The 115,343-nt window shown below is 41.7% G+C and carries 106 protein-coding genes, 1 tRNA gene and 1 pseudogene (1 of these 108 running past the window's edge); 83 read left to right on the forward strand and 25 right to left on the reverse strand.

Annotation, left to right across the window (positions count from 1 at the left end; translation table 11 throughout):
- Positions 1-137: 137 nt before the first annotated feature.
- Positions 138-2,681 (reverse strand): sigma 54-interacting transcriptional regulator, encoded by a 2,544-nt coding sequence (locus JEY82_RS01850; protein ID WP_304082048.1) that lies wholly within the window; start codon positions 2,679-2,681, stop codon positions 138-140.
- Positions 2,682-2,911: 230 nt separating this feature from the next.
- Here JEY82_RS01850 and JEY82_RS01855 point away from each other — a divergent pair, with 230 nt between their 5' ends.
- The 14 genes from JEY82_RS01855 (at position 2,912) to JEY82_RS01920 (ending at position 18,640) form a co-directional block, all read left to right on the forward strand.
- A complete protein-coding gene (locus JEY82_RS01855; protein ID WP_304082050.1) occupies positions 2,912-4,585 on the forward strand; it encodes a PAS domain-containing sensor histidine kinase in 1,674 nt (557 codons plus the stop codon).
- A 353-nt stretch (positions 4,586-4,938) separates the two neighbouring features.
- On the forward strand, positions 4,939-5,367 hold the full coding sequence (locus JEY82_RS01860) for a response regulator (RefSeq protein ID WP_304082052.1): 429 nt from the start codon (positions 4,939-4,941) through the stop codon (positions 5,365-5,367).
- Between the two features lie 29 nt (positions 5,368-5,396).
- A complete protein-coding gene (locus JEY82_RS01865) occupies positions 5,397-6,296 on the forward strand; it encodes a response regulator (protein WP_304082053.1) in 900 nt (299 codons plus the stop codon).
- Between the two features lie 31 nt (positions 6,297-6,327).
- On the forward strand, positions 6,328-8,178 hold the full coding sequence (locus JEY82_RS01870; RefSeq protein ID WP_304082054.1) for a DASS family sodium-coupled anion symporter: 1,851 nt from the start codon (positions 6,328-6,330) through the stop codon (positions 8,176-8,178).
- A 73-nt stretch (positions 8,179-8,251) separates the two neighbouring features.
- Positions 8,252-8,404: a hypothetical protein gene (locus JEY82_RS01875; protein WP_304082056.1), complete on the forward strand. Its 153-nt coding sequence runs from the start codon at positions 8,252-8,254 to the stop codon at positions 8,402-8,404.
- An 11-nt stretch (positions 8,405-8,415) separates the two neighbouring features.
- On the forward strand, positions 8,416-8,964 hold the full coding sequence (locus JEY82_RS01880; RefSeq protein WP_304082057.1) for a YIP1 family protein: 549 nt from the start codon (positions 8,416-8,418) through the stop codon (positions 8,962-8,964).
- A gap of 126 nt (positions 8,965-9,090) precedes the next feature.
- Positions 9,091-9,474: a response regulator gene (locus JEY82_RS01885; RefSeq protein ID WP_170830397.1), complete on the forward strand. Its 384-nt coding sequence runs from the start codon at positions 9,091-9,093 to the stop codon at positions 9,472-9,474.
- A gap of 18 nt (positions 9,475-9,492) precedes the next feature.
- Positions 9,493-12,099: a PEP/pyruvate-binding domain-containing protein gene (locus JEY82_RS01890; protein WP_304082061.1), complete on the forward strand. Its 2,607-nt coding sequence runs from the start codon at positions 9,493-9,495 to the stop codon at positions 12,097-12,099.
- Positions 12,096-13,757 carry a PAS domain-containing sensor histidine kinase gene (locus JEY82_RS01895; RefSeq protein WP_304082062.1) on the forward strand — a complete coding sequence of 554 codons (1,662 nt, stop codon included), beginning with the start codon at positions 12,096-12,098 and terminating at the stop codon, positions 13,755-13,757. Before JEY82_RS01890 ends, JEY82_RS01895 begins: the two co-directional genes overlap by 4 nt.
- Positions 13,758-13,765: 8 nt before the next feature.
- Positions 13,766-14,164 carry a response regulator gene (locus JEY82_RS01900; protein WP_304082064.1) on the forward strand — a complete coding sequence of 133 codons (399 nt, stop codon included), beginning with the start codon at positions 13,766-13,768 and terminating at the stop codon, positions 14,162-14,164.
- Positions 14,161-15,060: a sensor histidine kinase gene (locus tag JEY82_RS01905; RefSeq protein WP_304082066.1), complete on the forward strand. Its 900-nt coding sequence runs from the start codon at positions 14,161-14,163 to the stop codon at positions 15,058-15,060. Before JEY82_RS01900 ends, JEY82_RS01905 begins: the two co-directional genes overlap by 4 nt.
- Positions 15,061-15,083: 23 nt before the next feature.
- Positions 15,084-15,518 carry a response regulator gene (locus JEY82_RS01910; protein WP_304082068.1) on the forward strand — a complete coding sequence of 145 codons (435 nt, stop codon included), beginning with the start codon at positions 15,084-15,086 and terminating at the stop codon, positions 15,516-15,518.
- A gap of 25 nt (positions 15,519-15,543) precedes the next feature.
- Positions 15,544-17,070, forward strand: coding sequence for an ATP-binding protein (locus JEY82_RS01915; protein WP_304082070.1), 1,527 nt, complete (start codon positions 15,544-15,546; stop codon positions 17,068-17,070).
- Between the two features lie 430 nt (positions 17,071-17,500).
- Positions 17,501-18,640 (forward strand): site-specific integrase, encoded by a 1,140-nt coding sequence (locus JEY82_RS01920; RefSeq protein WP_304082072.1) that lies wholly within the window; start codon positions 17,501-17,503, stop codon positions 18,638-18,640.
- A gap of 31 nt (positions 18,641-18,671) precedes the next feature.
- Here JEY82_RS01920 and JEY82_RS01925 read toward each other — a convergent pair whose 3' ends face one another.
- Positions 18,672-20,090 carry a phospholipase D family protein gene (locus JEY82_RS01925; RefSeq protein ID WP_304082074.1) on the reverse strand — a complete coding sequence of 473 codons (1,419 nt, stop codon included), beginning with the start codon at positions 20,088-20,090 and terminating at the stop codon, positions 18,672-18,674.
- A gap of 306 nt (positions 20,091-20,396) precedes the next feature.
- Here JEY82_RS01925 and JEY82_RS01930 point away from each other — a divergent pair, with 306 nt between their 5' ends.
- The 9 genes and pseudogenes from JEY82_RS01930 to JEY82_RS01970 all read left to right on the forward strand — a co-directional run.
- On the forward strand, positions 20,397-20,918 hold the full coding sequence (locus tag JEY82_RS01930; RefSeq protein ID WP_304082076.1) for a hypothetical protein: 522 nt from the start codon (positions 20,397-20,399) through the stop codon (positions 20,916-20,918).
- Between the two features lie 45 nt (positions 20,919-20,963).
- The gene (locus JEY82_RS01935; protein ID WP_304082078.1) at positions 20,964-21,299 is read left to right on the forward strand and encodes a helix-turn-helix domain-containing protein; all 336 of its coding nucleotides are present in this window, start codon (positions 20,964-20,966) and stop codon (positions 21,297-21,299) included.
- Positions 21,296-22,555, forward strand: a complete 1,260-nt coding sequence (locus tag JEY82_RS01940) for a type II toxin-antitoxin system HipA family toxin (protein WP_304082080.1) — start codon at positions 21,296-21,298, stop codon at positions 22,553-22,555. Before JEY82_RS01935 ends, JEY82_RS01940 begins: the two co-directional genes overlap by 4 nt.
- A 428-nt stretch (positions 22,556-22,983) precedes the next feature.
- Complete coding sequence (locus JEY82_RS01945; protein ID WP_304082081.1) at positions 22,984-26,412, forward strand: AAA domain-containing protein; 3,429 nt, start codon at positions 22,984-22,986, stop codon at positions 26,410-26,412.
- Positions 26,405-27,898: a hypothetical protein gene (locus JEY82_RS01950; RefSeq protein WP_304082083.1), complete on the forward strand. Its 1,494-nt coding sequence runs from the start codon at positions 26,405-26,407 to the stop codon at positions 27,896-27,898. The genes JEY82_RS01945 and JEY82_RS01950 overlap by 8 nt, the downstream gene beginning before the upstream one ends.
- A 22-nt stretch (positions 27,899-27,920) precedes the next feature.
- Positions 27,921-30,131, forward strand: a complete 2,211-nt coding sequence (locus tag JEY82_RS01955; protein WP_304082084.1) for an AAA family ATPase — start codon at positions 27,921-27,923, stop codon at positions 30,129-30,131.
- A gap of 5 nt (positions 30,132-30,136) precedes the next feature.
- On the forward strand, positions 30,137-31,807 hold the full coding sequence (locus tag JEY82_RS01960; protein ID WP_304082086.1) for a DUF2357 domain-containing protein: 1,671 nt from the start codon (positions 30,137-30,139) through the stop codon (positions 31,805-31,807).
- Complete coding sequence (locus tag JEY82_RS01965; protein WP_304082087.1) at positions 31,800-34,601, forward strand: hypothetical protein; 2,802 nt, start codon at positions 31,800-31,802, stop codon at positions 34,599-34,601. Before JEY82_RS01960 ends, JEY82_RS01965 begins: the two co-directional genes overlap by 8 nt.
- Before the next feature lie 30 nt (positions 34,602-34,631).
- A pseudogene (locus JEY82_RS01970) lies at positions 34,632-34,832 on the forward strand (transposase domain-containing protein); the annotation flags it as partial.
- Positions 34,833-34,872: 40 nt separating this feature from the next.
- Here the strand turns inward: JEY82_RS01970 and JEY82_RS01975 are convergent.
- From JEY82_RS01975 to JEY82_RS02015, 9 genes are all read right to left on the reverse strand, one after another.
- Complete coding sequence (locus tag JEY82_RS01975; RefSeq protein ID WP_304082090.1) at positions 34,873-35,142, reverse strand: hypothetical protein; 270 nt, start codon at positions 35,140-35,142, stop codon at positions 34,873-34,875.
- Between the two features lie 8 nt (positions 35,143-35,150).
- Positions 35,151-36,095 (reverse strand): YafY family protein, encoded by a 945-nt coding sequence (locus JEY82_RS01980; protein ID WP_304082091.1) that lies wholly within the window; start codon positions 36,093-36,095, stop codon positions 35,151-35,153.
- A 163-nt stretch (positions 36,096-36,258) separates the two neighbouring features.
- Positions 36,259-36,669, reverse strand: a complete 411-nt coding sequence (locus JEY82_RS01985; RefSeq protein ID WP_304082092.1) for a hypothetical protein — start codon at positions 36,667-36,669, stop codon at positions 36,259-36,261.
- A gap of 91 nt (positions 36,670-36,760) precedes the next feature.
- On the reverse strand, positions 36,761-37,300 hold the full coding sequence (locus tag JEY82_RS01990) for a hypothetical protein (RefSeq protein ID WP_304082093.1): 540 nt from the start codon (positions 37,298-37,300) through the stop codon (positions 36,761-36,763).
- A 134-nt stretch (positions 37,301-37,434) separates the two neighbouring features.
- Positions 37,435-37,767 (reverse strand): hypothetical protein, encoded by a 333-nt coding sequence (locus tag JEY82_RS01995; protein ID WP_304082094.1) that lies wholly within the window; start codon positions 37,765-37,767, stop codon positions 37,435-37,437.
- Between the two features lie 14 nt (positions 37,768-37,781).
- Positions 37,782-39,386 (reverse strand): VWA domain-containing protein, encoded by a 1,605-nt coding sequence (locus JEY82_RS02000; protein ID WP_304082096.1) that lies wholly within the window; start codon positions 39,384-39,386, stop codon positions 37,782-37,784.
- Between the two features lie 9 nt (positions 39,387-39,395).
- The gene (locus JEY82_RS02005; RefSeq protein WP_304082098.1) at positions 39,396-40,397 is read right to left on the reverse strand and encodes a DUF3150 domain-containing protein; all 1,002 of its coding nucleotides are present in this window, start codon (positions 40,395-40,397) and stop codon (positions 39,396-39,398) included.
- A gap of 88 nt (positions 40,398-40,485) precedes the next feature.
- Positions 40,486-41,478: an AAA family ATPase gene (locus JEY82_RS02010; protein ID WP_304082099.1), complete on the reverse strand. Its 993-nt coding sequence runs from the start codon at positions 41,476-41,478 to the stop codon at positions 40,486-40,488.
- 119 nt (positions 41,479-41,597) lie between these two features.
- Entirely contained in the window at positions 41,598-42,236 is a 639-nt protein-coding gene (locus JEY82_RS02015; protein ID WP_304082101.1) for an ERF family protein, read from the reverse strand.
- Positions 42,237-42,489: 253 nt separating this feature from the next.
- Here JEY82_RS02015 and JEY82_RS02020 point away from each other — a divergent pair, with 253 nt between their 5' ends.
- From JEY82_RS02020 to JEY82_RS02055, 8 genes are all read left to right on the forward strand, one after another.
- Positions 42,490-43,434 (forward strand): YafY family protein, encoded by a 945-nt coding sequence (locus JEY82_RS02020; protein WP_304082103.1) that lies wholly within the window; start codon positions 42,490-42,492, stop codon positions 43,432-43,434.
- Positions 43,435-43,444: 10 nt separating this feature from the next.
- A complete protein-coding gene (locus JEY82_RS02025) occupies positions 43,445-44,866 on the forward strand; it encodes a dynamin family protein (protein ID WP_304082105.1) in 1,422 nt (473 codons plus the stop codon).
- 50 nt (positions 44,867-44,916) lie between these two features.
- Complete coding sequence (locus JEY82_RS02030) at positions 44,917-47,205, forward strand: dynamin family protein (RefSeq protein WP_304082106.1); 2,289 nt, start codon at positions 44,917-44,919, stop codon at positions 47,203-47,205.
- Between the two features lie 11 nt (positions 47,206-47,216).
- Entirely contained in the window at positions 47,217-47,762 is a 546-nt protein-coding gene (locus JEY82_RS02035) for a hypothetical protein (protein WP_304082108.1), read from the forward strand.
- A gap of 496 nt (positions 47,763-48,258) precedes the next feature.
- Positions 48,259-51,420 (forward strand): ATP-binding protein, encoded by a 3,162-nt coding sequence (locus JEY82_RS02040; protein WP_304082110.1) that lies wholly within the window; start codon positions 48,259-48,261, stop codon positions 51,418-51,420.
- Positions 51,414-52,034: an HNH endonuclease gene (locus tag JEY82_RS02045; protein ID WP_304082112.1), complete on the forward strand. Its 621-nt coding sequence runs from the start codon at positions 51,414-51,416 to the stop codon at positions 52,032-52,034. Before JEY82_RS02040 ends, JEY82_RS02045 begins: the two co-directional genes overlap by 7 nt.
- Positions 52,035-52,052: 18 nt before the next feature.
- On the forward strand, positions 52,053-52,469 hold the full coding sequence (locus JEY82_RS02050; protein ID WP_304082114.1) for a hypothetical protein: 417 nt from the start codon (positions 52,053-52,055) through the stop codon (positions 52,467-52,469).
- A 51-nt stretch (positions 52,470-52,520) separates the two neighbouring features.
- Positions 52,521-54,779, forward strand: coding sequence for an ion transporter (locus tag JEY82_RS02055; protein ID WP_304082116.1), 2,259 nt, complete (start codon positions 52,521-52,523; stop codon positions 54,777-54,779).
- 235 nt (positions 54,780-55,014) lie between these two features.
- Here JEY82_RS02055 and JEY82_RS02060 read toward each other — a convergent pair whose 3' ends face one another.
- From JEY82_RS02060 to JEY82_RS02100, 9 genes are all read right to left on the reverse strand, one after another.
- On the reverse strand, positions 55,015-55,764 hold the full coding sequence (locus JEY82_RS02060; RefSeq protein WP_304082117.1) for a hypothetical protein: 750 nt from the start codon (positions 55,762-55,764) through the stop codon (positions 55,015-55,017).
- A 118-nt stretch (positions 55,765-55,882) separates the two neighbouring features.
- A complete protein-coding gene (locus JEY82_RS02065; protein ID WP_304082119.1) occupies positions 55,883-56,098 on the reverse strand; it encodes a hypothetical protein in 216 nt (71 codons plus the stop codon).
- Positions 56,099-56,452: 354 nt separating this feature from the next.
- Positions 56,453-57,169 (reverse strand): M48 family metallopeptidase, encoded by a 717-nt coding sequence (locus JEY82_RS02070; RefSeq protein ID WP_304082121.1) that lies wholly within the window; start codon positions 57,167-57,169, stop codon positions 56,453-56,455.
- Complete coding sequence (locus tag JEY82_RS02075) at positions 57,169-60,216, reverse strand: type I restriction endonuclease subunit R (protein WP_304082123.1); 3,048 nt, start codon at positions 60,214-60,216, stop codon at positions 57,169-57,171. The genes JEY82_RS02070 and JEY82_RS02075 overlap by 1 nt, the downstream gene beginning before the upstream one ends.
- The gene (locus JEY82_RS02080; protein WP_304082124.1) at positions 60,216-61,412 is read right to left on the reverse strand and encodes an ATP-binding protein; all 1,197 of its coding nucleotides are present in this window, start codon (positions 61,410-61,412) and stop codon (positions 60,216-60,218) included. The genes JEY82_RS02075 and JEY82_RS02080 overlap by 1 nt, the downstream gene beginning before the upstream one ends.
- A gap of 86 nt (positions 61,413-61,498) precedes the next feature.
- Positions 61,499-62,782, reverse strand: a complete 1,284-nt coding sequence (locus JEY82_RS02085; protein WP_304082126.1) for a restriction endonuclease subunit S — start codon at positions 62,780-62,782, stop codon at positions 61,499-61,501.
- Entirely contained in the window at positions 62,773-65,169 is a 2,397-nt protein-coding gene (locus tag JEY82_RS02090) for a type I restriction-modification system subunit M (protein ID WP_304082127.1), read from the reverse strand. Before JEY82_RS02090 ends, JEY82_RS02085 begins: the two co-directional genes overlap by 10 nt.
- Before the next feature lie 176 nt (positions 65,170-65,345).
- A complete protein-coding gene (gene rnhA, locus JEY82_RS02095; RefSeq protein ID WP_304082129.1) occupies positions 65,346-65,849 on the reverse strand; it encodes a ribonuclease HI in 504 nt (167 codons plus the stop codon).
- Positions 65,842-66,057: a type II toxin-antitoxin system RelB/DinJ family antitoxin gene (locus JEY82_RS02100; RefSeq protein WP_304082131.1), complete on the reverse strand. Its 216-nt coding sequence runs from the start codon at positions 66,055-66,057 to the stop codon at positions 65,842-65,844. Before JEY82_RS02100 ends, rnhA begins: the two co-directional genes overlap by 8 nt.
- Positions 66,058-66,344: 287 nt before the next feature.
- Here JEY82_RS02100 and JEY82_RS02105 point away from each other — a divergent pair, with 287 nt between their 5' ends.
- Positions 66,345-66,971: an inovirus-type Gp2 protein gene (locus tag JEY82_RS02105; protein WP_304082133.1), complete on the forward strand. Its 627-nt coding sequence runs from the start codon at positions 66,345-66,347 to the stop codon at positions 66,969-66,971.
- Between the two features lie 303 nt (positions 66,972-67,274).
- On the opposite strand, the gene JEY82_RS02110 is transcribed toward JEY82_RS02105, so the two are convergent.
- Complete coding sequence (locus tag JEY82_RS02110) at positions 67,275-69,521, reverse strand: AAA family ATPase (RefSeq protein WP_304082135.1); 2,247 nt, start codon at positions 69,519-69,521, stop codon at positions 67,275-67,277.
- Between the two features lie 515 nt (positions 69,522-70,036).
- Here JEY82_RS02110 and JEY82_RS02115 point away from each other — a divergent pair.
- The 33 genes from JEY82_RS02115 (at position 70,037) to JEY82_RS02275 (ending at position 101,617) form a co-directional block, all read left to right on the forward strand.
- Positions 70,037-71,434, forward strand: coding sequence for a hypothetical protein (locus JEY82_RS02115; RefSeq protein ID WP_304082136.1), 1,398 nt, complete (start codon positions 70,037-70,039; stop codon positions 71,432-71,434).
- Between the two features lie 713 nt (positions 71,435-72,147).
- Entirely contained in the window at positions 72,148-73,863 is a 1,716-nt protein-coding gene (locus JEY82_RS02120) for a phage/plasmid primase, P4 family (protein WP_304082137.1), read from the forward strand.
- A complete protein-coding gene (locus tag JEY82_RS02125) occupies positions 73,863-74,264 on the forward strand; it encodes a hypothetical protein (RefSeq protein WP_304082138.1) in 402 nt (133 codons plus the stop codon). The genes JEY82_RS02120 and JEY82_RS02125 overlap by 1 nt, the downstream gene beginning before the upstream one ends.
- On the forward strand, positions 74,257-75,828 hold the full coding sequence (locus JEY82_RS02130) for a CHC2 zinc finger domain-containing protein (RefSeq protein WP_304082140.1): 1,572 nt from the start codon (positions 74,257-74,259) through the stop codon (positions 75,826-75,828). Before JEY82_RS02125 ends, JEY82_RS02130 begins: the two co-directional genes overlap by 8 nt.
- Positions 75,829-76,617 (forward strand): hypothetical protein, encoded by a 789-nt coding sequence (locus tag JEY82_RS02135; RefSeq protein WP_304082142.1) that lies wholly within the window; start codon positions 75,829-75,831, stop codon positions 76,615-76,617.
- Positions 76,607-78,499 (forward strand): terminase gpA endonuclease subunit, encoded by a 1,893-nt coding sequence (locus JEY82_RS02140; RefSeq protein WP_304082144.1) that lies wholly within the window; start codon positions 76,607-76,609, stop codon positions 78,497-78,499. Before JEY82_RS02135 ends, JEY82_RS02140 begins: the two co-directional genes overlap by 11 nt.
- Positions 78,499-78,726, forward strand: coding sequence for an ogr/Delta-like zinc finger family protein (locus tag JEY82_RS02145; protein WP_304082146.1), 228 nt, complete (start codon positions 78,499-78,501; stop codon positions 78,724-78,726). The genes JEY82_RS02140 and JEY82_RS02145 overlap by 1 nt, the downstream gene beginning before the upstream one ends.
- Positions 78,727-78,895: 169 nt before the next feature.
- A complete protein-coding gene (locus tag JEY82_RS02150; RefSeq protein WP_304082148.1) occupies positions 78,896-79,447 on the forward strand; it encodes a hypothetical protein in 552 nt (183 codons plus the stop codon).
- Between the two features lie 5 nt (positions 79,448-79,452).
- Entirely contained in the window at positions 79,453-80,262 is an 810-nt protein-coding gene (locus tag JEY82_RS02155; RefSeq protein WP_304082150.1) for a hypothetical protein, read from the forward strand.
- A gap of 147 nt (positions 80,263-80,409) precedes the next feature.
- On the forward strand, positions 80,410-80,709 hold the full coding sequence (locus JEY82_RS02160; RefSeq protein WP_304082152.1) for a hypothetical protein: 300 nt from the start codon (positions 80,410-80,412) through the stop codon (positions 80,707-80,709).
- 274 nt (positions 80,710-80,983) lie between these two features.
- Positions 80,984-81,211: a hypothetical protein gene (locus JEY82_RS02165; protein WP_304082154.1), complete on the forward strand. Its 228-nt coding sequence runs from the start codon at positions 80,984-80,986 to the stop codon at positions 81,209-81,211.
- Positions 81,208-81,417 carry a hypothetical protein gene (locus tag JEY82_RS02170; protein ID WP_304082155.1) on the forward strand — a complete coding sequence of 70 codons (210 nt, stop codon included), beginning with the start codon at positions 81,208-81,210 and terminating at the stop codon, positions 81,415-81,417. Before JEY82_RS02165 ends, JEY82_RS02170 begins: the two co-directional genes overlap by 4 nt.
- Entirely contained in the window at positions 81,410-82,531 is a 1,122-nt protein-coding gene (locus JEY82_RS02175; RefSeq protein WP_304082157.1) for a Bro-N domain-containing protein, read from the forward strand. The genes JEY82_RS02170 and JEY82_RS02175 overlap by 8 nt, the downstream gene beginning before the upstream one ends.
- 310 nt (positions 82,532-82,841) lie before the next feature.
- Entirely contained in the window at positions 82,842-83,048 is a 207-nt protein-coding gene (locus tag JEY82_RS02180; protein WP_304082159.1) for a hypothetical protein, read from the forward strand.
- The gene (locus tag JEY82_RS02185) at positions 83,045-84,544 is read left to right on the forward strand and encodes a phage portal protein (RefSeq protein ID WP_304082160.1); all 1,500 of its coding nucleotides are present in this window, start codon (positions 83,045-83,047) and stop codon (positions 84,542-84,544) included. The genes JEY82_RS02180 and JEY82_RS02185 overlap by 4 nt, the downstream gene beginning before the upstream one ends.
- Positions 84,522-86,681, forward strand: a complete 2,160-nt coding sequence (locus JEY82_RS02190; RefSeq protein ID WP_304082162.1) for a hypothetical protein — start codon at positions 84,522-84,524, stop codon at positions 86,679-86,681. Before JEY82_RS02185 ends, JEY82_RS02190 begins: the two co-directional genes overlap by 23 nt.
- Positions 86,682-86,715: 34 nt before the next feature.
- Positions 86,716-87,072: a DUF2190 family protein gene (locus JEY82_RS02195; RefSeq protein WP_304082163.1), complete on the forward strand. Its 357-nt coding sequence runs from the start codon at positions 86,716-86,718 to the stop codon at positions 87,070-87,072.
- Positions 87,073-87,149: 77 nt separating this feature from the next.
- Positions 87,150-87,764: a phage holin family protein gene (locus JEY82_RS02200; RefSeq protein WP_304082165.1), complete on the forward strand. Its 615-nt coding sequence runs from the start codon at positions 87,150-87,152 to the stop codon at positions 87,762-87,764.
- Positions 87,670-88,047 (forward strand): N-acetylmuramoyl-L-alanine amidase, encoded by a 378-nt coding sequence (locus tag JEY82_RS02205; RefSeq protein WP_304082166.1) that lies wholly within the window; start codon positions 87,670-87,672, stop codon positions 88,045-88,047. The genes JEY82_RS02200 and JEY82_RS02205 overlap by 95 nt, the downstream gene beginning before the upstream one ends.
- The gene (locus tag JEY82_RS02210) at positions 88,044-88,505 is read left to right on the forward strand and encodes a hypothetical protein (RefSeq protein WP_304082167.1); all 462 of its coding nucleotides are present in this window, start codon (positions 88,044-88,046) and stop codon (positions 88,503-88,505) included. Before JEY82_RS02205 ends, JEY82_RS02210 begins: the two co-directional genes overlap by 4 nt.
- A gap of 13 nt (positions 88,506-88,518) precedes the next feature.
- Complete coding sequence (locus JEY82_RS02215) at positions 88,519-88,701, forward strand: hypothetical protein (RefSeq protein WP_304082168.1); 183 nt, start codon at positions 88,519-88,521, stop codon at positions 88,699-88,701.
- Position 88,702: 1 nt separating this feature from the next.
- On the forward strand, positions 88,703-89,041 hold the full coding sequence (locus tag JEY82_RS02220) for a hypothetical protein (RefSeq protein WP_304082170.1): 339 nt from the start codon (positions 88,703-88,705) through the stop codon (positions 89,039-89,041).
- A complete protein-coding gene (locus JEY82_RS02225; protein ID WP_304082172.1) occupies positions 89,041-89,835 on the forward strand; it encodes a hypothetical protein in 795 nt (264 codons plus the stop codon). The genes JEY82_RS02220 and JEY82_RS02225 overlap by 1 nt, the downstream gene beginning before the upstream one ends.
- The gene (locus JEY82_RS02230) at positions 89,832-90,266 is read left to right on the forward strand and encodes a hypothetical protein (protein ID WP_304082174.1); all 435 of its coding nucleotides are present in this window, start codon (positions 89,832-89,834) and stop codon (positions 90,264-90,266) included. Before JEY82_RS02225 ends, JEY82_RS02230 begins: the two co-directional genes overlap by 4 nt.
- 15 nt (positions 90,267-90,281) lie before the next feature.
- Positions 90,282-91,712 carry a phage tail tube protein gene (locus JEY82_RS02235; RefSeq protein WP_304082175.1) on the forward strand — a complete coding sequence of 477 codons (1,431 nt, stop codon included), beginning with the start codon at positions 90,282-90,284 and terminating at the stop codon, positions 91,710-91,712.
- 57 nt (positions 91,713-91,769) lie between these two features.
- The gene (locus tag JEY82_RS02240; RefSeq protein ID WP_304082177.1) at positions 91,770-92,126 is read left to right on the forward strand and encodes a hypothetical protein; all 357 of its coding nucleotides are present in this window, start codon (positions 91,770-91,772) and stop codon (positions 92,124-92,126) included.
- A 104-nt stretch (positions 92,127-92,230) separates the two neighbouring features.
- The gene (locus tag JEY82_RS19670; RefSeq protein WP_369681144.1) at positions 92,231-92,416 is read left to right on the forward strand and encodes a hypothetical protein; all 186 of its coding nucleotides are present in this window, start codon (positions 92,231-92,233) and stop codon (positions 92,414-92,416) included.
- On the forward strand, positions 92,416-96,570 hold the full coding sequence (locus JEY82_RS02250) for a phage tail tape measure protein (RefSeq protein ID WP_304082179.1): 4,155 nt from the start codon (positions 92,416-92,418) through the stop codon (positions 96,568-96,570). Before JEY82_RS19670 ends, JEY82_RS02250 begins: the two co-directional genes overlap by 1 nt.
- A gap of 2 nt (positions 96,571-96,572) precedes the next feature.
- Complete coding sequence (locus JEY82_RS02255; RefSeq protein ID WP_304082181.1) at positions 96,573-97,715, forward strand: hypothetical protein; 1,143 nt, start codon at positions 96,573-96,575, stop codon at positions 97,713-97,715.
- A complete protein-coding gene (locus JEY82_RS02260) occupies positions 97,712-98,545 on the forward strand; it encodes a hypothetical protein (protein ID WP_304082182.1) in 834 nt (277 codons plus the stop codon). The genes JEY82_RS02255 and JEY82_RS02260 overlap by 4 nt, the downstream gene beginning before the upstream one ends.
- A complete protein-coding gene (locus JEY82_RS02265) occupies positions 98,542-101,004 on the forward strand; it encodes a hypothetical protein (RefSeq protein WP_304082184.1) in 2,463 nt (820 codons plus the stop codon). The genes JEY82_RS02260 and JEY82_RS02265 overlap by 4 nt, the downstream gene beginning before the upstream one ends.
- A complete protein-coding gene (locus JEY82_RS02270; RefSeq protein WP_304082186.1) occupies positions 101,004-101,300 on the forward strand; it encodes a hypothetical protein in 297 nt (98 codons plus the stop codon). Before JEY82_RS02265 ends, JEY82_RS02270 begins: the two co-directional genes overlap by 1 nt.
- Positions 101,297-101,617 (forward strand): hypothetical protein, encoded by a 321-nt coding sequence (locus JEY82_RS02275; protein ID WP_304082188.1) that lies wholly within the window; start codon positions 101,297-101,299, stop codon positions 101,615-101,617. The genes JEY82_RS02270 and JEY82_RS02275 overlap by 4 nt, the downstream gene beginning before the upstream one ends.
- A gap of 84 nt (positions 101,618-101,701) precedes the next feature.
- On the opposite strand, the gene JEY82_RS02280 is transcribed toward JEY82_RS02275, so the two are convergent.
- Positions 101,702-101,893: a hypothetical protein gene (locus JEY82_RS02280; RefSeq protein ID WP_304082190.1), complete on the reverse strand. Its 192-nt coding sequence runs from the start codon at positions 101,891-101,893 to the stop codon at positions 101,702-101,704.
- A 128-nt stretch (positions 101,894-102,021) separates the two neighbouring features.
- Between JEY82_RS02280 and JEY82_RS02285 the strand changes: the two genes are divergently transcribed.
- Complete coding sequence (locus tag JEY82_RS02285) at positions 102,022-102,918, forward strand: helix-turn-helix domain-containing protein (RefSeq protein ID WP_304082192.1); 897 nt, start codon at positions 102,022-102,024, stop codon at positions 102,916-102,918.
- 6 nt (positions 102,919-102,924) lie between these two features.
- Here JEY82_RS02285 and JEY82_RS02290 read toward each other — a convergent pair whose 3' ends face one another.
- Complete coding sequence (locus tag JEY82_RS02290; RefSeq protein ID WP_304082193.1) at positions 102,925-103,953, reverse strand: helix-turn-helix domain-containing protein; 1,029 nt, start codon at positions 103,951-103,953, stop codon at positions 102,925-102,927.
- Positions 103,954-104,084: 131 nt separating this feature from the next.
- On the opposite strand from JEY82_RS02290, the gene JEY82_RS02295 reads away from it, so the two are divergent.
- The 15 genes from JEY82_RS02295 to JEY82_RS02365 all read left to right on the forward strand — a co-directional run bounded on the left by JEY82_RS02295 (position 104,085) and on the right by JEY82_RS02365 (position 111,724).
- Positions 104,085-104,366 (forward strand): hypothetical protein, encoded by a 282-nt coding sequence (locus JEY82_RS02295; protein WP_304082195.1) that lies wholly within the window; start codon positions 104,085-104,087, stop codon positions 104,364-104,366.
- Positions 104,367-104,468: 102 nt separating this feature from the next.
- Positions 104,469-104,882: a phage regulatory CII family protein gene (locus JEY82_RS02300; RefSeq protein ID WP_304082196.1), complete on the forward strand. Its 414-nt coding sequence runs from the start codon at positions 104,469-104,471 to the stop codon at positions 104,880-104,882.
- A gap of 13 nt (positions 104,883-104,895) precedes the next feature.
- Positions 104,896-106,695 carry a BRCT domain-containing protein gene (locus JEY82_RS02305; RefSeq protein WP_304082198.1) on the forward strand — a complete coding sequence of 600 codons (1,800 nt, stop codon included), beginning with the start codon at positions 104,896-104,898 and terminating at the stop codon, positions 106,693-106,695.
- A gap of 13 nt (positions 106,696-106,708) precedes the next feature.
- Positions 106,709-107,047: a hypothetical protein gene (locus tag JEY82_RS02310; protein ID WP_304082199.1), complete on the forward strand. Its 339-nt coding sequence runs from the start codon at positions 106,709-106,711 to the stop codon at positions 107,045-107,047.
- A complete protein-coding gene (locus tag JEY82_RS02315) occupies positions 107,031-107,312 on the forward strand; it encodes a hypothetical protein (protein WP_304082201.1) in 282 nt (93 codons plus the stop codon). The genes JEY82_RS02310 and JEY82_RS02315 overlap by 17 nt, the downstream gene beginning before the upstream one ends.
- Positions 107,313-107,380: 68 nt before the next feature.
- The gene (locus tag JEY82_RS02320) at positions 107,381-107,815 is read left to right on the forward strand and encodes a hypothetical protein (RefSeq protein WP_304082202.1); all 435 of its coding nucleotides are present in this window, start codon (positions 107,381-107,383) and stop codon (positions 107,813-107,815) included.
- A gap of 73 nt (positions 107,816-107,888) precedes the next feature.
- Entirely contained in the window at positions 107,889-108,140 is a 252-nt protein-coding gene (locus JEY82_RS02325; protein WP_304082203.1) for a hypothetical protein, read from the forward strand.
- Entirely contained in the window at positions 108,133-108,945 is an 813-nt protein-coding gene (locus JEY82_RS02330; RefSeq protein ID WP_304082204.1) for a hypothetical protein, read from the forward strand. The genes JEY82_RS02325 and JEY82_RS02330 overlap by 8 nt, the downstream gene beginning before the upstream one ends.
- Positions 108,938-109,405, forward strand: coding sequence for a hypothetical protein (locus JEY82_RS02335; RefSeq protein ID WP_304082207.1), 468 nt, complete (start codon positions 108,938-108,940; stop codon positions 109,403-109,405). Before JEY82_RS02330 ends, JEY82_RS02335 begins: the two co-directional genes overlap by 8 nt.
- Positions 109,398-109,877: a hypothetical protein gene (locus JEY82_RS02340; protein ID WP_304082209.1), complete on the forward strand. Its 480-nt coding sequence runs from the start codon at positions 109,398-109,400 to the stop codon at positions 109,875-109,877. Before JEY82_RS02335 ends, JEY82_RS02340 begins: the two co-directional genes overlap by 8 nt.
- A 63-nt stretch (positions 109,878-109,940) precedes the next feature.
- Complete coding sequence (locus JEY82_RS02345; RefSeq protein ID WP_304082211.1) at positions 109,941-110,066, forward strand: hypothetical protein; 126 nt, start codon at positions 109,941-109,943, stop codon at positions 110,064-110,066.
- Complete coding sequence (locus tag JEY82_RS02350) at positions 110,059-110,832, forward strand: phosphoadenosine phosphosulfate reductase family protein (protein WP_304082213.1); 774 nt, start codon at positions 110,059-110,061, stop codon at positions 110,830-110,832. Before JEY82_RS02345 ends, JEY82_RS02350 begins: the two co-directional genes overlap by 8 nt.
- A 4-nt stretch (positions 110,833-110,836) precedes the next feature.
- Positions 110,837-110,995, forward strand: coding sequence for a hypothetical protein (locus JEY82_RS02355; RefSeq protein WP_304082215.1), 159 nt, complete (start codon positions 110,837-110,839; stop codon positions 110,993-110,995).
- A 19-nt stretch (positions 110,996-111,014) separates the two neighbouring features.
- Entirely contained in the window at positions 111,015-111,332 is a 318-nt protein-coding gene (locus tag JEY82_RS02360) for a hypothetical protein (protein ID WP_304082217.1), read from the forward strand.
- Entirely contained in the window at positions 111,329-111,724 is a 396-nt protein-coding gene (locus tag JEY82_RS02365) for a helix-turn-helix domain-containing protein (RefSeq protein ID WP_304082219.1), read from the forward strand. Before JEY82_RS02360 ends, JEY82_RS02365 begins: the two co-directional genes overlap by 4 nt.
- Here the strand turns inward: JEY82_RS02365 and JEY82_RS02370 are convergent.
- Both JEY82_RS02370 and JEY82_RS02375 read right to left on the reverse strand, forming a co-directional pair.
- The gene (locus JEY82_RS02370) at positions 111,721-112,863 is read right to left on the reverse strand and encodes a site-specific integrase (RefSeq protein WP_304082221.1); all 1,143 of its coding nucleotides are present in this window, start codon (positions 112,861-112,863) and stop codon (positions 111,721-111,723) included. The two genes, JEY82_RS02365 and JEY82_RS02370, sit on opposite strands and share 4 nt — an antisense overlap.
- Positions 112,864-112,969: 106 nt before the next feature.
- Positions 112,970-113,046: transfer RNA gene (locus tag JEY82_RS02375), tRNA-Arg, on the reverse strand.
- A 49-nt stretch (positions 113,047-113,095) separates the two neighbouring features.
- Between JEY82_RS02375 and JEY82_RS02380 the strand changes: the two genes are divergently transcribed.
- Entirely contained in the window at positions 113,096-114,325 is a 1,230-nt protein-coding gene (locus tag JEY82_RS02380) for a folylpolyglutamate synthase/dihydrofolate synthase family protein (RefSeq protein WP_304082223.1), read from the forward strand.
- Between the two features lie 43 nt (positions 114,326-114,368).
- Positions 114,369-115,343: the 5' portion of an L-seryl-tRNA(Sec) selenium transferase gene (gene selA, locus JEY82_RS02385; RefSeq protein WP_304082224.1), read on the forward strand. 432 nt of this gene lie beyond the right edge of the window; 975 of the gene's 1,407 nt are visible here — the first part of the coding sequence; the start codon lies at positions 114,369-114,371; its stop codon lies off the right edge, out of view.

Raw genomic sequence — 115,343 nt, forward strand, 5'->3', positions numbered from 1 at the left:
GGAGAAGCTGTAAAGTTAACGCAGCTTATCCTTTATGCAAAGTTCATTAGAGTTGCACTTGCGAGTTGAATTCAGGATATATAAGATTGCTTTTTTCCAATAAAAGAAATCCCGTGCGGTAACGCACGGGATTTCTTTTATTTAACTGAGACTACATATCTGGTTGACGGCCCCCGTCCTTGTTTGGTGAGCATTTCACGTTTAACAAAATCCTGCAGGTCATATATAGCAGTACGCGTTGGAAGACGTCCTCCAACCATTTCTTGATATTCTTTGCGTGTAACTGTCTTTTTGGTTCTAATCGTAGGCCATGCTGCACTTTGTCTTTCATTTAACTGCGATGTTTCGTCTATGGTTTCAACCGGTTTACTTTTTTCTTGTTTTTGGGGGTCGGAAGGTTTTTCTTCTACGGGATTATGGATATTTTCTTTCTCTGAAAAAGAGGTCGCGTCAACATCGGAAAGTGGTGTTTTTGATTCGATTTCACCTTCAAGCCTAATTTCCTCTGGCTGGATGATCTTGCCCTCAGCCATTACTGTGGCTCTTGTTATACAATTGACAAGTTCGCGAACGTTACCGGACCATTGGTAGGATACCAGTTTACTAAGCGCTCCTTTACTGATGCCCATATCGGTCCGCCCGGTGAGCTGTTCGGCTTGCTTGAGATAATAAATACTCAACAACGGGATATTTTCAGGGTGTTCCCGTAGTGCTGGAGTCGCAATTGAGACAACTTTCAGTCGATAATATAAATCTTCTCTGAAAATCTTTTGTTTAATCAGAGAAGGTATGTCGACGTTAGTTGCGGCAATGATTCTGACATTGAAATCAACTTCTTTATCACTGCCTAGAGGTTTTATTTTTCTTGATGCAATAGCTCTAAGAAGTGATTGCTGAACTTTTGGTGATGCAGATTGGATTTCATCCAGAAATAACGTTCCGCCGTTCGCTTCATTGAAAGCTCCGCTGCGGTCGGTTTTCGCATCAGAAAATGCTCCTTTGACGTGCCCAAATAATACATCCAGCAAAAGGTTTTCATCAAGCGCACCACAGTTGATAGCAACAAAAGGCAATTTTTTGCGGTTGCTCTGACTATGGATGGCTTCTGCGACAAGTTGTTTGCCGGTTCCCGTTTCTCCGGAAATGAGAACATCTACATCTACTTGAGCGGCTTTTAATATGTCGGATTTCAGGCTTGAAATTATCGGACCATGTCCAATTATTTCAGGTATGAGACTTAGTTCTACGTCCACCAGAGTTTCTAATTCCCGTTTAAGATCTGCCGGTTCACGTTTGTTTACATTGAAGATGGCTTCATCCTTGGCCTGTAGCTCAGTAACCTGCTGTTTAACCCTCCTGATAATGTTGTTAATCGAACGTTGAAGCATCTCCACATCAAACCCGCAGTATGGAAGATTAATTTCCTCTAATGTTTCCAGTGAACTCAGTTCGTTCATTCTTGTGGCCAGTCTGAGGACCGGAGTTGTTAGAATTTTTCCGATGCAAAGTATAAGGAACGATATAAGCGCAATTGTGCCGATTGTGACCATAAGCATTACGTCAAAATGTTTATATCCCGCGATGATCGGGAGTTGGCTTCTGTCTACAAATATAACCCCGCCGTAAACCATGGGAGGGCTGTTTACAGCCGTTTTGAAGTTAACAGGAGCGTAAGAGAAATAATAAGATTTGACGTTTGAATTGGCTTCATCTGTTTCAGCAATTTCTAGCAAACCGTATTCATTATTTTTAATTTTTTCCAGAGCTTGCCAGTATGTTGCGTGATTTTTATTTGGCCTGAACGCGGAAGCATGTCCCTGTTTGCCTAATGTTCCTTCAAAATTTTCTCTGGCAAGAAAGGTTGTGAGTTCTTTGTCTTTTTCCTGAATCGAAGCCGATTGAAATAGAATCCAGCCTTCAGTGTTTAAAAGGTAGCTGAATCGCAGTTCCTGACTTCTGGGGAATGCCCATAAGGGGGATTGTTCCGAATTATACAGTGAAAGAATATTACGTATCTGTGAAGCTTCGACTGAAAGAAATAAAATTCCGGGAGGATTTTTATGGTCTCCGGGAAAATAGGTATAAAAACGAATGACATGAGTGCTGATATGAAGATTTGAAGCATTGGCATCGGGTAGAGGGTATACAACTTTCATCACTTGTGAAGGCTGAACTTCCCCTGGTTTTAGCAAATTTATTTTTTCGAGTTCCAACAGGGGATTCGGCTCTATCCGTGATGATTCGGTTAGACTCATCTCATTAATTATTCCATTTCGCTGCACAAGGACGACGGGTTTTCCTCCCGATGCAGGAAGATAGGCAAGTTCAAAATATTTATTTCCGCCTGCCCGTAAGTGTCTCTCCATCATGTTTCGCAGTGAGTTAGACTGCATATCGCCTTGCGCGAAGAAAAGCAGGTCTGTTCTGCAAGTATCCATGTATTGCTCGACTTCGTGAACAATTGCCAAAGTTTGGATTTTGACGGTTCGAGTAAGTGCAATGTTAACATACTCGTCAGCTACGCGGTAAGACGTATATCCTGTAAATAGTAGGATTGCTAAAATGGAGGGAAGGAGAGTGAGTAATAACTTTCCTCTGAGCCCCAGTTTTCTAGATATTTTGCTTACGATATTTCGCAAGCCTTCCTTATTGGATTTTTTATCTGATGAGGATTCAGCCATGCCGTTCTCCTTGGGTACAGATCATCTTTATTATAGATAGTTCATAATTTCACTATCTTTTGCGGTATGCCTCTTCGCTTTGTATTGTCAATAGCTTTTGGCATACGGATTGCTTTAAAAGTATGTCATGTGTGAATTTTAAACATGGTTTTTGCTAGATAATATAATAGTTTGTAATAATTGAGTAATGCTGAAAAAAATGTGGCAATTTCGTGCAAAAGGATTTCATGATGAAAAAACAGGTGTATCGCGGAGTTCATAAACTCCTTCTCGTTTCAATGATTATTGTTCCCGCCATACCGCTTCTTCTGGCGGTGACTATCGGTTATTATTCCTATTCAAAAACAACGGAAAAATTGGTTGTAAGTGCAATTCGTCAATCGGCTATAGATCATAGGGATATAATTTCGGTATTCCTTAAAGAGAGGCAGTCGGATTTGCAGGAATATTTGAATTTAATACCCCCTGAGCATTTGAAACGAGGGTTGGAGCATGAAGATATTGCTTTGATGTATAAATATGCTGGTGGCGTATTTCAGGATTTGGGTTTGATTGCACCGGATGGGGTTCAGGTGTCATATGCAGGAGCATATGAACTGGCTGAAAAGAAATATCTTGATGCGCCTTGGTATCAAGGTGCTGTTAAAAAGGGATATTATGTCAGTGATGTATATTTAGGATATCGTAATGTTCCGCATTTTGTTGTGGCAGTCATGAAACGCATAGATGGTAAGCCATGGGTGCTGCGAGGTACTATCAATCCGGATATTTTTAGAAAACTTGTTGATGGAGTTAAACTTGGAGATACCGGCGAGGCTTATATTGTAAGTCAGGATGGTAAATTTCAGACTGCGCGCAGATCCGGTGGAAGACTTCTCGAAAATGATTTGTTTAATTATCCGTTTCAGAAAAAAAACATAATGTCGTTCCTCGGAAATGATGACGGTGCTGATTATTTATTTACATCTGCTCTTATGAATGATGGTAAATGGCGGCTTATCGTTCGGCAAAAGAGAGTTGATGCTTTTCGATCAACTAATAATGCCGGATATACAGTTCTTATTATTCTTCTTTGCGGAGGTGCTTTCATTGTTGTTCTGGCCTTTTTTGCTAGCCGTAAAATTTATGAAACACTTGAACGTCAGGCCGGTGATGTCTGTGCTCTTGAAAACCAGCTTATGCGGGCAGTTCGTCTTGCCGAGCTCGGAGAAATGTCGGCTGGCTTTGCTCATGAAATAAATAATCCATTGCAAATAATGAAAAGTGACCTCGCATTGTTGGAGATGGTTCTTGAAGATGTGTTTTCAAGCAACTGCGATCCGGTAATACGCGATGAAGTTCAGGATATCGCCGATCAGTTGAAGTTGCAGATTGATCGTTGCGCAGGCATTACCCGTGAAATTCTTAATTTCGGTCGGAGCAATAAGCCTGAGTTGCAGAATATTAATCTTGCAGTTTATTTGCCCGGAGTGGGGGCTATGGTTGAAAAGAAAGCCGTTGTTCATGGTATACAAATGAGCTGTACGATCAGTCCTGAAACACCTTTAATTGAGGCTGATCCCGGGCAGTTGCAGCAGGTAATGGTTAATCTGCTTAATAATGCGATTCATGCCGTTATTGATCGACATGGTTCTGAAGGTGGAAAAGTCAGAGTTGATGCTGCGCGCGGAGCGGATGGAAGTGCTGTTATTAAGGTAAGCGATAATGGGACAGGCATCAGTCCTGATTATTTGAACAAGGTTTTTGTTCCTTTCTTTTCTACTAAGGCTCCGGGAAAGGGTACAGGCCTCGGTCTGTCAGTGTGCCATACTATAATAACGTCTCTTGGTGGTGACCTAATCGTCGAAAGTGTTAAGAATGAGGGCACAGTTTTTACGATAACTTTACCGGGAATTAATAACTAATTTTGAATCATAAAGTCCTTTTTAACAGTGCATGCGTTTAAGGTTTATCCCTTGTAGCTAATTCTAAATATTAATACTTTTAAAAATCCTTTTTGACTCAGCATAAAATTGCTGGGCAAGAAGGATTTTTTTTTGGAAGAATTCTTCTTTTGCTTGATTGTTAAATGCTTAAACAAACTATTGCGTGATTAAAATGATTTATTTCAGTCACTTGTGATTGGCACGCTGGTTGCAAAAGTAAGCGTTAGAAATACGTAAAAACAAGTTGGGAAAAGGCACGGAGAAGTCACAAGCAACCAGATTAAGGTGTTTGGCTTCACCTAAAATGAAGTCAGACACAATGTGAGACAGCTATGGAACAGATGAAAATCATGCTTGTAGATGACGAAGAGCGTCTGCTCAGCACAACAAAAAAACTTTTCGAGAAGATGGGGATTGATGTTTTTACATCAACGTCCGGAAAGGATGCTCTCGAACTGCTTAGGACTGAAAACGTACATGTAATCTTTCTCGATATAAAGATGCCTGGAATGGATGGCATGGAAACTTTGCAGCGTATCAAGAAAGATTACCCGCTTATCGAAGTGATCATTCTCACGGGACACGCAACGATGGAGTCCGCAGTGGAAGGTCTGAAGTTGGGTGCGATGGATTTCCTGGTTAAGCCGGTGAGTATGAAGGACATTCTTGGGAAGGTTGAGGAGGCTTTTGAAAAAGTTTCACGCCACAAGAAGAAAATTCTTTCCGCCCGGATGGCTGATGTCGTCGAAGGTAGAAAGTAAAAATTGATAGAACTTCAAGGAGGTTGATAATGAGTAAGATTAAGGTCCTCATGGTCGACGATGAGGAACGCTTCCGTAACACGACAGCTAAGATACTGTCCCGCAAAGGATTTGAAACAGTCTTGGCGGAGAGTGGTGAAGAAGCTTTGGAAAAACTGGGGGAAAATCCGGATGTAGTCATTCTGGATGTGAAAATGAGTGGAATGGACGGACATGAAACATTGGCTCGGATTAAGGATCTTAAGCCCGATCTTCCAATAATCATGCTTACAGGTCATGGAGATCTTTCCGGTGCCAGAAAAGCTCATAAAACAGGCGCGTTCGATTTTCTTGCCAAGCCATGTGATATCGATCTTTTGGCTGATAAAATCCATGACGCTCATGCTTCTGTTTCCAAAAAGCCCTATCAGGAGAAGCTGGTAGAGCAAATAATGATTCCTCTGGATGACTATACTCTGATTCCGGATAACAGCACCGTGCGTGATGCCATCGCAGCACTGAAAAAGGCTATGAGTGAATTTGTAGCTACGAATAAGTTGATGGACACAGGACATCGTTCGGTTGTTGTCACTAATCCCAGCGGTAATGTCGTCGGTATACTTAATCCCTTAAATCTTATCAACGCAATCAGGCCCGATTATCTGTCAGCTCCTAAGCCTTCTACGGCGGATAGTCTGCAGTATTCAGCCATGTTCTGGGAAGGGCTTTTTACTTCCCGCGTTAAAGAAATCATGAACAAACCTGTGCGTGAACTGATGTCTGAAACACTTCCGACCATCAGTTTTGACGCAAACCTAATGGATGTTGCCAACAATATGGTGACAATGCCTGCACGGCGCATGGTTGTTCAGAAAGACGGCAGGGACATAGGCATCGTCCGGGAGCAGGAACTCTTCTATGAGATCGCCCGGATAATCTCATCGAGTTAATTATACTGAAGTAAAGCGATAGAGGTGAAACATGGCACAAGCAGAAAAAAGGGCGACAGGATACGATAAGTTCGTCAACTGGAAGTTGCTGATAATTCCAGTAGTAATATTCACGGTGCTCCTTCTTCTTCCAGCAACACAGGGAATGAAAAAGGTGGGAATGCAGTATTCTGTAGGCCCGAAGATTGTAACTAATTATATTTGTGAACAACTTTTTAACACTAAAAGTTTTGAAGTTGAGCAGTGGCAGGTTTTGACTGCTCAGATGATGGAACAAAATATGCGCATGGGGGCCTTATCCAAGGCTCGTTTCATGAAGCGTGATGCTAAATGGCTGAAGAAGTACAAGATTCAAGCTGATTCAGCCAATTTGAAAAAGGCTCTTAATTACGTAGATACCAAACTTACAGACGCAGCTTATCTCACGGTAATGAAGAAAGCGTTTGATCTTCGGAACAAGAATCTTTCGTATGAGGATTTATCCTCTTCAGAAAAGAAGAGTGCTGATAAGGGAGCATGGAAAATCAAGGTTGCCATCGCTATGGTTGTCTTTGTTGTCTTCTGCTTCATGACAGAATGTATGCCGCTTCCCGGTGTGTCGTTTTGTATCGGTCTGATTCTTGTCTTTAGCGGAGTAGTCTCACGAAGTGAGGTTGCAAGTCTTTACTGGTCAGATGCCTGCTGGTTTATCATGGGTTCGCTGATGTTCGCGGCCGCTTTCGTCAAGACGGGAGTGGATAAGAGAATGTGTCTGCTCATGTTTAAAAAACTGGCAGTTCCTAATGTGCGCTGGATTACGTTGATATTCTTCCTTGTAATCAGCCCGCTTGCAGCGTTTATTTCAGACCATGCACTGGCAGCAATGTTCCTGCCCATCGGTATGTTGCTTTATCAGAACAGTCTTACTGACGAGATTCCTGAAGATAAGGAACTTGCCAAGATGTTGATGATCGCAATTGCTATGGCTTGTAACATCGGTGGTCCTGGTGCTCCTTCCGGTGGAGCACGAAACGTTATTATGATGACTTATTTGTCAGACATGTTCGGCATGGACATTGGTTATGCACAGTGGATTATGTACTGTATGCCGTTTGTCATCGCGATGATTCCGATCACATGGATCGTAACCAATACTGTTTTCAAACCGAGAATTCGTTCTCTTGCTCCGGCTATGCGTCACCTCGAAGGTGAAATAGTAAAGATGGGTAAGTGGAATAAGAACCAGATATGGGCCATGATCATCTTTGTTATTATGGTCTTCGGTTGGTTTACTGAGAAGGCATTTTTCAACATGGGAATCTATCCTATCCGTCTGGGTATCGGTGTAATCGCCGTTGCCGGAGCTGTTGCCTACCTGTTGACCGGTGTTGTTAACTGGCGCGATTATCAGGAGAAGGTCGACTGGGGTGTAGTCTGGCTTTATGCAGGTGCAATCATCTTTGGTCGTACATTGGATAAGACCGGTGCTGCATATTGGTTAGCTCAGTCTGTTATTGATTCTCTTGCTCCGCTCGGTATGGATAAGGGGATCCCCCTCATGCTTACCTCGAACGGTTTGACAGCTGTACTGACAAACTTAATGGCTGATGGTCCGGCCGCGGCCGCAGTTGGTCCTATCACTTTGAATATGGCTAGTATTGTCCATCCGGGAACAACATTCCTGCCGTTTATGGCAATGGCTACAGCTATTTCATCTTCCTTTGCTTACTGCCTCATTATCGGAACTCCCCCTAACGCAATTGTATACGCCTCAGGATATCTTGAGCCTAAGGATTACCTTAGAGTCGGGGTGCCTATGTGGTTTATTGCGAACATTATGATCGTCATTCTCACATCGTTATACTGGTGTGGAATCGGGTTCGGTAGCTTACCGGGATTTTAAAAAACGATAATCAGTTTTATATACTCCGGCGGTTTCCCCATTGAGGGGGCCGCCGGGTCAGGAGGGTAACATTATGAAAAGCGATGAAAAAAAAGAACAGCTTTTTATCCATGAAAACGGCAACACATATTTTTCAAAGCAAACCGAGCGGAGATTCCTTTTTGTTTTCACGCTTGTCATGCTCGGTTGGGGCATGGTTGAAGGCTTAAATCGATTAATAGGCTAGGAGGAAGGGTTATGGAAGCTTCATGCACGCAGGCTGAAAAGATGGGAATCAGGGAGTACATGGATACTCTTTTCGCGATTATGCGTTCCCCTGCTAAATATTTTGAAAGTGTTGCAGACGAGAATGGGTCTAGACGGGCGCTCTTCTTTTTAATGATTTCGGGAATTTTTTATTGCTCCGTAAGCATGACATATTTCTTTGAAAATTCCCTCACTATGGGCGTTATTATGATGATTAATGCCGTTTTTATGCCCGCGCTCGGAGCTGCTTTTTCCTTTTGTATGATCAGTATGTCGACCCGGAGCAGAGTGCCATACAGCAAGGTTTTTAATGTTTATGCTTATGCCGGCGGAGCTCTCATGGTCATTTCATGGATTCCCGGTCTTGCAATGATACTGGAGCCTGTTCGTGCTGTGCTTGTAGGAATCGGGCTGGTCAAAGTTTGCGGTTTAAGAAAGATGCAGGCGGCTTTTTTAGTTATAATAACTGCTGTTTTACTGTTGATATTTTTTTGGACAGCCGCTCCGTTGGTTTTAGAAGTGCGGTCAATGTTCGGGTAGCGGCTAAGCCATAACAATTTTTACCTGCCCACAACATGACCCTGCTCTCACTCCCTCACCCGACAAGACCGGGGGCATAGAGTCCCCGGTCCCACTGGTAAGAAAATTTTTGAGGAGTATCCGGACATGAAGAAAATAAGGTTGCTGCTGGTAGATGATGAAAACGACTTCCTTAACGCTTATGTGCGGAGGCTGGTTCGTCGTAATGTTGAAGTTAGTGTGGCGTGTCGAGGGCGGGACGCTGTCGAAGCTGTAAAAGCTACAGATTTTGATGTCGTTGTTTTAGACGTAATGATGCCCGGTATGAATGGTATTGAGACCCTTCGGCAGATTAAGGCTGTTTCTCCTGCTCTTCCTGTAATCATTTTAACGGGGCATGCGAAATCTGAAGCTCTTGTCGAGGGAATGGAATGCGGGGCTTTTGACTTTTTGCTGAAGCCGGTCGGAACCGAAGATTTATACTACAAAATGTTAGATGCGATTCGGTCCCGGACTCTCGATTTAGTTTGACCAGCCGGAGAGATAATTATGCGTTCCATCTTTGAGATTATATCAAGAGTTGTACGAAATCCTTCAACTGAGAAGGATGACGGATCAAGGCAGTTTATCGCGCGTTGCGAAAATTTCAGATTACTACTTGCCGCGAATAACAAAGCGTTGGAAATTATGGCGGAGATGAGTGAAGAAGCTCGTTTAAATTCTCTTTTCGGAATGTCACATGTGAGATCTCAAAGCCTTAAAGTCTCGGCAAATGTCCGTCAGATGATAGAGCGTTTATGTCGCATGAATCCAGGAAAATATGATGCCTTAAAAGATGTTTTTAATATTATTGTTATGGAGATGGAAAAAGCTTCGGACAGTCGTTCTGAGCAGTCTCGAGGACCGTTGATTTTAACTATGGATGAAATTTGTGCAGAATCAATTTCCGAAACAGGATCTAAAATGGCTATGCTTGGAGAAATTCGTTCTGAGCTGGGTCTTAAAGTTCCTGAAGGGTTTTCCATAACAGCTTCAGCCTTTATGTTTTTTATGGAAAATTCCGGTCTGGATGATGAGATCAACCGGTTGATTCAGATAACCGACGGTAATGATTTAAATGAGCTTCAAACTCTGGAAGCAAGCATAAAACATGCAATAGATTTAGCTGCTATGCCGATTGAGCTTGAAGATTATATCGAAGGGGCTAGCTCAGAACTTTTGAAAGACAGACATGATTTACGGTTGGCAATACGCAGCAGTGCGTTAGGAGAAGATTCCGGAGAGGCCAGTTTTGCGGGGCAATTTCTTTCTGTTTTGGGTGTTTCTCCCGAAAATATAACGGATTCTTACAGGGCTGTTGTTGCAAGTATGTATTCTGCTACCGCCATGACTTACCTGCTTAATCAGGGGCTTCGTGAAGATGAGCTTGTCATGTGTGTAGGATGTCTTGAAATGATTGAATCCGTGGCTGGCGGAGTCATATACACTCGTGATCCTATTGGGAAACACAAGAATGCTCTGATAATAAGCGGAGTGCCGGGTCACCCCTGTTCGATTGTTGACGGAAGTGCACTTGCGGATACATGGGTTATGGATCGTGCTGATCGTACGCTTCGTGATGTTTTTATCGCTGATAAAGAGTGGCAATGTCTAAGTTCGTCAAATGGTCAAATTAATAGAGTTAAAGTGTCTGAAAACAGACGCAGTGTTCCTTCAATTCCTTATTCTGTAATTATTGAACTTGCTGAAATTGCGCTCAGGATTGAAAAGCATTTCAATTGTCCGCAGGATATTGAATGGGTTAAATCGTCTGACGGTCAGATTTATATATTGCAATGTCGTCCCTTGTCTGTCGCTGAGTCGCAGAGCAATGGCGATTCAATTCCTAAAAAAGATGAACATGAATCGCTCGCTATTTTGAGTAATTGTATTCCAGCCAGTCACGGTTTTGCCTGCGGTGAAGTCGTTATAGTCGAAACAGATGATGACATGTTTAATTTTCCCGACGGCGCAATTTTACTTACTTATAATGCCAAACCTCGTCTTGCTGCTTTGTTGCCGAGGGCCGGAGCTCTGATTTCAGAGCATGGCAGTGCGACCGGACATCTTGCGAATGTTGCCAGAGAATTCGGAATTCCAGCTTTTATTGGAATTACGGGAGCTGTGGAAAAGTTATCAGGAGTCGGTGTTGTCAGTGTTAATACTGCAACGGGCAGGATTTATCGCGGGTTTCTGAGTGGTCAAAATTATACTCGAGATAATCTTGCGGTTTTGCCGCAGAATAATCCCGTAATAACAGCCTTACGAAATACCCTGCCTTTTATTGTTCCGCTTTCGTTGACGGACCCGGATTCTTCTAAATTTACACCGTCTAATTGTGCATCGCTGCATGATATTACCAGATTTTGTCATGAAAAGGCTGTCGCGGAAATGTTCCGTGAAAATGCTATGTCCGCAGCAAATGCCAAGAGATTGAAGGGAGAACGTTTACTTCAATACTGGCTGATCGACCTCGGAGGCGGAACTTCTTCTTCGGTTGATGATAAATATATAAGTCTCTCTGATATTAAATCAAATACTATGAAAGCGTTATGGATCGGTATGACGCAAATTCCGTGGGACGGACCGCCTCCGGTTCAGGCCGCCGGTTTGATGTCTGTCATTTCTGAAGCGGCCTGTAATCCGGCACTGGCTCCGGGCATGTCTAATAATATGGGTGACCGTAACTATTTCATAGTGTCCAGAAATTATTGCAACCTTCAATCCCGCTTCGGTTTCCATTTTTGCACTGTGGAAGGGTATGCGGGTGATGACCCTGATGAAAATTATGCGTTTTTTCAATTTTCCGGCGGGGGGGCTGACAAGTCACGCCGCATGATTCGTTCTTGGTTAATTGCCGGAATTCTCGAAAAACAGGGATTTATTGTTGATGTAAAGGAAGACTCGCTTTTTGCCAGAATTGAAGGCGTTGCGGCGGAAGCTGTTGAGCAGGCACTTGCTGTTGCCGGATATTTGCTGGTTCATACCAGACAAATTGACATGGTTATGTCGGATTCTAATGCATATCGGAACTATCAGGTTAAATTCGCGCAGGACATAGAAGCTGTTCTATCAAGTTATAGTATCCAATCTTCCGAGCAGGGGAGGTCCTTATGACAAGCACTTCCTACACGAAGCTGAGATGGAAACTGATTGCAATAACCTTATGCTTTTCTCTCATACCTCTTTTTGCATTGGGCTATGTCATTCATGATCAGTTCAGTAAATCTTATGAAGAAAAACTGACCAGTAATCTGGTGCTCGTTGTTAATAGCAAGCGAGATACCATCGACATGTTTTTAAATGAACGGGTGGTGCAATTGCAGAATCTTGCCAATACGCACACGCTCGCGCAGATGACTGACCAAACATATCTGAATTCTCTTTTTGATATAATTCATAATACCTCACGGTCATTTATAGACCTTGGCGTTATCGGTCCGGATGGAAGCCATGAGGCTTATAGTGGTCCTTTTGATCTCCGGGATGTTAATTACAAAGACGAAGCATGGTTTAATCAGGTTATGCTTAAAGGAGTCTATGTAAGTGATGTTTTTATGGGATTTAGAAATTTTCCACATTTCATCATTGCAGTGAAAAGGCGAGAGGCTGGTAAAACATGGATATTAAGGGCCACCATTGATTCTGATGTTTTTACTACTCTTGTCAGAAATGTGCGGAGCGGTAAGCTCGGTGATGCCTATCTGGTCAATCGTAATTGGGAACTTCAAACTTCCTCAAGATTTGGCGGTAAGGTTTTATCCAAAGCCACGCTGCCTGAATATTCCGGTGGCAGACCTGTGGATATTTGTAAATGGACTGAAAGTGGAACAACTCATGTTGCGGCTATAACCTCTTTGTCACTTACCGACTGGAAACTTGTGGTGACTGAAAGTCCCGGAGAAGAGCTTTCGCCGTTGCTGCGGGTTCAATCCATGGTTTATCTTTTGTTTCTGATTTGCGCATGTATGATTTTTGCCGGCACGTATCTGACTGTTGCGTCTGTGGTCGGGAAATTAAAGGCTGCGAATGATGAAAGAGCTGCGCTGGATGCGACACTTATGCAATCAAGTAAAATGGCTTCTCTCGGTAAGATGGCGGCAGGAGTTGCGCATGAAATTAATAATCCTTTGTCTATTATAAGGGAAAGCGCCGGATGGATTCGCGATCTCATCAACGATGGAGAATTGGACGGATTCGAAGCTTTGGATGATCTCAATGAGGCTGTCAGCGACATTGACCGTCATGTTGAAAGAGCGCGGACAGTGACTCATAGAATGTTGGGTTTTGCCCGTAGAATGGAGCCGGCTCAGGAAGATGTTGATCTTAATATTCTGGCTAAACAGACCGTTGCTTTTCTGGAAAATGAAATCAAGTATCGCAATATTGAAGTCGTTTTTGATCTTGACTCAAACCTTCCATTAATAACTACAGATTCTAATCAGGTACAGCAGATAATTCTTAATTTGCTGGAAAACTCAATTGATGCTGTTGCTGAGAATGGAAGTATCACATTGGAAAGCCGTGTCGAGGGATCTTTCATTGCTATGGGAGTTAAGGATACGGGGACGGGGATATTGCCGGATCAGCTTACAAAAGTTTTTGATCCGTTTTTTACAACAAAATCAGCAGGCGAGGGTACAGGATTGGGCCTATCAATTATATACAGTACATTGAATAAACTGGGTGGTAAAATCACAGTGCAAAGTGAACATGGGCAGGGGGCTGTATTTACTTTTTTTCTACCGCTATCAGGCGTTGTCCACGATAGCTAGGAGGGACCATGTCCAGAATAAGAGTGCTTGTGGTGGATGATGAACCTGATTTCTTGAAGTTGATAGGGCGGAGACTTGCGAAGCGAAATGTTGATGTGGATGTTGCAAATAACGGACAGGAAGCCCTTAACTTTTTGTCGAAGACTTCAGTGAATGTGGTCATTTTAGATGTTAGAATGCCGGGACTGAGCGGTATTGAAACTCTTAAGGAAATCAGGCGCAGATATCATGATGTCGAAGTTATCATGCTTACGGGGCATGGTTCCGTGCAGTCAGGAATCGAGGGTATCAGTCATGGCGCATATGACTATATTCTTAAGCCTTTTTTGATTGATGATCTGCTTGAAAGAATACGCGCCGCGAACGAGCACTCAGAGCTTAAGCGACAGAGCAGGAATGTTTCATGACTCTTACACGGGCTAAGCAAACTCTCCAATTGGGGCAATACGCATATCCTCTGTCATATTTGGTGATATTGGTTGTTGCTTATGAATGGCCTTTTGCAGGAAGTGTTGCAGCGGTATTATCGTCCATTGGGTTGTGGTTGATTCTCAGGTCATCATCCTGCTCGCTCAAGCAAGCATGTGATGAACAGACGGACCTTAAGAATCAGCTCGTACAATCTCAAAAAATATCTGCGCTCGGTGAAATTTCAACAGGTATAGCGCATGAGATCAATAATCCGCTGAGTATTATCATGCAGGAAGCTGAATTGATGCGGACAAATCTTCACTCAGATTCGACCCAGAAAGAAATGGATGAGCTACGGGAAAGTCTGGATGTTGTTTTTCAGCAGGTGGAACGGTGCTCTGACATTACTCATAAGTTGTTGGATTTTGCCCGAAAGAGACATCCGGTTACACAGTGTGCAGATATTAATCGATTGTTACTGGATATGTTGAATTTGCTTCAATCCGAGACTGAAGCCAAAAATATCCGGATAGTAAAAAGATTCAGCGCTGATATTCCGAAAATAAAAACAGACCCACCTTTGTTGCGGCAGGTCTTTCTTAATCTACTGAATAACGCCGTTCAGGCTGTAGATAAGAGCGGCGAGATTCTGGTAACCACCTGGAACAGTGATGATATGGCTTTTGCTCAGATTCGTGATACCGGACCGGGTATTTCTGAAAAGGAGATAAAGCAAATATTTAATCCTTTTTATACGACCAAGCCTCCCGGGAAGGGGACAGGCCTAGGACTGTCCGTCAGTCTTCGGATTGTAAATCAGTTGGGCGGTTATATTACTGTAGACTCAGAGCTGGGAAAGGGCGCTGCTTTTACCGTTCATGTTCCTATTTAATATCAGAATATCAGGAGTATAAGATGGAAAAATCTTCAAAGGGGATTATTAAAGTTTTAGTTGTGGATGACGAGGAACGTTTTCGGAAAACTACAGTCCGTATGCTTAAAGATAAAGGTTTAGTGGTCGACGATGCTGCTGACGGGGTTATTGCTCTTGAAAAACTGGCGGAAAGTGATTTTGATGTTGTTCTGCTTGATATTAAAATGCCCGGACTTTCCGGAGAGGAAACCTTTCATAGAATTCAGCAGGATAGCTATGATGTGGAGACGGTTTTTCTTTCCGGACATGTTTCTCTTAACCGGGCTGTAGATTTAATTCAGCATGGAGCGTTTGATTATATCCTTAAACCTGCTTCATTTCGGGATATATTTAAAAAAATACAGAAGGCATATGAGCAGAAAATGCTCCGTAACGGTAAAATAGATATCCACGATCTGTTGAGTAATCCTGAATAACCATGCTTAATCATGGAGACATCTCATGACTGAATTTTCTCAAGATAATATGAGACTCTGCTATTGGAATGGTTCAATGAATCCCTTTATTATAGGGATTGTAGGAGTTGGGCCTGGGCTTAAGGTTCTTTTAGATATCATTAACAATGAGGTTTTTAGAGAGTTTCTTCCTGATATGACGCTGGTCGCAATAAGCGACATTCATCAAAAGAAAGACATCCTTGCAGTTCGTGAGCTTGGTATTCCATTATACAACACCTATGTTGAAATGCTTGAAGAACATTCTGAAATTAATCTGGTAATCGAAATGGCTGGCAGCATTGATATGTTTTCGAGTCTCAGAAAATATCTTCCGGAGTCTGTTTCTTTGATGGATCATCGTGAAATTGTGTTCTTCTGCGGCCTGCATGACATGGCGCTTGTGAAGGGGAATTATAAGAATAACTTAGCTCACCAACAGGTTTTAATCCAGTCGATCATAGACGAGATCCGGGAAGATATTTTCCTTATGGATAAGAACGGATGTGTTGTGGATATAAATAGTGTTGTATGGCGGAGAGCCGAAATCCCAAAAAGTGAATTGATAGGTAAAACCTGCTGGAACGCCGCACGCCTGCGTGACGGGTCCACTTTTTGTGATCAGTTTGATCCTGAATGTCCGTTCCATAAGACTCTCAAGAGTGGAAAAAAAGAAGAATCCCTTGTCACAAAGGTTAATAGCGATGGCCTTTTGCAATATTACAGGCTCTATGCGTATCCGATTTTCGACATGAGGGGTAAAATGTCTCACATAATGGTCATGCATCGGGATATTACTGAACGAACCCATCGTGAAAAGCACCAGAATCAACGTGATAAGCTTGCTGTCATCGGTGAGATGTCTACATATCTGGCTCATGAAATACGCAATCCGCTTTTTGCAATAGGGGGCTTTGCCAATTCATTATTTAAGTCTTCATGTCTTAACGAGAAGGACCGGGAGAAGGTTCAGATTATTGTTGAAGAAACAAAACGACTGGATAGATTGCTCACTAATATGCTTAATTTTGTTCGCTCTTCTCATTCATCAAGAAAGGAATTGGATATAGTTTCGGTTGTTCAAGGTGCGGCTGAATTGATGTCGATCGGTTATGGTCAGCAGGGGTACCGGATAGAGGTTTGTTCTGTGTCTCCGCTTCCAAATGTTCTTGGGGATGAAGACGCTTTGAAGCAATGTATTGTTAATCTGATTAAAAATGCAGTTGAAGCTATGCCTGAAGGCGGAGATATCACACTTAGTCTTGATTTGCATGATGGCGATGTTGTTTTGCAGGTAACCGATACCGGAGTTGGTATGAATGAGCATGAACAGGATCGTGTTTTTAATCCTTTTTATTCTACCAAAGAAGATGGCAGCGGGCTTGGCTTGGCAATGATTAAGAAGATTGTTGAAGAGCTGGGCGGGCGAGTGGAACTTGCAAGTAAGCCGGGCCAAGGCACAACTGTTTCTCTGTTTTTGCCTCCTGCCCTTGACGTTGAGGTTGCGGAAGTAAATGATGCTGTCGCAAATTAAAGAGATAATGAATAGCCCGTTGCGAGAGCTTTAGGTTTCAGTAATGTGTCGAAAATGGCAACGTTTTACCCTTGAATTCGGTTTAGTTGCCATGTACGTTGCAGCCCTCTAGTATTAAGAGGGCTTTTTCGTGTTTTCAGAGCTGGGATTAATTTTCATCCAAATGTGGGGAAGATCAAACCACGCAAAAAAAGGCTTACAACGTTTAAGTCGTAAGCCTTTATTATAAGCTGGTGCGGCAGGAAGGATTCGAACCCTCGGCCAACGGCTTAGAAGGCCGTAAACAAATATTTTCACTGCTTTTCATTTGTTTGCATATACTGCTGTTTTCCTAGTCTTAATCGCAATATGACTTGCATCTGTTTGCTTGCTTTTTCATCCATTTTCAGTACAAGTGTGGGGAAGAGTGTGGGGAAGAGCAGGAGGATGTATGGCTGGAGCTAAAAGGATTAAGACGAATTACCCTGGTGTATTCTTCATTGAAAGTGTCCATGAACTGACTAAAAAGATTGAAAAGGTCTACTATGTTCGTTTTCGGAAGAATGGAAAACTTGTAGAAGAGAAGGTCGGTCGGCAATATCGTGACGACATGACACCAGCTAAAGCTTCTAAGTTGCGGGCCATGAAAATAGACGGAGATATTCCGACTAACGATGAAGCTCGTGTTGCCCAAAAGGCTGCCAAAGAGGCTGAACATGCTAAATGGACAGTTGGTAAAATATGGGATGAATATCTACGCCAGCGCGGTGAAGTAACCAAAAGCCTCCGAAGCGATATTAATCGCTATAATAAATACCTCAAAGACCAGTTTGAAAATTACGAAACCGAAGAGCTGCGGACCATAGAAATTGATAGGCTGCGCTCTGACCTTCTAAAAAAACTATCCCCTCAATCCACCAAGCATGTTCTTGCGCTCCTCAAGCGTATCGTGAATTTCAGTATTAAGAAGGGGCTATGTCATGCCCCCGATCCTCGTTTACTTCATTTCGAGATGCCCAAGGTCGATAACACCAAGACTGAGAGTATGACCCAAGAACAGCTTAAGGCTTTCTGGCGAGCTCTCGATGAAGAAGTCGACCAGAATGCGGCTTCGCTTTTACGCTTGGCTCTGGCTACCGGCATGCGTCGTGGAGCACTATTTGCTTTGAAATGGGAAGACATTGATTTCGAGGAAAGGTTTATCACTCTCAGAGGTGAAGCTGCCAAGAAGAGAAAGACTGAAAAGATCCCTATGGCTCAACTGACTTATGACATCCTAAGGCAAATCGATCAGGTGGAAAGTGAATACGTATTTCCTGGGCATGATGGTAGCATGCGTACAGAGTTTGTCAGAATTGCCAGAAGAGTCCGTGATAAAGCTGGTCTACCCAAAGATTTCAGACCGCTTCACGGTTTGCGACATACTTTTGCATCGTTGCTAGCTTCGAGCGGAAAAGTTGATCTGTATACTTTGCAGAAGTTGCTAAGCCATGGAAGTCCACAGATGACTCAGCGGTATGCACATTTGGCAGATGAGTCGTTGCGTAGGGCTGCTTCTGTGGCTGATGATGTTTTGGGTGGTGGGGATTGATTGTTGAACCTAAAGTTAGGTTTACTTTTCATTAATCGTCGCCATCATCCCAGTCTTCGTCATCTTCATCATCATTCTCGTCCATACCCAAAAAAACATCTAAAGGAGAAGGACTGGATTCTTCAACGTCCCATGCCTTAAGAATATCTATCAGTTTATCATCTTCAAGGTCTTCCCATTCATCAGCTTTATCGATAACATCTTCACGTAACTTCTGCGCTGGCTTATTCCAACCGGACCGTTTTTTCATTTCATAAATAAGAGACTCCAAAAATGAAATCTCAAATTCTTCCGATGCCATAGCATCTGCCCAGATGTCTGGGACAAGGGCATCTTGAACATTGCGTTTTAACTTTTTAAGAAATTTATCATTTTCGAATTTAAGCAGAAGGCCATCATACCACCTATCCCATCTAGCATTAAATTCAACTAAGTCAGCATATTTCCATCGATTAGGAATCTCACGATCAACAAAATAATTGTTTATGTCAGCATGAATCGCATGTAGCTTGCGTCTGGCATGTTCACGATTGTTTTTTGCTAAGTCGACAAGACGATTGATTTTTTTTGCGCGAACTTTGAATTTTTCATACAGGACGTCTTCAACCTCATCATCGAAGATGACCGGACACCAATAGCCGTAACAGGTCTCAACGCAAAATTGTTTCCACGAGCCCTTTCCGCTATCAAAAACATCATCGTCAAAATCTGCTTCGTCAAAAAAAGTCATAAGTGAAACGGAATCTGTGGTCTTATCCTGCAAGGCAGGAGTTAGGTCGCTGGATTTTGACACAATTTCGTTGGGCAACTCCAGTTTGAAAGATGTTAGCCCGCTTTCTTTGCTCTCGTAAAATATCGTTCCCTGAAGCAGGATTTCACGCAAGGAACTGCTTTTTACAGCCTTATCTCGAACCTTCTCACTGAGAATTACGACCTTTTTTTCATCATCAACCAATGACTCGAAATACTCCTCCATCTGTCTGTAAATAGGAGCTGAAACAGTTCGTTCAGTATTAAAATCCCTTGATTCCAGCAGCACTTCTTCGTTTCTCTCTCGGGCGGCGCAGGTGAAATTCATGGAGCCGATGATAAAGGTGTCGCATTTAGTTGTTTTCACAAGGTAAAGTTTGGTATGGAATATTGATCCGTAACGAACCAGATATATCCCGCTGCCTTTATTGTAATTATCCACAATAATCTTATTGAGCCGGGCAAGCTCTTCACCAATTTTTTCATCATTGTAATGACTGGCATGTTCATCAATGAAGATTCGAAGCAAACAGCCGCGCTGATCTTTTCTGCCTTCCAAAAAATCAAGCAACTGCTGGATTGAAGCCGTATCAATATAACCGCTCGCGATGGAGACAGAACGAATCCTGCCTTTCACATCGAAGAGTTTTTCAATTGACCGGAACTCTTTTCCTTCCCCTCTCAAAGAATGGAATTTCATAACTGCTCCTTAAATCCTGTGCATAAAAAAGGCCGCAACATCCTTTTGGATAGGGGCTTAATAGTACAATAATACTAAAGTTGCCAGTTGATACTGAATCGTACTCCTTTAGAAGCCATGCGTTTTTCAAGCTGGGGGGGGGGAAGGTTAAGCCCAGCCTGCCCTGTCAGGCAGTCGTTTGTAACTTGAACATCATTAAAAGTTATTCCGCTTCATACGAACATAAATTGCGCTATGCCGAGATCTTTCCAAATGTTCAAGTAGCTGGAAGATAATGAAATTATGGAGTTATAGCAGGGAGCAATCATGCCATACATAGGCTGCACTAAGAAATTATTGGCTGAGTTGAAAATTAAAGCACCTGCTGAGCATTTCGATTTTAGAGGATTGCGTGGCTGGAATGGCACTACCTTTCGCCTTTATCGTAGTAAGTCTGTCTTGCTGGTTAATGATGAAACCCGATTCGCAGTTTTCATTCCACGGTTGGTGAAAAATGATTTCGCAAGTTTTGACCGAGTCTTCCGTAATTACTTCAAAGAGACTTTGGAGTGGGCTGGTGCTGATGATAGTCAAATTGCCAAGGCTTTGCTTCAGTGTGGCGGGTGCTCATACGGGAAGACTCACAACCGGAACGTGCTTGGTACTATGAACGACATGAAGCAGGCTATCGAGCATGTTCTTTGGCATAAATTTGTACGTCTGCCGAAAGGTCCGGAAGAGATCAGGTATGTGACGATGCTCTTGAATAATACTCCTTATCAAGGGAAAGATCTTGGAGAATATGTGTTTGCTGCTGTGAAGATGCGTAAAATGCTTGCCGAACTGTAATTATTCTTGTTCAAGGGTTTCTATTGTGTTGTTTATTCACTATTATTGTGTTTAAATGACATTATGATGTCACTATTTGATGAAAAACTCCCTTCTGAGGCGCTAGTAGCACTAGCACGAAATATCCGAGAACTGCGGCTGAATCGCCAGTGGACTCAGGACACTCTTTCCGAGCGTTCTGGAGTTCCTCTTTCCACTTTGCGCAAGTTCGAGCGTACGGGTAAAATCTCTCTTGAATCATTCCTCAAAGTGGCTTTTAGCCTAGAGGTGTTGGATGAGTTGCTGGTAGCAACAGAACCTAAAGAGCAGAGCTTTACCTCCATGGATCAGGTGCTTGATAAAGTTGAACCTAAGAAACGGAAGCGGGGGCGAAAGTCATGACACAAAAGAAAGCTGTACATGAAAAACTAGATGTTTTCGGCAACTTCGGATCTGTGCGGAATCATGTAGGCGTGTTGGCCGTGCGTGATGGTGAGATCTACTTTGAGTACACGGATGATTTCTTACAAACAGGTATGGAAATATCTCCATTCAAATTGCCCACGAAGAATCAGTTTGTTCACTGTAAATCTCCGTTTGAGAATTTGCCGGGAGTTTTCTATGACTCTCTTCCAGATGGCTGGGGCCGGCTTCTCATGGAAAGGGTTCTGCGCGGTAAGGGAATTCATCCCAGTCAGATAACACCGCTAGACCGACTGGCCTTTGTGGGAATTAGCGGACTTGGGGCTTTAGAATATGAGCCTGCAGTATCACAGTCTAGGGCGAGAGAATTGTCACTGGATGAGATCGCTGGTTATGCCAAAAATGTACTCGCTGAAGAGCTTTCCGGTACTCCTCAAGATGTTATCGAAGCTTTACTACATCTTAATGGATCGTCAGCCGGAGCACGTCCGAAAGTGCTCGTCAGGGTATTTGAAGATGGTACGTTAAATTGTTCCCCACTCTCAGGTAGTGCCGGAAATGCCGATCTTAATCGCGGTGCTGAAGCATGGATGGTCAAATTCCCGAACACTCACGATGGTAAAGATAGCGGTGCGCTTGAGTATGTCTATTCAATTATGGCTCGTAAGGCTGGTATTGAAATGCCTCCCACAAGACTCTTTCCGGCCAAAGACGGTCCGGGCTATTTCGGTATCAAACGATTTGATGTTACTTTACATGAAAGATTTCATATGCATACAGCTTGTGGACTTCTTGAAGCAGATTACCGTGTGCCAACACTGGACTATCAGGACCTCATAAAACTCACCTATATCCTCACCAAGAATCAGCAGGAAGTAGAAAAGATCTACCGTCTGGCTGTTTTCAACGTTCTAGCCCACAACCGTGACGATCATGGAAAGAACTTTACCTACTTAATGGACAAATTCGGACAATGGTCTTTCGCTCCAGCATACGATCTTACATATTCTCATGGCCCCAATGGGGAGCAGTCTACCATGATAATGGGAGAGGGGAGGAACCCTGGCAAAGAACATTTGATGGCGTTGGCTGGTGTTGCGGATATCAGTGAGAAAAAAGCTGGGCAGTGTATTGAGCAAGTACAGGATAGTTTGGCAGGATTTGAAATGCTGGCTGGGAAGTGTGGAATTTTTGTGGGCTTGATAAGGGAAGTTGTAGGTGGTTTTAGTGTTTGATTTTATATGAATGAAGTGCCCACCTTGCACCGGACAATCTAAGAGTGATTGTTGCGGTGCTGGACAAATAGTAATTAATTACCTAAGGCTAAATTATAATTTGATATTAAATATAAACAAGCCGTGTCCATTATAGTTATAACTTTCTGCAAAGCTAACACTAGCTGCATGAAAAAAGATCAGCCAATCCATAATTAATAAACTAGGGTTAGATTTGTAACTTTTTTTTCAGACGGGATAAGTACGAAGCGCAGCACGATTGGAGTATTTAACTTTCTTGAGTGTTTTAAGAAAGCGCAAGCCAGATTTAAAGTTGTTGTGAAAGAGCTGGGATAGACACGCACTGCGCCAAATAAATGAAGCATAAATGCCAAAAGTCTTTTTGATATTAAAAAAATAATTATATTTTATTTAAAGATAACAAACTAATGCATACAAATATAGAAACAGAAATTTATAATTCATTACAAAAGTCAGCACTTGGTCAAAGAACATTAGACTTACGGAGATACTTAAATTTATCGAAGATAAATATTTCCAAATTACAATTGTTAAGGGAGCTTAAAAGATTACAAAAATCTGGAGATATTAGCTATAAATTAGGACGCTGGTCTTTAGTTGATTTTAAAAATAATCCAAATCTACAGAAAAAAAATATAGAGCTTAACACTTTAAATATTTCAGAAATTTCACGCGCTATACTGAACCTAGAAAAAAAACATTCTAATAAAATAGATACAGATGATTCTTGTCAAATACATGGTAAATGGTCTTTATTTAGAGAGCTTCTTAGTTATTATCAAAAATGTCTTTGTAGTGAGGAAGGAGCAGAAGCTTCAGCCTTTCAAAATCAATTGAATACAAATTTCATTTATTTGAAGAAAAATTCGTTACAATTATTCTCTTCAACTAACAACCTAGCGGTCCCTCTTGGTCCCCATCTAGGCGAATTCGTCCGCACCATTTTCTCCAATAAAGACATAATGCCCTTGGTTGTGGGATATCCTGTCCAAGCTATATCAATTGAAAAAGAAGGTGAGCCAACCACCTCGATTATTCAGCCTATATTTTTGCACACAGTAACTTTTTCCATATCTTCAGGAGGAATACATACCTCTACAACGACAGGTGCTCCTCAAATAAACTTAAAATGGCTGGAGAATGTTTTTCCTCGCAATATTAAATTACGGCAAAGTTTTTTGTCAGCATGCAGACTTCTTAATAGCGACAAAAATGAATGTGCCGATTTTAAGGAGCTTGTTGGGATATTATCTACCTTTGCATCAAATAAAATAATAGAGCCGCTAAATGTTGAGTCGGTAAATGAAGAAGCTCTTTCAGAGCCATTTAAAACTGGGATCTATAATAAAGCGGTCCTTATGGTGGCAAAAAGAACTAGATATACAGCCACTCTACTAAAAGAACTAGCTTATATCGAAAAAGCTCCAGACCATGAACTGGATAAAACTGCTTTGAATAGTATTTTTACAGATGGTAAAATAGAGAATACAAACCATAACGCAACTGAAAAGATAGGACACAGAATACTTGAATTCCCTACCCTTAACCCAGCACAATTTAAAGCAGTAAAATCAGCTCTTAATGTTAAAGTTTCTGTAATTACTGGTCCTCCTGGAACGGGAAAAAGTCAAGTGGTTGCTGCGACGATCATAAATTCACGACTAAGAAATAAGTCAGTATTGTTCACAAGCAGAAACCATAAGGCCATAGACGCTGTTGTTAGTCGACTCTCAAGCGAGGACGGACTCTCATTAATAGTTAGGGCTAATTCAAAAGAAGATCCTAATCTAAAATATACTTTTGAGCACAGTATTCGTGAAATGTTATCTGAATGCTATGATGCATCAGTTGTAGAAAACTGGAATTTGATTCTTGAAGAGTTAGACTCATTTATAGAGAAAAAAGAAATAGGATTAGCCCAAATACAAAAAATATCATTGTTAACAGAAAGACTCGGTGAATTAGAAGAAAGAAAAGATGTTCTCGCTCTAGATATTGTTCCAGAGACATTAGTCTCTTTAAACAAATATGCAAAATCCTTCCCTACAATCTCTTTCAAAAAAATATCAGATAGTCTTTCCCGACTGGATAGTTTTAATGAATCTTTTTTACAAAAAAAGAAATTATTATGGAAACGGTTCGTACTGCTACCTGATCTTTTCAAGTGCAATCAGAAACTAAAACTTTTCAATAAGTTAGCTCTCCCAACTTTTCCTAGAAATAAATCACAATTGCCTGAATTTAAGGACCAAATTCTTAAAGTAATTAGCTGTGCGGATTATTCGTTACTAACTAAGAAAACTGAAAGAATCGAACTTGAATTATTAGCTTTACCTAGTTTCGAAGAATGTGCTGCAAGTTTACGTAAAATAGACGAGATTATTTCTAAAAAATCACTAAAAGTTATAAAGTATGAATCATTAAGTAGGATAGGAACTCCTCCAAGTATTAGTCGTGAAGAATTATTAGGCTTAAAAGGAGCGCTTAAATCCGTCAAAACAGGGTGTGCAGGCAGATATCTAGAATCTGAGACAAAAAGAGTTCTGCATGAACGAGTTCCTTATATATTAGAAGCCTTTCCTGCTTGGGCTGTTACAAATTTATCCATTGGCTCCCGAATTCCTTTAGCTGCAGGTATTTTTGATCTGGCAATTATAGATGAAGCAAGTCAATCTGATATTATTTCAGCTATTCCAGTTTTATTTCGAGCAAAGCGAGCTACAGTTGTAGGAGATCCATTTCAGCTAAATCATACAAGCAGATTGTCTACAGAGAAAGATACTTTGCTCAGAAAAGATGTTGGTATCCTTAAAGTTGAGGATATTAGATACTCTTACACAGAAAGTTCGCTTTATGATCTTGTTGCTGGAGCAGATAATATAAACCCCGTCTTCTTAAGTGAAACGTTCCGTAGCTGCCAAGACATTGCAGATTATTCAAACCAAGCATTTTATAGCGGTAGGCTGAAGGTAGCAACGAATCCAACTGGATTAATAGTACCGCAAGGAATGAGACTAGGAATTCATTGGAAAAATTTAAGTGGAGAGATTCAAAGAGCAAGTGGAGGCGGATGTATTTGTTTAACAGAAGCACAAGAAGTGAAAAAAATAGTCTCACAAATTATTGAAGAAAATAAATTTAACGGAACTATAGGGGTTGTCACTCCTTTTAGGCAACAAGCTAATAGAATTAATGATATATTATTTGATGGAGATATTGATTATGGCCTAGCTCAGAAAGCTAAACTCCATGTTGACACAGCTCATGGCTTTCAAGGTGATGAACGAGATGTAATGATTATGAGCTTATGTAGTGGAGCTGAAATGCCTCAAGGGTCTTTGAACTTTATAAGAGAAAATGGCTACTTGTTTAATGTTGCAGCCAGTAGATCTCGAGCTGTTTTATATGTTGTTGGTGATAGAACATGGGCCAAATCATGCGGTATTCCACATATTGTAAAGTTAGCACAAGAAAAGAACATATCACCTAATGTCATAAAGGGGCCATGGGCTCCTTATGAGTCTCCTTGGGAAAAAATATTTGCAGAAGCACTACAAAAGGTTGGACTTAATCCTATTACACAAGTTCCTGTGGGATACCGCCGATTAGATTTAGCATTGATTAGAAAAGGAACAAATCCTTTTAAAATCGATATTGAAGTAGATGGAGATTGTCATCGCAACTCTGATGGTAGTCGTAAAATGGATGATTATTGGCGAGATATTCAAGTGCAATCCGCCGGTTTTATTGTTTTGCGATTCTGGGTCTACCAGTTGCGAGATGATTTGCATGGTTGTGTGCAAAAAGTATTAAAAGTATGGAGCAATAATGAATGATGAAATAAAAACCAACAATCCAAGTGCATTAAAATCTATCCATAAAGTTCCTAAATTAGATAAATTTCCTATTTCTGCCATTCCTTTGGGGTGTCTATTGTTTTTAGCAATGATTTCTTTAGTTGCTTCTGGTTGGAAAATTGCGAAAATAGAACTGGAACGAAGTGAAGTAACAACAGAAAGAAGGCTTCTTGAAAAAGATAAAGCTGATTTTCTCAAGCATAAAAGAGAATTACCTCAACTGGCAGGGAAAATATCAGATTTAAATATTCAGATAGTCGAGAGAGAAGGAACTTTAGCTGAAATTCAAAACAGGTATAATAGTTTCAAAAATAAAGCAGGCCAAAAAGAGCAAGAGTTAGCAAATGCAGATAGCCTCTTAAAAGTTGCACAAGCGGAGAAACAAACCGCTCTTATGATATATGAAAAACTTCAAGCGAGTATTGAAGTTAATACTGAACAGCTTAATAAAATATCAAATAAAGTTATAAAGCTTCAAGAAAAAGAACGGCTTTATGAGGAAAATAATAAAAAACTTGCAAGTCAAAAAGTATATCTTGCTGCACAAAAGGCGAATCTTACCGCTGCTGTAGAAGAAGCAAAGCAAGAGCAAAAACAAGAACGTAGCCGCTTAAAAGAAATGAGTCAGGAGCGCGCAGAACTAGAAAAAATATCTTTACGTTTCAAGCAAATGGCTCTTTCGCTTAAAAAGGTTACTTCACAGATAGAAATAACTGCGAAAACTGCCAAAGATGCAACTGAAAACCTAGTCCAAACGGAAAAGAAATTCGTTACCCAAAATATAGACCTGAAGACTGCTGTTGCAAATTTAAAAATTGATCAAGTAGATTTAAAGGGTATTAATAAGGAATTAAAAGATCATAATAAAAATGTAAAAACAGTGAATCGTAGCTTAACCGGAACCATAGAAGAATTTCAGAAAAAAGTAACTTCGATTAGTTCACAAGCTAAAACTTTAAGTACCGTTCTTACGGGATTTGATTCTCAAAATATGGACATGAACAGCGCCTTAACTAAGTTCTCTGCAACCCTCTCCTCTTTTGACTCATGGCCGACTAAATTTGAGACGATTCAAGAAAAACATCAAAAAACTTTACAATCAGTAGATGATCTGTCCGAACAGCTTATCAAACAAAATGATGTCCTAATCTCAACGGCACAAAACATGAACAGTTCCGGACAAAGTCTGACAGCCTTAACTCCTGCCCTTAAAGAAGAAATTGCAAAGCTAAAGTCACTAAATGCCCAATATACACAGTTAGATAAGGATAAAAATAGCATGCTTTCCTCTGCTAATGAATTAAAAATTGCCGGTAATAATATTTCCATATTAACTCCGGAACTTGAAAAAAATATAAATAAACTCAGTACTATGAATGGTGATATCAGGAATATTCAGATTCAAATGAAAGAACAAATGCAAAAACTAAATAAACTTAATGCAGTTCAGTCTACAGCTGAATAAACACACAAGATAAGGATTTAACATGCTGTTTTCAACGTCTATTTGGGCAATTGGTGTCATACTTGTTTTCATTGTAATGATTGTTATTCTTATTTCGCACATATATATGTCAAAGCGGTTCAAGTCTTATCAAACGGATGAAGGTGACGTTGTAGATTCATCCGCATATTTAAAAATATTGCAGAGTGATAAGACTCAGATTGAGAATTGGATAAGCGAACATAAGAATGAATTGTTAACTGTTGAAGCAGACAGAAAAGAACAAGAAATTCTACGTGGTGAGCTTGCAAAATTAATAGAAGATGGCGCAACGGTCTTGGCTCAAAATGAGTTCTATCGAAAGGAAGTAGGGGAACTTGAAAATCAAAAGTTTTTACTCACATCAAATTTGACACAGCAAAGAAATGAATTAGCATTTCTAGAAAAATCTAAAAAAGAATATGATGAAATCGTTGCGCAACTGCCGCTATTAAAAAAAGAAGTTGAAGACGCTAAGGTAATCACGGGAAAAGTTTATGAGTACAAAGCTGAACTAGAAAATTTGATCATGAAGCAAAACCAACAAAGAGAAGAAATTAATAAGCTTGAAGCAATAAAAAAAGAATATAATGAAATTACAGCGCAACTACCTAATCTCAAAGAGCAAGAGAGCAGTGCAAGAGACATAATAGTAAAAGCAATAGAGTTTAGGGTTGAGCTTGAAAAGTTAGAAAAGGTAATCGTTGAAAAAAGACAAGAATTGCAAAACAATGGATTAGAATTAGAAAAAATAAAGAAAAAATACAATGAAATAAATATACAATTAGTTGATAGAGAAAAAGAAAGCGAAAAAGAAAAAGCAAAAATAGCCGAAGAACTGAAAAACTTAAAAATTACACAAAACAAAACAGATAGACAATTACAAGAGAAAAGAAGTGAACTTAAGGTGGTAACAGATAAACTGCTAGAACAAAAAGAGACTATCGATCATCTACGGGCTAAAGAAGCAGTCTTAAGCAGCAAAATAGAAACACACCGTAAAGAAATGGGCGAAGAGACTGAAGAAGACTCCTGTCATGCTTATATAGACCTCATCGGTGGAGAGAATCTTGATTGTCTAAAAGAAAAAGATTTTGAAAATCCTAACCTTGAAACTGATGAAGATAGTGCATTAAAAACTGTTCGTACAAAACTTGCTGAAAATAACTATATTTTTCCTAAGAGAATTATTGATGCATTCCATACCAGTCTAAAAAGTCAATCCATCAATCCTTTAACTGTACTTGCCGGAGTCTCTGGTACAGGTAAAACACTATTGCCCAAATGTTATGCCGACATAATGGGGATGCATTCTCATATCATGGCCGTTCAGCCTCGCTGGGATTCCCCCCAAGATTTATTTGGGTTTTATAATGTGCTTGAGAAAAAATACAAAGCCACTGACCTTTCTAGGGCATTATTCCGTATGGATCAATATCAAGGTAAGGTTAATGACCATTGCAGCTGGACTCAAGATCGCATGTTGCTTGTACTGCTTGATGAAATGAACCTAGCACGCACTGAGTATTATTTTAGTGAATTCTTGTCCAAATTAGAACTAAGACGACAAGTTGATGAAAATGAATCCAGCGACAGGTCAAAAGCCTCTGTAGAGCTAAGCGACCAGTATAAAGTATGGATAAATAGTAATGTACTGTTTGTAGGAACTATGAATGAAGATGAAACCACGCAAACTCTTTCTGATAAAGTCTTGGATAGAGCGAACGTTCTACGCTTTGGAAGACCTGCGAAGCGTACAGAAAACAAAAATGGATCTAGTGCAAACAGAATGTCTTCACATGGAAAATATCTTTCACATAAAACATGGAACAGCTGGATCAAAAAACCCCAGAATACAGGGTGGAGTGATGATGTCTCTAGATGGATCACGGAATTAAATGAAGCTCTCGACTCCATAGGTAGGCCATTCGGATATAGAGTAGAAGACGCGGTGATGAGTTATGTGGCAAACTATCCGAAAGTTGAAAGCAGAGATAGATATAAGTTAGCTTTTGCAGATCAAATTGAACAAAAAATTCTCCCCAAATTACGTGGCGCGGACTGCGATGAAGCCGGGTCATGCTTGAGGCGAGTGTCTGAAATAATCTCAGAAACAAACGATGAAGCGTTAAAAGACGCTTTTGATGAAGCCCAGACCAACAGCCGGTCTGTGGGAACGTTCCAGTGGCGTGGTGTTACTAGAAAGGATGATTAATCCTTATGAATGAAGTAATTGGGCAAATTCATTATTTTCCGTGGTCAATAGGGTCTGCTAATGAAACGGTTGACATAATAGGAACACATGTCGAATGCCCGTTTTATGGCAGCCCTGTTTTATCTATTGTTCAAGGGGCAGAGCTTTTCATTTCAAGCCGGCATGAGAAATTCACTCCTTTAGGAGCTAGTTTCGACACTCTACAAAATAAGTATACTGTATTTGAAGCGCCACATGGAATATTAGCACATAAACATAACAGTCGTAGTTCTTTATCGCTTTTGTATGACAAAAAGTATCAAACAATTGAATTCCAAATGATTGGTGCTGTTAAACAACAAGAAGAAAAAGTTGAAAATGCGTTGAATGGTATTGTTTTAGGCTGGTCACAGTTCTTCGATGATTTAATTGAAAATAATCATGTGCAAGAAAATTCTCAAGGGTTTTATCAGAGCAATCAATTACCTTGGAAAACTATTAACTCCAAACTGTGTGATCTTGCGGGCAAGGAAGAAGAACCGCGGATGGCCTTAATTATTCATATTGCGCGAAAAATGGAAAAAAATATTACGGATGTGGTGAATGGAGCAAGAAAGATTTTATTAAGAACTAGAAAAATGCTCCCGGCGGAACGTCTTGCAGAAGTTGATACAACCTGTGTTCAATGGTTAGTGCGTCAGGCAGGAAGGACTCTTGCAGAAAAGGCTGCAATGAACAGACATCAACTCCTTGGAATAACAAGAGAAGAAAGCTTTAACACTCTGGAAAATATGGTGTTGAAAGATTTTATCTTACGATGTGAGCAGGAATGTCACCGTTATATCCAGACAGAAGTACGAGATAAATTTAAGGAAAATAAAAAGGCACAAGATGTTAATAAATTTAAAAATCTATGTACTGTTCTCAAGACTCGTGAACAGCTAGAAAATGTAGCAGCCCCACCTCCAGGCTTTTCCCCAAACTATGCGTTACAAAATGATTCACGGTATAGACTTATCTGGAAACAGTATCAAAGATTGATTCGTCAAGAAGATGAAGAGGATAGAATCTGGGACTGGCAATCTCGTTTATGGTCTGATATTGTTAGAGTTTTAGTAAATACACGACTACATTCTAGATCGAAAATGGAAGAGATCTTAAATTCCAATCTTTCAGTGCGGAAAGAGCAAAATTTAGGCAGCAGAGTTTATGCCGGATGCGAACCTGGACCTTTTGTAGATAAGAAGGAGTGCCCCGACTTTGTTCTCGAAATTGTTCATTCAGATCAAGCAGAAAAACATCCTGTCACGAGAAAATTGGGGCGCACAGGCGGGCATATGTTTCTTGTCGCCAACTCGCTTAATGAGGATATCCGTTCACGAGTAATTATTATATGGGCAGTGCACCTTGCTTCTTCTGAAAATAAACTTTCATGGCAAGCATTATGCGAATCCGCACAACAAAATTTGAAACGACACCAAAGTTCTCTAGAAGATAGACAGAGACGTTTTCCTGTTTTGAAAGGGCTTGTTTTTGCTAGCGATATTGATAATACCAGAGTGGACTTTTATCCTGAAACTGATGTGGCGCTGATGAACGTTCCTATAGATCAAAGGCGATGGGTCGAAACGTTAAATAAAATGGAAGAGGTTTTAGACCTTCTGCTAGATGAATTTTTAGGGGTACTAAATGTCTAAAAAAATTGTAGGATGTTCCGCTTTCGGATTACGAGATGTGCATTATATAAATCCTGAAAATCTTTCTGGGGAAGAATATTTTTTTGAAGATTTTTATTTGGCAGACGCGCTCTTACCGCGAAAGAACTCCCAGAAGATTAGGGTTGGCAAAAGTGCAGAACTTGAACGTTTTCAAGCCGGTTTAACTTGGCCTTTAGAAGCACAAGTTTCTCCAGAAAGCTATCTTCAACGAGTTCCCATTCCTTTTGCGTGGGATGTGCTTGTTCAAGCTGAAGATCGACGAATTCGCTGGGAATCTAGTAAGAGCGCTTCTTTTTCTGTTGAAAGCATTATAGCTGCTCACGTTCACAACTTAGTTTCTCCAGAGGATAATTTAGTTTTAGCTATTCCAGATCATCTAGATGAATTGGGACAAACTGGAATTTTAAAAGAATTACAAAATCTTAATCATCGTGATCCTAAGCTTATTTGGAGAGCTGTTGCAGCAACTTTATCATGGAAAGAAAAACTTGATTTATCTAAACTCTGTAATCGAAAAAAACATATTATTGTCATATATATAGGAGCGGATGGAATAGAATTTACACCTATTGAAATGTTCGACTATACCCCTAAAGATCAAAAGACTTCTTATTGTATTCCAAAGCGCCGCCGTCCTGAAAAAAGAATTCCGTGGACTGGTATGGACTGGGCAACCTCCGCGCTGCAAAATATATATCATCTTGAAGATAATAATGCGTTTTGGCAATCATTCACCACTGCAAATGAAATATGGAGTACGCTTGCTAATAATGATTTTCTCCCTATTCATTCCCCCAAAGTTTGGCATGATGGTAAAAAATGGAAAAGGTGGGAGAATAATCAAGTAAGCCAAACAGAACTATTAAAACTAAAAGTTGAAACTGCAAGTAAGCTCTATAACCTCAGCTCTAAGTCATGCAAATTAAGAGCGTCTACTTTCAAAGTGGATTGTAATTGGGGAGATTATTTACAGAATGAATTTAAGGACGTTTTAAAAACAAGTAGAAAAGATAGTAAACTTTTGTCTGTCATTTTCTGTGGTTCGCTTGTTTCTGAAAATATTCCTCAATGGTTTTTATCACTTATTCCAGAATTAGAAAAATTAGGGGTCTCAGCTCACGGCGACTTGCATGAACAAGAAGTTGGAAAAATTTGGATTCCTAAAATTCAAGAGGACCCTATTGCTGAAGGGGCGTTTCTTTACGGGGATTATTTGCAAGATAATTTGCCTACGTATTTAGATGAATTACCAAGGTTGTCCTTGAAAACTCAAAAAGATGGCCAACCTAATTGGATGAAATTAGTACAAAAAGATGAAATTCTCGGTGGAGAAGAATATGTAGAAAAAATCCCTAAAATTGTTTCTATTAAAAAAGGTTACAGTTCTTTAAAATGTCAGCTTTTGCGGGGTAAAAAAGAAAAAAAAGAAATATTAGATCCTGATAAATTTCCAAAATCAAAAAACATCTCCCCAGCTAAAGCGGCTCTTATTCGTGATTTGGTGAATAAAAGCACAACAAAGAATTTCTCATGGTTTACTAGAATTGAAGAAGACTACGCAAGTGAATATAAAAATTTTATAACTTTGAACGAGACAGGTAAATTGCTTGAACAACAAGATTCTCCTGTTAGAGAAGTTGTATTTGATTTTCCGGGCAAAGCGTCTCAAAATATACCTGTACGTATTGAAGTAAAAATGAAGCCTGCGAATGGACTTGCGCAAGTAGAAATTATTCCCGAAAATATTGATGGGCGAAGCTACTTTGGTAATACTCGGGCTTTTTTAGATTATTCTAAAATGAATTCTATAGCCCTTGGTGGATATGGCTATCCTCCATTGCAAGATATTTTGATAGATCCTAGTGATGAATATTTGAATGAGAATTCCTATATATTGCAAAATGTCCTCATTACAAAAGTAGAAGAAGAAGGGTATGATAAAAAAGTTAATAGTTTAAGGACTTTTTTGTCTTCTAGGTCATATCAAACACAGTTTATGGCAAAAGAGTTTCGTACTAGGATAATAGACCAAAATGGTAATCCGGCAACGAATGAAGGGCAGAAGCTTATTAATAAGCTTGTCCAAAAAATAGATTTAGATATGCAAATGGATGTTCATGATGAAAAAAAATTTCGTGATACTCTCTTTGTACGAGGGAGCTGGCTATGGGGCCAGACGCCTCAATCTGTATTGTCTTATATTAGAAAAATTTTGCAAGGTCAGCCTGAAGGAAATATCTTCAATTATGCTTTAGATGCTGCAGGCCGCTCATTTAAAAAAAAGGATGACTTACAGCTTTTGTTTAATGCAGTCCTGAAAAAAAATGAACAAGAATATTTTTCTCCTCAGAAAAAGTATGATGGTATTAAAATTAATGGAGCTAGGGCCTGCTACTATGCTCTAATGTATAGCCCAGAAGCGACCCCTGCTCTGAGTATCAATACTGCTAAAAAAATAGCAGAGAGCGCCTTACTTCGTCTAAAAAGAATTGGAGAAGGTGCGGGCTATGATAAGCTTTTTTTCCAATTAATATTATTACTTCTCTTTTTGCTACGAGTTAAAAAGCATTCTGAAACATGTTTTTATAAAATGGATGAAATCTATACTGGGGTATTAATTCAAATAGAAGAAGCTGAAAAATATTTCTCCAAAAAGAGAGACTTAGCAAAAAAAAATAAGGTGTCAGATGTAAAAAAACTCATACAAGGATTTTTAGACAACCAAGGATCTCTAAGCGATGTAAGTGGGTTGGTAGAAGCCGCTGAAGACTAGAAAAAAATCTAAGGATCGCCGTCGGTCGTAAGAAACTAGCTGTTCTCAGGTTCACCCCGAGGAGCAAAATCCGGTGTGACAGTATACTGCCTGGTTGAAACAGCAAAAGCCAACAATCTCAATCCCTACGAATATCTGATTTATATATTTGAAAAACTTCCCTTTATAAACTCTGCCCATGACCTTGAAGCATTGCTTCCATGGGAAATGCCAAAAGACAAAGCAATATAGCAGATTCAATTTACGTTGTAAGGTGCAGGTGTTTCGACGGTTACGCATTGTCATTACTTACTTTCGCAGTCTCTGCAGAATAGCCAGCTTGTTGTTTAATATTTTGTTTACTGTACTCTAAATTTACTTTGGATTGAGCTGTCCCTTTAAGACTCTTATTTGTTATTATGCCAGTTTCATTATCTATTCCACGATATCCCTTGATGAATTCAGCATTAGCACTTCCATAGCGATCGACAATTTCTGTGTTAGAAGAAGCTACAGCAGTATTTTCTATAATATCTTTTTTATTATTATCTTTTTTATTCATATCTGCCACTAACTCTTTAATATTTTTGCCTCATTCCCAAAACTACGAACCCAAGACATCAGCTCCAGTTCACTCACAGTCCCTATTTCTAAAATGATTGAACCATCATCTTGATCTTCAATCTTTTGATCAGAACTCCATACCCTTTCTCGGACGTAATCTGAGGCTCCATCATTAAAGCGGATTCGAAACTTTTTTAATTCATGCCGCTTGAGTCCAAAAGAGCTGAGTTCTTGATCGGCTGCTTCAAAGTTAAAACTTTGATCAGTCACGGTAACATCGTCAACTCTATGTATTGCTAATGTCATAGGACGATATTTCTCTGCTTCTCCCTTGGTTGTTTGATACCCCTGCACATAAAGGGCATTACTCATAGATATAATCCTTCCAGGGGCAAAAAAATGAATTCGTGCTTCATCCAACCGTTTTGCTCTGTAGGCTACTAGACAAACTCTCTTCTCTATTGAAGATTGTAGGAGCTTATCTAAAGTCTTGTAATAAGGGGAATAATCAATATATCCTTTCGGATTAAAAGAAACTGGCACGCCTTGAACTTCTGAACGTTTTTCGTAGTCGTCATTAGCTAATAAGCAAGACAAGTTAAAAATGGTCTTATCTATTCGATTGCAGATTTGTTTAGGGATTATTCCTGAGGCCAACTGTTTGCAAAGGCTCAAATATCTTATTTCTTCAAGTTCAAGTCCCAGTGAACTTCTTTGAGGATAAGCTGAAATTTGATAGTATCTACGTCTTCCATCCCGACCTATCTCAAAATTGGCAACACCAATCTCTTTTTCAATATGTCCTGCAAGCCTGTGTATGGTTTGCCGGGAACAATCCAAGTCAGTAGCTAGATCAACTTGAAAATGCCGTCGTCCATCAAACATAAGTTTGAGAAACATTCTCAAAAGTTTTTCACCATATGTAGAGTTTAAATCTTTTTTTATAGGCATAATTTCCCCGAACAAAGCGTTATCAGGTATTAATATTCTAATCAATATCAATGGTATATTTTAATCTCATAAATAATAAAATATTGTTTTTAGGAGATCCATGTAAGTACCTACTGCCAAATGAGCACGACAGCAGGTACTATAAAAATAGGGTTATTTTAAATCAGTTAACTGTTCCAAATTCTGCATCAAGACTACCAAGCACTGATTCGAAGAATATTTGTGGTTTTTTCTTCTGAGATATGATGAGTGCAAAATCAACAATCAATACAACAACAGTAAAGATGCCTATTACAAAAAGCGTCCAAAATACCCAGTTTGCTGAGCTTGCTCCAACAATATGAATTCGAAGGCCTTCGTCAGTAATTTTAAATTTTATATTGGCAGTGAACTTGGTTACTGGAGTGAAAAAACGTTCAAGAACTCGCCCTTTAATCGAAAAATTATTAGGACTTTCATTTAACATCTTGTACTTACAAACCAAATCAAGCCGTTCTTTAATGAAAACAGCAACTTGTTCTTGTGTAACTTCTTTTGAGATTGGAATTCGTTTACTTACTTCAAAGTTTGCCATTTATATTTCCTATGGTTATGATTTTCCATGTGGCTGTTTTTATTTTGTTTATTCCTTGGACAGATTATCCGTCCAAGGAATAAAGTTCAGTTTACTCAGCTAATTGAACATATAGTTGTCCATCTTTCTTAACCTCGACAGTAATATTGATTTCGCCAGCATTGTTTAAGGTAGCAATGCCCTTGTAAAAACTAGGTGCTACTTCATCTTTTAACTCAACTTTCATACAACGTATGTCAGGGTTAAAACGTTGAACGATTTCAGTGACTATCGGAATTGAGGATGCTGCAACCTGATTTTTTGCAACTCCCATAAATGTTACACTTGAAAGCACTATCCATAGGCATAAACTGGCAATACTTGTCCAAAACATTTTTTTATCTATTTTAAGCAAATTACAGCGTTTCCATATATATACCGGCAGGATAATCATCCAGATCCAGTGAGGCTTAGGATGATTATCTCTTTTAAGTTTTACATAGTCACAAATGATGCAGACAGTGCCAAGCAAGCTACAGACCATCGAGGCTATAGATAAGTAATGGATTAGAAAAACATTAAGAATTGAAGCACTGACCATAAAGATAAGTCCTGACCACAAATAACGATTGTCAATTTTAGATTCGAACATAGATTTCTCCTAATTGGTTTATTTAGTGTATACCTCGCGAACTGTTCATAAGACGGACAGTTGCCTTAGAAAATGAAAAGCCGTCAGAATATTTCCAACGGCTTTTCTAATCTAAAATCTCTGAAATTACTTTTTTACCCCTCAAACTCCGCACCACACTTATTACAACGATAGCAACCGATAACATGCTTATCTATGTGTTCACCTACAGCGTTACCGGTTGCAGCCCCTGCGAAGAATCCGGCTAATGCTCCGGTTAATCCTCCCGCAATCGCTCCAATTCCAGTTCCAATAATTGGTACAACCGAGCCAAGAGCGGCTCCAGCGAGAGCTCCGCTACCTGCACCGGCATACCCACAGGTCGCTCCAGCAAGGCCTCCTGCTGCCGTACCAACTTTCTGAGCAGTGTTAACGAGGATAACGTGTTCACTTGAATTACATGATGGGCATTTAAGGATTTCAGACATAGTTTACTCCTTTATTAAGAGGTTAGTGCTCTCTGCAACATTTCAAACATTGCTGAAGGAAGCTCATTGATTTGGTTGATATTTTTACTATTGTTCAAAGGTAATGAATGTATTTCTGGAGACAAAATTCCAAGTCCGTAAAACTCAAATCCTAGTTGTTGGCCTGTTTTCAACGCTTGATTGGCTGTCGGAATTGAATCTGGTTTTCCATCTGTGATGATTAAAATGATTCTTCGGCCTTCCTTGAGTTGAACCATTTGTTGCAAAGTCCACCACAAAGCTTCCCCCATAGGCGTTTGCCCGGATGCTGATAGCTTGAATCGATGATGAACTTGTTCCCCATGCTGAAGCACAGGGACGATTGTTTTGTGAGATTGTCCTTCCCGATAGACTGATGGGAAGGCTGACACTGCGACGTTTACTCCGACGTGCTCCAAAGCAGACGCTACGGCATGACAGGCTTGACCTGCCAACTGAATTCGCCTTCTCATGGAGCCGGAACAGTCAAGGAGGATATGAACCGCAGTGTTAATTTTTTGTGTAGGGCTGTCGGCTAAGAATAGCCTGGGATTGTGGGTTAATGCTCTATGGAGTCGCTTGTAATCAAATCGACCACTTCGAGCTGGCTTAGAACGGGTTAATGATGTGGCTTGAAGTAGAGAGTAAAACTTGACTCTCATGCAATTTGTGGCTTTACGGACCTCGGCGATTTCATCTTGAGTAAAAGCGGAAGTTCCTCGTTTTCCAAGGACCGCGACCTGAATCAGTTCATCAATTTCTCCCGGTTGTCTTTTTAAAGATTTAATAAGGATGCTGCTAAGATCCATTGGAAGATCTTGCTCTGAAGCATTCAGAAGTAATTCAAGATCTTTCAGCCTTTTCCTCGTAAGTTGATCCGTTTCATTTCTTCTACTTTGCTCCTCCTTTTGAGATCTTTGTGTTTTTGAGCCCGTATTGGCTGACGTTATATTTTTAGATATAGCCTTAAATTCAGATTTCCTGGTAATCCCCTGCAGGATTGAAATGAACTCTTTTGCATAGATAAGGCATGCCTTTGAATCAGGACAAGATCCTCGTACTTTTATGAGCACTAGCTCCAGTGAAAAAGTTAATCCCGGCACCACTTCCTCTATTATAGAAGCATATTTTTTACTCCTAGCGTTCAGTTCAGGGGTGTCCCAACTTCGTACAGTTAAAAGCAACCAATTAAGAACATTTAATCCTAGATGGTTTGAACAGATCTTATCTTTGTCTGATAAGAATAGATGCTTAATAAGCCAGTTGAAATTCTGTTTGCATCCTGGAAAAATCCTTGAGAGTTGGTTTTCTACTCGCCAATCTTCAAGAGTATTCCAAATATGCTTTTCAAGTGGAGTTATGGATTCATCTTTAAGGATATCAAAGTTAGTATGGCGGATATGGGCGGATTCGTGGTCAATATAACCTCTAACCAGCCCGAGTAAATCGCTGTCACATTCAGAAGGAAGACTTGGAATAGTAATCGTCCGCCCATTAGTGAAAGCTGCCTTGCCACCTATTTCAACATTGATTCCATATTTTTTGCCGAGGACCGCAGCAAGTAACGGTAGAGATTTCAAGATATGCTTGTTAGCAATCATATTAACCTCCTACCAGAGACCTAAGCTGTTTAACGGGGCTGGTTGAGCAGGAATGGCTACTGACTCTGGAAGGTCATCAATTTGTTCGTTCGCAAAGCTTGCACTCTCGACTTGAGGCCCGTGAGCTGTATCCTGATTGCTGAGTAGATTCTGCAAAACCTTATCAGGAGTATTCCCCTCAATAATTTTCTGACCATGTTCAACCAATGCAGATGGATCACGCAGTAAGCAGAGAAGACCCTGAAGCATTATTAAGTTCGCGCCACGGATTCTTCCTTTTGCGGGTATCTTGGAAAAGGCTGTTTCAAGTAGGGTGATAACCGGCGAGACTCGTGGTTCAATAAAACTAAGCCCTGACAATTTACGATGAACAGAACGCAAAGGTGCTAAGGCTTTTCTTGTCACGTTATCTTTGCCTGCAAAGCTATTATGCCAACTGTCTGTAGCTATTTTAGCAACTTCTCCGAATAACGTTACTCCGAGATTTTCAACTTCGCCTTGTAGCCCTGAACTTACAGCTTCATTCTTTTTGCTGGGTGGCATGATCTTGAACATCTGCCAGTTGAAATCTAAACGGGACCGGACATAATCTGAACTGACGGCAGAGCTGGCGATCAATGATTCCCAACCGGGATTGTTTCTTATCCATTCCTGAACAGATTCATCATAACGATTCAAGAACAGTTCTTTTGCGTCATTGAAGTCTGCTGCAATTTCTAAAAGTGTATTTTGAATTTCCTCTACCTTTTGCTCTGGCAATGCCCAACCTCCGAGAAAGCGCACACCATTCTTGTCTAGCAATGAAATTGCTCGACTTTTAAGAGTTCCAAAGATGCATAGCTCTTTAGGATTGCAAATTTTTTTACTACCAAGGGAAGCCAGTTTTTCAGGAGGCAGCTCCGTTGCTCCGAAGTCAGAAGGTATTAACTTTTTACGTGCTGACCAAATATTTACATCCAGTCTGATAGCCATAAGACACTTTAAAACCTTTATATTTGTGGTAATAGTCATAAGATTCTCCCTTGTTTATTAAACGTAAAAAAGGGGAGCCATTTCTGACTCCCCTTATGATGATAGGTCGTATTTTGTAGTTACCATGTTAATTTATGTCACGCTCTGATCCTGAAAACATTCGCTGAGCTAGTTCATGAAGCATTGCGCGAGTCTCCCGAGTCGCACGGAATCCAAGAGCTCTATCCAGTGCATACGTAATAGGTTGCACTCCCTGTTGGCTAAGTGGCTGAAATCTTACTGTGAGATCAGCCCATCGTATTAATGTTCGTGTGGAAAAGGTTACTTCAATGGAATTTCCTAATTCTGCATGATTAGAATCTTCTCCCATAAATAGCTTTCGAACTTCATTGGCATAGTCAACCATGCCGGTCCTCAGCTTTTCGGGAAGACTGGATGCAAGCTTTTTAAGTAATTGGACCTCGGCTTGAGGTTCAGGATAATTGACTTCGCATAGCCAAAATCTGTCCATAAACGCTATGTTTTGTTTGAGTGTTCCTTGATACAATCCCGATTCATCAATTCCGCCATTCGTATTAGCTGTAGCGGCAAAGCGAAACATTGGATGCGGATAAATCAGTTCACTTCCATTTTCAGGAATGCATAAGGGAGAACCGTCAAGGATGCTGTTCAGTCCAGACGCTGTCGCGGGGTCAAGTAAATCAAGTTCATTGAGCAGGAATAAGCCACCGTATTTCATGGCAAGGGAGAGGGGGCCATATTGAAACACCATGTTTGCTTTTTCGAGACTCAAATGACCGGCAAGGTCAGCGAACTCTAAGCGGCTATGACCTGTAACCTCAAATACGGGATAATTGAGTTTAGAAGCTAACTGTTTGATAAGACTTGTCTTGCCACTTCCCGTGGGGCCAAAGATGTAGAGCGGATCAGATGGATTCATTAACCAGACAATAATTTCACGCATGGTGTCATGGTAAATGTAGTCCGGATTTGATTTAGGGGTATATATGGATGCCACAGAATAACCGTTGATCATCCGCTTTGAAGGTTGTCCGCTGAAGATATTGCCTGCATCCATTTCGATTACTTTAAGCTGTTTTAATTCATTATGTTCGTTCATTGTTACCTGCCTGATTAAGATGCAATAGATTTTTGTGTTGATAATATTTGCTCATGCAAACAAAAAGGGTCCTCAGCTTTTCAGCCGAGGACCCTCATTAATAATGATTGTAGCCAAAACTACGCCGCAATATCGGCATACTTCCACCATATTTTCTGTTTTTGATCCCAACGAAATCCAGCTTTCTTTAACAGGTCCGCTTTAGATCTTGTCGCTCCTATGGCTTTGATACAACTACGGCCATCTTGAGCTTGAACAGGTTGATATTGCACACCAGCAAGCTGAGGTCCCAATGCCCTCGGTGTCTGTGTTGGTTTTCCCTGATTGGTATTTGATGAATTGGGATTGCGAGGCATAGCTCCTTCTGCGTCATCGTCAGATTCTGTTGTTAACCCGATTAAAGTCGCAAGTCCGTAACGACGTGCATAGGTTAAAGCAGAACCGTAGCCCTGTGGGTCATTCTTCGGTAGTGGCATAACCATAAGTGAAGATTGCCATTGTCCACTTTTAACATGGATCAGCTTGGTAACTAATCCAATATGTCCTTGTTCTGCGGATACAGGATATTGAGCTACCCAAATGCCATTGCTGATCAAAGTATCTCTGCAAGTATCAATTACAGAATTTAATGTCGCATAGCGGCTTTGAGTAAATGGATTTACCTGATCCTTTAATGCCGGATTTAAAGATTGCTGAACTTGAATCATCGCCTTTGCTAGTTCGGTAATTTCTGGAGAACACAGATCTGTGCTGTTCATGTTTTACTCCTTACATAAGAAAGCCCCTATCCTGCGTAGTGCAGGATAGGGGCTTTGGATAAAAAGATAGTTCTTTCAAGGAAGTAATATATGTTTGAAAATTATTTGAAAAGCAGTTTCGTTTTTTCGATTAACTTTCCAATATCTGGAAGAGCTGTAAGTTATAAAGGAACCCTACTTTATTGGGAATGTCATTTACAAAATAATTGTAATGGTATAAAAAACTATTTTGTATAAATAACTCAAGGAAGATATGCCAAAAGCAATAAATCCAGATAGTTCTCCAGGTTCAAAACTGATTCGTTTGTTTATTAAGCTTATGCTGGAAGGTAAAAAACACTACCAATCAGACCTTGCTATGGATATCGAATGTTCTCCTCAAACAATCATCAGATTGATTGCAGAGATAGAGGCTGTTATAGGGAGTAGTCTTGAAGTTGGAAATGTTGGTAAACGGAAATATTACCAACTTAAGTCTCTTTCTGCGCGAAGAACTTTAGGATTAGATTTTGAAGAACTCAGGTATCTAAGCTTATGCCATGATTTTGCAGCCCAACATTTACCTCAACACATTTCTGCTCGTGTTGAAAAAACTATATTCTCTCTTTCAGCTCTCATGGCTGATCCTGACTTTGCACGTCGTGAAGAAACTCAAACGCAGCAGGTTAGTTTTAGCCCCAAAGGGTATATTGATTATGAAAAACATTTCTCATCCATCGAAAAATTAATTGATGCCGCACATAACAAGCTTGCTTGCCTTATTGAATATAAATCCTCCTTCCGGAAGGATTCAAAAATTTATTACTACGCACCGGGTAAAATCGTTTCAATGAATAGTGCTTTGTACGTTCAGGGCTATAAGTTGTCGAAAGATTTTACTGAACAACTACGGGCAACAACTTTTGCAATTCATAGGATACAGGAAGTCACAAAAACAGATAAACATTTCAAATTTGATGCTTCAATTGATGATGAAGGATGTTTTGGAATGAAATGGCATGAGCCTAGGACCTTTCGTATCCAGTTTGATGAGAAGGCTGCAGACTACGTGCGAGAACGTATCTGGTGCGATAATCAAAAGATTGAAGAGCTAGAAGACGGTGGAATTGTTTTGAAAGTAAACACTGTTAGTGAGCCAGAACTGATGTCTTGGGTTCGGAGTTTTGGAGATAATGCCCACATTATAAGTTTTAAATAAGGATCTGATTATGAACTTGAACAATTTTTCCGATTTGAAGGGTGTTAAAGCGATATTAAGCGATGAGGATATTGCTGATGTAGTTAAATTAGCATCCGTGTTGAAATTGGGACAAAAAACTACTGAGGAGCTTGTCTCATTAGCTTATAAACAGCCTCATGGAGTTGCGGACTTAATACCTTCTATCTTTTCTGTCGTTCTTGCTGTGGCTGCTGCTGACGGCAAAATATCATCTAGTGAAAAAAAAGAAATATTTGATCCTCTTTTTTCTTCAGTTGAAAGACATTTAAAAGACGAATGCTTTCACCAAATATCCGCTATGCTTGAAAGAATACCCAACGTTAAGGATTGCGTTACTTATATTGGTAAGCTTGGGAAAAACATTAATTATGAAATCTTTGACGCAATAATTGAAATGGTTGCTAAAAGTGATGACAAATTTTGTTTTAAAGAAAAGGAATTTCTAGATAATTTCAGAATAAAAACAAACAGAACACAAGCTGTACCTGTAGTTGCTACAATGAGTTCAGGCAAATCAACTTTAATAAATGCAATGCTCAGATCTGATCTTTTACCTTCAGAAAATCAGGCTTGCACCGCAACAGTTCTTAAAGTCGAAAACTATGATGGAATCGTAACTCCCTACGCTCGTAGCACCCGTTTAGCTGAAGGTGTTTCTGATTGGCAACCTGTCTCGGCTCAAAAGCTTAAAGAATGGAACAGTCAAGGTGTTGCAGAAGTTGAGATTCTCGGCAATTTTTCCAAGATTGATTTTAAGAAAGCACATATGGTTTTGTATGATACCCCTGGCCCTAATAATGCTATGGATAAATCCCATGCTGAAATCACAAATTCCATCTTAGAACAAGCTCAATATGGACAGGTTGTGGTTGTTTTGAATGCTGAACAATTTGGAATTAATGATGAGTTGAACTTCCTAGATCGATTAAAATTTGTCGCATCTTCCAAAAGTGAACATGTAAGATTTCTTTTTGTCCTAAATAAATTTGATTGTCTTGATCTTGATGATGAATCGTCATTACAGTTTATTCTTAAAGTCAGGAAAATGCTAAATGAAGTAGATCTTAAACGTCCGGTTCTTATTCCTACTATGAGCAGACTTGCTTTAGATATCAGAACGGTACTCGATGTATCCCCTACTACTGGGCTAACATGGACAAATAGGCGTCAAAAGAAATTATTAAGAGATATTGAGTACCTTGAAGAGAATTCGGCACATTATCAAGAGGCAATTTCCCATACTAAAACGAATCAAAAGCTCTACCTTAATGCCAAACAAAATGCTTTTGTTGAAATGTCAGGCGATTCAATAGAATTGGGAGATCAATTGATTCCTCGTAATAGGTTGCTAGAGGCAGATTTATTAACGGGTATCCCTATACTCGAAGCTGCCTTGAGCCAGAGTAAGTGAAAATAAAACAATAAATAACACATTATTTTATAGCAAAAGGAGAATTTCGTATGCTTAACGTTGAACTGACTTATAACCCTTATCTTGTGGCGACATTAATTTCTGTAGAAGGTAAGGAATTGCCTGAAGATCATGATCTTATGTGCCAGTGTAAGAATAATAGACTTCAAGTCTGGATTGATTCTTTTCTTGCAAATATCGTAAGCGAATCTCGTGAAAATAAAATTGACCTAGTAACAAACTGTACTCCTCAGGATACTTTGGATGTGAAAGATGCCTTAACCCGTTTTCAAGCTTCTGAAAATGGAATCAAAGTACAAATAAACTTAAAAGCAAATGAATGTTGTAAGTCTGCTGAAGACAAAATAAATCAGTTAACGGATCTTTTCCAAAAGGCTCAAAGTGGTCCATTTGAAGAGTTTAAGAGTACGGTATTAAAAAAACGTTTTGAGGAAGCTCTTTCTCCATCCTTTGAAGTGAGCGTTGTCGCTACCATGTCTTCGGGAAAATCCACAGTCATTAATTCTTTTATTGGGCAGGACTTAATGCCTGCTAAAAATGAAGCGTGTACAGCGACAATTGCAAATATTGAAGACTGCGATGGAATGGATGTTTTTGAAGGGTGCAGCAAAGATTCTGAAGGAAATACTATCCATAATTGGCAGCCTGTCACTCAAGATATATTGACCAATTGGAATGACGACTCGCAAACATCTACGATGCACTTGAAAGGAGATATTAAATCTATTCAGGAGTCAGATTGTGCGACCCTTGTTTTGGTAGACACTCCCGGTCCTAACAACTCCAGAGATGACGAACACCAAAAAACGACATTACGAGCTATTAAGCGTAAACCACTTTCAATGGTCCTGTATGTTCTCAATGCTACTCAGATGAATATTACGGATGACCAATCACTCCTTAATACGGTCTCAGAGGCTATGAAGCAAGGAGGGCGTCAAGCTCAAGATAGGTTCATATTTATTGCTAATAAAATTGACGCATTTGATCCTGAAAAGGGAGAAAGTGTTCGTTCTGCGTTAAAAAATGCAAGGAATTATCTTAAAGAGAATGGAATTGAAAATCCTTTAGTGATTCCAGCGTCTGGGGAATTGGCAAAGTTGATTAGAATGGAAAAGAAGGGGTGTGATCTTACTCGTTCGCAACGCAATAGTTTGAATAGTTTTACCGAACTTTTTGTAGAAGAGGATGAAATGAATATGCTTAATCATGTTCAGGACAGGATTAATCCTTATAGTTTTAAGCGGTTAAGCTCTCGTTTAGATGAATCTAAAACAGATCGAGATAAAGCTGAAATTTTAAGTGGTATACCTATTGTGGAGGAATTACTTAATGATTTTTTAATCAAGCATGCTCTTCCTGCAAAAATTAAAGACGCAGTAGATACTTTCGGACATGTCATGGAAAAGGCTGAAGGAATTAAAAGAATAAACGTTCAGTTGAGCAAGAGCAAAGAAGAGCTTGAAAAGGTAGCCCAAATATTAAAATCTTTTGAGAAAAATAACGAAAGAGTTTCTATGGCTAAGAATTATCGTAAAGAAGTTTCCGCGAAAAAATATGAACCCTCTAATGAATTGAAAGACAGTTATAAGCAAATTCAAAAGAAGATGTTTTTTTTAATTGAGGATATGACTGAAAGGTTTGATTTGGATAACGTTAAACCCATGCAAGCAAATAGGATTATTGACGGAGCAGCAAGCAGTTGTAATCGCTTTAATATTGAAATTGAGGAAATAATAAATGAAAGCCTTGAAAAGGATTTTTTAGCCGGACTGGATTCCTTGAGAGAGGGCTATGAGGCTCACATTACAAAACTTCTTCAAAAAGAATTTCCTTCAACTCAAGATGCAGGGCTTGTAGAATTTCAGAAAAAGGCAATGACGATGCCAAATGCGAAAACACTCGTTGAAGAGAATAAATATACAGAAAAGGTAGTAGTAGGAACTCGACAGGTATCTGACTCTAAATGGTACAACCCTTTTTCATGGGGAAGCAAAAAGACTGTACACGATTACGAGCATCATGATTATGTGGATATGAGTCCAATTTGGAATGAAATGAGAGATTCCCTGCATGTAGCTGTTGATAAGAACATTAACGAATCTAAAAAGCATGCGGCTGATCAGGCAGAAAAAGGCAAAAGGATCCTTTTACAGGCTATGGATGGTATTGATAGGGTCTGCCAAGAAAATATAACTAAAATACAAGATGCAAATTCAGACAAAGATAGCAAAGAAAAACAGATTGCGGAAAATAAGAGTAAACTTCAATGGTATGAAGAATTTTCTACTGAATTGAAAGAAGTGCTATCCATTTAATGGAGGTTGATATGAAAAATGAGTCGATTACAGATTTAATTAATTCTGGTGAAATGTCACAAGCTCGCTCTATTATTGTGAGTAAATTAGATGGGGATCGCTTTAAGGAAAACATGGAAATTGCTTCGTCTTGGGGGCAATTTCCAGAAGATCTTTATGATGAAGACGATAATGATTCTAATTTTTTATCTGAAGAATTATGGAGTCGCGAATATTGGACCGAGATGCGGGTTGGCCTTAGTAATAATTTTTCTAAGAAAAAATTGAACCATATAATTACGGTTATGCAGCATTTGAGAAAGAAAAAAGATCCAAAGTTTACACCTAATAGATCAGAAGCCGTAACTCCTAATAAAAGTACTGTAAAAAAAGAAAGAGCTCCTCGACACAGTGAAACAATTATGACTCCAAAACGGGTCGTATTTCTTGGCGGCGGCTTTTTAGGTGGTGTAGCAGGTTTTACTTTAAAAGAATCCCTAGTTGGAGCGGTGGCAGGCGGAGCACTTGGAGTGGTTCTTGGTTTTGCCCTTCTTCATATTTTAGGAACTAAAAAATAGACTAGTTCGTATTTTTTTATACTACGAGAAAAGAATGGAATATAAAAGGTTGTGTGAATTAATTTCTATAGGCGATACAGCTCAGACTCGTTCTGTGATTATAAGCCAATTAGACGGAGATCGTTTTAAGTGTAAAATGGTAATTGCCTCCATGAGGGGCAGTTACCAAATATTCTTTTCGAGAAAGACAATTCAGAGTCAGAATTTCTTCCTCAACGCTTCTGGGACCGTGAGTATTGGACTGATATGAGAGTTGAATTTAGCCACAATTTTTCTAGGGAAAAATTAGACCATATTCTCGAGATTATGCAGTATTTGAGAGAACAGAAAGACCCAAAATTTTCACCACCGGTTCAAGCAGAAAAGACTCGTGAAAAAGTTGTGAGAACGGTCAAACGTACGACAGTCGTCATTGAAGAACATGCTGGATATATAGAAAGATTTTTCTGTTCGAAACGAACTAAAAAATAATCATTAGATGGGATAGGATAACATAATGGACAGCAAAGCTAACTCCTTTTTATCTTCCAATAGTATGGAAGATGGCTTTTGTGAATTGGATGAAGTCGTTTTTAAACACTATTTAGAAAAGCTTAATCTTTTCCCGGTTATAAAGAATCCACATCTTCTAGAAAATGTGGCTCGCAAAACTCGTTTGAATCAAGTCTCAAAAATTGTTTATGACCGTGAAGAGAATAATCTTGGAAAGTTAAGTAATGTTTTTTCCTCAATGGCGTCTCACAATAGCTCGGTTTTTGTGCTTCTTTGCAGTGATAGCATTGAAACTAAATTCTATATTGGAACACAAAGCCTTGGTAACAATGATGGACATCTTGCCATTGAAGTCTTTGAACGATCACTTCAAGCGAGTTTTCCTGGAATTGAAACAAAAGATTTATTTGCAGATGATGTTCGTACTATCAGCAACAATATTTCTTCTTCGGAAAACAGATACATTACTAGTGTTTCGGGTATACCTTCATTAAAAGATTCGAGCTCGGACAATTTTGTGCAAGGACTTGAGAAGATTGTGGAAGGAATGCAAGGTAAGAAATATACAGCCCTTCTGTTGGCCACTCCTGTGCTTCTTCAAGAGTTGGAGATGATTGAAAGGTCTTATCAGGAGATATATTCTTCTTTGTCATTTATGGAATCGCAACAGTTAACTTTGTCTGAAAATGAAAGTGCTACGCTAGGAAAAACATTAGGAACCAGCTTAAGTAACTCTCTCTCTAATACTATGTCTAAGTCTGCTAGTGGAACTTTCGGAACAAGTAAAACTAATACAACAGGAACAAATCACAGCTCAACAAAAGGCAAAAGTAGCACTTATACACAGGGGGTAAGTGTTCTTGTTGCTTCATCTAGTTATTCTTCAACTTCATCTAAAAGTGAGACATATGGAAGTTCTCAAAGTCATAGCCAAGGAGAATCAGAGAGTAAAACCCTTGGAAGTACCAACTCAAAAGGCTCAACAGATACGAGCACAACAAGTGAAACAAATTCTATTAGTGCCACGACTCAAATAGGTTCTTCACATCAATATACCTTCAAGAACCGCAGAATTACAGACATTCTTGAACTTATTGATGAACAATTAATTCGTATACGTGAATGTAAAAACCATGGGATGTGGAATTTTGGAACGTATTTCATAGACTCTGTAAAAAGCTCCACTCAAATGGGCGCAAACCTTCTCTCCGGAATTCTTTGCGGTGAAAAAACAGGAGTTGAGCGGAAAGCAATATTAAGTTGGGATGCAGATGAATTAGGTAGTAGCAGTTTCGCCAGTGTCTGCGAAAGTTTGTCGTATTTTACCCACCCTGTTTTTGATGTTTCTTCAAAATATCCTTTTGGTACTGCAACTCCGACATCACTAGTTAGCGCATCTGAATTGGCAGTGGGTTTAAGTTTACCGCAAAAATCTCTTCCAGGTATACCCGTATTTGAGTCTGTCGATTTTGGTCGTACGGTTTCAAGTTTCAGTGAAAAAAGCAGCAAGTTAATCGATCTAGGGGTAATCCAACATCTAGGAAAAAATTATCCCAGCCTGAAAGTTGAATTGGATGTGAATTCACTTAGTTCACATTTATTCGTAACCGGAAGCACGGGGGCAGGGAAATCAAATGCTGTTTATTCAATAGTTTATAAACTTTGGAAAACGCACAATATTCCATTTTTGATTATTGAGCCTGCAAAAGGAGAATACAAGGATGTTTTTGGTGGTTATAAAAGAGTGAGCACCTTTGGAACCAATTGTACCTTTACACCATTACTCCGAATGAATCCTTTTTCGTTTCCTAAAGAAATTCATGTCACAGAGCACATTGACCGTCTTATTGAGATTTTGAATGCCGCTTGGCCTATGTATGCAGCCATGCCTGCAATATTAAAATCTTCAATAGAGCAAGCGTATGAAAGGATTGGCTGGAACCTTTTTATTTCCGAGAACGCTTATGGTCAGGTTTTTCCCGATTTTGCCGATTTACTTGAAGTTCTACCAAGTGTGATCGAAAAATCTTCTTATTCTACCGAAGTTAAGGGCAATTATATAGGAGCCTTGGTTGCTCGTATAGAATCTTTAACTAATGGCTATTATCGTTCAATCTTTCAAAAAGATGAACTTGAAAACTCGGTATTGTTTGATGCTCCCTGTATAGTTGATTTGTCCCGTGTAGGATCGTCTGAAACTAAATCCTTGCTGATGGGTATTCTATTTATGAAACTTCAAGAATACCGGATGTCTTCTACAGTGGGGTGCAATACGGCTCTCAAGCATGTTACTGTTATAGAAGAAGCTCACAACCTTATTAGGAGGACTTCCCTTGACCAAAGTGGTGAAGGTGCCAATTTGCAAGGAAAAGCTGTTGAGATGATAACTAATGCAATTGCTGAAATGCGCACCCATGGAGAGGGTTTTATTATAGCGGATCAATCTCCAGGACTTCTTGATCAAGCTGTTATTCGTAACACTAATACCAAAATGATTTTAAGGCTACCAGACTGGGAAGATCGTAACTTAGTAGGTAAATCTGCCAATCTAAAAGAGAATCATATTGATGAACTCGCTCGTTTGCGCACAGGGTGTGCTGCTGTCTATCAAAATAATTGGCAGGAAGCGGTGCTATGTCAAATTGATGAATTTGATATGATTGAAAAAGCTAAATCTCTCAATTATAGTTGTACTGAAATGAGACCTTCTGATTCTAGAGTAAAATATAGAACTGAATTAATTAATATTTTGATAATGGCAAAAACAGATCCAAGTGGGGTTAAGGTAATTGCAAATAAGCTCAGTTTAAATTTAAACAAAATTAAACAATATTATCCTGAAGTGCTCACGGTCATTGATAAGAAAAAAAACAATCCAGAGTGGCTGCTTTCTCAAATTGAGGAAGTTTTAGGATTTGAGCAAGCTGTTAGATTAATTTCGTCCAGCAGTGATCTTCACAAGTGGTCAGACAGATTTTATGATTGGACCACTTGCTTGCTGAAAAACATTTTTGCAAATTTTGATATAACAATGCTTGATAATAAAATGCAAAATGAAATTATTTTATCTACTTTTGAGATCGCAACGAGGGAACACTCTGAGGGTTCAGGTTTGTGGTTAGGAGAGATGGGTAAAGTGGATATGTGGAGAGACGAAATATGCTAAAAGAGATTGCTACGGGAGCATCAGAAGTCGCTCAAAAAACTGACAAAGGAATTCCAAACTTTAAGGAAGGTAAAGAATTAAATTCGCCTAAAGTTGAGATTTCTCGATCAAAATCAGAAGAAATACCAAACTTTAACTCTACAGAAGGAGTTAAAAACAGGTGGCCTCAGACTGGTGGAGTATGGGAAGGCGAGCCAGGAAATTCTAAGTGGATTCCTGATAAAGATAAAATTCCTCAAAACGAAAGAACTAATCCTGAAGGAAAAACGTGGGGAGAAATTTTTATAAACTCTGACACAGATGGTGTTGAATTCAAGGATGGCTATCCAGACTTCTCTGAATATGCTGAAGAGACAGTCGAAATTGATGACTTTTCTGAACGTAGAGATGATAATTTTTCACAAGCAGATAAAAAAACAGCAGAAAAATGGAATAGTGACGGTAAAGAGGGCGGGCCTTGGACCGGAGAAAAAGTCCGTGAATATCGTAAAGAAAACAAGCTCACTTGGCATGAGCATGAAGACACGAAAACCATGCAATTGGTAAAGACTGAAGTTCATGGGAATATCCCTCATGTCGGTGGGATCGCAAATAAAAAGAATTCAGCGGCTTAAGTCTAAGAGGGCTATATTATGAAAAAAGTACAAGATCCAATTTTTGGCAATATGGATTATAAGTATTCATGGAAGAAAAATGAAAATTTATGGCTTTGGGGGCATAATATCACTGTTACAATAGTAGCTAGTGATACGGATGAAGAAGGAATAAATAAAACTCAACAAAACGCTTACAAACAAGTAAAAAACAAAATTCAAGATGTTATTGTGCAAAACTTTGATTTGATAGTTGCGTATTGCAATGATGCTTTTTATTTAGGTGGAAAAAGTAAAGTTGAAATATCTTCACATATAACCCCCAAGTCTGTGAATTTTCAACGTGATGGATCTTGGGGGATTTTATTTGATTGTGATTATGATATTGACCATGGCTTGGTTCTGTATTTTGAAAATGGAAAAGCTTTTGTAGGTGCACAAGATGATTTTCTCTAAAGTTATTAAATTTTAAATATGCCATACTCTAAAAAGTTAAAAAACTTCTTCATGACTCCCGCAATAGCGGGAGTCATTGCTTTTAGTATCCTAGTATATATTGCACTAACCCTTATTTCAATTACGGAAGCAACACCTGCATACGATAAATTGTTATTTTGGCTAAATTGTGCCTTTATTCTTGAAATCTTTCTAAGAGTATTTACCTATCGGAAATTCTCTGACTATCTCAAAGCTCATACTTTAGATGCCGTAGCTGTTTTCCCTTGGGACAGTGTAATCTTTTATACGACAGGACATTCAGCCAGTAGCAATTTGTTGGTTGTTATTAGGCTATTTCGTCTTTTCAGAATTGGTAGTTTTATTTCGCTCTGGAAAGATTCATTGAGAAGTCGAATTTCATACACAATTAAAAAGCAGATAGAGCAAAGCCTTTTCCGGCAATGCCTTATATTACTTGGGGCGATTGTTTCATTAACAATAGTGTTCGGCTTTATCTTTAGAATACTTGGGTATACCAGAGAAGGAACAAGCCTTTTCTACATGGCTTTCATGGCTCTTCTTGATCCGGGAACATCTATGGAAGTTGCAGGAAAAAGCCTTGCTATCCAAGTTCTCTTTAATTTCCTCATAATGCTTGGTATCGTATTATTCAATGGCCTTACAATTGGTATTATTGTTACTAAAGTTGAGTCATATTTGACTATGGTTAAGGAGGGATATGGAGATGTGGTCGAAAAGAATCATACGCTTATTCTGGGATGGAATCTGCTCGGACAACAGCTTATAGAAGAAATTAATGATTATGCGAAGCACGAGTCTAAAGGTAAGCAAAAGGTCGTCGTTGTCACAGAAAAAATAGATAGCCTTACCCGCTTTCTCAAGGCCGGAAAGCATAAACATATTGATCTAATTAAGCGCAAAGGTGTCTTTTATGAAAAAAGCACACTGGAGCTCGTGGACACATCCCAAGCTGACAAGATTGTCATTTTAAATGAAAATAGCGATATATCTTTGCCTTTACAGTTTAGAAAAGCAGATGTTTTCAAAGGATGTCTTGCTGTCAATTCTTCCCTTTCCAACCTAAAGAACAGACCCGTTTGTTATTACGAAACTACCTGTAAGGCCAATAGAGCTCGGCTTACCCCTCATCTTACGAACAATTTTTTTGGGTTCGACAGTGCGCAATATTCGGCATTATTATTGACAGCATTGCTTTTTCATAAGCACTATTACGACATTCTTATTGAAGTCTTTGGCTTTTCAAATGATGAATTTCACTTTGTGAAAGCCTCGGATCTTAGTGTCTCAGGAATGACATTTTCAGAAATTATTGCTGTAAGTAAAAAGATTACTGTTGTGGGCATAGCTCATGCTGATGGTAGTTTAAAAATCATCCCATCACCACTTTATCGATTATCCAAAGATGATAAGTTAATATGTTTGGCGGAAAGTCGAGATTCTTTACTTGCAGAAAAAATGGAACAACCCTGGTGCGGAGATCTGCAAAAGATTATTAAAAATTTCACTGCGAGCAACCAAAATATTCAACTCGAACAACAACGAATTGCTATTATCGGCGTAAATGAAACTCTTCCTAATCTTTTGAATGAGTTAAGCTTGTGGAATACATATGTTGACATCATCACAACACCGGAAGGCAAAAAGATTGCATCTGGCTATTTTGTGGACACCCCGGTAAAACATTCTCAGGTTGAATTTTATACCCAAAATATTGCTGAATATAATTTAGAGAATTGCTTTGGGACAATCATATTAGCTGACGATGAGCATCTCCAGAACGTTAGTCTTCATACTGGAGATACTGACTCCCTATTTAAGCTCTTCGATATAAAAGCAAGGCAGGAAAATCATCCCGTAATCGCTGAAGTTATCAACCCCTGTGAAGAGGCCTTGTTTCAAAGAATTGAAGGTGTCAAATATATTGTAGGTACAAATATTTTAGCTAAAATACTCAATATGTCATTGGTTTATCCTGAAACGTTAAAATTCTTTAATGAATTAATATCTCTAAGGGGAGGGACTTTTAATTTTGCAAAACTCTCAGATATCGTAGGCAGTGATGCTATTAAAGAGCTCTCTTTTGTCGATTTCTTCCATCACTTTTATCGTAAGAATCAATGTGTTGCTATCGGAGTTGTAAGAAAAGGATGCCCGCCTCTTGTAAACCCATTACGAAGTGAGCAATTAAATCAACTTGAATATGCAAATTTCAAAATACGAAATGGAGAATTAGAACTGCATCCAGATGATGAAATTGTTTTTCTTGAAAAAAGTGAAGCAACATAAAAAAACTAATTATAATGCGTTATTCAAAAATCGAATGTTTTAATTTTGATGAGGATGTTAAAGTACACCAGAATATTCTCTGAAATTTTTACTCATAATAATTGTTACCTTTCAAGAATAAGTACTCCATAAAATGTCCGTAATCTCTCAGTGGCTACGTTTGTAAATAGCCACTGAGAAATTATGAATAAGACCTGTTTCAAAACCTTGCCCCTAGGGAATAGAAATTAACTGTTTAGACAGGATTTGGTTCGCCAACAAAAGAAGAAAACGGAGGTAGGTCTTCCGACTTCGCAGTATTCTTAAAGCCTCCCATCTTTTCCTTTGTTGCCTCAGAATCTGAGACATTTACGAATTGAGTCTTAAATATATTCCAGTCCGCTTCGATATGTCTTAAATTAATCATATTTTGTGTTTCTAAAGAACTTAAAATGCTGTTCATTGCGTATATAAATTTTGCAGCATCAAGAGATTCTGATTTAAAACCATTTTTCATCATAATCGCAACTTCGTAAAACGTCGGCACTTTTTGGAATATGAGCTTTAATTCGTCATTTAGTTCTTCAGGAAGCCAGGTAGCAAATAGTGAATTCATCTGGAGCATTGCTTCACCCGAGTTAGCTTCAGAGTCAGTATTTGAAAAACAACTTGCAACCAAAGCATAGGCCATCTTTACACTATTTTGATATGCTTGCATGGAGCTGGCGCACGCGACCAATGACTTTCGGGCATTGATGGAGTCATTCCATTCTTCTTCCTTTTGCGCACTAATGTTTTCGCGAATTGATTCTCGATCTTCTGCGTCTTCAGTCGCAACGGCTAAACCTGCACCAATGCCTAGAGTAGACCCCAGAATTGCTCCCATCCCAGAAACAGTGCCGACTGCGCCAAAGAGAGGTATAGCCGCAATTACACCAACTCCAGCAGCAGCCCCACCAATAACTTTCCAAAAATCCTGCCCGTCTAGATCTTCAAAATCTACCATGTTTATCTCCTCTAAATAAGTTAAGTAAAAACACTCATACTATTTAGAAGCATGATACTCTGGGTATTTTCCAATATATGGAATAGTAAAGAGCTTATTAATGCAAGTCTCTCCACTTCTACAGCTTAGATGTTTCAGGGAGATTTATAAGTTTTTCGCCTAATCTTTTAACATCAACGCTTCCGCATTTTTCACAACTAGGTCTGCTATTAACGTAACAAAGGGTAAACCTATTGGTGCCCTGTTTCTCCTCGGTGGAAGCTTTCATCGCAAAAATATGCTCACAATCTTTGCATTTATACATACACATAGAAAATGAGTTTGAGGTAGTCATTGTATTGATCTCCTTGAAATTATAATCTTATGCAGTTCTTTGCCTTCAAGGAGTTTATATTTTAAAGATCTTCCAAAATATGGAAACATCGGGTTCTTTTTTGTATAAAAAGCAAGTTGTTAGTTTTAATATATATAGAAGGGGTGATAATAGAAAAAAAACTAAGAATATTTAATCACGAATTGAATCATTGAGAAGTTAAAATAAGTGTTAGCTCAGGGAGATTTAAACATATTATCAATGAATATTGGCAAGTAAAAGATAAGCATATTGTATAGTTGGTGTCTGAGTGAAATTAATAAGCGTGTGGTTGATTTATTTTGCAGGGATGATGAAAAGTTTACAAATCAATCCTCAATATCGCCAATCCACATGACTAACAGGCAAGCGGTTTAACATTTTCCGGTGAAATTCCCACTGTGGCATATATTTTTCCATCAACATCTTAAATCGAGCGTTGTGTGTTGGTTCTAATATGTGCAGCATCTCATGGACGATCAGGTATTCGAGGCAGTGTGCGGGCTTTTTGGCAATATGAGTATTGAGACGGACATAGCCTCTTTGTGGGTTACAGCTTCCCCATCTTGTTTTCATGCGCTGAACAAATAGACGGTTAACTTTTACTTCAAGCCTAGACTCCCATTTCGATATTAGCGGGGCGGCCTTTTTTCTTAATTGATTGCGATACCATTCATCAACAACAGCTTGCCGTTTATCCTCGGTTGCGCCGGGGCGGACAGTCAGGATCAGGGTGTTATGCGCAAGAGATACTTCGGGAGGTTTATTCTCTTCGATGATGGTCATGAGGTAACGCTTGCCCCACAGATAATGACTTTCACGTTCTAGATATTCACGCGGAGTTTCGCGCTCCTGTTCCAGCATTTTCTTTCGTGCTTTCTTAATCCAGCTGAGTTTGGAAATGGCAAACACACGGACAATATCAAGTTCCATTCCCATAGGTGCAGAAATACGAACCTTGCCAGCCGGAGGGTTTACACTGAGATGAATATTTTTAATATCTTTGTGGAATACATCCACAGCGATATCACCAAGGTCAATCCTTGAGAACATTAGTATTCCTGCTGCTCTTGGATGATATTAAAAATGCGCTCAACTTCATCCTTGTCCTGTAAAATTCCATATAATCCTGCCTGAATTACTCGCTCTTTTGACTGAACACCACGCCATCCATCGGGACGAATATTATTAACAGTCTCATCAATTTTTAATGCGAGATCTTCATCCTGACCAAGGTTGTCATAGAGAGCCCGTTTACCGAATGTGTTCAAACTTTTGGGAGTCTCGTCAGTCATTCCTGTTTGAACCATAGTTGCCAACTCAGCGATCTTTTTTAAGTACTCTTCATACTCAGTCGCTTTAGCTTTTCTTAAAGCAATAATTTCATCTAGCAGAACCGACATTTTTTCATAGTAGGCAGGATTGTTCAGGTGTTCTTTAATGATCTTGCTGCGGACATTGTTTTCAATAGTCTCTGCAACTGCATTCTTATCACCTTTAAGATCGTTAAGTTGTGCCCCTATAGCGGTGGCGATACCTGAATTTACAATCAATTCGAGCAAAGGCATTTCATCAAAAGGTGAAATTTTTCTTGCAAGGTCGGCCTCAATGTACATGTCGATGAGATGACGCATATCAGCTTCATAAGGCTTTAGATCTAGAGTTTCTCCGCTGGCTTTTCGGATTATCTCACGCAACGCAACATATTTTTTTATATCGCCCTTAATACGAGAAATCTCCTCAGGAGAATATCCGGCAGATTCCAGTTCATCGGAAATATTTGCGTAGGCCCGCAACAGTGAAACAGTCGCCTTATAAAAGGCTACCCGCTGAGGCTCGTGCTTCTGCAAGTCTGTAGGGATTTCCGTGTTACCACAAAAATAGTGAATATATTCCAGCTCGCCCTTGGGAGGTTCTACCGGTTCACAAAGCAAAGCAATGGCTTCCCGAGCATTATCAAGCCGTTCGCGTCCGGTTTTCACTCTGTCTTTAAACATTATTTGTGGGTCTACGTCATCTGCGCTGTGATCAAGTTCTGAAGTATAAACATTGAGAGCTTTTTCAACTTTCTTAAAAAGATCTTTATAATCAATTATGTAGCCGTAATTTTTATCTTCGCCATTAAGTCTATTAGTTCGGCATATAGCTTGAAACAGGCCATGATCCTGCATGGATTTATCTATGAAAAGGTATGTACATGCTGGAGCGTCAAAGCCAGTAAGCAACTTATCCACTACGATTAAAAGTTTCATGTTCATAGGTTCTTTAATGAACATTTTTTTAGCATCTTCTTCGTATGATTCAGTTGCAGACATATTCCCTTTACGGGAAACGTCTTTTAATATCTCCGTGTAGGTATTATAAACAAACTCTTTGTCAGTTTCAGTATTTGCGCCGATATCTTCTTTAGAGACATCTCCAGCCTGCGGATTATAAGAAGTTATGACCGCACATTTTCCATTGAATGAGGTTTTTTGAAAAAGTGTATAATACTTACATGCCTCAAAGATGCTTGATGCCACCAACATGGCATTACCAAATTGATTGCAAAGCTGCGGAGCGACTTCGAAGGTAAAAACAATATCTCCCACAACCTGATCCATGCGAGATTTAGAGCTGAGAACACTTTGCATTGTGCCCCAGTGTTTCTTTAGCTCATCCTTTTGCCAATCATTCAAGCCTCTTGTTTTGGCATCAAACCATGCATCAATTCGATCTTCTGATTTAAGTCGCTGATCAATATCCCGCGCTTCATATATCAAATCAAGGACAACCCGGTCCTCTACGGCTTCATTGAACTTATATGTATGGATGTAGCCGCCGAAGACTTCGAGGCTATTCTTTTTGTCTTTTTTAAGGAGCGGCGTGCCGGTAAAACCTATGAAGACAGCATTAGGCAACATGGCTTTCATTACTCTATGCAGTTTACCGCTCTGAGTCCGGTGACATTCATCCACAAAAACAAAAAGTTCACCAACGGTTTTAGTCGGCTGTGCTTCAATGTCTTTTATATACTTATCAAAATCATTAACTTTCTTACGCCCGAACTTATGCACCAGAGAACATAATAGTCGAGGTTTAGCTTGACTGAGCTGTGACATCAATTTCTGACCACTTGTTGACCGCTCAATCTCCTCACCTGTTTCGGTGAAAACCCGTTCTATCTGCTTATCCAGCTCATCCCTATCTGTAATTATAACCACACGGGCATGCGGATTATTCTCGAGAATCCATTTCGCCAGCAGTACCATAACAATACTTTTACCGCTGCCTTGCGTGTGCCAGATAATACCACCCTTATAGGCTTTAACGAATTTCTGAGCTTCTTTGATTCCGAAATATTGGTGAACACGGGGGAGCTTCTTCATACCGCTGTCAAAAACCACGAAGTCGTGCATCAACTCGATAAGGCGGCTTTTGTTGCACATCTTGAGTAAATACTTATCAAGCTTAAGTAAGGAATTATCTTCTTGGTCTTCTTTCCATTGTAGAAAGAACTTTTCAGGCGTTCCGATGGTTCCGTATTTCAATCCTTCAGAATCATTACCCGCAAATACTATTTGAACAGTAGGAAAGAACCACTCATTAAATTTAGAATCCTGATTGGAAATAAGCTGGCGGATGCCGTCCCCGATAGATATTCGGCTGTTTTTAAGTTCAATTACGCCGATAGCAATGCCATTAACATAAAGCACAAGATCTGGCCTGCGCTTATGTTTACCTTTAAGAGTAACCTCTTCGGCAATAGCAAAATCATTTTTATCAGGCTCATTCCAGTTGATAAGGTGGATCGTATCCGTAACCTCACCAGCTTCGGTCTTAACCTGCACACCATAGCGCAATAGCTCGTATACAGCTTTATTGTTTGCGTAGAGTTTGCGGCCATGATTATCTGCCTCGGCCTTCAGCAGATAAATGGCTCTGGATATCTGTTGGGCCGAACAGCCTGATTTTTCCAGCCAGTCCGTGAGCAATCCTTCTTCGATATTGCTGTTGTCGCGGTCCGTCCAGTTGCCTAGGTAACAATATCCGAGTTTATTACAAAACAAGGCTATAACCCGACTTTGGGTTACGATTTCAGGCTGTCCGATTTTATTCATTATGAATGATCCTTTTCTGGAAACTCCGGTATTGCACGTCTCATAAACTTATCAAAGAGCGGAACAGTAAAAGCCATTTGTCCGTGTGAGGGGCTGTATATCATTCCTTTCTTGATGAGGATTGCCCTTACCGGACCAAGATTTCTTATATCCGTATCCAGTGCACTGGCAACGTCAGCGGTTTTGTATGGGCCTTCACCGAGATGGGCCATAGCTCGCAGGTAAGTCTTTTCTTTTGGCGTTAAACGATTGAAGCGGACTCTAAAAAAATTTTCATCAAGCCGTTTTTCAACGATTTGAGAAGTTTCATCTATGATCTTTTTAGTAATGGGGGAAGATTCGGCATGATCCCAAGCCTGATAACCCCACTCCTGAAGAAAATAAGGATACCCCTGAGTCAATCTGCTGATTTCAACCAAAGCGTCCGGTTCTATAAATTCCCCAGCTGATTCGATGGGTTCACGGATGGCCTTGGCAGATTCTTTTTCCGGCAATGGGCCGAGGTCCGGGAAATTAAAAAGACGTTCAGCATAAGATTTCGAATCTCCAGCGAGTCCCGGCAAGATGGGGAGACCTGCTCCGACCAGTACGATAGGCAACTGCCGTTGCTGCATCTTGTGCATAGCCATTATCAGGGCACTGAGTTCAATTTTGCCTAAGTACTGAATTTCATCGATCAAAATGGCAACGCAGGAACCGCGCTCCCGGGCCGCTTCACCTACAGCAACAAAAAGATTGGGCAGATCTATTTCCAGATCACCGTTATCAGCGGAACCTTGTTCAGGATCGATATCAAGACCGAACTCAACATCACCCATTGTGACTCTTAGTCCGCTGATGAAACTCTTTAGCACGGCAATTCCGCGCCGCACTTTGTCTCCAGCTCCTTTCATGCGGTCCAGACTGAACAGCAATCGACGCAGATGGGGAATGAGCAACAGAGCCAGAGGTTTTTCTTCGTGCGCTTCAATAAGTATGGTTTTATAGCCGTCATTTTCAGCCATGTATTCCATTTCATTGAGCAGTACGGTCTTTCCAACGCCCCGCAATCCTGTCATAAGTATGCTTTTCTCAGGACGTTTTGCCCGCACACGTCCGAACAGAACCCTTGCTTGCTCAAGTATAGCATCACGTCCGGCTAATTCAGGCGGAGGAGTCCCGGCACCGGGGGAAAATGGGTTTTTAATCTTATCCATGAAGATACCTTTATAATAATTTATAGCAAAGTATAATGAAGTATAAGCGAGTATAAGCAAATCTTCTTATACTGTCTAATAAATCCTTATACCAACCGTATCCTTCCAGTTAAAAGTTCCTGCATCATGCCCGCTTTAATCTTGCGGGCCTTGGATAACTTGGTTTCCAGTTTGGTTATTTCTGCGTCCATGTCTGAGAGGATGGTGGCTATGGCGGTTTGTTCGTTAATTGACGGGCAAAATAGATCTAAATTTCTTAGTTCAGATAAACCGATTCGCTTTCTTGTTGATCCAGTTCCCGCATTTGAAGCTTTTGTCCGAAATTCTAGCGCATTAATTATCGTATAAATGAAATAGGCGTTGAATTTTTTTTGATCAACTTTGAGACGAATTCCATCAGAACACATTAAATACCGCTTATGATAACAAGGTATAATGCAAGCTCTGGCGACAGGATCACCCATTTTTGATAAGATAATGTCACCAGGATAAATGTTACAGCTTATAAGTTCATCAGCCTTTTGATGTGAAGTATAAATTTCATAATCATTTTTAAATTTACCATCACCAATATTCTGAAGTTGTATTATTCTTACACCTTCATCAGTGTAATCTATCGACTTAAGGTTAGATCCAAAGGGACCTCCCGTGAAACTCCACTTTTGCCTTGGATCAGCAATTTCGCTTAAGTTTGTAGATTCCCACTCTAAAGTTGGTCTTAGCAACTCCTGCATAGCCCCCTGCTTAACCTGCCGTTTCTTGGCAATGAGCTGCTCCATAGATTCGATGAGTCCGTCCGCATCGGAGAGGGCCTCGGCTATGGATTCTTGTTCGGATTTGGTGAGGGGAAGAGGGATTGTATATCGAAATAAGTCTTTAAGGGTTATACTTGCTTGGTTAGCATTGCCTCTAAAGATTGTTTCAATATAGTTAATATATCTTTCTGTTTTAAAATGATTCAGAAGTAATTTTTGTATTAGATCAGAATACTCTTTTACTCTGATTAAGACTGCATTCTGGTTTAAAAGACACTTTTCGTGTTTTTCTGTTACGAGGATTACTTTTCCAACTAGAGAGTCATACATCGGAGGTTTCGATCCTACTGTAGAAAAAATTAAATCATTTTCCCTTAACATCCATTTTTTATATGAACAGTTATCCGTACATAAAATATAAACGGGATTGTCATCTTTGATTGATGAATAAGTCGTATCACTAACTCTTATAATTCTAGTGCCCGATGTTGTATACTCAGAAGATTTAAATCCAAAACCTTTTATATAGTTAACAATATCTCCGAATTCAACAACCTTCCAATCCTCAGGAATAACCCCAACCTCAGTCTGCTTGTATCCGTCCCTTACTGCCATGTGAATCCCATCCTTTCCAGATGCTTGTTCACTTTGCCTTCAAATTCAGCCACACGATCAACAAGCACTGGCATAGGATTTTCATACCTCTCCGCAAGCTCCTTCACCCGCTTAGTCAATTGCTGACTAACCCGATCCATTTCCCCATGAATTGCAGCATTCAAAGCATCAAGCCACTTATCTTCCACTACTAAAATCTTTATTTCGTCTTCCGAAAGCTGCGGATACTTTGCATAAGCTTCATCGTCTAGCTTAGCCTCTGCATCTTTAAGCTGTTTCTTAAGATCCGTTTCCAACTTTCCAAGATCAAGCCACTTTTTTAATACTACAACTTCATCCTTCGCATCCTTGTCGGATTTAATTTCTTTCAGCCTAGCGGTTACATTGGCCTTATTGATTTTATCCAGCTCAGCAAAAAATCCATCCTCGCCGCCGTGCTCTTCTTCCAATTCGGTCTTTCCGGCCTTAGCGGTTTCAAGTTTAGCTGTAATACGCTCGACAGTTTCTTTCTCTTCCGCAAAATAGCGGTTAACAATGTATTCCTTGGGGATAAGATCGCAAGTCCATCCTTTATCTACTTCTTTCTTCTTCTTATTTATCTCAATAATGCGCGAAGTTTCCGCCACCCAGCCGTCAACGGCGATGAAATAGCAGTCATCCTGCATGGTTTCAGACCAGTAATCCATGAGATGCTGATATACATCGTAATGGCTGATCAACGGTTTGTTCCCGTAATGAGCAAGTAAATCTTCAGAAAGTTCCGAAATAAGTTTTTTAGGGTTAAGGCCCGATTCAAGACTCTTGAGCTTTATAACAGTCCTGTTTTGCCACTCGTAAAAATGATTATTCATACCGTCTATGAAAACTGAAAATTCAGGATGCTCATAAATAGCGGTCTTAATAGTCGCCTTATCCACGGCAAGATCCAGATAATTTTCCCGATTATCTTTGAACAAATCAGCTTTTAAATTTGGGCAAATCTCCCAATACTTAGAAAGAGCTTCAACATCTTCTACGGGAATACCACCACGCAGATGACCTTCGATATCCTGAATATCTTCCGGTTCCTGACTATCAATGTAGCGCGGCAGATTGAGGTTGAAGTCGTTCTTCTCAATTTCCTCAAGCCCGACCATGCGCGAAAACTTTTCAACTTCAAGTTGTTTGGTAAACACATCAACAGCCCTGTGTACGTCCTGCGACCGCAGTCTGTTTTTAGGACCGTCTTTCATAAAGCCATTACTTGCATCAACCATGAATATCCCTTTTCTGGCTGGAGCTCCTTGTTTATCGATAACGATTATACAGGCGGGTATTCCAGTGCCATAAAAAAGGTTGGCAGGCAGTCCTATAATGCCCTTGATGTATCCCCTACGAATCAGATTGCGGCGAATCTCAGCCTCTGCATTCCCCCTGAACAGTACACCGTGAGGCAGAATACATGCACCTTGTCCCGTGCTTTTCAATGATCTTATTATATGCAAAAAGTAGGCGTAATCTCCCTGTTTACCGGGGGGAGTTCCAAAAGAGAATCGGTCATACGGATCATTTTCAGGATCAACTCCGTTACTCCATCGCTTATCGGAAAAAGGAGGATTGGCTACGACGTAATCAAATGTTTTAAGCGTTTCGCCATCTGAATATTTTGGATTAGAAAGAGTATTACCCTGTACAATGAGCGCGGTAGGATTATCGTGCAGAATCATATTCATGCGCGCAAGGCTGCTTGTAGCGGCATCCTTCTCCTGACCATATAACGTAACCTTAGAATGAGCTTCGTCTGCAACCTTTAAAAGCAAGGAACCGGAACCACATGTGGGGTCATATACAGTAGTATCGGGGCTGGTTTCAGCTTCGTTTATGCCGACAATCTGTGCAATGATACGACTGACTTCGGCAGGAGTGTAGAACTGTCCCTTGCTCTTGCCGCTCTGAGTCGCGAAATGACGCATAAGGTATTCATATGCATCACCTAATATGTCATCGCCGTCAGCACGGTTCTTGGAAAAGTCGAGGGCTGGATTTTCAAAGATAGCGATAAGGTTCGTTAGGCGTTCAACCATCTCCTTGCCGGTACCAAGCTTATTAGGATCATTAAAATCAGGAAAGTCAGAAAGCTTATTAGCATTGGCTAAGGGAGCAAGAATCTTCTTATTGATCTGATCACCAATGTCGCTCTTACCTTTAAGCGCAACCATATCTGCAAAGCTTGCACCTTCAGGAATATCGATAGGAGCATAAGGAACTCCGGCATATTTATCACTGACATACTTGATGAACAAAAGGACGAGGACATAGTCCTTATACTGACTGGCATCCATGCCGCCACGAAGCTCGTCGCAGGACTGCCAAAGAGAAGAATAGAGTTCGGATTTCTTGAGTGCCATATTATCTGTTAATACCTTGTATATTTAAGTTAGAACAAGAGAGCTGTCGCTTAATTAATCTATTGCTGATGAGGCCGCAAGATAAAGCTAATTCACGCAATTAAGCTTTGAATATATTCCTAAGTAGCTCTTTCTACTCAAACTAAAGTTATTAGTAGAAAGAGCTATTTTACAACTTAGTAATTACCAACAATATTCGCAGTAGTCGCTCCAACGTCAGGTAGTAAAGAACCCGAAATCGCGGCTATATTTGCTAAAGCATCAGCTCTGTCATTAAGGGCATTATCAGCATGGCCTTTAACCCATTGCCATGTCACGTTATGACCATGAAGAACTTCTAATAGTTCTGCCCAGAGATCTTGATTGAGAACAGCCTTTTTTTTGCTGTTTCGCCAGCCGTTGCTTTGCCAGTTGCAGATCCAGTCACAGTTAAAAGCATCAATTACATATTTCGAATCTGAGTAAATTATCAAATCACTTCCCGCTGGGATGATTTGTAATGCTGCAATAACTGCACGCAATTCCATTCGGTTATTTGTGGTACATATGTATCCCTGCGAGAGCTCAAACACTCCTTCATTCATTATGACAACAGCACCATATCCTCCGTTTGGATTTTGGGATTGATTGCCGGGACACGAGCCATCTGTATATATTTCAATTCTCCGTTCATTATTCATCCGAACTCTCCGTAATGTTGTTGTTCGAAACACTCCTCTCAGAATATTTCTCAGTGGTAATTGTAAAAGGTATTGCCTGTTGATTGACAACGTGAGTCAGGAACAAGCGAATTGCTGCACTTGGAGTAAGTCCCAACATTTGCAGAGCTTCTTTCGACCCAGCCTTTAGTTCTTTAGGAACACGTATATTTAGTGTTGTATTTTCCATATTCCTCCTTGTGTTTATATTATGTATACAGTGTATTCTTTTTTATATGAATATTTAATTTATTAACTCAGTCACTCTATATTATAGAAAGCAACAAGAAATAAAAGTAATTTATGATATAAGTACTAGGCTAATTATTAAAACTTATTACTAGGTCTTATGTAATATCTAATGCACTAATTTAAATATTACAACTCTATCTTAAAGCACTAAACAAATAAAATTTAATATATCTACATAAGTATATACGTTGCAATAACGAATAACCTCAAACAATGGATTATATCATGAGTTCAATACATAAAATTACGTACGAACCTACGTATAATGGAAAAAATATTCTTACAGACAAGGAAAGAGGTCTAGGATGTAAGGAAAATATATTAGACAGAATAGATGGTTTGCTAGACCACACAACTCAGAAGCATAACAAAGTATTCTGTATTAGAATGGATTTAAGATTCCCTAAATATTATCAAGTTCCTGCTGATAACCAACATATCTCTAAATTTATTTCAAAATTTAACAGATATTTTAAAAGGCAAGGTGTTGATCCGTATTACTTATGGGTAAGAGAACAGAGTCGAGAAAAGCATCAGCATTATCATTTGATGGTTCTGGTAGATGGTAACAAAATGCAATTTCCGCATAAGCTTATTGAAAAAGCAGAAGAGCTCTGGAATTCAACACTTAATATAGATGGACAAGGGCTTGTTGATCATTGCACGAAGTCCCGTAGTGGAGAGGTTCAGGTTAATAGCTACCGTATGAGACGAAATGATGAAAACTACGGTCAAGTTCGTGATGATTGCTTCCATCGATGTAGTTATCTGGCAAAGGTAAATACCAAGGGAAATACTCCAAAAGGGATTAGAGAAGTAGGAAGTTCTGAAGTTCCAAAGAAGCTTGATTAATAAATAAAAGAGTAACGGGTGTTAAGGTATTACCCTTAACACCCGTTTACATGAACTTGTTTAACTGAATATGAATTCCACCAGCTATAAAATTCCATCACTAGATGGATTACCTAACTCTTTTTTATCTGCAAACATTGTATCTAATCTTCATCATGGATAGTCGAAAACAACAGCCTAGTACAAACCTTGAATTTATTGAATTTTTTTAATTAAAAGCTATTTATAAACCCAAGATATTGGTTGTTTATACCCATGATTAACCCAAGAAGTACCAAGATAAAATCCATTCAGACATGCACTTTAGCCAACAAAAATAGCAGTCGACATAGCTGAATACTTGGTAGCTTGATCGGAGTCCCCGTGTTTTTTTATGAGACTGAGATCAAGTAATTTGGTTAGGTTCGTTTTGATTTTATCACTTTTGCACCCTATACGCTTAGCAATTTTTGATCGTTTGAGAGGGGCTCCGCTCTGTTCCAATTCCATAATAATTTTATTTTCCAGATCATTCAATTCAGGGTTAATATTCATTGCAAATGGGGCTTCTTGAGCACTACCGTCAACAGCATTATATACCCATGCTTGACTTTCCAGTGGAGCATTCTTGTTATACGGCAAGTACGCTTGAAACGAACTCCCTGTGAGGTCCGGATACGTTTTGCATTTCGCAAACGTGACTGTCATATTGGCTCCGGGGCCATGTTGCCCTACAGTACATTTCTTAATTTCAATAATATTCTGACAAAGGGCTTCTGTTGCTGTCGTCCCAAAAGGCAAACCGTTCTTCCCAAAATGGTGCACAAGTATGACGCTGATTTTTTTATTTCCGAGCGTCCTAAAATACTTGATTAATTCTTCGAATTTGCTCTGGTGATTCGAAGCTTCCTTAGCCAGAGTCAGTAGGTTATCGACAACGAGCACACTATTTTCAGGTAGTAGAGCACACAAATACTCTTGCCAAGTAGGATCAAAAAGGTTCAGCGGACTTTCATTGCTCTGTTTATGAGTATCGATTCCGGAATAAAATTGAAAACATTTTGACGCATCATCTTTAAATCCATAGGCGGATAAAATCTGCTGCTTACGCTCACTAATCCGGCTTACTGGATTTTCAGCGTCCAAGTAATAAACATTACGCGCACAGTTTACTTCAAATTCAAATAGGTTGAACTTGTAGCTCATAGCCAACCCTAATGTAAGGGCGTATAAACTTTTTCCGCCATCTTGATCTCCGACGACAATGGATACATTTTCAGGTGCTATTAACGAATCAAGATTTCGCTTGTCACAATTTATTCCTGAAGGAGTCGCTAGCGGCAAGCTGTTCGTGAATAGTTCATTTTTTACGGAAGCTGGTTTATCACGTTTTAACCCGACTTCGCACAGCCACTTCTTGTATTCTCTTATGCCCCAGCTATTAGCAAGTCCATGTAGTAAATTATCAAGCGGATCTGTCAGCACATTGCGACCGAAATTTACTAAGAATTTTTCAAAGGAACACTTTAAGTCGAGAAGTCCCTCCTTGGTCGTGATTTTGGAGAAGTCCCGCAGGAACATAACCGCCTTCGAAATCCTGAATGAATTGCACCCGACTTTCCAGCATTTTTCTTTTATTTTCTCAGCATTCACATAGCTGGCATGATCGGCCCTAGGTTGGTAAATTACATCCCGGTCTTCCAGCGGCGAATAATCAACATCGTCTAGGGAGTCTTTGCCTCCGAACCACGATGCCGCAATGTACTCGGGATCATCTTCTGTGATGAATTTCTCATTCAGTGAAAAAGCCAGCGGCAGATCTTCCGTAAGTACAATTTTCGCTTGCGGATACTTCTCAATGAGATCTTGCCCAGACAGCGGATAAGGTTTTGGATAACATCCTAAATATAAATCAGGCATGCGAAGGTAGTGGTTATCATTTCTCCATATTTCTTCCCAGTAACAGTGAGGAAAAAGAAACTTATTTTTTTGACCATCCTCCATCAGCTTTACTTTAAACGTTGAAAAACCTTGGGGTCCACGGAAGTCTAAAGTAGTAACTTCACGCCAACCAGCATCTTTTGATGGGGATAGACAATCGTGACCAGAATCTTCACATTTAGAATGTGAGCGCAACTCCATTCCTGAATATATGTTTAATGATGTGAGGTGGGGGGTCTCGACATCAATCTTGTACTGTCTGGCAATCTCGTGAAGAGCGTCTCGTTTAGAAAGGTTGTGTAGTCTTGCGTATAAAGATACCCACCCGGTATTGGGGGCAGTGTCATCATCACATTTAAAATTCCATTTAATCATTAAAAACGGTTTATTAACGTAGGTAGTATATTTGAATTCTGCACTGTTCATTTGATACAGATATTTTTGATATAAATAAACTTCTTTGCGACCAACAACTTTCCACTGCTCTAAAGGAGGCTTTAGCATACAAGCTATTTCGCAATATTGCTCCAGCATGATCTGCCTGTCTTTTTTGGAAGGGGTGCAAATGTCCGTTGCGTTGCGAGCTCCGATACACTGGATGTATTCGGGTGAAAATTTAACACTAGTCATTAGTTCATCTCCTGTATTTTACAGCCTTTTATGTTTTTTTTATATGTACAAATTTTTCGTTCATTCATATATTCCCAGATATCTTCAGGGGTGTACCTTACCGCTTTCCCAATTTTGTAATATGGAATTCCTGTGCACAAATGTCTGTCGCTACGGAGTTTTGAGAGGGACAACGATGTCTTTTTCGAAACTTCTCGTTCAGTTAAATAAATTATTGGTTTCATTTTAACTCCATGGGTCTTTTAAAATTGATTTTTTATATCGCCAAAAAGTTAGTACCATTGGGCAAAAGACTAGTCTGCGTATTGTTTTTTTAAAGTGCATTTTTTGATGTTAATTGGCTGAAATGTTATATTAATAAAAAATTAATATTGTATGATTCAATATGGCGAAGAGTCTCGGTGTTGTCTTATAAGACTAAAAGTATTGGAGTCGTAGATTACGAAGTGGTAGGGGGGGGGTAGATGACGGATGCGGCGCGAAAGATTAAGTTAAAATTAATAGGTAGGTTTTGAATGAAAGAGTTTCTTAGTTCACTTGCAAATGCTCAGCCGTTGTTTCAGATAGATGTTGTTTCTCAAGATGGATCTAAGGATTCTGAACATTCATTTATAGCGAACGCGGTGAACCATATATCTGACCGTGACCTATTAACAATTGGTAAATTTGTTAATAGCGTTTATAAAATTTGTAATGATTATAGTCTGCCAGAGAAAGAAGATAAGGATTGTAGACCGCATGAAATGAAAAACTCTTTGTTTCAATTTGTTGTTTATAATAACTTGTTAAGGGTTTTTGCTAGTGAAGGTTTGGTAATAAAAAATTCGAATGAATATGCTGATAAATTGAAATCAAAATTTAATTCTCAAGCTCGTATTATTTGTGAAGAACTTTTGTTTAACAAAGAAGAGTCAATTCTCTGTCGTTTAAGCAATAAGAAGCGTGCAAAAATGAAAAAAAGAGTGAAGGATGTTCAAAATATATTAGAAAAATTAATTAAAAAAGTAGATAGAACAAGGAAAGGTATCTATTCCTTAAAAGGAATTGAATATTGGGCTGCAGAATATCGCAAGCGTCAATTTGTGCTAGATTTGTATAGTGATGTTCATCTCTTAGAAAGAGTGAAGTGTTTGTTTGATTCTTTGCTTGTTTTATATGACCGCATGATGAGTAAAAAATCTGCGGGATGCTATGACTGTGTGTGGCGTTTGGGGGAACGTACTCCTTATTATGGATTGCCTGTGTTGCGGGGGACAGGGTGTAACAACCCTATGTGTAATTTTAGTAAGTTTGTTTCACAACAGGTAGAGAAAGCGGCCGTGTTAAATGGTTATCATCCAGAAAAATCTATGCATAGATTTCAACATGTTAAGCGATTGTATGAAAGTATTAAGGAGTCTGATTTAACAACTCTTTTAGAATTGTCTTTAAAATATAAGATGTATCCACTTGAATTATTTGCAATACCTTCAGCTGAGCAGTTATTAACATTTCTCAAAAAAAATAGTTGTTTTCCAGATCATTTTCCTTTTGATTATGCAGTTAAAGTTAACTGGGGGGCCTCGCGAAGCTCAAGTATAAAGATTTTTAACCAAAAACTTAATGATTCAAAAAAGAGTTTGAATTTTAACTATCATGAGATCTCTGAACTTAGGATATTGGGTTTATGGTTTTGGGATAAAATGCATAATCAATATATCGGAGACAAAAAAGAATTAAAGCTGGTAATAGAAGAAACTCTGGAAGCTGAGTGGTTTGCGGATACTGAGACTGGGAGTGTTCTTTTGGCAGTCAAAGAAAAGTCGCAGAGTAAAATCGAGTACAAAGGCTATATCGATCGTTATCATAAATGTTACAAGCTAGCAGTTAAATGCATCGAAGAAGGTAAAGTTTTACCCTTGAACTCGGTTTAGTTGCCGTGTACCTTGCAGCCCTCAGAAGCAAAGAGGGCTTTTTTATGTTTTTTGAGTTGTGATATATTTTCATCCCAAGTGTGGGGAATAGTGTGGGGAAGATCAAACCACGCAAAAAAAGGCTTACAACGTTTAAGTCGTAAGCCTTTATTATAAGCTGGTGCGGCAGGAAGGATTCGAACCCTCGGCCAACGGCTTAGAAGGGCAAAAGACCAGTACCCCGAATCACTCTGAACCACTGCAACATAAAGACTTTTTTCTATTCTCCATTAATCTAGTCTATGTTTCTCCCCGTATTAATTTACAGGTAACTTACCTTTCACTTACCTATTCAGTTTTTCCGCTTTTGTCCTTTCACCAGTGTTTCTCAATAACCGCCACCGCGAAAGCGGGGGCAACCACACCCCTTGGCCCCTTTCTTTTTTCTCTCCCCCCTCTCTTTAATGAAAAACTGGCAAAAATGACAAAGCGGATAAAGCTTTTTGGGTCCTTCCAGAGCGGTGCATTTGTAGGGGTCGGGTTCAGCGCGTTGCTTCTGCGATTGGGGGTTCAAAATTATTTTGGGAATTTGGGAAACTTACATCTGCTCGTATTTTTTGAACAAAATTTAATAAATGTGAAGGACAGGCTTTTTTCTAGTCTGAATTTTTATTGTAATTTTGTGCCGTGTCAAAGGTGCGATTTTTTTGTCTTGCGTAACACGGGAGGGGGCCGTGGCTGATAAAGAAAAAATTGCACAGGAAGTGAAGGCTTTTGCCGCCGCTGAACCTGATAAAGTTATCCAGGATAAACGGGCTGCTCACCTTGCTGCTTTGCGGAAGGCTGGAAAACTCCTTAAGCCTATTCGGCCTAAAGATGCGATAGACATTAAATTAGTTTATCGAGCTTTCCGTCGTGAAGAGCTGGGTATTGCTGAGCTTGCGGCGTCGATGTTCAGCGGAAAATATTTGTACGACAATCATCTTGATCGCTGGTTTAAGTTCAATTGTACGATATGGGAAACGGATATCAATCGCGAAATTGAGTCTGCGCTTGATCGTGTAGCAAACGAATTTGAACTTGAAGCTGGTAGGTTGTTTAAGGCTGCTCAAATCCTTAAAGTTAAGCAAAAAAGTAATGGAGGAATTAAGGAGCGCGCCCGTAAATTTAAGAAAAAAGCGAATTCATTGCGGCAAATGAAAAATATCAATTCGGTGCTTAAGTTTTTACGCCAAGGGGCTATGCTCGGTTTTGACAGTTCCGGTCTTGAGTATCCGAAAACACTGCTTCCGACTCTTGAGTGCGTTATGGATCTGAAGACAGGGAAAGTTTACAAGGATCGACCTTGGAACGAGCTTCATTTTCGCTATAAATCACCGTGGAAGTTTACGGAACTGAATGAACCGGCTGAGCTTTGGCAAAGAAGTCTCCGGCAGGTTTTTTGTGGTGATGAAAAGGTAATAGAGTATTTTGAATATTTTGTAGGTTTCGCTGTCACAGGGATACAGCCTAAAAACTTCTTTGTTTTTTGGGGCAAGACTGGGGACAATGGAAAATCTATAATTTTTGAGACTCTTCAAAAGGGACTTGGAAAATTTGCGACAACGATGAAGGTCGAGCAACTTCTTGCGGAAAAATATCCGTCAGGAGCTGACAAGCCAAGTCCTTCGACCGTTAAACTTAACGGCGCTCGTTTAGCTGTAGCCAGTGAGGCTGAAGATTCTCAGTGGTTTTCAACTGCAAAAGTTAAGAGCCTGACTTCTGGCTCTGATAAACTTACAGGCCGGACGCTGAATCAGAAAGACGAAACTGAATTCGAGCAGAGCCATTGTCTTGCTTTACACACAAATAATATTCCAAAACTTAAAGGCGCTGATCCGGCGTTCTTAAAGAATCGCTTGAAGATATTTTCTTGTGAAGCGCGGTTCATCACGCCCGAAGAAGGGCCGGAAGATCCTGAAAATTTCATTTTTCATCAGATCCCAAAAGCTGAACTTGATGCAAAATTGGAAGCTGAATCTTCTGGAATTCTGGCGTGGATGATTCGTTGTGCCATGAAAGCGATCAAGCTTGGTCACATGCCTGCGACTCCGCTTGCTATTGCGACTGTGACGGAAGATTTCAGCGACGATCAGGATTATGTCGGTCAGTTTATTTCTGTTTGTTGCGAACCTGATCCAGAGCACGAAATCGGTTTGCGAATGAAGGATATTTATTCCGTTTTTGTCCTTTGGTTTCGGGATGAAAATTCTTTGTCTGAGAAAGCAAAGATAAACACGACTCCTAACGCTCTTGGCAAAGAGCTGCTTAAAAGATCGGAAGTTAAAAAAGTAGGGAAAAAGGAAAGTCGTGTAGGCGTTCCGCTTTATTACGGTTTCCGCATTCTTCCCGAATGGCAGGAAAAAGCCGAACAGCAGGAAATTAAGAAAGAGCAGCAGGGGACTTTATAATGAGAACTTTGCCATTCTTGCCGTTTTTTGCCAATTCCTTGAGTGAATGGCAAGACATTAAAAGCATTAAAAATAAGGTGTTTAACCTCTCTAAATCCTCTATATTTGCCTTTTTGCCTTTTTTCATAAGAACTTTAAAAAAAGTGAAAGGAAGCGAAGCTTCCCTATCTTATATAGAACGCACGCGCACGCGCCTGTGCGCAGAGTGCTTTTCATATAAGCAAATGGCAAAACGGCAAAATTTTCTATTAATCCTTTTAAAATCAGGTATTTGCCTTTTTAAAAACGGCAAATATGGCTCTTTTTTTGGCAAAAAACGGCAAAAAAAGGTGATTTCTGGTCTTTTTGTTTTCTCGTCGATCTTAGGAATTAAGGGGAAGGAGGGCGTTTATCATGGGTAAGGCCCTAGAATTCCTCGGTACTGATGGTTGTGCGGTGGCTCTGACTTCGCTGATTGATGTAAAGAAAGGCCAAGGAACGCACGATCAATGGTTTTGCTGTCCTTTTCACGGTTCGGACAAGGAACCATCTGCCCATTATGATTCGCTGCAGGATGTTTTCTTTTGCTTCGGCTGTCAGGTTGGCGGTGATTTGATCAAGTTTTATACTGATCTGCAAAATATGGATGAAACTGAGGGTTTTTTATCCTTTCTCAAAGCGTTTTGCCCTGATCGGATGGGTGGAAGTCGGCAAGACGCTCCAGCCCCGCGCAAAGCGCCCGTTCCGGTCAAAAACGAGTGGGTTCCTGACGCTCCTTATCTGCCTTCTGAGGCTTGGCGGAAAAAAGCGGACGAAATCGTCCGAGAATGTGCCGAAGAGCTGCAAACCCGTCCTGACCTGCTTGCTCAGCTTGGTGAATGGGGAATTGATGCGGAAACAGCTCGTAAATGTCTTGTCGGCTGGAATTCCAAAGACCGTTTTTATTCAGTAACCTCTATGGGGTTGCCTTATGAGCCTGCAAAACGCAATCCTGACCGCGAGCGTAAAATCTGGTGGCCGAAAGGTTTAGTTTTCGCTTCGTTCCGTGACGGGCTGCCTGCAAAAGTCAAAATCCGTGTTGAAGAACTGCTTAGTGCCGATATGCCGCGTTATTTTCAGATTTATGCGGGGGCGGTTTCTGACGGGCAGCGCTCGCCTTACCTGATTGCCGGACGGCATGACGCGCTGATCTGGGTCATCGTGGAAACGGATCGCGATGCTTATCTTGTGTGGTCCGCTTGTGTCGGCCTTCCTTTTCCTGTCGGGGTAATGGCTGTCGGAGCCGCCGGGGCGCGTCCTGATTCTCACGCCACTGCGATTCTGCGCAGGGCGGTATTGATTCTCAACGGTCTGGATAATGACCGCGCCGGACGTCAATTCTCGCATGAGTTCTGGCGGGAAGAATTTCCGTTCTGTAGGCGCTGGCCTGTGCCGCCATGCTACGGCAAGGATATCGGTGACGCCGTTTTCCCTTTGAGTTTGCGCGAGTTTTCAGACTGGCCGCTGGACAGCTTTTCACAAATGGGATTTGAACCCTTTTATCTGGACGTTCGCACATGGGTTGAAGCAGGAATTCCTTCGCATGTCGTGCGGGAGGTTATGCCGAAAACTATCGCGGAGCAAATTGAAGCGGAAAAAATAGCGCCTAAATCTGATGAAATTTTGCAGCCTGTCTCCCTGCCCGTCGCCGCTGTCTCTGTCGCTGGCCCCGGCTCTGATGTTTTGCTGCTTAGTGAACTTATGGGCCGTCATAAAATAGGGCTGCAGCTAGGGGAAGGGCTTTCAATTGTTGAACCTTCGTCCGGTTGGGCTAACAAATCCGAATTGAATTGGCGTGCTTTCACGCGGATTTCGTCACTTATTTTCGGAGAATCTGCGCAGATAGACGACTTGCTTGATTCTCTGCCGGACGGCCTAGTCACCGCGACAACCCTTTTGAAACCGTGGATAAGTGCAGGTTGGAAGCCTGTCGGGAGTAGCAAATAAATGATTTTTCCAAACGCGCACCAAATATATCTTTATCTTTCCGGCCAGCATGAGAGTGAACAGCCGGTTGCAATTTATAAACTGAGTAAAAACACTGTCGGCAATCACATAAAAGACGGGAAATTGAGTCCGGGGCGTTCCGGTTTTTCAAAACGCACTGTTGATGCTTACGCACGGAATCACTTGATTTTGAAGGATGCGCCTAAAGCCGTGAAGGTTGTAAAGGTTGATCCTGGGGATTTTGACGGTGAAGGCGCTCAGTCCCGCCGGGTGAATGCTGATGCGGATTTGAAAACAATTGAAGCACGACGCAAGAGGCATTTGTTTGCTCGTGAACTCGGCAAATATATTTCAATTTTAAATCTTGAAGCAGAGCTTGCGGCTCGCTGGCAGTCTGTTTCTCTTCTGCTTAATAATTTTGCGCATGAAGTCGGGCCGGATGTTGCGCACCTTTTCGGGGGTGGAGAAAAACAGGCTGTTGAGTTGGTAGAAGCTTGCGGCGGAGATCCTGATCTTGCGGAAAATGTTTCCCGCATTCTTTTTTCAAGAGTTCCTGAATTCACGGCCATGTTCCGCAAGCGGACTCGGGAAGTTTTATCAAGTCTCGGGTCTGGCGAGTGGTATACCGAAGAAATGCGGCTTGCTTTTGAAAAATGGGAGCGTAACCGCGCGGAGACTTCAAAAGCTGAAGCACTGGCCGCAATTCAGCTTGTCGGCGGAAATCCTGATCAACTGGACGTGTTTCTAGAATATTTTGAAGTTACTGAGAGGGGCGAAAATGACAACTAATATTCGAGGCCCAATCAAATTTTATCCCGGCGAATTGCAGATTTTAGAAGCTAGGGAGTGGATGTCTACGGCTGATTTTGCGGAAAAGCATTTTGTTCTGGTGGCTGGAAGTTATGCAGGACAGCGTTTTAACCACGATTTCGCGCCATATGCTCGCGGTATCATGGATATCTGGGATAAACCGTGGGTTCGGGAGGTTATTGTCGCGGGAAGCTCTCAGACTGTAAAAACATCAATCGGTTATGCGTGTGTTTGTTCTGAGATCTGGCGGGAACCGAGCGGGGCGGGTCTTGGAATGCCCGATAAAGATGTTGCTAAGCGAATCCTTGATGAAAAACTTAGTAAGCATTTTTTGCGTTCTCCTGAACTTCGTAAGCTCCTGCCGGATGGTGAAAATTCAGTTCAAACTTTAAAAATTGCAATGCGTAGCGCGAATCTTTACGCCATGTATTCAGGCTCGGAGGCTTCCATGTCTTCGATTTCTTTGCGGGTGTTGATGCTCGATGAGGAAGACGCTTACCCTGATTCCGGTGCAACTGACACCATGATCGAGCGCACAATAGGTTATCCGGTTGACCGTAAAATTATCCGAGTATCCAAGCCGCGCGGGAACGAACATGAGTCCTCAATATGGGATGCTCTTAAAAATCGGGCCGATGTGGTTTACCAGTATCAAGCAGTCTGTCCGTCCTGCGGACATGCTCAGCTTATGGAAAAAAAGAATATTCGTGTGCCGGATAAAATGCGCGATCCCGCCACAATTAAAAGTCAGAAACTGGCTTGGTATGAGTGTCAAGGGTGCGGAGCAAAGTGGAACGATTACCAGCGCAATATCGCCATAAAAAACGGGCGGTGGTTTACGGAACATGAAGTTCTACGCCCTGAAACTGTAGCTTTTCACATTCCGTCGTGGATAAGCCGCTATATTTCTCTTTCAACTGTTGCCGCGGATTGGTTTACAGCTGTAGAAGCCGGAACCCCTAAAGCTTATACGAAGTTTGACAACAATCATTGCGCCAAACCCTACAAAGTTGTTGCTGTTGAAACTGACGAAACCCGCGCTAAAAAAATGGTTGATCCGCGCAGGCCGCCGATGGTGGTTCCGCTTGAAGCACTGGCACTCACTTGCGGTATTGATATGCAAATGACGGGGTTTTGGTTTGTTGTCCGCGCATGGGGCCGCGGGCTGGAATCTTGGTTGATTCAATACGGCTGGCTAAATTCTTTTGATGAGCTGGACGAACTTATTTTCAGAACCCGCTATCCGGTTGAGGGTCGTGACGATGTTGTGATGCCGATCTGGCGCGCGCCGATTGATATGGGTGGCGGTAGAGATAAATCTAATGAGCAGGGGTGGTCCCGCACTGACGAAGTTAAAATGTATTTGCAAGAAATTGAGACAGGAGCACGCCCGGGAACTTATCCGGGTGTTGTTTTTGCTGTTAAAGGTGCATCGCGTAAACAGACTGAAACTATTAGGCTTTCTCAGATGGGCGCACAGCCCGGAGTTGCCGCAAAATATCAGCAAAAATTACCGCTGCGGACTCTCGACACGGATGAGTTTAAAGATAAAATTCATCTTGTCCGGCTTAATCCAGCATCAAAACAACCGATGTGGATGCACTCACAAACAGGCGAGGATTATTTTCGGCAGTTGCTTGCAGAAAAAAGAAAGTCGGACGGCAAAGGCGGTGTGCAATGGGATGCCGGAAGCCGTGACAACCATTTATTTGACTGCGAAGTATATGCAGCCGCTGGCGCGGAACCTTTATGGACGCCTTCGCTTATGACTCTTGGTCAACCTATTTATATTCCTAAAAATCCGATTGTTCCCCCAAAACGTGAACCCACAATTAATCCTTACACTGGAGAAGTTTGCTGATGCGTATTGAAAATGTTGTAAAAGTTGCAATTGCTCTGGCTGAAAAAGGGGTTGATTACCAGCCGAAAGAGGGCGCGGTTTGCCCGCTCTGTAAACAAAAAATCAGGGTCGTAACAACTAAACCGTGGGACGACGGCGTAAGAATCAGGTTCCACCGTTGCGACAATGACAGGTGTTCGATTCATGCGCTGGGGATTCAGATCAAGAGTGTTCAGGAAAGAAAGTAAACGAGCAACTTGTAAGTAATCTTTACAAGTTGGATTAGAACAGTTTTTAAAGCCCCTTTCGGATTATCCGGAGGGGGCTTTTTGTTGTTCAATAGAATTTTTTGCTGGTTGATAGAATAAGAATAATTCAGTAAGTCTTTACCTTATTTTTATATTAAAAGGTGGGGCTATGCGAAAATTAATTTTTGTCTTGGTTTTGTTGGGGGTGGTTAGTGGGTGTGGACCTCCCTTGAAACGAGTGAGCAATGAATTTACATACAAGGAAGAATTAACCGATTTTAAGTTGAATATAGATGAAAAATTTTCTTTTCAGGGGCAAGGTTTTCTCTATTCGGGATTTGAAAGGCTTGAAGCTGATGTTTTTATTAAAGATTCTAAGCATGCTGTTTTTGTCATTGTTATGAATGGGCTTCATATGCCTGACCACGATGAAAGTATAAATGTTATCTCTAAAAAGTGTTTAGATTTTAATAAGATCGGGAGTTGTTACACTTATTTTCATAAACCTAGTTGTACTCTTAATCAGGCTACTCGGCATTTTCTTGATTCTTCAGTAACCCTTGTGACTGATTTTGTTCAAGCTGTAGAAAAAACTGATTTCTTGTGTACATGGTGGGATAGGCCTGAAGACGAATTTTCCCCAGAGCAGAAAGATTTTTTAAAAAAGTTTCAGGAGGAAGGCGAGAGAGTTATTACAGTCAAAATTGAGCCTCGGAGGTAATTAATATGGGATGGTGGATTGTTATTCTCGGCGGTGTGGCGTTATATTTTTTATCTAAATATAAATTCGAAAAAGTTCCGGCCGATGCTGTAAAAGTTGAATCTCGGTCCTCTGGTAGAGTTTATTATGTCAGTCCTAAAGAGCAGTCTTGCAGTTGCCCTGATTGGCACAAGCGTAGATCAAATGTGCCTAAAGATGATCCGCGCAGGCTTTGCAAGCATTTGATCAGCTATTATATTGGGCAAGATCAATTACCGGAATCCTTATCTCTTTTCAAAGGAGGCTTAGATTGGTTTTATGAAAAGTTTAGAGGATTTCCTCCTTCTGCGGAAATAGAACGGTTTGACGTGGGAAAAGGTGAAGTAGCTTTTTTTAAAGATTATGAAGCTGGGCATTGGCATAGCGTATGTTTTAATGGAAAGCGTTATGGATGGGAACGGGCCAGCGATACATGGACTAATGACACCTGTCCTGAAGTAAGAAACATGATGATTCGCCACCAGCTTGGCGTTCCTGACGATCTTGCTGAAGATGCAATTAGGCATGTTTCAGCAGAACGAGATGGTAAGCCACTAGATTGGGTTATTATTGGACAGATTGAAGGTGAAGAAATAAAGGCTAAAATAAGTCTCAGAAAAAATGCTGTATGGCATACAGTTTTATTTAATGGGAAAGAAATTAGTTTTTATTTGAAAGCAGGGCATTCAAAAGGTGGTGGTTTTTCAGATGAACAATATACCCATATGAATCCGCCTGTTTCAAAGTGGATAGGGGCAGAATGTAAAAGATTGAGGGCAGGGATAGATAACAAATAGGTTAAATTTATGCGAAAATTATTTCTTGTTTTGTTTTTACTTATGTTAAGTGGCTGTTCGGCGATGCCTTATTATTTAAGAGCTAAAAGTAGCACGGCAAAGTACCATGGCAAAAACTATTTACATGCTTTGTCTGGTGCTGGAGTCATGATTAAATCTTCAACTTTAGCATGTGATGATGGCATAGCAACCGTATGCACCCCATACATGATAACGAGAGGTTATGAAGCTTCTAAATTTATTTGTTTTAATACTGATATTGAAGGTAATATTATTGAGAGTTTTGACGCACAGAAGGAACCTGTTTTCGGGCGTACTCTTAGTAAGACTTTCGATGCTGAAGATCTCGTTTGTGGAAAAACTACTGTGGAAACAATTGATTCAGAAGGGTTAGAAATTATGGTTATTGAGGGGTATTCTGTCTTGCTGAATTCCAAAAATAAATAAACAACCCTTGACAAAAACCGTCACTATCGGGCAATAGTGAATTCAAGTGCTAGTAACACTTTGATTCACACGCGGCTTTCCGCTCCCGATAGTTGGCGGTTTTTTTGTGCCCTTTGAGGCAATCCGTTCTTTATTTTTCGCCATTTTTTGCCGGGAGTGCAGAGTAATAGAATACCCTTCGGGGGAATATCTCTCGCCGTTCGTGTGACGGTTACTAGCTCCCGGCTTTTTATTTTTAAAAAGCCCACTAGTAAAAAGCACACGGAGGCTCATGATGAGCGCGAAAATTCTTTCCTTCCCAACGTCCCAGTCTGCCGGATTCAGCGGCTTTTCCATTTCCCTTTCCGAACTCGGATCAAGAATTAAATCAACTGGAACTATCTCACCCGATATTGTCAGTGAGCTTTGCGCAGAAATGAGCAGAGTTTACGGCGATAAACGGGTTTTGCTCGTTTCCGGCAATGGCTCCGCGCGCGTTCGCGTAGTGGGGCTAAAGTCATGAATGAAGTTACCATCCTTAATCCAGATTTTATAAAAGAGCTGGAAGCCGCCCTTGATAATAACATTATGCCCTTTAGAGCGTTTACTGATTTTTTAGATTGGGACGAACAGGGCGAACTCCGATACTTGATGGATTTTATGTGTAAAGCCATTGAAAAAAAGAATGAAGATTTTATCGAGGCTCTTAAGGGGAAATGTCATGAGTAATATAATCCCCTTTGATTTCGGTGATAGAGTTGTGCGCGTGCATCAAGATCAGGACGGCGGTCCTTGGTTTGTTGCTAAAGATGTTGCGGCTATTTTAGATATTCAAAATATCCGGCAAAACCTTGAAACGTTAGATGATGATGAAAAGGGTGTATATAAAGCATACACCCTGGGTGGCGAGCAAGAAATGTCGTGTGTTTCCGAATCCGGCCTATACTCCCTAATCTTCCGATCTCGCAAACCCGAAGCCAAAAAATTCCGCAAGTGGGTAACTTCCGAAGTTCTTCCCGCTCTCCGTAAAAACGGCTGTTACTCCATGCCGGAACCCTCCCCGGCTCCGGTGCTTCCCTTTGACACTGCAAACTTGCCCCACCTAAGCAAAACACAGCGATCTGTTGCTCTGCAATCAGCCGTGCAGGTGGCGCGCATGAATAGCGGCGATGAAGATGATATCCGCCGTTTATTTTCGGAGTATTGTTTCTTGCTGGCCCGTCCTTCTCAGCCAGACGTGCAACTGACTGAATCAGCTGATATAGTGGGTGAGTTTATAGAATCAGCTTTGACAGTTTCAGACCATACTCGCAATCTGACTCCTTTTGAAAAAACTAAAGCTAGTGAAGTGTATCAAGCTTTTCGGGTGTTTTGCGTGGAAAAGAAAATTCCAGAACACTGTATTCTGTCTCAATCCTCGTTTGGTCAGGACTTTAAATCTCGAAAGGGGATACATCGTGTTTCACCTAAAAACTTTGTCACTTACAATGTTATAATCAAAGAAAATTTAGAATCTACGGGCGAATTGGATGTTTTGCTGCTTGCAGAATGGGCAAATAGATTTTTGAAACCTTCCAGCCGCAAGCCTCAGTTAAGCCAGCGGCAAGTCGTATGGGCAACGGCCCTTTATAATCATTATTGCCAATGTATGTATGATCAGGATTGTGAGCCGATTTCAATTATCTTGTGGGGCCGCTGGATGAAAACAAAGTTAAACTTTCGTTATCAAAAAGGTGCGAGAGGGTGGTATTTTGTAGAATGGAAGGTGGTCGATGCTGCTCTTTTTTCAATTCCGTTCGGCGAAATAAATAGGCAATGGGAGAGGTATAAAACCGCCTCTTAATCTTCTCGAAAACCCCTAAAATAAATTGAGTAAAAAGTTTCCCTATTAAAAACACCGTATTTACCCCTTTATGAAATTGCGTATGAATTTTACGCTAATATTAACAAGTGTTTAGAATTTCTCTAGTAATTAAAGTCAAGTAAAAACTTTCAAAAATAGTACATAAGTCCATTTTCAAAAAATATTAAGTTGCTTTTATTAAACTTTTTACTCATAAATTGGGTAAACGTACTATTTTTGAGTAAAAAGTTGTTGTTTAAAAATCTCCAATGTGTACCCTAAAGGGCAAATAACACATTGGAGATTTTTTATGTCCCTTGAACGAGATAAAGCCCGACTTGAAAATTACTACGCCGCTGAGGAATCTATCCTTGCAGGTGATCGTAACACCGAGCTTAAGGGTATGAAATATCAAGAAGCTGCATTGGCTGATATCCGAAGGGGTATTGCAGATTTAGAGAACAAACTCGGTTCCAGCTTCCGTGTCTCAAGAGTTGTGTTTGAGGATCGCTCATGAACGAGTCCAATAAACTCACTCTGGGCGAACGGATTTATAACGGCATCACCTCATTAGTCGGCGGAACTTTGGGTCTTGTTTCTCCTGGAGCCGCTTTGCAATATTCTGTCGGGCGGAATGCTTTTCTTTCGTATAAAGCTGGAAGCCGCAGGGGTGCAAACGGAAAATGGAATCCACGCCGCGGAAGTGCTGATTCAATGATTCGCAAGGATCGTACTCTTGTCGTTGCTCGTTCCCGCGATCTTGTCCGTAATTCGCAATATGTTTCCGGAGCACTTAGGAAAGTCTGCAATAACGTAGTTTTCAAGGGGATATTCCCGCAGGCTGGCATAAAAAAGACTGACGGAACCCTAGACCATGACAAAAATAACAGCATCGAAAAGCTGTTTAAAGACTGGGCAAAAATAGTTTTATTCCCTGAAATGCAAAATCTTGTTCTCCGTCACATGTGGATGGACGGCGAGATTTTGGTTCATTTTTTCATAGATCTTGATTTGCTCGAAATGGGCGTTGTTCCCCTCGGCGTGGAACTGATTGAAACCGACCAACTGGACACAATGGTTGATGGTGAACTTTCCGGCGGAAATTACGCCCGCAGGGGAATTGAATACAGCCGATCCGGTCGACCTGTCGCTTATCATATTTTGCCCGTCCATCCCGGTGACGGGCTTGTCTATCGCGGAGCAACTAAGCGTGTTCCGGCCTCCGACATTCTTCATATTTTTGAAAAAGAACGAGCTTCCCAGTCTCGCGGGATGCCTTGGCTCACAACTATCGTCATGGCAATGCACGATTTTGAAGACTATCAGGATTCAGAACGTATTGCCGCCCGCTTAATGGCTTCATTCGCTTATTTCATTCAGCGTTCCGGCCCTTCAAATCCGACAGAGAATGCTTTCCCCGGCTCTGTCGCAGCAAACGGGCAGGAGCTGCCTAAATATTTAAGCGGCCCCGGTCAGATTTTAGAAATCCCACCAAACACCGAAGTTAACGCTCAACAATATAAGCGTGACGGTAATGCACATGAGAGTTTTTCTAAAACTTCTCTTAAAGGTGCGTCTGTCGGGGCGGGTGTGTCTTATGAAAGTTTTTCAAATGATTACACTGACGCGTCATATTCCAGCTCACGATCCGCCACTCTTGAAGAGCGGCGCGGATATCAGGTTAGTCAAGAGTATGAAAATACAAGGTTTAATACTCCAGTCTCTGAAAAATTTTCTTTTGTTGCCCACCTTGCCGGATTTTTGAAAAACGATACCCCGCTGAATATTCCTGTCACTTGGCAGACACCGGGCTGGACTTGGGTTGATCCGGTTAAAGATTCAAAAGCTTCGGTAATCGAAGTTAATGAACTTGGAATAACTTCTCGCCGTGAACTCTGCGCGAAGCAGGGCAAAGATTATGACGAAGTGACGGACCAACTTGAACGCGAAAATAATGACCTCATAAACCGGGGTTTATTGGAGGATAAAAATGCTGAAACCAAAAAAGGGTGAATCTAAACAGGATTTTTTGAAGCGATGCAGAGCACAAGGCTCTATGTCCGATTGCGCTGAATCTTGGAACTCTGCGCGTCTTTCCTCGTTTGTAGATGAAAATTCGGTTCATCTGTCAGGTGAAGTTGAATTTCTTAAAAAAGAGGGAGAAAGCGAAACGGACCTACGTCGCTTCTCAATGCTCGGATATGCCGGAAGCGTGATCGATTTTGGTTGGATGGGTAAGTTTGTAATTGATCTTGTTGGGCTGACTCCTGAAAAGGAAAAAATGCCAGCGCTTCACATCCATTCTTCGCGCGAAATTGCCGGAACCATCGACACTGCTGAATCTAGCTCCAGTGGTTTTGTGGCGGAAGGAACTTTTTCGCAGGTTACAGAGTGGGGGCCTTATGTTTGCGGGTTGGCTGATGAGGGATTCCCTTGGCAGTGTTCCATAGGCGTTCGGGCAACTAAAATTTTGAGCATCAAAGAGGGCGAAACTCACAAAGTTAATGGACAGACGGTTGTCGGACCGATTGATGTTTGGCTTGAGGCAAAAGTTTTTGAAGTGTCGTTTTGTCCGTTCGGGGCAGACGATGAAACCGCGGCTGTAGCAATGAGTGCAGACCATGAACCACAAACGGAGATTCTAATGAACGCAAAGAAAAAAGCATGGCTGATGACTCTCGGCCTTAATGCAAACGCAAATGATGTTGAGGCAAAAGCCTTTTTGGCAAAAATTGAAGCCGCCGGAGTTATTACAATTCCAGATTTTACCGCTGAACCCGAAAAACCAGCCGCAAACCTTGGCGCAAGTCAGCCTGTCCAGCCTGTTCAGCCTCCAGCCGTAGTGTCTGATGCTCCAGTTGTTGCGACTCTTTCCGCAACTGATACTTTAACTCTTTCTCAGAACGCAATTACTCTAGGTTTTTCGCTGGCTGATTTTACTGATGGGATTAAAGCAGGGCTTGATTTGCCAACTTTGAATACTCAGTTGCTTGAAAAAGCTGCTCTTAAGAATCCGCCGCTTGCGCATGGTAGAATTGATACTGGTGCGGATGAAACTGATAAGTTCCGTGGCGCTGTTTCTGCTGGGCTTGCAATGCGCATGGGGTATGAATCCGGCAAGGACGAAAAGCCTGCTCCGGGATTTGAAGAGTTTCGTCACATGTCAATGTCTGACATTGGAGGGCGTTGTTTAAGCCGTGCAGGTGTAAATGTTTCAGGTTTTTCAAAATCACAAATTGCGACAGAAATTCTTCGGCTTTCGGCTGGAAGTTCTTCAACCTCCGATTTCAAGTCTATTTTCATGGACTCAACACATAAGCGATTACTTAAAGCGTATCGTGATGTTCCTCAGCGTTTCCGTCCAATTGTCAACGTGGTTGAACTCAGTGATTTCCGTGAAGTCTACGGTGTAGCTCTTTCCGGTGCTTCCGATTTTAAGGAAGTTAAGGAGAATGGAGAATACAAGGAACTTTCCCTTAAAGATAATCAGGAAAGCTTTCGGCCCGGTAAGTTCGGTGGAATTATTTCTCTGACTTACGAAATGATCGTTAACGACGATATGCGTGCTTTTGCAAAAATACCGAAAATTCTCGGAGCAGCTTCTGCGCGTACACTCAATAATTTTGTATGGAATTTGTTCCTGTCTAATCCTGTGATGGCTGATGGAAAAACGCTTTTTCATGCAGACCATAACAACATTTCGACTCCAGCCTCTAAATTGGACAGCGTTTCTCTCGGGAAAGCTCGTGCTGCTATGTCAAAGCAAGTGGGACTTAATAAAGAAATGCTGGATATTGAACCGGCTTTCCTTGTTGTGCCGACTGAGCTTGAAACAAGTGCTGAAATTCTGCTTCGTTCAACCTCATTGCCCGATGCTAATATGTCCGCCGGAGTTCATAACCCTCATGCTGGAAAGCTTATCCCTATTGCTGAACCTCGCCTTGACGCAAAATCACCGACAGCTTGGTATCTGGTCGGGAATCCCTCTCAGGTTGAAACTATTGATCTCGGATTTCTTGACGGACGTCAGGAGCCGGAAATCTTTGAAGATGAGAAATTTTCAACTGATGCGATTTCCTATAAAGCGCGGATTTGTTTCGGGGCTGGCGTAATGGATCATGTTGGATTCCGTCGCAACCTTGGCGTTTAACCCTGAGTTTTTTGAAAGTTAGGAGAAATACAAAATGGCACAAAATCATATTTGCAAAGGTAAAGTTCTTGATTGGACCAACGGCACAGGCTCGGACGTATTATCCGGTCAGGCCGTCGTTGTCGGTTCTATTTTTGCGGTAGCTCTTGGCGATATCGCTGACGGTGAAAGCGGTGTTCTTTCTATCTCGGAAGTTTACGCACTTCCGAAGGCCGCTGAAGCTCTCACGCAGGGCGCAAAAGTTTACTGGGACGTTGACGGCGATCCGAAAAATGGCGTTGTCGGTTCCGGTGCACTGACCGCCACCGCGTTAAATAATGTCTACACGGGTGTTGTTATGAACGCCGCCGTAGCTGATGCGGAAACTGTAAACGTAAAAATCAACGCTTAATACTTCTAATTAATCCCCTGCATCCGCCCGGACCGGCTTCTGCTCAGGTCGGTCCGGGCAAACTAAAAGGCGAACTGATGAACCAGCTTTTCGATCATATCACAATGAAAGCCTGCCTCGCGGGATGTTGTTCCGCCGCTTCATGGCTTTTCGGTGGTTTTGATGCCGCTCTGCTGGCTTTATCTATTCTTTATCTTTCAGATTTTGCACTTGGTTTTTTTAGAGCATTGCAAAAGGGGACATATTGCAGCGAAAAATTTAGGCACGGGGTCGGTAAGTTTATCGCTTATTCTGTGGCAATCATCATGGCGAATATGCTTGATGTCACAATGGGTGAATCGTTGCCCGCGGTTTTCGCATATATCCGCGAATTCTTAGTTATGTATCTGGCATCAAATGAATTTTTAAGCGTGGCAGTTCATCTTGCTGAAATGGAATTAGGTGTCATTCCTCGCCAGCTTACAGACCGGATCAAGTCCTTTAGGGACGAATTTGATCCGATTCAAAATAGGAGCCGTTATGGAACGTCAGGATATGGAACGTCAAGTCAACATGGTGGTAATTCACTGCTCGGATTCAACTTGGGGGGACGCGGCAGTGATCGACCAGTGGCACAAGGAGAGGGGCTGGAAGGGGATCGGGTATCACGGGGTGTTCCTGAACGGCCGCCGCACAAGCCACGGAGATTATGATCAGGCCCTTGACGGTTATCTGGAGTCCGGTCGGTCGCTTGATGAGATAGGAGCACATTGCAAGGGCTACAACCAGCATTCTGTCGGACTTTGTATGATCGGTATAGACGAATTTACAGAGTCGCAAATGCGTAATGTCCTCCAGAAAACAAAAGAACTTCTTAAGCATTACGGACTCGATCCTGAAGCGGTCTACGGCCATTACGAACTTGATGACGGAAAAACCTGTCCGAATCTGGATATGGACGAATTCAGAGCGCAGCTCTGGGAAATGATGCGATGATCCCTATCCCCTTAATCCTAAGCTTTTTAGGAGGCGGAAAAGGCAAGCTTATAGCCGTTATTGCTGTTGCCTGTCTGGTTCTCGGCACTGTTATTTATGTCAGTGTTTTGCGCGGTGAAATCTCAGATCTTAAAGTAACGGTTGCAGAACTTGAATCAGACAAAACCAAACTTGAATCAAAGCTTGCGAACGAGAAAACAAAAACGAATCTCGCAACTGCTGACAAAGACCGCTTGAATAGTGTTGTCAGCGGTTTGCAGGTTCAGGTTGAACAGGGCCGCGAGAACCACCGCAAATATATCAGGCGCCTTTCCCGCGCTCAGGAAATTGCTCGAAAAGCTGTTTCTGTAAAACCTTCTGAAACTACTGGAGTCGTCGATGCTCAGACCAGCAATAGCACTATTGGCTTGCTTAATGACATTTTCATGCAGCCCTCGAACTCAAGTTTCGCCCGTTGAAATTATCGAGGTCGTGCAGACTCTTAAAAAGTGTCCGCGCCCGAAAGTTTATGAATACAGGACGCTTAATCCGGCTGAGCATGTAGGTTCGCCGGATAATATTGAGCGGCTTACCGGGAACGTTAACAGCCTCGACAGCTACTCAAGAGAACAGTCCGCAACCATTGATTGCTACGAAGCACAGGCAGGTAAATAGAATGGGTGCTGCTGAATCTCTCGACAAAGCCGCTGAAAAATCAGGCGTTGAAATCCTTTACATGAAAGAAGGAATCGACCCTTTGCCCTTTTATGCCCTGTTTGATGATTTCGGTCTGGGCTTTGTTCCAAAAGGGATTGACCCACGTTTTACACGGAATATCTCCCGCTGGGCCAGTTTTATGTTTAGCGCGTATCACTTGCCGTCTGAGCCGGATTCAAAGGACACCATCAAGGTTAATGATGTTGTTTATATTGTGCGACAGTTCGAGCCGACATGTGTGAAAGGTAAGGCTGAAATCTATGAAGTCTTCGCAAATACCGAGCAAAAGAGAAGCTAATGGCAAATAGACTGCATACATTACTCGCTGACGGCGAAGTCAGAATTCAAAGAAAAGATATTTTAGACGAGAATGGAGACAAAACAGGTAAGTTAACAGCTGGAAAGCGGTATGATTTTTTTTCAGCAGGTAAGTCCACTTTTGTTTCCATCGATAACGGAAGCGAGGTCTATCTTAAGCGTTTGTCTAAGCAATTTCCTAAAGAATTCAATCGTTCTTTGCGACATATCGGGTGGAAGATTCAGAAGTTTATTAAGGAAGGAATTAAAAAGGAAAACGTTGGCGGCCAGCCCATTGAGAGACTTCAAAAAGCTGCAAGATTTCAGAGGATGAAAACTTGGCGCATCGGTAGAAATAAAGAGTCTAAAGCTGAACTTCCTGAAAATCAGAAACGTAAAATGCGTAAAGGACGAATTTTTAAAGGTTGGCGTAAATCTGGAAAGGCAACAACCAAGCCTTATAAAAAGCTTGGACGGGCTGTCGGATATTATCATCAGCCTGAAAAAATGCAGGTTCAAATTGGCTGGCTTGGTTATTCGGCAAGTAATGCAGGAAAGGCATTAGCTTTAGGACAACGTCGCGGTAAATGCGACCATTGGGTTGAAGGACGGCAATTTGTCACTCCTCGTATGCGTAAGTTTTTTGCGGCAACGGGCCGCGCCTTGCCTTCAAGCACACATTATATTGAATCTCCGAAACGTCCAGTCATAGCCCCGGCTTTTAAAGTTCTTCGTCCGAAAATAGGGCGTATGGTGGAAAATCGTATAGCTGAATATTTAAGGGAACAAAAATGAGTAAAACTATTCAAATCTTGCTTGAAATGTCCACGCTTTTGAAAAACTCACCGCGTATAGCTGTTTTTTGCACTGATAACGGGCTTAATCCCGTAACTGTTGAATTCCCTGCAAACGAGCAGAGTCCTATCGGTGAAGCTGATGCCCCTTGGATTGTTCTTGATCCTGAATCGGGTAGCGGAGGTTTAGGGGCAACTGAAACAGAATCCGTAATTGGGCTTTATGTCGGCGTTGTTGGCGATCCCGAAGCAGGAACCGTTTTGCTCGATGAATTCTTTACTTTGGTGCTGGATGTGCTTGTTAAAGCCGGTCTGGATATTGACCAGGTAGAATGTGAATTTGTGTTAAGTGACTCCGCACCGTTGCGGATGGTTTTTTCATCAATCGGAATCAGCAAAAGCCGTTCTCTTGGACGGGATAACATAATTTAAAAGGAGTATTGAGTCATGGCAACTGCAACACAGGCAAGAGGTTACAAAGGGAAAGTGCGGATGATGTTTGAATCCGAGTATGGAGTTTTGCCCGCTGATCCGAAAGCGCACTTGCTGCCGATCAGCTCCGAAGGGTTGGACGGTGGCCGCAGTCAGAACCAGAAAACTACTTTGACGGGTAAAAGATCACCCGGCAGATCCTTTGCCGGAAATATGGACGTATCCGGCCCCTTGGCTCCAGATGCCAACGTTCACGCTACTGGTATTTTGTTGAAAGCTCTTTGCGGTAATCCTGTGACTACCGCGATTAATGACGTTTTGAATATTTCAGGTTCTGCGGAAGATCTCGGAGCCGGTTACGTTAAAATCTTGTGTGCTGGTCACGGCTTCCGTCCTTTTACTCAGATTACAATCAGCGGATCAACCAATTATGATGGTATCTATCTGGTTGATCCAAAATCAGGCGCGGATGATCTGGTTATCGAAGCTTTTTACAACGCAGAAGACTTTGCAGGAACCGAAACCGTAAGGCGCGGGGCGCATCGTAAACTTGATGCAGTTGCTGCAGTGGACAAAGGTGACGGTTTGGTCGGGCTTGCTTGCTCCGGGCATGGTTATCTCGCCGGATCTGTAATAACTGTCACGGGTTCAACAGGGTATGATGCGCAATATGTGGTTAATTTTGCATCAAGTGTGAATGAAATTGTTGTTGAAAAAGCTTACGCAGCGGAAGTTTTTGACGGGACTGAAACGGTTTCCCCTAAATACTTCACCCATTTGTTTAAGCTTTTGGATGAACAGCCCAGTTTTGCCCTTGAATGCGAAGTTCCGCTTGATGGAGCAACAGATAATGAAGCTTTTACCCTTTTCGAAGGTTGCAAGGTTTCGTCTTTTTCTTGTTCAAGTTCCGGTGACAGTCAATTTAATTTTTCGATTGATGTAGCCGGTGCAAATAAAAGATTACTCGCCATTTCAGCTGCTAAAACCACCGAAGAATTCCCCGATTTTGATTTTAAAAACGCTGACAGTGATTTGATTCTGAACGGTGAATATCTAACTTCGGTTACCAGCTCCTCTGTTCAAATCAGTACAAATCTCGATACTTCCGCAGGTTATGTAAAAGGCTCTAAAGGCGTCCGCAAGTCCATGCCCGAAGGAGCCCCTGGAGTCTCCGGCTCTCTGACAGCCCATTACAAAAGTACAGCATTGCTGAAAAAGGCGGCTGGTGAAGTTGAAATGGATTATTCCATGGGATTTGTAACGGGTGCTAACCAGCTGACTTTGAATTTCCCGCAGTGCTTGATTTCTGAATCCGGCTCTACTCCGAAACTGTCCGGCCCGCAGGGTATTGTGGTTGAACTCCAGCTCAGCGGTTTTGAAGATCATAACGAATACGGAACTTGCTTTTATGCCGAACTCATCAACGGTGTATCCAGCTACACATAAGCTTAAGCTTTAATTTTAGTTTTGAAATTTATAAACCAATAACTAACGAGAAATATAATGAATTTTACTTTGCCAAGCGGCCTTAAAGTTGTTTTGAAATCCCTGTCCCGTAAAAAAGCAAAAGAACTCAATCAGCTTAAAAAGCTGACTATGAAGCTCATGAGAAAAGTAGACTCAAAAGATGAAGCAGTTGCAGAAAAAGCGGCTGAAGATCTGTTTGAATTGAACGGAGCTGAAAAACGTGCAGAACTTATCTTGGGACTTTATCCCGACCTTGCCGCCAATGATGACATGGATCAGCGCGATTTGCTGATGCTTATGACTGTTACCGAAGATTACACCAACAACGTCCCCGAGGCAGTAATAAAAAACTTGTCGAGGTCTGGAAGTCCGGCTCAGACCTCGACCGAATAACGTATTGTAAAAGCTGTAGTTCCCAAAATAAGGGTTGCCCACCTTGCAAGGATTGCGACTGGGCAACCCCTGAACTGCTGGACGAAAATCAGGATATTTTTGATTTGCTCCGGCTTTGTTCGAATCAAGTGCGTGTGGGGTTCGGTGGTGTTTACGGGTTTGATCTTCCGGCTATTTTTGCAGTGGCGGATCGGATGGAAATCGAACTCGGTTGGCGGGAAATGTTAAAAATCAAAGCTGTTGAATCGGCTATGACTGAGCGGTCATCTACGGATAAGGATGCAGAATAGTGGCAGATAATCATACTCGAATTATAGTTTCCGCCAAAGATGAAGCCTCGAAAGTATTCCAGCGTGCCGGAATGGAGGCCGAAGGGTTGAGCCGCCGCGTGTCGCATCTTTCCGGTGTGATGGGCGGTCTTGCCGCTCTCGGTGGAATTTCTGCCGTAGGGCTTTCTGTTTCTGAGGCTATGGGACAGTTCGGACAGTTTGAAACAGCTTTGACCGATATGTCCAAGGTCACGAATCGCGATCTCGGCGAAATTCGCGGAGAGATCGAATCAATTAATCCCGCGCTCGGTTCATCAACGGAACTGATGCGCGGGTATTATCAAGTTATATCCGCTGGGGTAACTGATCCTAAAAAGTCTCTGGACCTGCTGACCGTCGCTTCCCGCGCTTCACAGGCCGCGCATGTTTCGCAATCTGAAACAATCAAAGCCCTGACAAAAGTTATGGCTGGTTTCGGTGACGAACTCGGCAACGCAACCGAAGCAAGTGACCTGCTCTTTGCTATGGAACGGCAAGGTCAAACCAGCTTTCAAGAACTGGTTCCGGTAATCGGCGACCTTGCCAATCTCTCGCATGAGGCTTCGGTTTCCACTTCCGCACTCGGCGGAGCAATGGCCCTGCTGACTCAGACCTCCGGTTCAACGGCAGAAGCGGCCACAAAATACAAGGCCCTGCTTATCGGCATGGTCAAGCCGACAACGGATATGGCTGAGGCTTTTGAAGCTTTGGGCTACAAGTCCGGTAATGCGCTGATTGAAGATAAAGGGCTGGTCGAATCTCTGCGGATGCTCAAAGAGTACGCCGATAAATCCGGCGTCAGCATGACTTCCCTTTTCGGAAGTGCTGAGGCTTTCATGGGTGTTTCCGCGCTGCTTGCGAATGGCGGCAAAACCTTTGCGGATAATATCCGCGACATGGGCAAGGCGGCTGGTTCCACTGAAAAAGCTTTTAAAAAGTGGGGCAAGACTCGGGACGCTGTTCAGAAGAAATTCGGGAATGTCTCCAATAATGTTCTTATGACTTTCGGGGGCGCATTTGCCCCTGAATTTACTGAAGGTCTTGATTCTGTTTCTGACTGGGTTGCTGGGCATGGGGATGAAATTCAGGATTGGGCTAAATCAACCGGCGAAGCTGTTGCTTCCGCATCGGACACAATCGCTACTGAATTTTCAATTCTCAAAAGCGGATATGATGCCTTGCCGGAATGGATGCAGGGCGCTGGACTTTTGGGGGCCTTTCTTTTTGGTAAGAAAGGTTTGGTTATGCTTACCGCCGCTACACATTTGGCGGGAACTTTTTCGAACATGGGTCAGGGATATGAGGCATATGCAAACGGCGAATTAAGTTTCAGTGATTTTGCAACTATGAATTCAGGGGAATTGTCCGATTTTCTTAAAAATAGAAATCCGTTGGATTCTTTGAACGCAGAATTGAAAGCTCTGGAAAGTAAACAGGCTGGTTATGTTTATCAGGATGAAAAAGATTCTTTTAATGGCGAAATTGCAGAGATTAAAAAACAGATTGTAGAGGAATATAGCAAAGCTGCTAAAAAAATTGACTCCAGCGGTGATGCCGCCGCACTTGCGAGGGCTGCTGGAATTACTCCCGGTGATATAAAGCCTAAGCCTTTTGTTTCAGAGTCAAATACAATTCCTGTCGGTGCTGGTTCCGGCGGTGGCAAAGCCAAAGAAGACAAAAAAGCCTTGTGGCAGGATGAAGACGATCTTGCAAAACGCCGCATAGCCAATTCAAAGAAAATTTCTGATGCTTGGGCCAAACGATCCGGCCGGGATGTTCAATCTGAACTTAAGCAGTTTGAAGCGTCTGAAAAAGAAAAGCTGCGGATAACAAAAGATTTTAACCAGGACTATGCAGAACTCACGGGAAACAGCTACGAATTTGAAAAAACCGCTATCAAGGCTCAGGTCAAGGCGTGGGAAAAAGCCGGAGTTGATAAAATACAGCTCGCCAACTGGGAGCTGATCAGCCTTGAAAAACTGGAAAAAGAACATACTGCAGACGTTAAAGCTGAGAACAAAAAACGGATAGCAGACGCTAAGAAAACCGCGCGTGAAGAGCTGCTTGCCCGTAATAATTTTTTTGAAGGGATGAAAGCCGGATTTCAAGACGTATTAGACGCAGAAAAGAACTGGGCTGAACGCGGAATTGATATTGCGAACAGCTTTTCTACATCCTCGAAAGCGGCTCTCGGAGATTTGGGTTTTGATGCCATGATGGGCCAGATGAAAAGCTTTTCCGATTACTGGTCGACATTCTGGGGCGGTCTTGCCCGATCTATTTCGAATCACCTTGCTGACCTCGCCGTTAATAAAGGTCTGGACATGCTGATGTCCATGGGCGGCGGCTTGTTTGACATGGCTGGTTCGTTCCTGTCGAACGTCTGGCATACTGGGAATATGCGGCTCGGTGCTGATGAAGTTGCTTCCATTTTGCAAGAGGGTGAAATGGTTATCCCTGCGAGACAGGCAGAAGTGATTCGTCAATCTGTCGGTTCTGACGGCATGAGCAAGGGTGCTTTTTTCGATTCTGTTGTTGACCGTGTTTCTGTCGGTTCAAGCTCAATTTTCGATACGATAAACAATAGTCAGCGTGATGTTTACGGAAAGCACATGCTTAATTCTGCTTTAATGGCAACTGGTACGGGTTTATTTAACGGTTATTCAAATTGGCAGACAGTAGGACAGCAAGGGAAGGCTCTACAAGATGCGGGGCTGCCTGTAACTCAAAGCGCGATCGATAACCTTAAATGGAGTTCCGCTTTAGGCGGTCTGGCTAGTAGCTTCTTTCCTAGCTTTGCAGGGAACATGTTCAGCAGTTTCGGTAATCAGGCTCTTGGTATGAATGACGATGCTTACAGCATCGCTGGAATAGATTTTTCATCTTCTACAGTCGGGAATGCTATCGGGGCTGTTGTTGGTGCAGTTTTGGGCGGACCTGTTGGCTCTGTTGTTTCGGGTGCTATGTCTCCTGTTTTTTCTCTTGCAGTTTCCGGCATAACTGATCTTTTGGGACTGAGAAGAGAAGAAACTCTGCGTGATTCAGTTGAGGATAAATTTGGTGAAATAACAGGTCGTTTAGCTTTTCAATCTTTCGGTAAACAATATGCTTCGGTTCCTTCCTTGGCAGGATATTATCAAGAAAAGTTTGATCTGCAATCACCTGAACACAAGGCGATGCTAGCGAGTATTAACCCTGTTACTTATCCAGAACAAATCGTTTTAGAAAAAATTAACGCTAAGATTGAAGAACTTAAGGCCGCGAATGCAGCCGGTGCACCTGAGTTAGCTTTTACTAGTTATCATAACTTTGGAACTGCATATCGGGATGCCGCATGGGAAAAGGGCGGTATCGATAAAGTTAATGCGGCTGAGGCTATTGCGCGTGATATGGGATTTGCTTCATATGAAAGTCGTGAAATGGCGGCCAAAGCTCTTGGTCGTGGGCTGACATATGAAGATTATTATTACACCCCATTAGGCACGCGTGTTGACGTAAATTCCGTTGAAAATCCCGATTCCGCACTCGGCAGGGCTTATGCTGATGCTATTGCTGCTGGAAGAATCGCTCAGGGCTATCAGTTTGGTGATGGGCTGAGCGGTGATAGAGGCGGTCTTGGTGGGCTTGGCGGATTTGGCGGTTATACGGGGGTTGGTGATTATGGTTTAGGCTCTGCGGTTGATTTTGGTAATGCTATGCAGGATTACGCCGATTCCTTAGGCTCTGGCGGCTCTGATCGATCTGACAGGTCGAGCGGAGGCACTGGGTCAGGAAATGCAGGCGGGGCAAGTGGTTCTTCTGGCATAGGTCGCCGTTTTGGTGGCCGTGTAGATGCTGGCGGCGAATATGTCTGGCAGGAAGCCGGACTACCAGGTGAAGCCTTTTTTCCTAAAACTGACGGCTTTGTCCTTTCACACGAAGATACAAGCCAGATGATTAACGCGTTGCAGTCTATAGTTAACGCTCAAAAGTCCGGTACCTCTCCCGTTGCCGCATCCGGTGGCGGCGAATCTACGCTTGTTCTCAATCTGCATATTGACGGTCATCAAATAGCAACTGCTATTGTGCCTGCCCTCCGCGAACTATCAGAAAACGGTGTTCAGTTTGTACGCAATGACACTTTGATAGGGGGCTAATTATGAGCTGGGAAACTTTTGCTGCTAAACCTCGTTCGATTAAGATTTATACTGCTGAAATATCTGTCGCTGATCCTGCTAATCCTACGGCTGAGCGCGAAGTTTTGCGCTTTTCGTCCGATGGAATTGATCCTGCTTTGTCTGCGCTTCCATATTCTCCGTGCATCGCGAGCTTGCCGACTTTTACGCGCTCTTTGCAGTCCATGACATACGGCCGCACGACTGCGGCTTTCGGTAATATGGTTTTGCTGACTGGCGGCGGTCATCTTGATTCGTTTATCCATGATTATATTTTTGCGGGTGCGCCTGTGGTGATCAAATCCGGCTTTGACGGGCTGGATGTTTCGGAATTCAAAGAAATCTTTTCCGGCAGAGTCACGGACGCACCGACATGGAATGACACAAAGCTGACGCTTTCGCTTGCGGACGGTGTGCGCGATCTGCTCGACCATAAGCTGACTGAGCAGACATTAAGCGGGGTTCTGCCGACTGTTGTTTCCGGCCTGCTCGATGCGGCAGGGATTACAGCCGATAAGCGTGATTCTGCAATGTGGGACGCTTGGAAAGCTGAGAATAATTTTTCGATCTGGCTTCCGATTTCCGCGAACCAGACACTCGGAAACGTGCTGGATTTACTGCTTTCACCCCTCGCGAGTTGGTATACTTTTGACCGATCCGGCCTTTTCCGCATTGCGACATTTGCCGGACCTGAAGCAGAAGCCGTTCCAGTGCTGGAATTGACGGATTTAGAACTGACTAAATTTTCTGAAAAGAATCACGGAAAACATACGTGGAAAGTGGTTGTAACTTATTACACTGCCACCGGAGCCAGTTCCACCACTGCGGAAACCAGCTGGGAAGATTCGACAATTAAGGATTTAAACCCCGTTGCGGTCGAAATGAGCAAAAACACGGTGCTGACTGCGCTTGCTGATGCAAACACTGTTCGGGACCGTTGGAAAGAGCTTTTCTTTGTTCGGCGGCTGGTGGCTACGGCAGTGGCAAAGACTCGGTTGTTCGGTGTGAATATGGGCGACCATGTTCATATTTTTCGCGACCGGCTGAATATTAATGACATGTACCGGGTGACTAAAATTATTGATAACGCGACTAAAAACAGTGTGACTCTGGAGTTGATGCGATGAACGCAAATGTGAGATTTTTATGGGAATCTATTTACAGCGATGCGGCTACGCTTGAAGCATCCGCTTTTGTCGAGGGTTGGCCTGTAATTAATTTACAGCATCCCTTGACTGCGCTTGCTTGGAAATGTCCAGACGGTACAGGATTTGTAAAAAACAGCTTTGATGAACCGCGCATGGTCTCCGCTCTGGCATTGATAGGGCATAATCTCGGGATTGGTTCAACTGTTACTATTCGCGTGTATGACGATGCGTTTCTGACTGAAATATTCAGCCAGACTTTTGACGTTATTAAACCCGTTTATACTGCGGGTGAAATTCTGCCGTGTAACAGTTCGCCGCTCGGTTATCCTTCTGCGGAAGATCTGGCGGTTTTACCCCGCACAACTTCTGTTTTTTTCTTGGATAAAACTTTCTGTCAACGCTGTTTAAAAGTCGAAATTAATAACGGGGCTACTGCTTTTCATGTCGGGCGCATGATTTTGTGTAAACATTTTGAGCCGCAAAATAATTTTTCTTACGGCTGGCGCGATTCCCCAAGTGATGATTCCACTGTTACCCGCGCGCTCGGCGGACAAGATTGGGTTGACGATAAAGCACGTCGCTGCGGGTATTCATTTTCTCTCGGCAGTTTGAGTAAAGGCGAGGTTGATGGACCGCTGAAAAAAATGCGCAATCATTGCGGAAGATCCCGCCCGCTAGTTGTCGTGCTTGATCCTGATAATCCAATCGCTAACCACGCCGTTTATTGTAAATTTAAAATGGTCCCAGCTGTTACGCAGCCGCAACACGGTATTTATACCGCTAATTTTAATATTGAGGAGGCGTTATGAGTATCACGGTTATTTCGTGTAATGATTATGACTGGTTAATTCAGGTTAACGCTAATTTTGCGTCATGTCAGAGTGATATTGACGCGATTGTTGCTGAAATCAATGCGGCAAGGGCCGGCTCCGCAAATCTGGCAGGAAAGATTTCTAGCATGGATTCTGATCGCAGTGCCATAAAAAGCGAAATCAGTACCGCAAGATTCGGGAAATCAAATCTTGCTTTAAAAATTGCGGACATGGATCAAAAACAGGCAGATATAAAAGCCGTTGTCGATGCTGGCATGTTTGGCGGCCCACCTGAACTATATGATGCTTTGAAGGCATACGCTGAAGGCGAGCTTTGCGCTTATGTTGGAAAAATATGGATGTCGCTTGTTGGCGGGAATATCGGAGTTGCTCCTAATCTTGATTTGAATAAGTGGAAACAGCAGACTAATTGCACACCGGATTTGATGTCGCTGTTAAACGCTTATGTTGGCAAGCTCCAAGCAGGTCAGATTAACGGTGTTGCGGGGAAGATGAAGACTGTGGAGATTGGAGAAATCGTAATCGGGAGTAAGTTCTTTTCAGATACAACTTGCGGATCTACGGCTACGACTTTCTCTACAACTAGTGCTTTTACTAATTTTGGAAGTGGCTCGTCAATCCTTCCCACACTAGAAGCAAAGTTACAGGGTGACAGCGGCAACTTTTATAGTGTCATAAGAATGATCTCTGGAAGTGCTTTTTGGGTTCACCCGAAACATGGAGATGTTCGTTCTGATTTTACAACAGGCAACACATACACGGTTCAAGTATCACAAGAATCCACAGACCCCGCAGACCAACAAGAGGGCGAACTTGATGTTGTCGAGTATCTGTTGGGTAGTAAGTATACTAATACTGACTTATGGACAACCACAATAGGCTTTGGGCTAGCCCTACCTTACTGGAATAACAGTAATTTCCCTGTTACTATCGTAGGTACTCGGGTTACTGGTGGTGCGGCTGGGCAAAACTCTTTAGTACTGATGACTGCTAGTTCAAGTGGTACTTACGAGCTTGATATAACAAACAACCTCGTAGATGCTGTAAACGTACATACAAACGGTGTTGACTTAACAACTATTGCAGGAGGAGCTAGAGGAACAGTATCACTTGATGGATCAAGTGCTAATATCTACTTCTACTCCGTAGGTATGACCGAGGCTGTGGATATAACAGTACATAGTGTAGTACATAAAGTTGGCAATCCCTACACAGTCGCAGAACTCCACGGAGTAGAAGTAGACCAGTACACTAACATTGCTCCTGATCCTACGTTTACGCAGGATGGTAGTGCGGGTGGGTGGATTGTTGACGGACCTATCTCTATATTAAATGGGGTATCAACATTTAATAGTGCGGCCTTTAGTAATAATGTGGGGACTTCTGTGGCAGGTGTAGAAGGTAAGAAGTATTTAACTAAAACCGTAGTAGATGAGGTAACGAGTGGAAGTCTACAGGTTTTTACCTTTGCTAATGCTTCCGATGGAACTACTGACGAAAACTTAGGTCAGATCATAACTTCATCAGGAACTTATTACGATGTAATTGAAACTGATGTAGATTCAAACTTAATTGGTTTATGGGCTTCCGTTGCCGGAACAACAGCCAAAGTCTCCGAGTTATCCATCTTCGAAATTCCAGACGATATGTACGGACAGCTTAACACAGGCTACCGCGGTGCTGACGGGTTGTGGGTTAATCAGTTGTTGGGGAATTTGGTATCGCCGTCAACAGGCATTAGACGTTTAAAATTAGATAAAAAAGCGGCAACTCCGACAGGTTACTATGCTCTTAATTCAACAGGTTCTTATGTTGATATATCTGCAAACTGTACATTTAATAGCCCTGGAAACTATGTTGACATAAATATATCTGCTTTGTGGTCCCCACTCGGCTACACATCCGAAGCTGACATGCTCGCAAACTCTGCTATTAGGCTTGAGTACAAGACAAGGGCTAGAGTGTTTAGACCTGCGGCTAATCCACAGAGAGTAAAAGTGCTCAGTGATGTTTATTATGCTAATGATCACTATGGTAGCTTTAGTAACTATTTAACGGGAGATTTAACTGGAAACGTACATACTGGTACGTCTGCACCATTAGATTTTGCTACTAAAGTTTCAAGTTACAATCTGACAACTGCTGGATACCTCGGGCAGTGGGGCTACCCTTTGCGCCATGGTATTACTGCTTTGTCTTCATTCTCATGTAAGGTTGGGATTAAGTTCATCTTCGGACTGTTTGAGAAAGCCGGAACCTATCATGTCTGCGTGTGGTTCTGCGAACTCATATGGGATGCTGTCGCTGGCAACTGGGGTGATGATGGTATTATCTGGATTGTAGATAATGTTTTATACAAAATTGATCTCAACGGCCACGCTGTAAAATGCGGTTGCATGAGTTTTGATACCGGCATTCCCGTAGGAGGCGCATAATGTTCAGTTTATATTTGCAAGCCTTAGAACACGGCTCGCCTGATTTGGTACTTGAGGATAGATTTTACAATGACCTGCAGAATCTTTACGCTGAAACAAATCTGCTCGATTGTCCTGAGCAACTGCCTAGTACTATCATGGAAACGGAGTGGTACAAGCAAAGCGGCTGGCAGGAAGTCCGAAAAGCAGCTTATGGCCCTTGGGAAATGCAAAATAATTTGCAATATGACGGATTGTGGATGGAGCATGTTGCAGCTGTGAAGGTGAGGTTTCCAAAGCCGGAGGGTTCAGCGTGATTATTTACACTGACAGAATGCCAAAACGTTTCGCTGGTTACACAATCGGCCCTGTAATTCTGATCCGGCCAAAATATAAAGATGATGCCGGATTGCTTGCACATGAGCAAAAACACGTTGAACAGTTTTGGGCTGCTCCAGTGCTTCACGGAGTTATGTATCGTTTTTCTAAAGGGTATAGATTAAAATCTGAAGTCGAAGCATATCAGGCACAAATTGAGTGCGGTATGGATATTAACCGGGCCGCTAAGTTTTTATCTGGAAAATATAATCTTGGAATATCTGTTGATGCGGCTGTTGATTTGTTGACGGTGTAAATATAATTAAAGTTTAGGTTTAAGTTTTGTACCCCGTAAAAAGCCCTGTTTCTCGTCGTGAGTGGCAGGGCTTTTTATATTTCATTACTGAATCTTTTCAGCGATATTCTTAACCCCTCCGGCAAGAACCTTTATTAATAGTTTAATTGATTCCGTCTCATTTTTGTTGTCCCCTGTTATACAATTCGTCAACGTTTTGATACCGTTGCTGAGAGTTTCAAGAGTGTCTGCCGGATTGCAATTGTCGTCTATTTGCAGTCTTATTTGAGCGTCCATGTGAATTTCCCCTTTGAATTAACATTGAGCAGGTTTTGATGTTGATATAGAATTATTAGCTTGATCAATGTTTGTCAATAATTTTAGACAGTTAGCCTGTGATGAATTAAATCACAAAAAGTGAACTTATGAAACATACCCCACCTGCCTTGATTGTCCGATTTATAGATATAATGAATCAATATGGTCTGATAACGGACCATGACGGTATAATTTTGCACTGCAATCCGCATTTGCTTGATGTTTTAAAATATGCAGTCAGTGCGCTTGATGAAGTTTTTGGCGCGGAATCTGCGAGTATTCAGGATTTGATTAGGCAGTCTGTTGCGTCGAAAAAAATGGATTCATTCAATATTGAAATGGATTTCGGGGACGGAATCAGTCAGGTTTTCGGACAGGTTTATCCGCTCGAGTGCGAAACGGGGTATATTGCGGCGTTGCTGTTTCATCCTGTTGATTCACTGCGCCGACTGGAAAAGGTTTCGTTTGATCGGCAGAGTAAGTTGCCGACAGATAGCAGGTGGGTGATAGACGATGAATTTAAAACTTTGTCATTTTCAGCGGATGAGGATTCTATTTTTTACGGCAGGGAACCGGGCTTTTCAATTTTTGAAGCCGTGCTGGAAAAAGATCATCCGACGGTTTTGACGGCATTTGATAAAGCGGCTCTCACCCCGGGCGAATTAGTCACGATTTGTATAGATATACAGCGTCATCATGGACTGTGCGAAGTTGAGGTGGATATTATTTATGCGCCGGATATGTTTTACGGAAACAGATATTTTGTGCTGACGCGTCCGGCAGTTAATAGAGCGGAAGATATACTCAGCCGTATGTCGGAAGCGTATCAAGTCGATCATGATAACGCCTTGGCCCGTTGTCTTAATGTCGGCCCGCCGTCTATTTCAAATGTGCGCACGCGTATCCGCGAATTGCCGGACAGCTGGCTTGTTAAGTGTTGTCTTGAATGCAGGGTCAATTTCCATTGGCTTTATGCCGGACTCGGGAAAAAGTTTTTTGATTAAATTTGATTAAATGCGTCGGCGGATCATTACGACCGGCGCAATAGTTTTAATCTCAGCTTTCAACTGTTTAATTTCGAAATCTTTCTGATGGGTTCCCATGTTCGTCAACCAGCCTTTTAGATAAATCCACTTATCATCTTCACCCATATATAATTTTAACGTTGCCTCGCCTTCTTTTTTTGTGTCCATCCCTCTCCGGACTATAAAGACAGGTTCACCTTCTATGGGTTTCATTTTCGGATCACAATATACAATGTTGCCCGGATTTATTCCGGCCGGAACCATGCTGTCGCCTATAGCCATTGCCGCTATCATGTCTTTGTGGAACTTCGGAACTGATGATGTTGCTGCCATCGGCAAAGTTAAAGACCAGCCGGAAACACCGCACTGAGCAAGTCCGATTAAAGGTAGTTCCGCGCCGGGGGAAAGCATATCCTGCGTGACTTCCGGCAGTGGCTTGTTTCCTGTTTTTTTGCCGTTGCCGTAAAGATCTCCGCAGCCCCTCGGATATTTATCCTCACCAGCCTGAACCCGCATATCCAGCAAAGGCCCGTCCTGCTCATACTGTTCCCGTGTAAGCAGCGGCTGGCCCATCTGAGCTATCAAAAAATTCATATTCACACGATATTTTATTGCCCACTGCCGCAAAGCTGATGCTGGCGGCATCATCTGACTGTCCATGATCGCATTCAGTTCGGTTACAGTTATGCCGCCGACTGCCGCGAAATTCTCGAGCGTGGTCTGAATGCCGGAGTCTGCGAACAGATTTTTTAAAGCCGTTCCAAAACGAGTCTCGGGCGTGTCAGTCCTATTCGCAGATTCAGCATAAACAGGCCCTTTGCCAGTCAGTAGCCAATCACCATTTATATTAAATTCTTCACAAACTTTCGTCAAAATTTCGGATTTAGGTGTTCCTTTGCCTTGTGTGTAATTGCGGTAACTCATGGGTGTGAGTCCAATTCTGTCGCAAAATGCAACCTGCTTAAGTTCTAACATGTCTTTAATGCTTAGAAATCTTTGAACAATATCACTCATAGTAAATTTTTACCCACTTTTTTATAAAAAGCATTGAACTAAGTAAAAGTTTTCTGTATAAAACAATTTATACAGAAACTGCGAAAAGTTTTACGCAATAATTTTAAAATTACATTAGCAAAGAGGAAATTATGAAAGACTTTACCCAAAAAAACCAACCAGCACAAGAAGCCGGACCGTCCTCTTTTGAGATGTGGCTTTTCATTAATAAGAAAACTCAAAAATGGGTTTGTGACCTCCTTGATCTTTCCTGCGGACAGGTCAGCCGCATTGTCAGTGCTGATTCCTGCATCAAATCTCACCGCGAAACCCTGCTTGCCGCCGGAGTCCCTGAAAGCTCTCTGCCGAAACTGAGTGACGGCAAAGTCGGGCGCAAGCCTAAGCCTCGTTCTGAATGCAGGGCGTCTGCATAGGTTTGTTCGGGTAAAAGATAAATCGTTCAGCATAGCAGTAATTGTAAGGAATCACAGGCTCAAAACCACATTAAATTGCTTATTTATTTCAGGAGTAAATTCATGAATCTGGTCGATGTAGTTCAGGAAATGGTTTTAGGTTCGACCCTTGGCGCGCAGGGGGTTGCTGAGCGGATAGGTAAAAAATATCGCGTTCTGCTCGGCGAATTAAATAGCGAAAGCGAAAATTTCAAACTTGGAGCTGACCTGCTCATTCCTCTCATGAGTGCGTGCAAGGACGATGCTCCGTTGCATTACATAGCAAAGAGCATGGGCGGGGTTTATGTCAAACTGCCGGAAGTGGCTTCGTGTGACAGAAACATAATCAAAGTCGTGAAAGAATTCGGAGAATTTATTGCCGCTTATGGGGATGGCATTTCCGACGGCAATCTAAGCTCGGATGAAAAAGCAAAGATCAGCAAAGAAGGGCACGAAGCTATAACCGTAATTCAAGAACTGCTTTGCAGTTTGGATTAACTGGAGGTTTATCATGAATAAAATCAATGAACTTTTAGAAGCAAATAAAGCTTATCGCGCTGGCAAGCCTTTTATGAGCGATAGTGCATATGATGCCATGCTGGACGAACTCCGCGCGACTGATCCCGACAACAAATTTCTGCATACGGTCGAGCCGGAAAAGTCTGATAGGCTCAAGGTTAAACACTCCGCGCCCATGCTTTCTACTGAGAAGGCTTACACTTTTGCGGAAATCGAAAAGTTTATTAGCCGGTGCGAAACTGCGGCGGCTGAGATTGGGCTTGATGTTGATGATATTGAATACATCATCACTCCAAAGTTGGACGGCATGGCGGCACACTGGGACGGCGAAAGACTGCTTACTCGTGGTGATGGTGAGTTTGGATTTAATATTTCGGATGCTCTGTGCAAAGGAATTCTAATCTGTCCCGATAGATTCGGACCCGGAGAGATTGTAATCAAAAAGTCTTATTTTAATGAAAACTTGACGGACAGTTACTCTCACCCACGAAATTTTATAACGGGAAATATTCTTGCTGATGAGCTTCCCAACGAAGCTCGAAAGGCTTTTGCTTGCGGTGCTGTCAGGTTTGCACACTTTGGTTTTATGAAAACATTTTTTGGCCCTCCTGATTCTGGAAAAGATGTTTTGGCAAGATTGAAAGACGAAGAATGGATTGCAAGCTGCTATGAAGTCAGCGATCCAATCGACGGACTCGTAATAGAAGTCGTTAATCCGGAACTGAAAAAACACCTCGGTTCCACATCCCATCATCACCGCTGGCAGATCGCATTTAAACGCAAGGGCGAAACCGCGACTACCAACGTCAAAGCGATTCGCTGGCAGGTGGGCCGCACTGGCGTTGTTACTCCAGTTGTTGAAATTGAACCCGTTGAAATTTCCGGCGCAAAGATCAGCAATGTTACTGGCCACAATGCCGAATACATAAACAATAACGGTATAGGTGTCGGGGCTGAGATTGAAATAATACGATCCGGCGAAGTTATTCCGAAAATCGAAAAAGTGATAAGCAGGGCTGAACTTGATTTTCCTTGTTATTGTCCAGCTTGTAATTCTTTTTTGATTCCAAGAGGCCCGAATTTAATCTGCGAGAATCCTGATTGTATTGCTAAATCTTGCCGCTCAAAAGAACATTTTTTTAAAACTCTGGACATTAAAGGGTTTGGTCCTGCGGCGGTTGAAAAGCTTGCAACTGAACCATTAAACCGTTTTTTCGAAAAGACGGATGTACATTATTATATAGGTTTCGGGTTCGGAAAACAGCAAAGTGTCAACCTGAATCAGGCAATTCAGGACCGAAAAACGAAAAGTGTAAACCCTGCCAAATTCCTCGCGGCTTTCGGTATTGATTGCCTCGGCGAATCTACTGCTAAGAAAATCCTTTCCAAATTGAGCATTGAAGAACTGCTGGAATCCACCTCCAGCACCTTGTCTATCATTCCCGGTATCGGCGAAGTTGTAGCCCTTTCGATAGTGTACGGCCTTCGTCAAAATTTAAGTTTAATCAAAAATATCATGCGTCACTTTAAGTTTGAAGTTGCCGCAGAACCGCAGTCCGGCTCCCTCAAAGGAATGTCGGTTGTTTTCACTGGCACACTGAAAACAGGAAGCCGCGCAGACTGCGAAGCTCTCGCCATGCAAAACAGCGCGACTGTCCAGAGTTCCCTTACTGCCTCAACCACTCACCTGATCTGTGGCGCGAAGGTCGGTAAAACTAAGACGGATAAGGCCGTTAAAGTCGGGGCCAAAGTTCTGACTGAGGCTGAATTTTTAACAATGTTGAATCTTTAAAAGGAGAAACACCATGCCACAAAAAGAACCTGAATTCGATTTCAAAGCTTGCGAACACAACAGGGGATATTGTCTTCCTTCAAATTGTAAAAATTGTACGGAGGGGCCGAATGCAAAAAAATGTCCTTCCTGCGGTCAGGAAATTTGTCTCGGAGGTTTTGAGGAAGCCCCTAACGCTTTGCTTCTCCCGAATCCGGACGGCATGGCGTGCGTTGAATCCATCGGCGAAGCTGTGCGGGACACGGTTAAGTATCTCAATGAGCTTTATATGAATTGCGGCGACTTTAAAGCCTCGGTTTGCGCGGCCAGACTCGAAAATGCACTGGAGAGGGAAAATGTTGTCGCATCTTAATATTCGAAGAGTTTTTAATGTTGAATGCACTATTTGCGGCGCAAATGATGTTTTGCACAACGCAGAAGCAGTTCGGAAATTTGAATATGCACATAAGAACTGCCGTAAATTTATCCAAGTATTCGGGGGCGATCATGGGGATAACAAAGACGAAAAATTACATGGATTACAAGCTTGCAAAGATAAATCTGGAACTTGCGGAATTGCGGCCCCGTCTGACTTCTCAGGGGATTGCAAGGCTGATTCAACTGCAAGCGGGCGTTAAGGGGCTTTCGGATCTGTTCTTACAATCACCTGTCACTGATGAAAATGCGTGCGAGCGAGGGGCTTACAATGAGCGGTAACAATATCGAAAGAAAACAAATTCCCGAGACAGATTACGAAATGGATCGCGAAGGGCGGGTTTTCAAAATCACGACTTCACCGGGCTATCCGTGCGGATTTCAGAAAAAGCCGACTATGCACCGGGGAATGATCTGCTACTCGTTTGAGTCCGGTGTTATCTCTAAAGATATCAGAAAATTTTATTTTGAACTCTTTGAAGTCTGGCCCGTTTTCCCAACGAATGAAGATTATTTCAAAAAAATAATCGAAGAGGCTGACATAAATAATCTGCGTTTAAAGGGTGTGCGCAGAGGGCAAAGCAGAAACCTGTTTCAGCGTATGCGGCCAAGCCTAAAGCTGCGCACTTATCAGGCCGGAGAGTTTGCAGCACTGCGAAGACGGAAATCAACGGGCTGGAAACGTTGTCCGGTTACACGGCAATGATCCGCTTCGACGGCGGCGTTCCGGCTGGATTTAACTTTGCAAATTATTGTCCACTTGGATGAAGGGGGAAATTATGGAAGTTCAAGAATTTATCGAAATTTTGAAAGAATTACCGCCAAAGGCTGAGATTAAAATTAACGGAAAGCCGCTTCTTAAGGGAAATATCAGGCGGTCTTTCGGCCTTACTGTCAATCTTTTTGAACCTGATTTTGAGGAATGCAAATTCAGGGCTGAGTGTCCGGATTACGGGCGCAAACTTGGAACTGAAAAGTATTGTGTGCGTAGTTTTGAGTGTAAAAAATTTCGGGGGGTGGGTGATGTCTAAACCAAAAAAGAAATGCCCGTTATGCAGTGCTAACTATTCCGGTAAACGCTGTCGCTCACAAGTCTGCTCTATGCTCCGCGCCCTGCCGACTGGTAGAGTCCGCGATTGGAAAATATGGACCTCTATTGCTCTCCTTTCCGGCATTGTCGGCGTTGCTGTCGAAAAGCAAGGGGAAATAGATCAGGACGCAAAGACCGTTGATATCGGTAAAAGAATTCATCGTTGGGCAATCACAGCACTTGAAGAAGGTAAGCGTTTCGGGGTTCCGCTTCAATATGCAGAACTCGAAGACCGCCGCTTTGATGCTCAGATAAAACAAATATGGGCCTCCGATACAAAACTGCACATTTTACATGCGGCGGATACCTTAAAAGCACTGGTCAGCGATGTGAAAGACCGTTTCTCGCCAGAATTCACGTCTGAAAAAATGGCTTGCTGGAACTGGCTTGAATGCGCCTTAACCGCTCTGATGAAAGATTCAGACAGCGATATTCTTGAATATGCAGACCAGATTTTTGCAGATTATCAAGCTTTTCATGCCGCATTCTGGGGCGAAAAATCACCCAAAAAAAGACAGCTCCGAATGTATGACATAGGCGAACGTTTCGCCGTGGCCGCGCATTCGAAAGCCGAAGCTCTGGAGATTGTCCGCATGAATTCCGGCCTTATCAATCTGCCAGTAAAAGGAATGGTCGAATCCGCAAAAGTCGAGTTCGAAGGGCGTTCGACAACATACGGATGTTTGCTTGAACTATTTAAAGCGCCGGGGCTTGTGGCGGTTATGCGGGAGGGTGGTAATGTCTAAATACCCTATACTCTCCATTCGTCAGCCATGGACAGGCGTATGCGTCTTAGGACTCAAGCCCGTAGAAAATCGTACTCGGAGAATTCCCGAGAAATACATCGGTCAAACCGTGCTTCTCCATGCCGGATTACAGGTGGATAGCAATGTAGTTGTCAAAGGGTACAGCGTTGAAGCAAATGCCTATCGCCTTGTTAAGCGAGTCATGTATCATCAGGGCAAAGTTCTTTTTGAAAACAGAATTGCAGGCCATGAGCACGTTTTCAACACTGGTGGCATCGTCGGTTGCTGCAAGTTCGTTAAATGCGTCAACGATTCCGAGTCTCCTTGGGCAGAGCGTGGGGCGGGAATATGGCACTGGTGCATGGTCGAAGCTCGTCCGCTTCCGTTCTTTCCTTGCAAAGGTATGCTTGGTTTTTTTCAGGTGGATTATCCGTATGCGGTGGAGGTGTGTGATGCTTAAAACCTCCTGTGGAAACGCAATAATTCACCTCAAAGGTCAACCTACAAAAGAAGACGTGTTCATTCTCATAGGTATGGCCCTTTTAGAAGCTGATCAGGGTTTTTCGTGTGAAAATTGTTGGCACTACCAACATGAAAGCGCCGATGAATATGGTTCGTACTCATACTACTATTGTGAACATCCAGATCAGAAAATTGCTCGGTGTGGCAATCTCAAAAGTTTCCCTTTTAAAAATGCTCCTGCAAGGTGTTTCGAAATAAATTACTGGCATCATCCTTTTGTAAATGGATATTTTGATGAGGAAGGCGAAGAAGGCAAAGGCGGACGTTACAAGCAGCTTACTTGGCTTACACGAGGGTATAACCAGTACGGAATCCCACGCCTTAAGCCGGAGAACGAAGCAATATGTCGCAAAGCTTTTGTTAATTTTTGTAAAAGGACTGGTTTCAATCTGGCGGTGCAAAATGCTTAACCCCTCTCGCGAAATAAAACACTTCCATCTGTTCTGCGGCATAGGCGGTAGGAGAATAAAAAAATGAATAAAAGTCTAAAAGATAAAATGAAAGAAATCGAAAAAGATTTTTGCCCACCAATGGCGGCGGCTCTTGTCCGGGCTAATTGTGCGGATATGGTGCGGGTTGCGGAGGAGGTTAATGGGTAACGTGAATAATATCATCAGCTTGTCTGGTGGCAAAGACTCAACCGCCATGCTTTTGCTCATGCTCGAAAAGAATATCCCAATTCATTCAGCTGTCTTTTTTGATACGGGATGGGAGTTCCCGCAAATGCACGATCATTTGGATAAACTCGAAAAATATACAGGTGTGGGATTGATCAGACTGCGGCCTGAAAAGACTTTTAATTACTGGATGTTTGAGAGGCGTGTCGTTGCTCGAAAAGGTGAGAAAAGAGGCACTGTTCATAGAATTGGCAACGGTTGGCCCTCTCCTATGCGCCGTTGGTGCACTCGCCAAAAAGTGTCTGCACTCGAAGCGTATACTAAGGATTTTGAAAAGCCGGTTCAGTGCATCGGCTACGCAGCGGACGAAGCACACAGGGCCGAAGCAAAAACGTTGAACAAGAAAAAACATTGGAAGTTCCGTTTCCCGCTCATTGAGTTGGGTGTCGATGAGCGGGAAGCCCTCTCTCTCTGTAAATCTCACGGGTTTGATTGGGGGGGGCTGTACGACCATTTCAGACGTGTCAGTTGCTTTTGTTGCCCTCTCCAGCGGCTGAACGATTTACGAATTTTACGCAACGAATTTCCAGACCAGTGGTCGCAAATGCTTGAATGGGATGCAAGTGTCCCCGGTCACAATAGAGGGTTTCGGGATTACGCAACTGTGCATGATTTGGATGCCAAATTTGCTTACGAAGAATCCTTGACCAAATTTAATGAAAAATCCGCTGCGGCGGTGGGAGAATAAAATTATGTGCGAAGAAAATGAAGAACAAGAAGTAACTTACGCAGTAGAATTCAGAGTTTCAGGTATCTCCGCTGAAGACTATGAATCCATTGTTAATGAGATTGAAATGGATATCAAAATGCACGGCGTTGAGGTTTTTGTCGGCGTTGGTGAACCTGAATAGAGTTGGGGGAATAAAGACCATGAAAATTAAACATATCATAGCAACCGCGCTCCTAACCCTGACAATCTCAACAGCCGTCCTCGCTGACGACTGCAACCAAATCAAAAATAACGATCTGCGCCACCTCTGCCGGGGCGAAACGATCATGATTAATGATTCAGACCTGCGGCAGTTCAGCGCAGGCAATTGCGATCTGATCAAAGATAGTGACTGGAGAAACGTTTGCTATCGCAAAACGGACCAGGTGCGTGATTCGGATCTGCGGAATCTGGCGGCAGGGGATTGTTTTTTGATTAAAGATGACGATTTGAGAAAGCTTTGTAGGGGGATGAGATGAGCGAGATATCAATAGTCAGAGCCGGAAACGGCCTTATTCTCAATGGTACAGACGTGCAAGTCTTTGAAATGTCACCGGGCAAAAAGACTCAGGCAGTGCGTAAACTGCTTGAAGCCGTTGGGCGTAATCTCGGGCAGGGGTTGCAGGTGGAAGTTAAGGTTGTTGACCCTTCAGGGGAAAGCTTGCCGGACAGCTCTATACCGGAACTGAATTGGTTAACACCTAAAATGGTTTCGAAAATATACGGTGTGCCGGAATCCACTTTGCAGGACTGGCGTGGAAAAGGCACAGGGCCAAGCTACTCTAAACCGACTGGCGGGTATGTTGTTTACTCCAAAGAATCGCTTGAAGCTTGGTATAATAAATACAGAGTTATTACTAATCAGGATTAGCTCATCATCCTGTCGATGATGGATAATTTCTTTCTGTGATCGTCTGGAATTAAATGTGCGTAACGTAGGGTCATTTGGAGGTTTTTGTGTCTCATCATTGTCATAAGCTCGTGAAGGGTAACTTCCCCGGACTGGGCAAGCCAGCTGGCAAAAGTATGCCGCCATGTGTGAAATCTTATTCTCAGCTTGGGGTCGGTGGCTCCTTTGTTAAGCCCCAACCTTTTTACAGTGTCTCCGAATACACTGGATATTCCATATTCAATTTGCCCGCCGCCTCTCGCTTGAAAAATGAATTCGTTGGAACTGCGTTTGTATGTCTTAAGCAACGCGAGGATGTCCGCCGGAGCGTGTACCCTTTGCATGTTTCCGTGCTTGGATATGAATCTAAGATGCCCGGACTGTTCAATGGAGTCACCGCGCAGAAGAAAGATTTCTGCGGCTCGAAGCCCGGTCTTAAGACTCACGAGGCTCATGTCATGCACTTGCATAGATCTGAGCTTGAGGGCTTCAAGAAGCATAGAGGCTTCGGAAGGCGAGAAATAGCGCAAGGCTCCATTGTCCGGAATAGGCAGGGTGAATCTAGTGTTGTTGGTAGAAAAAGGATTAGGGCCTGTGTACCAGCCCTCAGAAGTGGCAAGGTTGACGCAGGAGCGTGTAAATGCAAAACATTTGCGGACAGATTCGTCGGAAAGAGTTTCTTGAAGCTTATTGCGCGCGCTGAGAAGCATGTCAGTAGTAAGTGCACGCAGGGGCAACGATCCGAAGTAGCGGCGCAAGTGTCGTTCGTAACGTTGCCGTTCGCGCTTGGTGCTCTTGCTCTCAAGTTCGCGGTGCGTGAACCACAAGTTCGCGGCTTCGGTCAGAGTGTAATCGGGGTTGAGCCGGTCAGTGTCCGAGGGAGAACCTTGGAGAGTGGAAATGATTTTGATACGCTGGGTGTTGGCGTATTGGGCTGTGATGCCCTCGGATGCCCAGCCGATAGTTTTCCAGCGTGCGCGGCCTGCGTCTTTGTACCAGATCAAGAAAGCTTGGTCGGGTTTGCCGCGGTGGCGTTTCGTGTTGGATTCGCGGTAATAGACGCCGCTAAATTTGGTTTTGATGCGGGGCTGTTGTTTTGCGGTGGGTGGGTGCGTTGCCATGATTCAGAGGTAATCGGAGTTACCAGTTTTATCAAGCAACTTACCTTTCACTTACCTAAACGTAAAAAGGGTTACAAGTTTTCACTCGTAACCCTTTGTATTAACATGGTGCGGCAGGAAAGATTCGAACTCTCGGCCAACGGCTTAGAAGGCCGTTGCTCTATCCAACTGAGCTACTGCCGCTCAAGAGAAGATCCTTCTAAGCGAGGTTCTCTTCGCGGTCAAGTAAAAAATGAATGGTGATACCTTGAAATTTAATAATTTTTTAGAATTTAGCGAGTATTTGGACGAGCTTGGCCTTTTTCATATGGATTTGAGCCTCGATAGAATGGAAGAATTTGTATGTAAATGGGGGGCTAAAGGCGATTTACCTGTTATCCATGTGGTGGGAACCAATGGAAAAGGGTCAACTTCAACTTATTTAACTTATATAGCGATGGAGTCCGGCTTGAAGGTCGGAACTTTCACTTCACCTCACTTTGTGACCCCTCGCGAACGAGTCACTGTTGATGGTCAGATGTTGTCTGAAGATGAATGGTGTCATCTTGCCAACATGGTGATGGAGATTGCTCCTGATGTGGGTTTGACTTATTTTGAATTGCTTACCTGCATGGCTTTAGTCGCGTTTAAAGAACACGGTGTCGATCTCGCCGTGATGGAAGCAGGGCTTGGCGGGCGTTTTGACGCGACCAATACTCTTGATCCTGATTTAACAGTCTTTACGCCAATCGGGCTTGATCATGAAAAAATACTTGGTGCGACTATCGAACTTATTGCCGCAGATAAAGCTGATGCTATGCGAAAGAGCGGAATTGCCGTTACATCTATTCAGACTGATGAGGTAATGAATGTTTTGCACTTACGCGCTGAGCAGTTAGGCGTTGAGTTTCATCATGCCGAAAGAATGAACGGAATTTCAGACTTATCGCCGACTCTTTCAGGCGTGCATCAAATGCAGAATGCTCATTTAGCCGTGTGCGCATGGTCATTTTTCTGTGATAATAAAGATTTGCAGTTTAACAAATCTCAGATTCGCGAAGGGGTAAAAAAAGCTTTTATTCCCGGTAGATTGCAAATAGTTAAGGCTGATAGAACCTATATTCTGGACGGCGCACATAACCTTCATGCCTTTAAAGCTCTTGAGTCGGAATTAAAAAGATCGAAAATCGTGCTTGATGCGATTGTGTTTTCCTGCATGAAAGATAAGAATATAGCCCCTGTGAAAGATATCTTATTTGAATTGACGCAGGGGCCGATCATAACTTGTGGTATTCCTGAAAATGAAAGAGCCTGTTTGCCGGAAGATTTTATAGAGCGGTTCGGAACCAAAGTGTTGACTGCTCCGTCACTTGATGAAGCATTGTCCTTATTACCTTCCGGTGACGGGACAGTACTAATTTGCGGTTCCTTGTATTTGCTCTCAGCTTTTTATACAAAGTATCCACGCTTTTTAATGAAGTAGTAAGACAAGCGCCTTTGGCGATCAAAGGTTTTAGGAGAAATAATTGTCTAATCTTTTCAAATTTCTGCCGTCAGTAGATTCTGTGCTTACCAGATTAGAGGAAGAGGGTGCTCTCAGCGGTGTTCCTCGTACTCTAGTTAGAGATCTGGTTAACGGTTTTCTTGATGTGTGCCGTGAAGAAATCAAGTCCGGAATTATTACGGCTGAAGATCAGCTCTCGCTTGATGCTCTTTTCCCGCGCTTGACTTGCCATGTGCGGGCCGGAGCGCGTCCGCATTTTCGTAGAGTTTTGAATGCGACGGGTGTGGTTGTTCATACCAATCTGGGCCGTTCGTTGCTTGCTGATTCAGCGGTGAAAGCTGTTACAGAAGCTTGCGGATCATATTCTAATCTTGAATTTGATCTGAAAACCGGAGAGCGCGGCAGTCGCTACAGTCATGTAGAAAAGCTTGTCTGTGATATTACAGGCGCGGAAGCTGCGCTGGTTGTGAATAATAATGCCTCGGCAGTTCTGATTACTCTTGAAACTCTTGCCGCGGGCCGCGAGGCTGTTGTTTCACGCGGTCAGCTTGTAGAGATTGGCGGCTCCTTCCGTATTCCTGACGTTATGACAAAGAGCGGAGCTATCCTGCATGAGGTGGGCGCGACCAACAGAACCCATCCGCATGATTATGAAGGCGCGATTAATGACAACACTGCGCTGCTTATGAAAGTGCATACTTCAAATTTCAGGGTGATCGGTTTTACTAAAGAAGTTTCGGGTGCGGAGCTGGTAGAACTGGGCACTAAATATAATCTGCCGGTTTATGAAGATCTCGGCAGCGGCAACCTGACAAATTTTGCGGGCCTCGGCCTGATGCGGGAACCGACAGTTCAGGAAGTTGTGTCTGAAGGCGTAGACGTTGTTTCTTTTTCCGGTGATAAAGTTCTGGGCGGTCCACAAGCCGGAGTTATTGTCGGTAAAAAGAAATATATTGATATGATCAAAAAGAATCCTCTGAATAGAGTGGTTCGTATT

The organism is Maridesulfovibrio ferrireducens (assembly GCF_016342405.1).
GTDB lineage: Bacteria > Desulfobacterota > Desulfovibrionia > Desulfovibrionales > Desulfovibrionaceae > Maridesulfovibrio > Maridesulfovibrio ferrireducens_A.

Excerpts from the sequence above, each read along its gene's own strand:
- JEY82_RS01985 (WP_304082092.1), bottom strand. The coding sequence starts at position 36,669 with ATGGCAAACTTTGAAGTAAGTAAACGAATTCCAATCTCAAAAGAAGTT.
- JEY82_RS01885 (WP_170830397.1), top strand. The coding sequence starts at position 9,091 with ATGAAGAAAATAAGGTTGCTGCTGGTAGATGATGAAAACGACTTCCTT.
- JEY82_RS02300 (WP_304082196.1), top strand. The coding sequence starts at position 104,469 with ATGAATCTGGTCGATGTAGTTCAGGAAATGGTTTTAGGTTCGACCCTT.
- JEY82_RS02080 (WP_304082124.1), bottom strand. The coding sequence starts at position 61,412 with ATGGATAAGATTAAAAACCCATTTTCCCCCGGTGCCGGGACTCCTCCG.
- JEY82_RS02110 (WP_304082135.1), bottom strand. The coding sequence starts at position 69,521 with ATGACTAGTGTTAAATTTTCACCCGAATACATCCAGTGTATCGGAGCT.
- JEY82_RS02260 (WP_304082182.1), top strand. The coding sequence starts at position 97,712 with ATGAACGCAAATGTGAGATTTTTATGGGAATCTATTTACAGCGATGCG.
- JEY82_RS01855 (WP_304082050.1), top strand. The coding sequence starts at position 2,912 with ATGAAAAAACAGGTGTATCGCGGAGTTCATAAACTCCTTCTCGTTTCA.
- JEY82_RS02045 (WP_304082112.1), top strand. The coding sequence starts at position 51,414 with ATGCTAAAAGAGATTGCTACGGGAGCATCAGAAGTCGCTCAAAAAACT.
- JEY82_RS02285 (WP_304082192.1), top strand. The coding sequence starts at position 102,022 with ATGAAACATACCCCACCTGCCTTGATTGTCCGATTTATAGATATAATG.
- JEY82_RS02320 (WP_304082202.1), top strand. The coding sequence starts at position 107,381 with ATGAGCGGTAACAATATCGAAAGAAAACAAATTCCCGAGACAGATTAC.
- JEY82_RS02240 (WP_304082177.1), top strand. The coding sequence starts at position 91,770 with ATGAATTTTACTTTGCCAAGCGGCCTTAAAGTTGTTTTGAAATCCCTG.
- JEY82_RS02295 (WP_304082195.1), top strand. The coding sequence starts at position 104,085 with ATGAAAGACTTTACCCAAAAAAACCAACCAGCACAAGAAGCCGGACCG.
- JEY82_RS02000 (WP_304082096.1), bottom strand. The coding sequence starts at position 39,386 with ATGATTGCTAACAAGCATATCTTGAAATCTCTACCGTTACTTGCTGCG.
- JEY82_RS02185 (WP_304082160.1), top strand. The coding sequence starts at position 83,045 with ATGAACGAGTCCAATAAACTCACTCTGGGCGAACGGATTTATAACGGC.
- JEY82_RS02365 (WP_304082219.1), top strand. The coding sequence starts at position 111,329 with ATGAGCGAGATATCAATAGTCAGAGCCGGAAACGGCCTTATTCTCAAT.
- JEY82_RS01850 (WP_304082048.1), bottom strand. The coding sequence starts at position 2,681 with ATGGCTGAATCCTCATCAGATAAAAAATCCAATAAGGAAGGCTTGCGA.
- JEY82_RS02200 (WP_304082165.1), top strand. The coding sequence starts at position 87,150 with ATGAACCAGCTTTTCGATCATATCACAATGAAAGCCTGCCTCGCGGGA.
- JEY82_RS02220 (WP_304082170.1), top strand. The coding sequence starts at position 88,703 with ATGGGTGCTGCTGAATCTCTCGACAAAGCCGCTGAAAAATCAGGCGTT.
- JEY82_RS02315 (WP_304082201.1), top strand. The coding sequence starts at position 107,031 with ATGTTGTCGCATCTTAATATTCGAAGAGTTTTTAATGTTGAATGCACT.
- JEY82_RS02290 (WP_304082193.1), bottom strand. The coding sequence starts at position 103,953 with ATGAGTGATATTGTTCAAAGATTTCTAAGCATTAAAGACATGTTAGAA.
- JEY82_RS02165 (WP_304082154.1), top strand. The coding sequence starts at position 80,984 with ATGAGCGCGAAAATTCTTTCCTTCCCAACGTCCCAGTCTGCCGGATTC.
- JEY82_RS02265 (WP_304082184.1), top strand. The coding sequence starts at position 98,542 with ATGAGTATCACGGTTATTTCGTGTAATGATTATGACTGGTTAATTCAG.
- JEY82_RS01890 (WP_304082061.1), top strand. The coding sequence starts at position 9,493 with ATGCGTTCCATCTTTGAGATTATATCAAGAGTTGTACGAAATCCTTCA.
- JEY82_RS01960 (WP_304082086.1), top strand. The coding sequence starts at position 30,137 with ATGAATGAAGTAATTGGGCAAATTCATTATTTTCCGTGGTCAATAGGG.
- JEY82_RS01870 (WP_304082054.1), top strand. The coding sequence starts at position 6,328 with ATGGCACAAGCAGAAAAAAGGGCGACAGGATACGATAAGTTCGTCAAC.
- JEY82_RS02005 (WP_304082098.1), bottom strand. The coding sequence starts at position 40,397 with ATGACTATTACCACAAATATAAAGGTTTTAAAGTGTCTTATGGCTATC.
- JEY82_RS02230 (WP_304082174.1), top strand. The coding sequence starts at position 89,832 with ATGAGTAAAACTATTCAAATCTTGCTTGAAATGTCCACGCTTTTGAAA.
- JEY82_RS01875 (WP_304082056.1), top strand. The coding sequence starts at position 8,252 with ATGAAAAGCGATGAAAAAAAAGAACAGCTTTTTATCCATGAAAACGGC.
- JEY82_RS02170 (WP_304082155.1), top strand. The coding sequence starts at position 81,208 with ATGAATGAAGTTACCATCCTTAATCCAGATTTTATAAAAGAGCTGGAA.
- JEY82_RS01940 (WP_304082080.1), top strand. The coding sequence starts at position 21,296 with ATGACACAAAAGAAAGCTGTACATGAAAAACTAGATGTTTTCGGCAAC.
- JEY82_RS02225 (WP_304082172.1), top strand. The coding sequence starts at position 89,041 with ATGGCAAATAGACTGCATACATTACTCGCTGACGGCGAAGTCAGAATT.
- JEY82_RS02330 (WP_304082204.1), top strand. The coding sequence starts at position 108,133 with ATGTCTAAACCAAAAAAGAAATGCCCGTTATGCAGTGCTAACTATTCC.
- JEY82_RS02010 (WP_304082099.1), bottom strand. The coding sequence starts at position 41,478 with ATGAACGAACATAATGAATTAAAACAGCTTAAAGTAATCGAAATGGAT.
- JEY82_RS02340 (WP_304082209.1), top strand. The coding sequence starts at position 109,398 with ATGCTTAAAACCTCCTGTGGAAACGCAATAATTCACCTCAAAGGTCAA.
- JEY82_RS02335 (WP_304082207.1), top strand. The coding sequence starts at position 108,938 with ATGTCTAAATACCCTATACTCTCCATTCGTCAGCCATGGACAGGCGTA.
- JEY82_RS02310 (WP_304082199.1), top strand. The coding sequence starts at position 106,709 with ATGCCACAAAAAGAACCTGAATTCGATTTCAAAGCTTGCGAACACAAC.
- JEY82_RS01950 (WP_304082083.1), top strand. The coding sequence starts at position 26,405 with ATGAATGATGAAATAAAAACCAACAATCCAAGTGCATTAAAATCTATC.
- JEY82_RS02345 (WP_304082211.1), top strand. The coding sequence starts at position 109,941 with ATGAATAAAAGTCTAAAAGATAAAATGAAAGAAATCGAAAAAGATTTT.
- JEY82_RS02085 (WP_304082126.1), bottom strand. The coding sequence starts at position 62,782 with ATGGCAGTAAGGGACGGATACAAGCAGACTGAGGTTGGGGTTATTCCT.
- JEY82_RS01925 (WP_304082074.1), bottom strand. The coding sequence starts at position 20,090 with ATGAAATTCCATTCTTTGAGAGGGGAAGGAAAAGAGTTCCGGTCAATT.
- JEY82_RS02210 (WP_304082167.1), top strand. The coding sequence starts at position 88,044 with ATGATCCCTATCCCCTTAATCCTAAGCTTTTTAGGAGGCGGAAAAGGC.
- JEY82_RS02025 (WP_304082105.1), top strand. The coding sequence starts at position 43,445 with ATGAACTTGAACAATTTTTCCGATTTGAAGGGTGTTAAAGCGATATTA.
- JEY82_RS02325 (WP_304082203.1), top strand. The coding sequence starts at position 107,889 with ATGGAAGTTCAAGAATTTATCGAAATTTTGAAAGAATTACCGCCAAAG.
- JEY82_RS02145 (WP_304082146.1), top strand. The coding sequence starts at position 78,499 with ATGCGTATTGAAAATGTTGTAAAAGTTGCAATTGCTCTGGCTGAAAAA.
- JEY82_RS02125 (WP_304082138.1), top strand. The coding sequence starts at position 73,863 with ATGAGAACTTTGCCATTCTTGCCGTTTTTTGCCAATTCCTTGAGTGAA.
- JEY82_RS01975 (WP_304082090.1), bottom strand. The coding sequence starts at position 35,142 with ATGAATAAAAAAGATAATAATAAAAAAGATATTATAGAAAATACTGCT.
- JEY82_RS02105 (WP_304082133.1), top strand. The coding sequence starts at position 66,345 with ATGAGTTCAATACATAAAATTACGTACGAACCTACGTATAATGGAAAA.
- JEY82_RS02070 (WP_304082121.1), bottom strand. The coding sequence starts at position 57,169 with ATGTTCTCAAGGATTGACCTTGGTGATATCGCTGTGGATGTATTCCAC.
- JEY82_RS01955 (WP_304082084.1), top strand. The coding sequence starts at position 27,921 with ATGCTGTTTTCAACGTCTATTTGGGCAATTGGTGTCATACTTGTTTTC.
- JEY82_RS01920 (WP_304082072.1), top strand. The coding sequence starts at position 17,501 with ATGGCTGGAGCTAAAAGGATTAAGACGAATTACCCTGGTGTATTCTTC.
- JEY82_RS02360 (WP_304082217.1), top strand. The coding sequence starts at position 111,015 with ATGAAAATTAAACATATCATAGCAACCGCGCTCCTAACCCTGACAATC.
- JEY82_RS01945 (WP_304082081.1), top strand. The coding sequence starts at position 22,984 with ATGCATACAAATATAGAAACAGAAATTTATAATTCATTACAAAAGTCA.
- JEY82_RS02055 (WP_304082116.1), top strand. The coding sequence starts at position 52,521 with ATGACTCCCGCAATAGCGGGAGTCATTGCTTTTAGTATCCTAGTATAT.
- JEY82_RS02270 (WP_304082186.1), top strand. The coding sequence starts at position 101,004 with ATGTTCAGTTTATATTTGCAAGCCTTAGAACACGGCTCGCCTGATTTG.
- JEY82_RS02355 (WP_304082215.1), top strand. The coding sequence starts at position 110,837 with ATGTGCGAAGAAAATGAAGAACAAGAAGTAACTTACGCAGTAGAATTC.
- JEY82_RS01910 (WP_304082068.1), top strand. The coding sequence starts at position 15,084 with ATGGAAAAATCTTCAAAGGGGATTATTAAAGTTTTAGTTGTGGATGAC.
- JEY82_RS02160 (WP_304082152.1), top strand. The coding sequence starts at position 80,410 with ATGATTAAATCTTCAACTTTAGCATGTGATGATGGCATAGCAACCGTA.
- JEY82_RS02175 (WP_304082157.1), top strand. The coding sequence starts at position 81,410 with ATGAGTAATATAATCCCCTTTGATTTCGGTGATAGAGTTGTGCGCGTG.
- JEY82_RS02150 (WP_304082148.1), top strand. The coding sequence starts at position 78,896 with ATGCGAAAATTAATTTTTGTCTTGGTTTTGTTGGGGGTGGTTAGTGGG.
- JEY82_RS01915 (WP_304082070.1), top strand. The coding sequence starts at position 15,544 with ATGACTGAATTTTCTCAAGATAATATGAGACTCTGCTATTGGAATGGT.
- JEY82_RS02115 (WP_304082136.1), top strand. The coding sequence starts at position 70,037 with ATGAAAGAGTTTCTTAGTTCACTTGCAAATGCTCAGCCGTTGTTTCAG.
- JEY82_RS01990 (WP_304082093.1), bottom strand. The coding sequence starts at position 37,300 with ATGTTCGAATCTAAAATTGACAATCGTTATTTGTGGTCAGGACTTATC.
- JEY82_RS02030 (WP_304082106.1), top strand. The coding sequence starts at position 44,917 with ATGCTTAACGTTGAACTGACTTATAACCCTTATCTTGTGGCGACATTA.
- JEY82_RS02370 (WP_304082221.1), bottom strand. The coding sequence starts at position 112,863 with ATGGCAACGCACCCACCCACCGCAAAACAACAGCCCCGCATCAAAACC.
- JEY82_RS02180 (WP_304082159.1), top strand. The coding sequence starts at position 82,842 with ATGTCCCTTGAACGAGATAAAGCCCGACTTGAAAATTACTACGCCGCT.
- JEY82_RS01905 (WP_304082066.1), top strand. The coding sequence starts at position 14,161 with ATGACTCTTACACGGGCTAAGCAAACTCTCCAATTGGGGCAATACGCA.
- JEY82_RS02155 (WP_304082150.1), top strand. The coding sequence starts at position 79,453 with ATGGGATGGTGGATTGTTATTCTCGGCGGTGTGGCGTTATATTTTTTA.
- JEY82_RS01980 (WP_304082091.1), bottom strand. The coding sequence starts at position 36,095 with ATGCCTATAAAAAAAGATTTAAACTCTACATATGGTGAAAAACTTTTG.
- JEY82_RS02350 (WP_304082213.1), top strand. The coding sequence starts at position 110,059 with ATGGGTAACGTGAATAATATCATCAGCTTGTCTGGTGGCAAAGACTCA.
- JEY82_RS02195 (WP_304082163.1), top strand. The coding sequence starts at position 86,716 with ATGGCACAAAATCATATTTGCAAAGGTAAAGTTCTTGATTGGACCAAC.
- JEY82_RS02020 (WP_304082103.1), top strand. The coding sequence starts at position 42,490 with ATGCCAAAAGCAATAAATCCAGATAGTTCTCCAGGTTCAAAACTGATT.
- JEY82_RS02040 (WP_304082110.1), top strand. The coding sequence starts at position 48,259 with ATGGACAGCAAAGCTAACTCCTTTTTATCTTCCAATAGTATGGAAGAT.
- JEY82_RS02130 (WP_304082140.1), top strand. The coding sequence starts at position 74,257 with ATGGGTAAGGCCCTAGAATTCCTCGGTACTGATGGTTGTGCGGTGGCT.
- rnhA (WP_304082129.1), bottom strand. The coding sequence starts at position 65,849 with ATGAATAATGAACGGAGAATTGAAATATATACAGATGGCTCGTGTCCC.
- JEY82_RS01900 (WP_304082064.1), top strand. The coding sequence starts at position 13,766 with ATGTCCAGAATAAGAGTGCTTGTGGTGGATGATGAACCTGATTTCTTG.
- JEY82_RS01995 (WP_304082094.1), bottom strand. The coding sequence starts at position 37,767 with ATGTCTGAAATCCTTAAATGCCCATCATGTAATTCAAGTGAACACGTT.
- JEY82_RS01965 (WP_304082087.1), top strand. The coding sequence starts at position 31,800 with ATGTCTAAAAAAATTGTAGGATGTTCCGCTTTCGGATTACGAGATGTG.
- JEY82_RS02140 (WP_304082144.1), top strand. The coding sequence starts at position 76,607 with ATGACAACTAATATTCGAGGCCCAATCAAATTTTATCCCGGCGAATTG.
- JEY82_RS02255 (WP_304082181.1), top strand. The coding sequence starts at position 96,573 with ATGAGCTGGGAAACTTTTGCTGCTAAACCTCGTTCGATTAAGATTTAT.
- JEY82_RS02065 (WP_304082119.1), bottom strand. The coding sequence starts at position 56,098 with ATGACTACCTCAAACTCATTTTCTATGTGTATGTATAAATGCAAAGAT.
- JEY82_RS02280 (WP_304082190.1), bottom strand. The coding sequence starts at position 101,893 with ATGGACGCTCAAATAAGACTGCAAATAGACGACAATTGCAATCCGGCA.
- JEY82_RS02305 (WP_304082198.1), top strand. The coding sequence starts at position 104,896 with ATGAATAAAATCAATGAACTTTTAGAAGCAAATAAAGCTTATCGCGCT.
- JEY82_RS01895 (WP_304082062.1), top strand. The coding sequence starts at position 12,096 with ATGACAAGCACTTCCTACACGAAGCTGAGATGGAAACTGATTGCAATA.
- JEY82_RS02190 (WP_304082162.1), top strand. The coding sequence starts at position 84,522 with ATGCTGAAACCAAAAAAGGGTGAATCTAAACAGGATTTTTTGAAGCGA.
- JEY82_RS01860 (WP_304082052.1), top strand. The coding sequence starts at position 4,939 with ATGGAACAGATGAAAATCATGCTTGTAGATGACGAAGAGCGTCTGCTC.
- JEY82_RS02380 (WP_304082223.1), top strand. The coding sequence starts at position 113,096 with ATGAATGGTGATACCTTGAAATTTAATAATTTTTTAGAATTTAGCGAG.
- JEY82_RS02235 (WP_304082175.1), top strand. The coding sequence starts at position 90,282 with ATGGCAACTGCAACACAGGCAAGAGGTTACAAAGGGAAAGTGCGGATG.
- JEY82_RS02075 (WP_304082123.1), bottom strand. The coding sequence starts at position 60,216 with ATGAATAAAATCGGACAGCCTGAAATCGTAACCCAAAGTCGGGTTATA.
- JEY82_RS02090 (WP_304082127.1), bottom strand. The coding sequence starts at position 65,169 with ATGGCACTCAAGAAATCCGAACTCTATTCTTCTCTTTGGCAGTCCTGC.
- JEY82_RS02100 (WP_304082131.1), bottom strand. The coding sequence starts at position 66,057 with ATGGAAAATACAACACTAAATATACGTGTTCCTAAAGAACTAAAGGCT.
- JEY82_RS01865 (WP_304082053.1), top strand. The coding sequence starts at position 5,397 with ATGAGTAAGATTAAGGTCCTCATGGTCGACGATGAGGAACGCTTCCGT.
- JEY82_RS02015 (WP_304082101.1), bottom strand. The coding sequence starts at position 42,236 with ATGAACAGCACAGATCTGTGTTCTCCAGAAATTACCGAACTAGCAAAG.
- JEY82_RS02135 (WP_304082142.1), top strand. The coding sequence starts at position 75,829 with ATGATTTTTCCAAACGCGCACCAAATATATCTTTATCTTTCCGGCCAG.
- JEY82_RS02035 (WP_304082108.1), top strand. The coding sequence starts at position 47,217 with ATGAAAAATGAGTCGATTACAGATTTAATTAATTCTGGTGAAATGTCA.
- JEY82_RS01930 (WP_304082076.1), top strand. The coding sequence starts at position 20,397 with ATGCCATACATAGGCTGCACTAAGAAATTATTGGCTGAGTTGAAAATT.
- JEY82_RS01880 (WP_304082057.1), top strand. The coding sequence starts at position 8,416 with ATGGAAGCTTCATGCACGCAGGCTGAAAAGATGGGAATCAGGGAGTAC.
- JEY82_RS02060 (WP_304082117.1), bottom strand. The coding sequence starts at position 55,764 with ATGGTAGATTTTGAAGATCTAGACGGGCAGGATTTTTGGAAAGTTATT.
- JEY82_RS02050 (WP_304082114.1), top strand. The coding sequence starts at position 52,053 with ATGAAAAAAGTACAAGATCCAATTTTTGGCAATATGGATTATAAGTAT.